This window comes from Advenella mandrilli (genome assembly GCF_016595155.1).
Taxonomy (GTDB): domain Bacteria; phylum Pseudomonadota; class Gammaproteobacteria; order Burkholderiales; family Burkholderiaceae_B; genus Advenella; species Advenella mandrilli.
The window spans coordinates 169,919-285,261 of sequence record NZ_JAENGP010000002.1 but is presented as its reverse complement, the minus strand read 5'-3'; the positions used below and the strand labels follow the sequence as shown (position 1 = coordinate 285,261).

106 protein-coding genes and 4 tRNA genes (2 of these 110 running past the window's edge) are annotated in these 115,343 nt (G+C 47.2%); 51 read left to right on the top strand and 59 right to left on the bottom strand.

Translation table 11 applies throughout. From position 1 onward, the window contains the following. From JHL22_RS02940 to JHL22_RS02925, 4 genes are all read right to left on the bottom strand, one after another. Nucleotides 1-839, bottom strand: partial view of an acetaldehyde dehydrogenase (acetylating) gene (locus JHL22_RS02940; RefSeq protein ID WP_200233611.1) — the 5' portion only. The gene continues 61 nt to the left of window position 1, outside the view; 839 of the gene's 900 nt are visible here — the first part of the coding sequence; the start codon lies at nt 837-839; its stop codon lies off the left edge, out of view. 25 nt (nt 840-864) lie between these two features. Beyond that, nucleotides 865-1,653: a 2-keto-4-pentenoate hydratase gene (locus JHL22_RS02935; RefSeq protein WP_200233610.1), complete on the bottom strand. Its 789-nt coding sequence runs from the start codon at nt 1,651-1,653 to the stop codon at nt 865-867. Nucleotides 1,654-1,668: 15 nt separating this feature from the next. After that, nucleotides 1,669-2,586 carry an alpha/beta fold hydrolase gene (locus JHL22_RS02930; RefSeq protein ID WP_200233606.1) on the bottom strand — a complete coding sequence of 306 codons (918 nt, stop codon included), beginning with the start codon at nt 2,584-2,586 and terminating at the stop codon, nt 1,669-1,671. Between the two features lie 121 nt (nt 2,587-2,707). Then, the gene (locus tag JHL22_RS02925; protein WP_200233604.1) at nt 2,708-3,607 is read right to left on the bottom strand and encodes a LysR substrate-binding domain-containing protein; all 900 of its coding nucleotides are present in this window, start codon (nt 3,605-3,607) and stop codon (nt 2,708-2,710) included. Nucleotides 3,608-3,744: 137 nt separating this feature from the next. On the opposite strand from JHL22_RS02925, the gene hcaE reads away from it, so the two are divergent. The 6 genes from hcaE to hcaD all read left to right on the top strand — a co-directional run bounded on the left by hcaE (nt 3,745) and on the right by hcaD (nt 9,039). After that, nucleotides 3,745-5,118 (top strand): 3-phenylpropionate/cinnamic acid dioxygenase subunit alpha, encoded by a 1,374-nt coding sequence (gene hcaE / locus JHL22_RS02920; RefSeq protein WP_200233602.1) that lies wholly within the window; start codon nt 3,745-3,747, stop codon nt 5,116-5,118. Next, on the top strand, nt 5,118-5,651 hold the full coding sequence (hcaF, locus tag JHL22_RS02915; RefSeq protein ID WP_200233601.1) for a 3-phenylpropionate/cinnamic acid dioxygenase subunit beta: 534 nt from the start codon (nt 5,118-5,120) through the stop codon (nt 5,649-5,651). The genes hcaE and hcaF overlap by 1 nt, the downstream gene beginning before the upstream one ends. A 2-nt stretch (nt 5,652-5,653) precedes the next feature. Beyond that, nucleotides 5,654-5,977, top strand: coding sequence for a 3-phenylpropionate/cinnamic acid dioxygenase ferredoxin subunit (gene hcaC / locus JHL22_RS02910; RefSeq protein WP_200233587.1), 324 nt, complete (start codon nt 5,654-5,656; stop codon nt 5,975-5,977). Beyond that, the gene (gene hcaB, locus JHL22_RS02905; protein ID WP_200233585.1) at nt 5,974-6,786 is read left to right on the top strand and encodes a 3-phenylpropionate-dihydrodiol/cinnamic acid-dihydrodiol dehydrogenase; all 813 of its coding nucleotides are present in this window, start codon (nt 5,974-5,976) and stop codon (nt 6,784-6,786) included. Before hcaC ends, hcaB begins: the two co-directional genes overlap by 4 nt. A gap of 67 nt (nt 6,787-6,853) precedes the next feature. Continuing rightward, entirely contained in the window at nt 6,854-7,792 is a 939-nt protein-coding gene (locus JHL22_RS02900) for a 3-carboxyethylcatechol 2,3-dioxygenase (RefSeq protein ID WP_200233583.1), read from the top strand. Nucleotides 7,793-7,812: 20 nt separating this feature from the next. Next, nucleotides 7,813-9,039 carry a 3-phenylpropionate/cinnamic acid dioxygenase ferredoxin--NAD(+) reductase subunit gene (gene hcaD / locus JHL22_RS02895; RefSeq protein WP_200233581.1) on the top strand — a complete coding sequence of 409 codons (1,227 nt, stop codon included), beginning with the start codon at nt 7,813-7,815 and terminating at the stop codon, nt 9,037-9,039. A gap of 22 nt (nt 9,040-9,061) precedes the next feature. Here the strand turns inward: hcaD and ocd are convergent, their stop codons facing one another. Beyond that, nucleotides 9,062-10,156, bottom strand: coding sequence for an ornithine cyclodeaminase (ocd, locus tag JHL22_RS02890; RefSeq protein ID WP_234041071.1), 1,095 nt, complete (start codon nt 10,154-10,156; stop codon nt 9,062-9,064). Nucleotides 10,157-10,299: 143 nt separating this feature from the next. Between ocd and JHL22_RS02885 the strand changes: the two genes are divergently transcribed. Then, a complete protein-coding gene (locus JHL22_RS02885) occupies nt 10,300-10,719 on the top strand; it encodes an Lrp/AsnC family transcriptional regulator (protein ID WP_200233700.1) in 420 nt (139 codons plus the stop codon). A 26-nt stretch (nt 10,720-10,745) separates the two neighbouring features. Here JHL22_RS02885 and JHL22_RS02880 read toward each other — a convergent pair whose 3' ends face one another. Next, nucleotides 10,746-11,912 carry an ion channel gene (locus tag JHL22_RS02880; protein ID WP_200233577.1) on the bottom strand — a complete coding sequence of 389 codons (1,167 nt, stop codon included), beginning with the start codon at nt 11,910-11,912 and terminating at the stop codon, nt 10,746-10,748. Nucleotides 11,913-12,122: 210 nt separating this feature from the next. Next, entirely contained in the window at nt 12,123-13,577 is a 1,455-nt protein-coding gene (gene gabD / locus JHL22_RS02875) for an NADP-dependent succinate-semialdehyde dehydrogenase (RefSeq protein WP_200233574.1), read from the bottom strand. 177 nt (nt 13,578-13,754) lie between these two features. On the opposite strand from gabD, the gene JHL22_RS02870 reads away from it, so the two are divergent. The 9 genes from JHL22_RS02870 (at nt 13,755) to JHL22_RS02830 (ending at nt 21,412) form a co-directional block, all read left to right on the top strand. Next, entirely contained in the window at nt 13,755-14,540 is a 786-nt protein-coding gene (locus JHL22_RS02870) for an enoyl-CoA hydratase (RefSeq protein WP_200233572.1), read from the top strand. 268 nt (nt 14,541-14,808) lie between these two features. Continuing rightward, the gene (locus JHL22_RS02865) at nt 14,809-16,035 is read left to right on the top strand and encodes an acyl-CoA dehydrogenase family protein (RefSeq protein WP_200233570.1); all 1,227 of its coding nucleotides are present in this window, start codon (nt 14,809-14,811) and stop codon (nt 16,033-16,035) included. A gap of 42 nt (nt 16,036-16,077) precedes the next feature. Further along, nucleotides 16,078-17,052 carry a Bug family tripartite tricarboxylate transporter substrate binding protein gene (locus JHL22_RS02860; RefSeq protein WP_200233568.1) on the top strand — a complete coding sequence of 325 codons (975 nt, stop codon included), beginning with the start codon at nt 16,078-16,080 and terminating at the stop codon, nt 17,050-17,052. 37 nt (nt 17,053-17,089) lie between these two features. Further along, on the top strand, nt 17,090-17,947 hold the full coding sequence (locus tag JHL22_RS02855; protein ID WP_200233566.1) for a cupin domain-containing protein: 858 nt from the start codon (nt 17,090-17,092) through the stop codon (nt 17,945-17,947). Nucleotides 17,948-17,985: 38 nt separating this feature from the next. Next, nucleotides 17,986-18,744 (top strand): HpcH/HpaI aldolase family protein, encoded by a 759-nt coding sequence (locus JHL22_RS02850; RefSeq protein ID WP_200233564.1) that lies wholly within the window; start codon nt 17,986-17,988, stop codon nt 18,742-18,744. A 3-nt stretch (nt 18,745-18,747) separates the two neighbouring features. Next, entirely contained in the window at nt 18,748-19,143 is a 396-nt protein-coding gene (locus JHL22_RS02845) for a hypothetical protein (RefSeq protein WP_200233563.1), read from the top strand. Next, on the top strand, nt 19,131-19,973 hold the full coding sequence (locus JHL22_RS02840; RefSeq protein WP_200233562.1) for a class III extradiol dioxygenase family protein: 843 nt from the start codon (nt 19,131-19,133) through the stop codon (nt 19,971-19,973). Before JHL22_RS02845 ends, JHL22_RS02840 begins: the two co-directional genes overlap by 13 nt. Nucleotides 19,974-20,007: 34 nt before the next feature. Next, a complete protein-coding gene (locus JHL22_RS02835; RefSeq protein ID WP_200233560.1) occupies nt 20,008-20,400 on the top strand; it encodes a RidA family protein in 393 nt (130 codons plus the stop codon). Between the two features lie 31 nt (nt 20,401-20,431). Beyond that, on the top strand, nt 20,432-21,412 hold the full coding sequence (locus JHL22_RS02830; RefSeq protein ID WP_200233559.1) for a flavin reductase family protein: 981 nt from the start codon (nt 20,432-20,434) through the stop codon (nt 21,410-21,412). A 71-nt stretch (nt 21,413-21,483) separates the two neighbouring features. On the opposite strand, the gene JHL22_RS02825 is transcribed toward JHL22_RS02830, so the two are convergent. Together JHL22_RS02825 and JHL22_RS02820 are read right to left on the bottom strand one after the other, a co-directional pair. After that, nucleotides 21,484-22,440 carry a LysR family transcriptional regulator gene (locus tag JHL22_RS02825; RefSeq protein ID WP_200233558.1) on the bottom strand — a complete coding sequence of 319 codons (957 nt, stop codon included), beginning with the start codon at nt 22,438-22,440 and terminating at the stop codon, nt 21,484-21,486. A 288-nt stretch (nt 22,441-22,728) separates the two neighbouring features. Next, nucleotides 22,729-23,301 carry a hypothetical protein gene (locus JHL22_RS02820; RefSeq protein ID WP_200233556.1) on the bottom strand — a complete coding sequence of 191 codons (573 nt, stop codon included), beginning with the start codon at nt 23,299-23,301 and terminating at the stop codon, nt 22,729-22,731. Nucleotides 23,302-23,408: 107 nt separating this feature from the next. On the opposite strand from JHL22_RS02820, the gene JHL22_RS02815 reads away from it, so the two are divergent. Further along, nucleotides 23,409-24,536, top strand: a complete 1,128-nt coding sequence (locus JHL22_RS02815; protein ID WP_200233555.1) for a PQQ-dependent sugar dehydrogenase — start codon at nt 23,409-23,411, stop codon at nt 24,534-24,536. A gap of 1 nt (nt 24,537) precedes the next feature. On the opposite strand, the gene JHL22_RS02810 is transcribed toward JHL22_RS02815, so the two are convergent. The 19 genes from JHL22_RS02810 to mnmG all read right to left on the bottom strand — a co-directional run bounded on the left by JHL22_RS02810 (nt 24,538) and on the right by mnmG (nt 45,088). Then, nucleotides 24,538-25,437 (bottom strand): ATP-binding cassette domain-containing protein, encoded by a 900-nt coding sequence (locus JHL22_RS02810; protein ID WP_200233553.1) that lies wholly within the window; start codon nt 25,435-25,437, stop codon nt 24,538-24,540. Between the two features lie 138 nt (nt 25,438-25,575). After that, entirely contained in the window at nt 25,576-26,805 is a 1,230-nt protein-coding gene (gene serA / locus JHL22_RS02805) for a phosphoglycerate dehydrogenase (protein ID WP_200233551.1), read from the bottom strand. A gap of 145 nt (nt 26,806-26,950) precedes the next feature. Further along, nucleotides 26,951-31,207 (bottom strand): DNA-directed RNA polymerase subunit beta', encoded by a 4,257-nt coding sequence (gene rpoC, locus JHL22_RS02800; protein ID WP_200233549.1) that lies wholly within the window; start codon nt 31,205-31,207, stop codon nt 26,951-26,953. Beyond that, nucleotides 31,204-35,319 carry a DNA-directed RNA polymerase subunit beta gene (gene rpoB / locus JHL22_RS02795; RefSeq protein ID WP_200233547.1) on the bottom strand — a complete coding sequence of 1,372 codons (4,116 nt, stop codon included), beginning with the start codon at nt 35,317-35,319 and terminating at the stop codon, nt 31,204-31,206. The genes rpoC and rpoB overlap by 4 nt, the downstream gene beginning before the upstream one ends. Nucleotides 35,320-35,501: 182 nt before the next feature. Then, a complete protein-coding gene (rplL, locus tag JHL22_RS02790) occupies nt 35,502-35,882 on the bottom strand; it encodes a 50S ribosomal protein L7/L12 (RefSeq protein ID WP_200233545.1) in 381 nt (126 codons plus the stop codon). An 80-nt stretch (nt 35,883-35,962) separates the two neighbouring features. Beyond that, nucleotides 35,963-36,487, bottom strand: coding sequence for a 50S ribosomal protein L10 (gene rplJ, locus JHL22_RS02785; RefSeq protein ID WP_200233543.1), 525 nt, complete (start codon nt 36,485-36,487; stop codon nt 35,963-35,965). Nucleotides 36,488-36,716: 229 nt separating this feature from the next. Then, nucleotides 36,717-37,412, bottom strand: a complete 696-nt coding sequence (gene rplA, locus JHL22_RS02780) for a 50S ribosomal protein L1 (RefSeq protein WP_200233541.1) — start codon at nt 37,410-37,412, stop codon at nt 36,717-36,719. Continuing rightward, entirely contained in the window at nt 37,412-37,846 is a 435-nt protein-coding gene (gene rplK, locus JHL22_RS02775; RefSeq protein ID WP_200233539.1) for a 50S ribosomal protein L11, read from the bottom strand. Before rplK ends, rplA begins: the two co-directional genes overlap by 1 nt. Nucleotides 37,847-37,903: 57 nt before the next feature. Next, nucleotides 37,904-38,437, bottom strand: coding sequence for a transcription termination/antitermination protein NusG (gene nusG, locus JHL22_RS02770; protein ID WP_200233536.1), 534 nt, complete (start codon nt 38,435-38,437; stop codon nt 37,904-37,906). A gap of 10 nt (nt 38,438-38,447) precedes the next feature. After that, nucleotides 38,448-38,828 (bottom strand): preprotein translocase subunit SecE, encoded by a 381-nt coding sequence (gene secE, locus JHL22_RS02765; RefSeq protein WP_200233535.1) that lies wholly within the window; start codon nt 38,826-38,828, stop codon nt 38,448-38,450. Nucleotides 38,829-38,868: 40 nt separating this feature from the next. Next, nucleotides 38,869-38,944, bottom strand: a tRNA-Trp gene (locus JHL22_RS02760). A 73-nt stretch (nt 38,945-39,017) separates the two neighbouring features. After that, nucleotides 39,018-40,208, bottom strand: coding sequence for an elongation factor Tu (gene tuf, locus JHL22_RS02755; RefSeq protein WP_200233534.1), 1,191 nt, complete (start codon nt 40,206-40,208; stop codon nt 39,018-39,020). A 45-nt stretch (nt 40,209-40,253) separates the two neighbouring features. Continuing rightward, a tRNA-Thr gene (locus tag JHL22_RS02750) sits at nt 40,254-40,328 on the bottom strand. A 37-nt stretch (nt 40,329-40,365) separates the two neighbouring features. Beyond that, nucleotides 40,366-40,439 (bottom strand) — tRNA-Gly (locus JHL22_RS02745). Nucleotides 40,440-40,526: 87 nt separating this feature from the next. Beyond that, nucleotides 40,527-40,612, bottom strand: a tRNA-Tyr gene (locus JHL22_RS02740). Nucleotides 40,613-40,717: 105 nt separating this feature from the next. After that, nucleotides 40,718-41,701 (bottom strand): ParB/RepB/Spo0J family partition protein, encoded by a 984-nt coding sequence (locus JHL22_RS02735; RefSeq protein ID WP_200233533.1) that lies wholly within the window; start codon nt 41,699-41,701, stop codon nt 40,718-40,720. After that, nucleotides 41,691-42,509 carry a ParA family protein gene (locus JHL22_RS02730; protein ID WP_200233532.1) on the bottom strand — a complete coding sequence of 273 codons (819 nt, stop codon included), beginning with the start codon at nt 42,507-42,509 and terminating at the stop codon, nt 41,691-41,693. The genes JHL22_RS02735 and JHL22_RS02730 overlap by 11 nt, the downstream gene beginning before the upstream one ends. Nucleotides 42,510-42,512: 3 nt before the next feature. After that, nucleotides 42,513-43,166, bottom strand: coding sequence for a 16S rRNA (guanine(527)-N(7))-methyltransferase RsmG (rsmG, locus tag JHL22_RS02725; protein ID WP_200233530.1), 654 nt, complete (start codon nt 43,164-43,166; stop codon nt 42,513-42,515). An 8-nt stretch (nt 43,167-43,174) separates the two neighbouring features. Next, nucleotides 43,175-45,088, bottom strand: a complete 1,914-nt coding sequence (gene mnmG / locus JHL22_RS02720; RefSeq protein WP_200233528.1) for a tRNA uridine-5-carboxymethylaminomethyl(34) synthesis enzyme MnmG — start codon at nt 45,086-45,088, stop codon at nt 43,175-43,177. A gap of 320 nt (nt 45,089-45,408) precedes the next feature. On the opposite strand from mnmG, the gene JHL22_RS02715 reads away from it, so the two are divergent. After that, complete coding sequence (locus JHL22_RS02715; protein WP_200233527.1) at nt 45,409-46,575, top strand: methionine aminotransferase; 1,167 nt, start codon at nt 45,409-45,411, stop codon at nt 46,573-46,575. A 569-nt stretch (nt 46,576-47,144) separates the two neighbouring features. Beyond that, the gene (locus JHL22_RS02710; protein ID WP_200233523.1) at nt 47,145-47,573 is read left to right on the top strand and encodes an HIT family protein; all 429 of its coding nucleotides are present in this window, start codon (nt 47,145-47,147) and stop codon (nt 47,571-47,573) included. 56 nt (nt 47,574-47,629) lie between these two features. Here the strand turns inward: JHL22_RS02710 and JHL22_RS02705 are convergent, their stop codons facing one another. The 6 genes from JHL22_RS02705 to JHL22_RS02680 form a co-directional block, all read right to left on the bottom strand. Beyond that, on the bottom strand, nt 47,630-48,685 hold the full coding sequence (locus JHL22_RS02705; protein ID WP_200233521.1) for an AbrB family transcriptional regulator: 1,056 nt from the start codon (nt 48,683-48,685) through the stop codon (nt 47,630-47,632). 6 nt (nt 48,686-48,691) lie between these two features. After that, the gene (locus tag JHL22_RS02700; protein WP_200233520.1) at nt 48,692-50,218 is read right to left on the bottom strand and encodes a tripartite tricarboxylate transporter permease; all 1,527 of its coding nucleotides are present in this window, start codon (nt 50,216-50,218) and stop codon (nt 48,692-48,694) included. Continuing rightward, nucleotides 50,215-50,658 (bottom strand): tripartite tricarboxylate transporter TctB family protein, encoded by a 444-nt coding sequence (locus JHL22_RS02695; protein WP_200233518.1) that lies wholly within the window; start codon nt 50,656-50,658, stop codon nt 50,215-50,217. The genes JHL22_RS02700 and JHL22_RS02695 overlap by 4 nt, the downstream gene beginning before the upstream one ends. A gap of 68 nt (nt 50,659-50,726) precedes the next feature. Next, the gene (locus JHL22_RS02690) at nt 50,727-51,722 is read right to left on the bottom strand and encodes a Bug family tripartite tricarboxylate transporter substrate binding protein (RefSeq protein ID WP_200233517.1); all 996 of its coding nucleotides are present in this window, start codon (nt 51,720-51,722) and stop codon (nt 50,727-50,729) included. An 80-nt stretch (nt 51,723-51,802) separates the two neighbouring features. Beyond that, nucleotides 51,803-53,158 carry a sensor histidine kinase gene (locus JHL22_RS02685; RefSeq protein ID WP_234041069.1) on the bottom strand — a complete coding sequence of 452 codons (1,356 nt, stop codon included), beginning with the start codon at nt 53,156-53,158 and terminating at the stop codon, nt 51,803-51,805. A gap of 52 nt (nt 53,159-53,210) precedes the next feature. Continuing rightward, nucleotides 53,211-53,900, bottom strand: a complete 690-nt coding sequence (locus tag JHL22_RS02680) for a response regulator (protein ID WP_200233515.1) — start codon at nt 53,898-53,900, stop codon at nt 53,211-53,213. A gap of 121 nt (nt 53,901-54,021) precedes the next feature. Here JHL22_RS02680 and mnmE point away from each other — a divergent pair, with 121 nt between their 5' ends. Continuing rightward, nucleotides 54,022-55,425, top strand: a complete 1,404-nt coding sequence (gene mnmE / locus JHL22_RS02675) for a tRNA uridine-5-carboxymethylaminomethyl(34) synthesis GTPase MnmE (RefSeq protein WP_200233699.1) — start codon at nt 54,022-54,024, stop codon at nt 55,423-55,425. A 384-nt stretch (nt 55,426-55,809) separates the two neighbouring features. On the opposite strand, the gene JHL22_RS02670 is transcribed toward mnmE, so the two are convergent. Beyond that, nucleotides 55,810-56,625, bottom strand: a complete 816-nt coding sequence (locus tag JHL22_RS02670) for an IclR family transcriptional regulator (RefSeq protein ID WP_200233514.1) — start codon at nt 56,623-56,625, stop codon at nt 55,810-55,812. A 165-nt stretch (nt 56,626-56,790) separates the two neighbouring features. Between JHL22_RS02670 and JHL22_RS02665 the strand changes: the two genes are divergently transcribed. Beyond that, nucleotides 56,791-57,774 (top strand): Bug family tripartite tricarboxylate transporter substrate binding protein, encoded by a 984-nt coding sequence (locus JHL22_RS02665; RefSeq protein ID WP_200233512.1) that lies wholly within the window; start codon nt 56,791-56,793, stop codon nt 57,772-57,774. Nucleotides 57,775-57,854: 80 nt separating this feature from the next. After that, entirely contained in the window at nt 57,855-60,209 is a 2,355-nt protein-coding gene (locus JHL22_RS02660; RefSeq protein WP_200233510.1) for a cytochrome P450/oxidoreductase, read from the top strand. 92 nt (nt 60,210-60,301) lie between these two features. Here JHL22_RS02660 and JHL22_RS02655 read toward each other — a convergent pair whose 3' ends face one another. Further along, nucleotides 60,302-61,225 carry a LysR family transcriptional regulator gene (locus JHL22_RS02655; protein ID WP_200233509.1) on the bottom strand — a complete coding sequence of 308 codons (924 nt, stop codon included), beginning with the start codon at nt 61,223-61,225 and terminating at the stop codon, nt 60,302-60,304. Nucleotides 61,226-61,406: 181 nt separating this feature from the next. On the opposite strand from JHL22_RS02655, the gene JHL22_RS02650 reads away from it, so the two are divergent. The 10 genes from JHL22_RS02650 to JHL22_RS02605 all read left to right on the top strand — a co-directional run bounded on the left by JHL22_RS02650 (nt 61,407) and on the right by JHL22_RS02605 (nt 71,727). Beyond that, on the top strand, nt 61,407-62,405 hold the full coding sequence (locus JHL22_RS02650; RefSeq protein ID WP_234041067.1) for a Bug family tripartite tricarboxylate transporter substrate binding protein: 999 nt from the start codon (nt 61,407-61,409) through the stop codon (nt 62,403-62,405). 42 nt (nt 62,406-62,447) lie between these two features. Then, complete coding sequence (locus JHL22_RS02645; protein ID WP_200233507.1) at nt 62,448-63,161, top strand: succinate dehydrogenase/fumarate reductase iron-sulfur subunit; 714 nt, start codon at nt 62,448-62,450, stop codon at nt 63,159-63,161. Nucleotides 63,162-63,163: 2 nt separating this feature from the next. Next, a complete protein-coding gene (locus tag JHL22_RS02640) occupies nt 63,164-63,496 on the top strand; it encodes a succinate dehydrogenase (RefSeq protein WP_407926754.1) in 333 nt (110 codons plus the stop codon). Beyond that, complete coding sequence (locus JHL22_RS02635) at nt 63,496-63,858, top strand: succinate dehydrogenase, cytochrome b556 subunit (RefSeq protein ID WP_234041066.1); 363 nt, start codon at nt 63,496-63,498, stop codon at nt 63,856-63,858. Before JHL22_RS02640 ends, JHL22_RS02635 begins: the two co-directional genes overlap by 1 nt. Then, a complete protein-coding gene (locus tag JHL22_RS02630; RefSeq protein ID WP_200233505.1) occupies nt 63,855-65,591 on the top strand; it encodes an L-aspartate oxidase in 1,737 nt (578 codons plus the stop codon). The genes JHL22_RS02635 and JHL22_RS02630 overlap by 4 nt, the downstream gene beginning before the upstream one ends. Nucleotides 65,592-65,621: 30 nt before the next feature. Then, nucleotides 65,622-66,563, top strand: coding sequence for a fumarate hydratase (locus JHL22_RS02625; protein ID WP_200233503.1), 942 nt, complete (start codon nt 65,622-65,624; stop codon nt 66,561-66,563). Next, on the top strand, nt 66,551-67,240 hold the full coding sequence (locus JHL22_RS02620; RefSeq protein WP_200233501.1) for a fumarate hydratase C-terminal domain-containing protein: 690 nt from the start codon (nt 66,551-66,553) through the stop codon (nt 67,238-67,240). The genes JHL22_RS02625 and JHL22_RS02620 overlap by 13 nt, the downstream gene beginning before the upstream one ends. Nucleotides 67,241-67,251: 11 nt before the next feature. Further along, entirely contained in the window at nt 67,252-68,115 is an 864-nt protein-coding gene (locus JHL22_RS02615) for an amidohydrolase family protein (RefSeq protein ID WP_200233499.1), read from the top strand. Between the two features lie 147 nt (nt 68,116-68,262). Further along, nucleotides 68,263-69,444: a cytochrome P450 gene (locus JHL22_RS02610; protein ID WP_200233497.1), complete on the top strand. Its 1,182-nt coding sequence runs from the start codon at nt 68,263-68,265 to the stop codon at nt 69,442-69,444. Between the two features lie 165 nt (nt 69,445-69,609). Then, a complete protein-coding gene (locus tag JHL22_RS02605; protein WP_329610619.1) occupies nt 69,610-71,727 on the top strand; it encodes an acetate--CoA ligase family protein in 2,118 nt (705 codons plus the stop codon). A 383-nt stretch (nt 71,728-72,110) separates the two neighbouring features. On the opposite strand, the gene JHL22_RS02600 is transcribed toward JHL22_RS02605, so the two are convergent. Then, nucleotides 72,111-72,599 carry a YybH family protein gene (locus tag JHL22_RS02600; RefSeq protein WP_200233493.1) on the bottom strand — a complete coding sequence of 163 codons (489 nt, stop codon included), beginning with the start codon at nt 72,597-72,599 and terminating at the stop codon, nt 72,111-72,113. Nucleotides 72,600-72,953: 354 nt separating this feature from the next. Between JHL22_RS02600 and JHL22_RS02595 the strand changes: the two genes are divergently transcribed. Genes JHL22_RS02595 through JHL22_RS02580 form a run of 4 tightly spaced genes read left to right on the top strand, consistent with a single transcriptional unit; the run spans nt 72,954 to nt 78,633 of the window. Next, on the top strand, nt 72,954-74,294 hold the full coding sequence (locus JHL22_RS02595) for an MmgE/PrpD family protein (protein ID WP_200233491.1): 1,341 nt from the start codon (nt 72,954-72,956) through the stop codon (nt 74,292-74,294). A 20-nt stretch (nt 74,295-74,314) separates the two neighbouring features. Further along, nucleotides 74,315-76,444 carry an acetate--CoA ligase family protein gene (locus tag JHL22_RS02590; protein ID WP_234041065.1) on the top strand — a complete coding sequence of 710 codons (2,130 nt, stop codon included), beginning with the start codon at nt 74,315-74,317 and terminating at the stop codon, nt 76,442-76,444. Nucleotides 76,445-76,480: 36 nt separating this feature from the next. Then, nucleotides 76,481-77,626: an acyl-CoA dehydrogenase family protein gene (locus tag JHL22_RS02585; protein ID WP_200233489.1), complete on the top strand. Its 1,146-nt coding sequence runs from the start codon at nt 76,481-76,483 to the stop codon at nt 77,624-77,626. A gap of 26 nt (nt 77,627-77,652) precedes the next feature. After that, a complete protein-coding gene (locus JHL22_RS02580) occupies nt 77,653-78,633 on the top strand; it encodes a Bug family tripartite tricarboxylate transporter substrate binding protein (protein ID WP_200233488.1) in 981 nt (326 codons plus the stop codon). 66 nt (nt 78,634-78,699) lie between these two features. Here the strand turns inward: JHL22_RS02580 and JHL22_RS15905 are convergent, their stop codons facing one another. The 7 genes from JHL22_RS15905 to rpmH form a co-directional block, all read right to left on the bottom strand. After that, complete coding sequence (locus tag JHL22_RS15905; protein WP_329610618.1) at nt 78,700-78,927, bottom strand: LysR substrate-binding domain-containing protein; 228 nt, start codon at nt 78,925-78,927, stop codon at nt 78,700-78,702. Next, nucleotides 78,924-79,142, bottom strand: a complete 219-nt coding sequence (locus tag JHL22_RS15900; RefSeq protein WP_234041064.1) for a LysR family transcriptional regulator — start codon at nt 79,140-79,142, stop codon at nt 78,924-78,926. Before JHL22_RS15900 ends, JHL22_RS15905 begins: the two co-directional genes overlap by 4 nt. Before the next feature lie 193 nt (nt 79,143-79,335). Next, the gene (locus tag JHL22_RS02570; RefSeq protein ID WP_200233486.1) at nt 79,336-80,871 is read right to left on the bottom strand and encodes a class I SAM-dependent methyltransferase; all 1,536 of its coding nucleotides are present in this window, start codon (nt 80,869-80,871) and stop codon (nt 79,336-79,338) included. Nucleotides 80,872-81,078: 207 nt separating this feature from the next. Further along, a complete protein-coding gene (gene yidC, locus JHL22_RS02565) occupies nt 81,079-82,746 on the bottom strand; it encodes a membrane protein insertase YidC (RefSeq protein ID WP_200233484.1) in 1,668 nt (555 codons plus the stop codon). A 71-nt stretch (nt 82,747-82,817) separates the two neighbouring features. After that, the gene (yidD, locus tag JHL22_RS02560; RefSeq protein WP_200233483.1) at nt 82,818-83,084 is read right to left on the bottom strand and encodes a membrane protein insertion efficiency factor YidD; all 267 of its coding nucleotides are present in this window, start codon (nt 83,082-83,084) and stop codon (nt 82,818-82,820) included. Further along, on the bottom strand, nt 83,081-83,452 hold the full coding sequence (rnpA, locus tag JHL22_RS02555) for a ribonuclease P protein component (RefSeq protein ID WP_200233481.1): 372 nt from the start codon (nt 83,450-83,452) through the stop codon (nt 83,081-83,083). Before rnpA ends, yidD begins: the two co-directional genes overlap by 4 nt. 96 nt (nt 83,453-83,548) lie before the next feature. Next, nucleotides 83,549-83,683 (bottom strand): 50S ribosomal protein L34, encoded by a 135-nt coding sequence (rpmH, locus tag JHL22_RS02550; RefSeq protein WP_006578231.1) that lies wholly within the window; start codon nt 83,681-83,683, stop codon nt 83,549-83,551. 296 nt (nt 83,684-83,979) lie between these two features. On the opposite strand from rpmH, the gene dnaA reads away from it, so the two are divergent. From dnaA to JHL22_RS02530, 4 genes are all read left to right on the top strand, one after another. Beyond that, the gene (dnaA, locus tag JHL22_RS02545) at nt 83,980-85,446 is read left to right on the top strand and encodes a chromosomal replication initiator protein DnaA (protein WP_200233479.1); all 1,467 of its coding nucleotides are present in this window, start codon (nt 83,980-83,982) and stop codon (nt 85,444-85,446) included. 2 nt (nt 85,447-85,448) lie between these two features. Further along, complete coding sequence (dnaN, locus tag JHL22_RS02540) at nt 85,449-86,558, top strand: DNA polymerase III subunit beta (RefSeq protein ID WP_200233478.1); 1,110 nt, start codon at nt 85,449-85,451, stop codon at nt 86,556-86,558. 91 nt (nt 86,559-86,649) lie between these two features. Continuing rightward, a complete protein-coding gene (gyrB, locus tag JHL22_RS02535; protein WP_200233477.1) occupies nt 86,650-89,100 on the top strand; it encodes a DNA topoisomerase (ATP-hydrolyzing) subunit B in 2,451 nt (816 codons plus the stop codon). A 205-nt stretch (nt 89,101-89,305) separates the two neighbouring features. Continuing rightward, on the top strand, nt 89,306-89,911 hold the full coding sequence (locus JHL22_RS02530; RefSeq protein ID WP_200233476.1) for a hypothetical protein: 606 nt from the start codon (nt 89,306-89,308) through the stop codon (nt 89,909-89,911). Nucleotides 89,912-90,209: 298 nt separating this feature from the next. On the opposite strand, the gene JHL22_RS02525 is transcribed toward JHL22_RS02530, so the two are convergent. The 5 genes from JHL22_RS02525 to JHL22_RS02505 form a co-directional block, all read right to left on the bottom strand. Further along, nucleotides 90,210-90,383, bottom strand: a complete 174-nt coding sequence (locus tag JHL22_RS02525) for a hypothetical protein (protein WP_200233475.1) — start codon at nt 90,381-90,383, stop codon at nt 90,210-90,212. A gap of 118 nt (nt 90,384-90,501) precedes the next feature. Continuing rightward, a complete protein-coding gene (locus JHL22_RS02520) occupies nt 90,502-91,431 on the bottom strand; it encodes a LysR family transcriptional regulator (protein ID WP_329610617.1) in 930 nt (309 codons plus the stop codon). A 125-nt stretch (nt 91,432-91,556) separates the two neighbouring features. Beyond that, the gene (locus JHL22_RS02515) at nt 91,557-92,342 is read right to left on the bottom strand and encodes an enoyl-CoA hydratase (RefSeq protein ID WP_200233474.1); all 786 of its coding nucleotides are present in this window, start codon (nt 92,340-92,342) and stop codon (nt 91,557-91,559) included. Nucleotides 92,343-92,356: 14 nt separating this feature from the next. After that, on the bottom strand, nt 92,357-93,340 hold the full coding sequence (locus tag JHL22_RS02510; protein ID WP_200233472.1) for a Bug family tripartite tricarboxylate transporter substrate binding protein: 984 nt from the start codon (nt 93,338-93,340) through the stop codon (nt 92,357-92,359). A 47-nt stretch (nt 93,341-93,387) separates the two neighbouring features. Beyond that, the gene (locus JHL22_RS02505) at nt 93,388-94,554 is read right to left on the bottom strand and encodes a CaiB/BaiF CoA transferase family protein (protein WP_200233470.1); all 1,167 of its coding nucleotides are present in this window, start codon (nt 94,552-94,554) and stop codon (nt 93,388-93,390) included. 197 nt (nt 94,555-94,751) lie between these two features. On the opposite strand from JHL22_RS02505, the gene JHL22_RS02500 reads away from it, so the two are divergent. Next, nucleotides 94,752-95,165, top strand: a complete 414-nt coding sequence (locus JHL22_RS02500; protein ID WP_200233468.1) for a PaaI family thioesterase — start codon at nt 94,752-94,754, stop codon at nt 95,163-95,165. 47 nt (nt 95,166-95,212) lie between these two features. Here JHL22_RS02500 and JHL22_RS02495 read toward each other — a convergent pair whose 3' ends face one another. Next, the gene (locus tag JHL22_RS02495; protein WP_200233467.1) at nt 95,213-95,635 is read right to left on the bottom strand and encodes a copper resistance protein NlpE; all 423 of its coding nucleotides are present in this window, start codon (nt 95,633-95,635) and stop codon (nt 95,213-95,215) included. Between the two features lie 597 nt (nt 95,636-96,232). On the opposite strand from JHL22_RS02495, the gene JHL22_RS02490 reads away from it, so the two are divergent. The 5 genes from JHL22_RS02490 (at nt 96,233) to JHL22_RS02470 (ending at nt 101,660) form a co-directional block, all read left to right on the top strand. Further along, the gene (locus tag JHL22_RS02490) at nt 96,233-97,753 is read left to right on the top strand and encodes a catalase (protein ID WP_200233465.1); all 1,521 of its coding nucleotides are present in this window, start codon (nt 96,233-96,235) and stop codon (nt 97,751-97,753) included. A 288-nt stretch (nt 97,754-98,041) separates the two neighbouring features. Next, the gene (locus JHL22_RS02485; protein WP_200233463.1) at nt 98,042-99,412 is read left to right on the top strand and encodes an acyclic terpene utilization AtuA family protein; all 1,371 of its coding nucleotides are present in this window, start codon (nt 98,042-98,044) and stop codon (nt 99,410-99,412) included. Next, nucleotides 99,413-99,733 carry an AtuA-related protein gene (locus tag JHL22_RS02480; RefSeq protein WP_200233461.1) on the top strand — a complete coding sequence of 107 codons (321 nt, stop codon included), beginning with the start codon at nt 99,413-99,415 and terminating at the stop codon, nt 99,731-99,733. A gap of 31 nt (nt 99,734-99,764) precedes the next feature. After that, the gene (locus tag JHL22_RS02475; RefSeq protein WP_200233459.1) at nt 99,765-100,736 is read left to right on the top strand and encodes a Bug family tripartite tricarboxylate transporter substrate binding protein; all 972 of its coding nucleotides are present in this window, start codon (nt 99,765-99,767) and stop codon (nt 100,734-100,736) included. A gap of 21 nt (nt 100,737-100,757) precedes the next feature. Next, entirely contained in the window at nt 100,758-101,660 is a 903-nt protein-coding gene (locus tag JHL22_RS02470; RefSeq protein WP_200233457.1) for a LysR family transcriptional regulator, read from the top strand. A gap of 43 nt (nt 101,661-101,703) precedes the next feature. On the opposite strand, the gene JHL22_RS02465 is transcribed toward JHL22_RS02470, so the two are convergent. From JHL22_RS02465 to JHL22_RS02450, 4 genes are read right to left on the bottom strand one after another with little or no spacing between them, the layout of a single operon-like run. Next, the gene (locus JHL22_RS02465; RefSeq protein WP_200233455.1) at nt 101,704-103,806 is read right to left on the bottom strand and encodes a TonB-dependent receptor family protein; all 2,103 of its coding nucleotides are present in this window, start codon (nt 103,804-103,806) and stop codon (nt 101,704-101,706) included. A gap of 8 nt (nt 103,807-103,814) precedes the next feature. Then, nucleotides 103,815-104,498, bottom strand: coding sequence for an ABC transporter ATP-binding protein (locus tag JHL22_RS02460; RefSeq protein ID WP_200233452.1), 684 nt, complete (start codon nt 104,496-104,498; stop codon nt 103,815-103,817). Then, complete coding sequence (locus JHL22_RS02455) at nt 104,491-105,261, bottom strand: ABC transporter permease (RefSeq protein ID WP_234041063.1); 771 nt, start codon at nt 105,259-105,261, stop codon at nt 104,491-104,493. The genes JHL22_RS02460 and JHL22_RS02455 overlap by 8 nt, the downstream gene beginning before the upstream one ends. A gap of 8 nt (nt 105,262-105,269) precedes the next feature. Continuing rightward, entirely contained in the window at nt 105,270-106,205 is a 936-nt protein-coding gene (locus tag JHL22_RS02450; RefSeq protein ID WP_234041062.1) for an ABC transporter substrate-binding protein, read from the bottom strand. A gap of 95 nt (nt 106,206-106,300) precedes the next feature. Here JHL22_RS02450 and JHL22_RS02445 point away from each other — a divergent pair, with 95 nt between their 5' ends. Further along, the gene (locus JHL22_RS02445; protein ID WP_234041061.1) at nt 106,301-107,047 is read left to right on the top strand and encodes a Crp/Fnr family transcriptional regulator; all 747 of its coding nucleotides are present in this window, start codon (nt 106,301-106,303) and stop codon (nt 107,045-107,047) included. A gap of 90 nt (nt 107,048-107,137) precedes the next feature. Then, nucleotides 107,138-107,821, top strand: coding sequence for a TehB-like domain-containing protein (locus JHL22_RS02440; RefSeq protein WP_200233449.1), 684 nt, complete (start codon nt 107,138-107,140; stop codon nt 107,819-107,821). A 58-nt stretch (nt 107,822-107,879) separates the two neighbouring features. On the opposite strand, the gene map is transcribed toward JHL22_RS02440, so the two are convergent. After that, nucleotides 107,880-108,677: a type I methionyl aminopeptidase gene (map, locus tag JHL22_RS02435; protein ID WP_200233447.1), complete on the bottom strand. Its 798-nt coding sequence runs from the start codon at nt 108,675-108,677 to the stop codon at nt 107,880-107,882. Between the two features lie 268 nt (nt 108,678-108,945). Between map and JHL22_RS02430 the strand changes: the two genes are divergently transcribed. Both JHL22_RS02430 and JHL22_RS02425 read left to right on the top strand, forming a co-directional pair. Next, nucleotides 108,946-110,820: a bifunctional metallophosphatase/5'-nucleotidase gene (locus JHL22_RS02430; RefSeq protein ID WP_200233445.1), complete on the top strand. Its 1,875-nt coding sequence runs from the start codon at nt 108,946-108,948 to the stop codon at nt 110,818-110,820. Nucleotides 110,821-110,956: 136 nt separating this feature from the next. Beyond that, a complete protein-coding gene (locus tag JHL22_RS02425) occupies nt 110,957-111,625 on the top strand; it encodes an OmpW/AlkL family protein (RefSeq protein ID WP_200233444.1) in 669 nt (222 codons plus the stop codon). A gap of 122 nt (nt 111,626-111,747) precedes the next feature. Here the strand turns inward: JHL22_RS02425 and JHL22_RS02420 are convergent, their stop codons facing one another. From JHL22_RS02420 to JHL22_RS02405, 4 genes are all read right to left on the bottom strand, one after another. After that, entirely contained in the window at nt 111,748-112,452 is a 705-nt protein-coding gene (locus JHL22_RS02420; protein ID WP_200233443.1) for a glutathione S-transferase N-terminal domain-containing protein, read from the bottom strand. A gap of 134 nt (nt 112,453-112,586) precedes the next feature. After that, nucleotides 112,587-113,159 carry a YceI family protein gene (locus tag JHL22_RS02415; protein WP_200233442.1) on the bottom strand — a complete coding sequence of 191 codons (573 nt, stop codon included), beginning with the start codon at nt 113,157-113,159 and terminating at the stop codon, nt 112,587-112,589. A gap of 71 nt (nt 113,160-113,230) precedes the next feature. Then, nucleotides 113,231-113,800, bottom strand: coding sequence for a YceI family protein (locus JHL22_RS02410; protein ID WP_200233440.1), 570 nt, complete (start codon nt 113,798-113,800; stop codon nt 113,231-113,233). A gap of 22 nt (nt 113,801-113,822) precedes the next feature. Beyond that, nucleotides 113,823-114,365: a cytochrome b gene (locus JHL22_RS02405; protein ID WP_200233438.1), complete on the bottom strand. Its 543-nt coding sequence runs from the start codon at nt 114,363-114,365 to the stop codon at nt 113,823-113,825. 122 nt (nt 114,366-114,487) lie between these two features. Here JHL22_RS02405 and JHL22_RS02400 point away from each other — a divergent pair, with 122 nt between their 5' ends. Then, on the top strand, nt 114,488-115,343 hold the 5' portion of the coding sequence (locus JHL22_RS02400) for a LysR family transcriptional regulator (RefSeq protein ID WP_234041060.1). It continues 53 nt past the right edge of the window; the window shows 856 of its 909 coding nt (coding positions 1-856); the start codon lies at nt 114,488-114,490; its stop codon lies off the right edge, out of view.

Here is a 115,343-nt window from a genome sequence, read left to right as displayed (position 1 = left end):
GCTGCAGCGGTCATGATGTCCAGGTTTCCGGCATACTTTGGCAAGAAATCACCCAGGCCTTCCACTTCCATAAACATGGATACCCGGTTTCCGTCAAAAACCGGTCCATTGACCAGCTTATAACCCGGTACATATTTTTGTACTTCCCGGATCATTTCCTGTACGGAAGCCGTAATGGCTTCACGGTCGGGTTCTCCAACCACCAGACAATGCACCGTATCACGCATCATTAATGGTGGTTCGGCCGGGTTGATAATGATAATGGCCTTGCCTTTTTTGGCCTTGCCCACTTTTTCAACCGCACTTGCCGTGGTCCTGGTGAATTCATCAATATTTTTACGCGTACCAGGCCCTACCGAACGGCTGGATACCGTTGCAATGATTTCCCCGTATTCAAGTTCTTGCACCCGGGAAACCGCCGCAATCATGGGAATCGTGGCCTGGCCACCGCAAGTAACCATATTCACATTCATGGCCCCCTGCTTCAGACAGTCATCCAGGTTAACCGGCGGCACACAAAAGGGCCCAATTGCCGCGGGTGTCAGGTCAATCATCAGGACACCCAGTTCGTTAAGCTTGCGACTGTTTTCCGCATGAACGTAAGCGGAAGTGGCATCAAAGGCAATCTGGATGTTGTCTTTTTTGACATGCGGCAACAGGCCATCTACCCCTTCGGAAGAAGTTTTCAGGCCAAGCTCACGGGCACGGGACAAACCGGCAGAATCAGGATCAATACCCACCATCCAGACCGGTTCCAGACAATTACTGCGTTGCAATTTATAAAGTAAATCGGTTCCAATATTACCCGGGCCGATAATTGCACATTTAATTTTTTTCATCGTATTTTTTAAGAAAAGCAATTTATTATTCAAACACGGTGTTAACCGTACCGAGCCCGTCAATGCTAACGCTGTAAGTGCCAGCCGATGACACGGCCACCATTGGCCCCAGTGCACCCGTCAGGATAATGCTGCCAGCCGTCAAGGGACGCCCACATTGCACCATGACATCCGCCAGCCAGACAGCCGCATTCAATGGATTGCCCAGACACGCAGCCCCTTTTCCGACCGATACCTGCACGTTATTGTGCATCATGGACATGTCGCATTCAGTCAGGGAAAAATCTTTAAGCAAAACGGGCTGACTGCCCAATACAAACAGGGCACTGGACGCATTATCTGCCACGGTATCCGTAATACTGATTTTCCAGTCGACAATACGGCTATCCACAATTTCAATGGCTGCCAGCGCATATTCGGTTGCACCGATAATATCCGCATACGTATGCCGTTCATGGTTCAGGTCTTTACCAATAACCAGTGCGATTTCGGCTTCAACCTTGGGCTGGATAAGACCGGACAACTGTACGGGGGTATTTTCTCCAACCGCCATATCTGCAAACAACATACCAAAATCGGGTTGATCCACCCCCAACTGTGCCTGCACAACGGGCGAAGTCAGTCCGATTTTCCGGCCTACCAAACGGCGGCCCTGACTCAATGCATATTGCGTATTTTGCTCTTGAATGGCATAAGCCGTTTGTATATCGGCCTGCCTGAGACGGTCTTTAATAGGCGCTACCGGTTTGCCCGATTGCTGTGCCTCACGCAAAAGCGCGGCGGCACTTTCTATACTTAACAATTGATCATTCATAATTAATGTGTTTCCTTAGTCTTTATGACCATTTAACAGGAAATCAATATGTAATGCATTAAACGTTTCAGGGTCTTCGTATTGTGGCCAGTGACCGCAGTTTTCCATCACGGCCAAACAGCTGTTTGAGACCAGCGAATGCAGCTTTTCACCCACGCTGACTGCAGCGGTAGGATCATGGCTGGTCCAAAGCACCAGTGTTTCGGCTTCGATTTTGGCCAGTTCTTCGGGAGTTAGCAGGTTACGCAAGCGGACATCCATATCCTGCAAGCACATAATGCTTTCAATGGCTTCAAGCATGCCCGGAGAACGATAAGTGGCATATCTGGCTTCAACCAGATCTTCGGTAACAATTGAAGGGTCCGCCATCAGGAACTCAAGGCGTTTGCGGGTAGCTTCCCGGTCTGGGTTTCTGACTGCATTCAAGCTAAGGGTACGTAAACGTTCCATCACTTTGGGGTCTGCAATCATCCCGCCACAGGTGTTAAGAACAAGCCGTTTGACCCGTTCGGGGTATTTTGCCGCAAAACGGGCACTGACCCAACCGCCCAGAGACTCGCCAGAAAAATGAATTTTTTCCAGCCCCAGCACATCCATCAAATCACGCAGATGTTCTACATAATCGATGACCTCATAATTGCATTTGGGCTTATCGGTAAAACCGTGTCCCAGCATATCAATGGCCAACACACGAAAATGTTTTGCATGCGGCAGGATATTACGCATATAGGCTTCCAGATGACCTGAAATACCATGTAGTAAAAATAATGTTTCGGGCCCTTCTCCGGCCTCAAGGACACGGGTTTTGACCCCTTTTACGTCGATATAATGCAAACGGACACTGCCATCGGCCACGGCAGACCATAAAGAACGCAGTTCTGGCTGGGCATTATTCTTATGATTATTTTCCAAAGTGCTGGATGAACGACTCACTGACTTTATCTCCAATAGATGATTAACAATATCTTAAGTATCAAGCATGTTAAAAAACATTCATTTAATCCAATATTTATTTTGTAGTTATTGATAGGATAAAAATCTAATTCAATTTTTTTTATTCATTGCCGCAACAGGAAACCCTGAAATTCTGTTCCATCAAAGACAGAAAATACTGAAATTCTTCCATCTCGCAGTGGTCATGCCATGACATGTATAAATTGATATTGGGTGGCGTAGGACTCACTATTTTCCTGAAACAAATTGAAGGATTAAGCAATGTAATGACATAATCCGGTAATATGGCAACCCCCATACCCATCGAAACCAGATTCAGGGTGAGCAACATATTGGATGCATTCTGGATTTTCTTGTATTTGATATTGTTTTCTTCAAGGTATTGATTGGTCAATATACCCAGCGCCCCAGAAAAATTAGGGTCAGTAACAATAATATTTTGATCCTGTAACAAGTTTACGGGGATTTCATTTTCCCGAGCCAGGGGATGCTCAACTGACATCACCAACACCAGCTCCTCCTGATATATCAGATTATTTTTAAATCCCTCTACTGTTTGTCTCAAAAAAGCAACATCAAGATCCCCCTTAAGCAAGGCCTCTTCCTGTTCAATTGTATTAATACTTTTCAACTCAACATTCAGGGACGGCATTTTCTGCCTGATAAAAGGCATAATTTTCGGGAAGATTTTTACTTCAGCCGAAGGTACAAATCCTATTTTTATTTTCCTGTTAGATTTCCTGACCGAATCCCGGGTTACCTGGATGGCAAGATTGGCCTGCTGCAATACCAGCCTGGCCTCCTTGAGAAAGACTTCTCCGGCTTTGGTCAGTTCTACTTTACGTTTCGTTCTGCTAAACAATTTAACGCCTATTTCATTCTCCAAATCACGGATCTGCTGACTCAGTGAAGGCTGGGCAGTAAACAGCTTTTCAGCCGCCCTGGTGAAATTCAATTCTTCGGCGACAGCAATGAAATACCGTATGTGTCTAAGTTCCAAATCACCCTCCAGTAATCTTTTTTAAATATTAATTCAAATAAAAAAAGTATTTCACAGTTGTTACAACTGCAACGATCATATCGGTTGTTACCACACAAAAGAATGATCCTAAAGACGACTACAGGAGGCTATCGTTAATGAATAAAACCATAGACATTCAAGCTTTAATAGATTCCAAAAATGGGCAAGTGACTCCTTCGATTTATACTGACCCTGAAATATATGAACTTGAACTGGAAAGAATCTTCGGGCGCTGCTGGCTGTTTCTTGCGCATGAAAGCCAAATTCCAAAAGCAGGAGATTTTTTTAATACTTACATGGGTGAAGACCCCATTGTTGTTGTTCGTCAAAAAGATGGTACCGTGAAAGCATTCTTAAATCAATGCCGTCACCGTTCCATGCGAGTCAGTTATGCCGACTCGGGCAATACCAAAGCCTTCACCTGTCCCTATCATGGCTGGTCTTATGCCACCAACGGTGACCTGATCGAGGTTCCGCTTGAGCCGCGCGCCTACCCGCAAGGTTTATGCAAATCAAAATGGGGCCTGCAAGAGGTCACCAAAGTTGCCTCTTATAAAGGCCTCATCTTCGGCACCTGGGACGAAAACGCAGTCAACCTTGAAGAATATATGGGCGATATGGCCTGGTATCTTGATGGTGTTCTTGACCGTCGTGAAGGTGGCACCGAAATTGTTGGCGGCATCCATAAATGGACGATCGACTGCAATTGGAAATTTGCCGCCGAACAATTCGCCAGCGACCAGTACCACGCCCTGTTCTCACATGCCTCAGCGGTACAAGTGCTAGGCGCCAAACCCGAAGACGAGCAAAAAGCACTGGGCTCGGGCCAAACAGCCCGCCCTGTATGGGAAACGGCAAAAGACGCCCTGCAATTTGGACAGGATGGTCACGGTAGCGGTTTTTTCTTTACCGAAAAACCTGATGCCAACGTTTGGGTCGATGGTGAAGTATCCGATTATTATCGCGAAACTTATCCCGAAGCCCTTGAGCGCCTTGGCGAAATCCGGGCACTTCGCCTGGCGGGTCACAACACCCTGTTCCCCACCCTGTCATGGTTAAACGGCACAGCCACGCTACGTGTATGGCATCCCCGTGGCCCCAACCAGGTTGAAGTCTGGGCATTCTGTATTACCGATAAAAATGCCCCTGAAGAAGTCAAGGCCGCCTTTGAACGAAGTGCTACCCGTGCATTCGGTCCTGCCGGTTTTCTTGAACAGGACGACTCTGAAAACTGGGTTGAAATCCAGAAAATTCTGCGTGGCCACCGTGCACGCAACAGTCAACTGTGCATGGAAATGGGTATGGGCAATGAAAAAATCCGTGATGATGGCGTCCCGGGAATTACCAACTATATTTTCTCGGAAACGGCCGCTCGTGGCTTCTATCAGCATTGGGCAAATTTGTTAAGCAGCCAAACCTGGCAAGAGGCCAAAGCCAAAACCGATGCTTATCAGAAGACCCTGGTTGAAAACAGCAAGGAGACTGCATAATGACACAAGTTATCACGCCCGTTTCCATGGAATTACACCATGAAATCAGCCAATTCCTGTTTTATGAAGCTCAAAAGCTGGATGACTGGCAATTCCGTGACTGGCTCACCCTGATCGCAGAAGATATCCACTACACCATGCGCACGGCAGTAAACGCCCAAACCAGGGATCGCCGCCGCTGTGTACAACCGCCTACCACCTGGATTTTCAACGATAGCAAATTCCAGCTTGAGAAACGGATTGCCCGACTTGAAACAGGTATGGCCTGGGCCGAAGAGCCCCCTTCCCGTACCCGTCACTTCGTCAACAATATCCAAATATCTCCTACCGAACAGGAAGATGAATACGATATTCGTGTGAACTACTTGCTTTATCGTTCACAAAAAGAGAAAGATGAAACCTTCTATGTCGGCATGCGCAACGATCGTATTCGTCGAACCGGAAACAATGACATGGGTTGGGAAATTGCCCATCGGGAAATTATCCTTGATCAGGTTGTTATTACCTCTCATAACCTAAGCATACTGTTCTAGTCATGGAAAAGATTTTTGTTTGCTCAAAAAATGACTTGCCCGAAGGTGAAGCTATCAAGGTGGACTGTCAGCCCGAAGCGATCGCCGTATTTAATATTGGCGGCTCATTTCATGCCATGAATGACAAATGCAGTCATGGCAACGCGTCCATGTCCGAAGGCTATATTGAAGAGGATGGCAAGGTGGAATGTCCATTACATTCCGCCCTGTTTTGCGTCAAAACCGGCAAGCCTTTATGCCTGCCGGCAACCGATCCTATCGCCACCCATCCGGTTGTGGTTGAAAATGATTCCATCTATGTCCTTCTTAAGGAGCAACAACAATGAGCTGGTTACAAGACCAAACGGTTCTGATTACCGGTGGCGGATCGGGCTTGGGCCTGGCCCTGGTGGAACGCTTCCTGAATGAAGGTGCCAATATCGGTGTCTTGCAACGCTCTGCGTCAAAAGTTGAGTTGCTGAAAGAGCGTTACGGCAATGACATCGTTGTGGTGCAAGGCGACGTGGCCAATTACGAAGACAACCAGCTTGCCGTTCAGGAAACCGTCAAGAAATTTGGAAAACTGGATTGTTTTATTGGTAATGCTGCCGTCTGGGATCATGGCGCCAGCCTAATGAGCCTGTCAGCCGAACAACTAGATACCGGCTTCAATGAACTGTTTTCAATCAATGTAAAAGGCTACTTGCTGGGTGCCAAGGCGGCCAGCCAGGAACTGATCAAATCAGAAGGTTCCATTATCTTCAGTCTCTCCAACTCCGCCTTCTACCCCGAAGGCGGGGGCCCTTTGTATACATCCAGCAAACATGCCGCCGTTGGGCTAATACGTCAGCTGGCTTTTGAACTGGCACCCAAAGTGCGGGTCAATGGCGTTGGCCCATGTGGCATGGCCAGTGATTTGCGCGGTCCTGCTTCCCTGGGACAAGACCAGTTGCGAATCATGGATTCACGCACACCTGAAGCCATTGCCAGCATTTTACCGCTGCAGTTTTTTCCTGACGCCAGTGAATTCACCGGGCCTTTTGTTTTATTGGCATCCCGTGAAAACAACCGTACATTAAGCGGTGTCATGATTAATGCCGATGCGGGTCTGGGCATCAGGGGCATCCGCAATACTGCCGGTGGCATGAACCTGTAAACAGTTCAAGTTTTAATAATAATTAAAGAATGGCTATTTTAATAATAGCCATTCAAGGACATACCTTATGACCGTAAAATTAATATGTGTGGCGCACACGCCAATGATGGACCATTGCTCACCTGGTGACAAGGTCGAAAAGGAAGCACGTGCCGCTTTTGCCAAACTTGCGGCCGAGGTCGATGCATACAATCCGGATCTGATCGTCGTTTTCGCTCCCGATCATTTCAACGGTTTTTTCTATGATTTAATGCCTGCTTTCAATATAGGCATTCGTGCATCGGCCGCCGGTGACTGGGATATTGGCAAAGGCCCGCTTAACGTTCCTGAAGACAAGGCGCTGGCCTTAACCCAGGACGTACTGGATCAGGGCATTGATGTCGCCTATTCCTATCGCATGCAGGCAGACCATGGCTTTACCCAACCCCTGATGCTTCTGTGCAATAGCCTGACCAAATACCCTGTTATCCCGATCTTTGTTAACGGCGCGGCAAAACCCCTGCCAAGCTGCAAACGTGCAGTTGATCTGGGCAAGGCAGTTGGAAAGCATCTGTCCAAATCCGATCAGCGTATTTTAATTATCGGATCCGGTGGCTTGTCACATGATCCTCCAACGCCTCAAATGGGCTCGGTTCCCCCAGAAGTTGAAGAATTCCTGATAGCAGGACGCAACCCCACCCCTGAAGCCAGGAACAAGCGCCAGGCCAATGTTGTTGCCACTGGCCAGGCACTGGCCAAAGGCGAAGGGCCATCCATTCCCCTTAATCCTGAATGGGACATGGCCTTGATGGAACAATTCAAAAATGCCGATTTCAAGCGCATTGCCGCCTACACCAATGAAGAAATCCAGCGGGATGGTGGCAAAGGCGGACAGGAAGTCCGGGCCTGGATGGCTGCATTCGCGGCCCTGTCTGAATTTGGTCCTTACGATGCCGAGATTGTCTATTATTACCCCATCAAAGAATGGATTGCTGGCATGGGCATGATGACAGCGCAACCCATTTAAATTAATCCTGGAAAAATTCAATGAATAAAGAAACTATTATCATCATTGGAGCAGGCCAGGCAGGCGCAACCGTGGCAGTACAGTTGCGCCAGGATGGTTTCACAGGACGCATTATCCTGGTAGGAGACGAACCTCATTTGCCCTATGAAAGGCCCCCTCTTTCAAAAGAAAGGCTGTTAACACCCGATACGGCCAACTGCCAAATTTTTAGTGCTGACTTTTATGCTGAAAAACACATCGAAGTCAGAAACAACGAAAAAGTCACCGGCATCAATACGCAAACCCGCCAAGTACTGTTGGCCAATGGCGAAAAACTGGATTATTTCAAGCTAGTGCTAACGACAGGCGCAAGTGTTAAACATATCCCCATGCTTGATGAGCTTGGTGACAGGGTTCATACACTCCGGACCATTGACGATGCCGATATGCTCAGGCTTTCCCTATCGCCAGGAAAACGCATTGCCATTATTGGCGGTGGTGTGATCGGCCTGGAGCTGGCATCCACGGCCATTGACCTGGGTTGCCAAGTCAATCTGGTGGATACCGGAAACCGTGTCATGCGCAGAAGCGTTCCCCCCATTCTCAGTCAGTTCCTGTTTGAACGGCATCAAAAAAACGGTGTTCAATTCCATATGAATACCGTTTTACGCACTGCCAGCATCAACCAGGACAACAGTTTTACCCTGACGCTGGAAAACGGCACTTGCCTGCAAGCAGATGCCATTGTTTACGGAATTGGCGTTGAGCCCAATATTAATCTGGCCATCCAGGCCGGCATCCAGGTTAACAATGGCATTGTAATTAACAGTCACGGGCAAACCTCCGACCCGAATATTTACGCAGCCGGAGACGTTACCGCATGCTGGCAAGGGCAAACACAAACATTTACCCGCACTGAAACATGGGAAAATGCCCAGAATCAGGCTATTACTGTTGCCAAATCCATTCTTGGGCTGGTAATCCCCGAGTTTTCAGCACCCTGGTTCTGGACCGACCAATGTGGATTAAATATCCAGCTTTGCGGTCAAATGAACGCAGACCAATGGATTTGTCGCGGTGACATGAACGCCCCCGAAGGATTTATTCTTTTCGGTTTCTTGCAAGATATCCTGGTTGGTGCCATTACGGTCAACCAAGGCAGGGAAATGCGTAATCTGAAAAAAATGATCGCCCTGCAACATCCTTTTTGCAAGGCAACCCTTGAAAACCTGGAAACTAGTTTACGCCAATTAAGCACGGCTGTTTAATTGCGTCTTTGCCATTCAACAATCAGCCTGTCATGCTGGCATCTTTGACCGTATCCGTCAAAACCGGAATGGCAGGCCCTACACCCAGATAAGAAAACAGGTCTTTCGGGTCGGCCAGATCGGGCACCAATGAAATGGACTGCATCAAACCCAATTCTTTTGCCACATCACGCATGAACCGCATGGCAGAATAATCTTCCAGTGCAAACCCGACCGAATCAAACAGCGTTACCTGATTATTATCACTGCGGCCCAGTTTTGTTTGGCCAAACACTTCCCATAAGTGCACCACCGGAAAATCCGTCGCCACATTCTGCAACTCCCCTTCAATCCGGGTCTGCTCTTCAAACTCAACAAAAACCGGACCCATTGACAGAATATCGGGATGCAATTCCGTCTTGCCGGGTGAGTCACCCCCCACGGCATTAATATGCATGCCCGGCTCTATCATATCTGGGGTAATAATATGCGCTTTGGCGTATTCAGCCGTTACCGTGGTAATAATATCCATACCTTTAACCGTACTGGCCACATCACTGCTCATCACAAACTTTATGTCGGTATGGGCCAGGTTGCCCGCCAGTTTTTCAGAAGCCTTGGGGTCTTTATCATACAAATGGATTTCTTCAATACCCAGCAGGTAATGAAATGCCAGTGCCTGGAATTCAGCCTGAGAGCCATTGCCAATTAAGGCCATGGTACGGCTATTTTTACGGGCCAGGTATTTGGCCGCCAAGGCAGATGTTGCCGCTGTCCGGAAAGCCGTTGTCAGGGTCAATTCTGAAATTGCCCTTGGCATGCCTGTGGCCACATCAACCAGGGCACCGAATGCAATCACGGTAGACAAGCCCTTGGCCGGATTATGCGGATGGCAATTCACATATTTAAATGCATAATGTTTTTTATCGGCAATTGGCATCAGCTCCATGACCCCATTTTCCACATATTTGGCGACCCGTTTGGATTTATCAAATTCCTCCCAGCGCAAATAATCCTTCAAAATATAATTGGCTACCCCGTCAAGACAGGTTTTCATGCCTTTTTTCTGAACAATGGCCGCAATATCCTGTGGACGGATCAATTCAGTCATTAACTGATTCTGTAATAAGGCATTCATGCGGGGTCTCCTGTATTTATACTTATCATTCAAACTATTAGCCATAGTTTGACGCATGACGCCATCAATTTACAGCCCACATTTTGCATACTTTTTGGCAGTTTTCTATCATAATGATAGAACACATTACCGGAATGACAATGATGGATACAATTGACCAGACACTTATTGCCCTTTTACGCCAGAATGCCCGTTATACCGTGGCTGATCTGGCCCAGAAACTGCAGGTATCGCGCGGCACGGTACGCAACCGCATGCTGAAACTGGAAGATGAAGGCGTGATTACCGGTTATTCGGTGCAGCTGCGCCCCACCAGCCAGAACCGGCCCATTACCGCCTGGATGAGTATTGCCATTGAAGGCAACGCCACCCGGCAGGCAGTGGCCAGCTTGCTGGGTGAACCCTGCGTGGTTGCCCTGCATGACACCAATGGCCGCTGGGACTTGCTGGCCGAACTGCAGGCGCAAACCCTGGATGAACTGGCGCAGTCCCTGGAACGGATCAGGCTAATTAAACATATTAGCAATTCAGAAACCAGCATTCATTTAAAAAGTTATAAATAATCGCAGTACTTTGGCTTTAGTTAATGTTAACTATGGTTTATGACCAAATCAGCAATCGTATTATTATCAATGGTCTCACCACTTAAATACTTCATTAAAACCTCACTACCCATTTCAGGCAATGAAAATATATAATCAACGTGCAAAAGTTGCAATTTCCGGCGATTACGTTCTTCATTAATCATGGTAATTGTTTTAACTTTATCACCCGCAATTTCTTTCACCGCCAATAAAATATAGGTATTTTCCACATCGCTCTTTTCCAATGCCATCACACAATACGCATCTTTCACAGAAGCCTTATCCAGGGTCGCGATCTCGGCAACCTCACCTGACACAACAATTGCATCTGAAGGAAATAAATCCCGGTTTTTTTCATCACATACAATGACAGTCTGCAGACCCCGTTTTTTCAAGCCGTTATAAACAAAAACCGCCAATTGGGAAGAACCTGCAATAACATAATGATTTTTCATCTTTAACAGCCTTTTATGTACAATTTTACGGGTATCACTGGCTGCAATGCCTGCCAAATACACAATTGAAGTGGTAAAAATAGTAATACCTAAAACAACAACACTAATCGCAAAAATACGTGCTTCTGTGCTTACTGGCACAATATCCCCATAACCCAATGTTGTCATGCTGATGATAGAAAAATAAAATGCCTGGAAAGCATCCGTAATTTTTGGATTGAAATGCGGGCCCAAATATAATGAACCCAATACTGAATATATAATAAGTAAAACAATGCTGAATAAAGCTAACCCTGCCGTATTACTTATATTTTGATTCGGAAAATGTTTCCAGTTACGTATTAATAAAACCAATAAAACAAAAGAATAAACGCCATGAAAAAAATAGGCACTACCCAATGTTATATCAAGGGAAACTAATAAAACCAGGGCAAGAATACTAAAAAAACAGGCCAGGCGTGCGCCTGCAAACATGAAAAAACCAAATAAAACCAGGCAAGTACCCAAGGCAAACCTGGGCAATTCAAGTAAATGGAAAAAACCCAATGTTTGCATCCAATGCACAAACTCTTCAGTATCTTTGACAAAGTTACCAAAATACTTATATAAAACCGGTAAAGTCAGCCATAGCCCGTTAATAATACCCAGCAATGACAGGAAAACCCGTAAATTCAATATTAGTTGAATCAACGAGCCAATATGTTTTATTGCATTCATAACAGTCCAAAAAGGTATTCAATAACCAGTAATTGCCATCCTTGATTTATTCATTATTACGCAAAAAAGCGCTCACTTTTTCAATCAAGGTGGATACCATGTGCGGTATTGTACCAACCATCCTCTACCAGACAGTATTTATTCTTTCGGTAGGCTCACGCATAATAAACGTCACCCCTTGTCACAATTTTTTGTATGGCCCTTATCCCTTTAAATACCACCCATGCATAAATATTTCACGACAAGATAGTCATCAAGCCCGTAATGAGAGCCCTCACGGCCAAGGCCCGACTGTTTTACGCCACCAAAAGGGGCTGCCTCATTGGAAATGATGCCTGTGTTAATGCCCACCATTCCATATTCCAACGCCTCGGAGACACGCCATACACGACCAATATCACGACTGTAAAAATAAGCCGCCAGACCAAATTCGGTATCGTTGGCCTGATCAATGACTTCTTCGTCTGAATGAAATCTGAAAACGGGTGCTAACGGCCCAAACGTTTCCTCATAAGCCACTTTCATTTCTGCCGTTGCATCCGCAATCACCGTTGGTTCGAAAAAAGACAATCCCAATGCATGCGGTTTGCCGCCAGCCAATATCCGTCCGCCTTTTGTAAGCGCATCAGCCACATGTTCCTCCACCTTGTTGACGGCCGCCTGATCAATTAAGGGCCCTTGAGTAACCCCATCGTCAAAGCCATTGCCTACTTTAAGCTTACCGACGGCATTCACCAATTTCTGGCAAAATTCATCGTATACCCTATCATGAACATAAAAACGATTGGTACAAACGCATGTTTGGCCCGTGTTCCTGTATTTGCTGGCCATGGCACCTTCTACCGCGGCATCCAGATCTGCATCTTCAAAAACAATAAAAGGTGCATTTCCGCCCAACTCCATCGACACTTTCTTGATGGTGCCGGCACTTTGCTGCATTAATAACCGGCCCACTTCAGTAGAACCGGTGAAAGAAACCTTTCGTACCAAATCATTGGATGTCATTTCACCACCAATGGCCGATGCAGAGCCGGTTATGACTGAAAACACCCCGGTAGGCACACCCGCCTCTTCAGACAACACCGCCAGCGCCAAGGCCGAGTAAGGTGTCTGGGAAGCGGGTTTAACCACAATCGGGCATCCGGCTGCCAATGCGGCCCCCACTTTACGGGTAATCATGGACGAAGGGAAATTCCAGGGCGTAATAGCAGCACAAACGCCTATCGGTTCTTTGGTTACCACAATACGTTTATCGCGAGAAGGCGCTGGAATAGTATCGCCATAAACCCGCTTTCCTTCTTCGGCATACCACTCCAGATAAGACGCGCCGTAAGCGATTTCACCTTTTGATTCGCTTAACGGTTTACCCTGCTCTGCCGTCATGATACGTGCCAGATCGTCTGAGTTTTCTATAATGAGTTCAAACCATCTTCTAAGAATATTTGATCTTTCCTTGGCTGATTTATTACGCCACGCTTTCCAGGCGGCATCCGCCCCCTCAATGGCCTGTCGTGCTTCAGCGCTGCCCATTTTGGGAACCAACCCCAACACTTCTTGCGTTGCGGGATTAATAACCTGAATGGTTTCACCCCCATCAGCGTCACTCCAGATACCGTTTATGTAACATTGCTGCCGAAACAAACTTGAATTTTTTAACATCAACATTATTTTCTCCATTTACTCTATTTTTCTGACAGTCAATGCCAATCTCAACTGGCCCTGAACCAGGATTTTTAATTTTTCTCCAACGCCTGACACAAACCATGATTAATAATACATGCAGACATTTTTCAGGATGCTACCATGATACTTAATAATTAATCAAAAACCACAGGAGACAATATGAACACCCCTGCCACCTCTATTCTTGAAACCGCCACAATGAATGGCGTCGTGACCCTGCGCCTTAACCGCCCCAGTCAGTTCAACGCACTTTCCGAAGACATGCTGCAAGCCCTGCTTGAGCAGCTTGATATTCTGCAACGGGATGACTCCCTGCGGTGCGTAGTGATAGAATCGGCCGGCAAAGCCTTTTGTGCCGGTCACGACTTAAAGGAAATGCGCAGCCAGCCAACCCTGAGTTATTACCGTTACCTGTTTGCCAAATGCGGCAAGGTCATGCAGGGGCTTCAGGCCCTGCCGGTTCCGGTCATTGCCAAAGTTCATGGTATTGCCACGGCAGCAGGATGTCAGCTGGTCGCCGCCTGTGATCTGGCTATCTGCACCAGTTCGGCCAAATTTGCGGTATCAGGTATTAACGTTGGCCTTTTCTGCTCAACACCTGCTGTAGCCTTAAGCCGGAATATATCTTCCAAACGGGCTTTTGAAATGCTGGTCACTGCCAGGTTCATTGATGCCCAAACCGCCACAGACTGGGGATTGGTTAACGATGTCGTCGCTGAAACAGAGCTGAATGCCAGGGTTAACCGTTTGGTAGATGATATTCTGGCCAAAAGCCCCACTGCCATCCGCTACGGCAAACAAATGTTCTACAAACAAAAGCAAATGACGCTGGCTGATGCATATGATTTTGCAGGTGACACCATGGCACGCAATATGATGGAAGAAGATGCCCGGGAAGGCATTGATGCTTTTCTGGAAAAAAGACCAGCTGTTTGGAAAAGCTGACGTACATCATTTATCCGACTGCACACAGGCTTGTAACAGTCGGATAATGCCGCAAACATATATACCACACCCTATTTTTCAACAATCGTTAATACAGATCATGAATAACAAAATCCTGTATTGACTTCATCATAGTTAAGGTATCTAGATATGTGATATCTCCAATCTCAAAATTGATCTATCTCAAGCTTACCTCTAAGTGTTTTAATTTAATCCAAGAAAACACTCATAAAAAATTAATACAAAACATACATAGGATCTTGAGATTATGCCAACCGATCAAATCAATGACTTCCTGAGAGGAGACTTCAGTAGTTCCGAATATGTGCAAAAAGCACGTACATTGGTACCGACACTCAAAGAACGTTCAACAGCACAATGGAATTGTCCAAAAATATTTGATGAAACCATTACCGATCTTCAAAACGCCGGTTTTTTTCAAATGCTTCAGCCAAAACGATGGGGCGGTGCCGAAACAACACCAATAGAATCATTTGAAGTAGCTTCCATCCTGGCCGAAGCTGATCCATCGGTCGCCTGGGTCTTAGGCGTCATTGGCATTCACCACTATCATCTGGCATTTTTTGATCCCAAAGCCCAAGAAGAAGTCTGGGGAAACAATACCAAAACTCTGATCAGCTCCCCCTACGCACCAGGCACTGCCAAACGCGTTGAAGGTGGTTACCTGCTCAGTGGAAAATGGAGTTTTTCCAGTGGCAGTGACCATTGCGACTGGACATTTCTGGGAGGCAATATTGAAGGTGAAGAAAACACAGGCAAGACCAAACAATCTGGAATGGCACAATATTGCTTCTTACTGCCACGTAGTGATTATGAAGTTATGCCCAATTGGGATGTACATGGACTACGTGCCACAGGCAGTAACGATATCCTCGTCAAAGATGCTTTCATCCCCGAACATCGAGCCCTACGCTGGGAATCTGTCTTAAACAATGACGCCCCTGGCTTAAAACTAAATGACGGTTTTCTTTATAAAATCCCTTTTTTCCAAATTTTTTCCAGAGCAACACAAGCCCCCAGTGCACTGGGTGCTTTAAAAGGGCTGGTTCAAACCTTTATTGATTTCAACTACAAAAAAGTCAGCCGCCATGGCGTTGGCATTAGCGCAAACCAAGCCGCTGTTTTAGCCGTTTCCCAAGCTCTTTCTCATGCGGAAGAAATGAAATCACAAGTATACAAAAACTATGCACGCGTAATTACTGAGGTACTGGGAGGCACCACCGTCAGCATGGACGAGCGACGTCAGTTTCGCTTCCAAAGTTCACAGATCCCCCCTCGTTGCACGCAACTGGCTTCTGAACTTTTCAGATTAAGTGGCGGTCATGCCATTTATAAGCAATATGATTTTGGTCGCTTATATAACGACATTATTGCCATTCAAAGTCATCAACTAAACAACTATCAACATCATGCCAATGCTTGGGCCGGTACCTTACTGGGTGATGAAAAAATGGCACAAAACTATTTTGCCTGAGTACATAAAATAATTACGACAAAATAAATATACGGAGATCTAATGAATAAATTCCTGTTAACCACTCTATCCCTATTAACCGTTTCTGCTGTTCAAGCAAGTGGAACAGATAACTTTCCCAATCAACCCCTAAAAATAGTGGTACCGTATGCGGCCGGTGGCGGTACCGATATCATGGCACGACAAGTAGGCCGTGCACTTAGTGAAGTCGTCAAGCAGCCCGTTATTATTGAAAACAGACCGGGTGCAGGTACTTCTATTGGCGCCACTGCCGTTACCAACTCAAACGCCAACGGTTACACCCTTTTGTGGGGTGATAACGCCACTTACGCCACTAATACAGCACTTTACAAAAACTTGTCTTATGACCCCGTCAAAAGTCTTAGGCCGGTTAGCACCGTCCTGACCGGATCACTCGTACTTTCAGTTAATAAAAACCTGCCTGCCAATAACATTAAAGAATTTATTGAATATGCAAAATTAAACCCTCAAACAATGAGTTATGGCACGGCAGGCAATGGAACCCCCCATCACCTAATGATGGAAGCCTTAAAGTTAGCCAGTGACAACATAAATATTGTCCATATCCCCTATCAGGGAGAGGGCCCAGCTATGCAAGACCTGGTTGGTGGCCAACTACAAACTATGTTTTCCGGCGCTCGTCTTGCATCAGCACAAAGCAAGGACGGGAAAATCAAAGTACTTGCGGCCTCCGGTAAAGAGCGTAATCAAATCTTGCCAGATATTCCCACCATTTCTGAATCTGGACTACCTGATTTTGCTTATGAATACTGGCACGGCATCTCTGTCCCCGCAGGCACGCCCGATGCAATTGTCAATAAGCTGAATGCAGCTTTAACAACCACACTGGCAAATAAAGAGCTGGTTGACTGGATCGCCACTACAAGCGGCGCATATCTCAGAAGCAGTACGCCTGAGGAAATGGCAGAAAAAATCAAGGAAGACATTGCCAAATCTAAAGATTTGGTCACAAAAATTGGTTTGTCATTAGATTAAAAATAATTTTTAACTTAAATTATTAACTGGAAATGAAATGAATACAACACGTCAGGCTTTCACTGGACATTTTTATCGTGATCCCCATACATGGATTGACTCAAACGGCACACAAAACTGGGTATGCCGTGCTGCCAATTTTGTAGTAGTGGCCAGCCAGGCAAAAAAAAATGCGGTTATAAGCAGAAGTGCCTCACAACAAAGCGATGAATATTTCATTGTGCTGCCAAAAAATTCAGCGGCTATTGTCAATGCCAATGACCAAGAAATAAGCAATGATGGAGATTCTCTATTTATCGCTCCTCCAGGAGACAGCCAAATCCGTATGCTCAATGATGGCTGGGTCTATCGTATTTTTAGTAAGCATGCCAAAGATTTACTTGAGCTTGCCCCCAATCACCAGGACTGGGCCAATGTTGCCGATGTAGCCGAACTAACAAACTGGCCCGCTCCAATTGATGGATACAAGCTACGACACTATCAACTGAACGACTATATCCGTACTGATACCACTATGCGACTTTTCCGTACGCGTAATTTAATGGTCAATATTTTCCTGCCAAGTACAGCCCCCCGAGATATACAAAAACTGTCACCACACTCCCATCCAGACTACGAACAAGGGTCGTTAGCTATACAGGGTGCCTATATTCATCATTTACGTTACCCATGGACACCAGATCTATCAACTTGGCATGAAGATGAACACATTGTTGCCTCAGCACCTTCCATGTGCGTCATCCCTCCCAATGTCATTCATACCTCACAAGCGGTTGGTGAAAAAGGCATGCAGCTGGTAGATATTTTTGCACCTCCCCGCCAGGACTTTTCATTAAAACTCGGCTTAGTCTGTAATCACAATGAATACCCCCTGCCTGCAGACATTCAACAATAAATTATTGAATTTTTAATACTTAAAAAACAGGATGCGAGATGACAAACCGTTTTATTGAAACCCTGAAGACAGCAGATGTCTGCCAATTTGGAACCTGGGTCAAACTGGACTCTCCGGAAACCCTTGAATGCCTAGCTTTGGCAGGCTTTGACTTTATTGCGATAGATATGGAGCATGCCCCATTAACTTTCCAAGCCGCCTATCGTAATACCGTCATCGCCCAAGGACTGGGTATGAAAGTACTGGTGCGCTTACCAGACAGTACCGGTGCTTATGCCCAAAGAATCCTGGATTGTGGCGTTGACGGTGTCTTGATACCCCGTGTCCGCTCAGTACAGGAAACAAACGATGTAATGGACGGTATGATTTTCAGCCCAACAGGGAGCCGCGGACTGGGTATTACCTCACGAGCCGGTCATTGGGGATTAAAGCCCACACCACAATACGTCGAAGAAGGCGATCATGCCATTTTACGTATCCCTCAACTAGAAGACCCGGAAGCACTTGCCCAAGCTGAAGATATCCTGAAAGTACAAGGCGTTAATGGTATTTTTGTTGGCCCGGGTGATCTGGCACTTTCAACTGGCAAACCAGCCTCACATCCTGATAACAGCATCTTAATAACAAACCTGATCAGCATTGCCAAACGTTTGAATATTCCTTGCGGTACTGCTGTTGGTGATGCAAATGCAGCACTTCAAGCCAAAGAGAAGGGATTCAACTTTGTCATGATCAGCAATGACCTGAGCCTCTTTGCCAAATCCTCGGCAAACTTGCTTAAACAACTCAAAGGCTAGGTTATGGATAATCCATATCAAACACGTCAAAAAAAACTCGGCCCCAAGGTTGATCTCAAGGGCTTATGCCCCTTAACCGTGGAAAGGGCTGAAAGGGGTTATCGGTTAAACAAATTTTTAACCAGCATGCGTTCTCCCGAACAACGATTGCTTTTTATCAATGATGAGAACCTCTGCATGGATCGTTTTGACTTGAATGATCAGGAAAAAGAAATGGTACGCAATCGTGCCTTTACACAAATGATGCAATATGGGGCTTCTACAGTCGCCCTCGGCAAAGCCAATGGTGCTTTCAAAATCTCTTTAATGGAAAGAGGTGCTAAAGCACTTGGCATGAGCGTGGAAGAATTTATAACAAAACGCAAAGCAGCAAACAAAGGATATTCATGGGACATTTAATTGGTGCGATCGGGTCTTCACACGCCCCTTCCATTTCATTTGCCTTTGATGCAAAACATCAGGACAGGGCTGAATGGAAACCTTTTTTCGACGCATACCAGCCTGTTCATGACTGGCTAAAAGCGCAGGCCGTCACGACCATGATCGTAATCTATAACGATCACTTGAACCAGTTCCAGTTTGATGCCTACCCTACTTTTGCCATGGGAATCTCCCAATACATGAATATCGCTGACGAAGGCATGGGCGCACGCGATTTTGCAAAGATACCGGGTGCAACAACATTGGGCTGGGATCTTGCCAAATCGCTGTTAGCCGATGAATTTGATATGACCATTTGCCAGGAAATGCAACTTGATCATGGCGTCATGTCAGTCCTTCCTTTGCTCATGCCCTCGACCTGGCCAATACGGATCATTCCCATACATGTCAATGTGTTGCGTGAACCCCTTCCCACCCCACACCGTTGCTGGGCACTAGGAAAAAGCATTGGTCGCTTTATCAAAAACACGTCTAGCAATGAACGGATTGTTGTAACTGCGACAGGAGGTCTGTCACACCAAATCCATGGCGACAACTTCGGTTTTGTCAATCCTGAATGGGACAACCGCTTTATGGATTTAATCACCCATGAACCCGAAGTTCTGGCACAGGCCAGTCATGAGGATTTTATTTATCGCGGTGGGATGGAGTCGGTCGAAATGATGCTCTGGCTCACCATGCGTGGTGCACTATCTGAAACTACCAGATCCCTTAAAGAAGTCCAACGATTTTATTGGGCACCAATGTTAACCGGTTACGGCCTGCTGGCTCTGGAAGCCGAAAACTAAATAACTTTTATTTCTTGAATTGGAGAACTAATCAATGCGACAAAGTATTTATATTGATGGATTTTCACATGGCAACAACCCTATACCGGCAGCTTGCCTGCACCGCAACCATTTAATTACTGGCGCCATCTTTGGCACCGATACCTCAATAGGAAAAATACCCGAATTGGCAGAGCAACAATGCCAATTCATGTTTGCCAACGCACGTAAAATTCTGGAAAAAGTAAACGCCACTTGGGATGATGTAGTAAAAATGACTTTTCTCATCAAACCTGATGTTGATCGTGCCCTGATTAACCAGTATTGGGTTGATATTTTCCCTGATGAGCTGACACGCCCCGCACGTCATGTCATTGTCTCTCACACCTTGCCTGCTACACAATACATGCAATGTGATTTTCTAGCAATTTTAGACAAGTCAAATTAAATACTTGTCCCCCTACTCCCGGTTATCAATTATGGATATTAAACTCAATACCCCACAGGCTATCGAAAGTGGTGATCCTGAAAATGACTTGCGTGCATTCAGACGGTGCTTATCCCAATTCGCCACAGGCGTCACTGTCATGACTGCATGCAATGGCCAGGAGTTAGCGGGAATGTCTGTTAATTCATTTGCAGCACTTTCTCTTGAGCCGCCCTTAGTTCTTTGGTCCATTCGCAAAGAATCATCCAGCCTGGACATCTTTCAAAAAGCTAAACATTATGCTGTCAACATCCTTGCGGACACTCAAGTTGAGCTTTCAAATCTGTTTTCCAAAGGTGGTGAAGAAAAATTCAATCATGTTGCCTGGCATAAAGGAAAACTAGGAGCTCCTTTACTTGATAACGTTATTTGTACTCTGGAATGCAGTCTTGAAAATATAGTCGATGGCGGTGATCATCTTATTCTCATTGGCCGAGTCAGACATTACGCCCGTTATGATGGTACCCCGCTGCTGTTTTATCAAGGAAGATACGGTGTCGCAAATGATTGGACTGCCTTAATGAATAAATCAACGGCCTCCAATAATCAACAAGACTCTGCTTCACAATCCACGCCAGTTTCTTTACTGCGTCGTCTGCATTATGTCAGCCACCTTATTTCTTCTCGTTTTAACACACAAAGACAGCAACTGGGCATCAGCGTTGCCGAATTCAGGATCTATGGCTGGCTGAAATTACAGGCAATGTCAGAGCAAAAACTTCAAGCGTGCATTTATCTGAGCCAGCAAGAAATTAAAGACGCTTTACAGGAAATGAAAGGACGCAATCATATAGAAGGTCAACTTGGCTCAAGTAAAATCAGCCTTACCAATGAAGGCCTGGAGCATGCACGGTTTATTCATCAAAAAGTGAAAAATTTTGAAACCAACCTAACCAACAATATAGACAAAAATGATTTGGAGACTGCATTACGTGTCATTGATAGCCTGATAAGCCATACAAAAAATGCTTAAAAAAATTATTCCGTGTCAGATTCAAATCCTAGCACGGAAGTACATTTTCTTGACTATAAAGTCTACTTCAATCAAGCATTCATACTCCATTTTGACGCGTGAGACCACGCCCCTTTCTCCAGCAAATAATCTATTTCTTTCTGAAGAATGGTATACACCTTATTAATTGCTAACAAGTTAGGCGATTTTCTGGACTTCACCAAGTACAAATTCCAGCATACTAAAGGCGATTTGAAAGGAATCGCTTCTACCTGACCGGTTTCAACAGAATAACTCCATGAAGTACTCAGACTAAAAATGGTACCGCCGACTCCTTGCTCTACCATCCCTCTGGTAACAAATGAACCATCAGTTTCAAACACAATATTCGGACGAATATTATTCAAAACGCATAATCTGTCTATCATCACTCTTAAAATATGCGGTTTTGAAGGCAGAATCAACGGTATTTTAGGTAAATCCTTAATCAACAATTCAGCAGGTATATCCCCATTAAACTTATCTTTCAGAATTTTCTTATCACAGAAAAGATGTAAACGTTCTGTCATTACTGGCATGATATCGTAATCAGGCCCTATTTCACTGTTATATACCAACGCAATATCCACTTCCCCGCGACTGAGCCAGCCATGAACCTGAGAAGGTGAACCTTCAAGAAACTCCAAGTGCACCAATGGCAAAGACTCTAGTTTTCTTTTATAAACTCTGGGCGCCAACAAACTGCTACTTCTTGGCGGAAAAGCAATGCGTACCTTCCCCGCGGGCTCTTTAACAAAAGAAGAAAGATTTTTCTCCATGTCTGATATTTCATCAACAATTACCTCGACCCTGGACAAAAACATTTTTCCGGCTTCCGTCAAGATAACACCACGTGCGCTTCGCTCAAGTAATAACGTTCCCATTCTTGACTCTAGACGTTTAACTCGTCTGCTTAATGCTGATTGTGCTATGCACAAGTCAATGGCAGCCTTACTAAAACTGCCTGCACGTACTACTGCAACAAACGCACTGATATCTTCAAAAAACATTCCTTCCTCTTTTAGTTTTTATTTAATAATAATTTTTATTGAATGATTCTATAGTAATAAGCAAAACATCCACAATTTCCACTGATTTTTACAAATAGAATATGTAAGCAAACTAATCGTCAAAAAACGATTACTGCAAATAACACGATACTTTTAAACACTGGACGCTCATACACAAAGAAATAGCGGATGATCAATATAACTCATCCGCTATTTTTAAAACTAAATATCACCTACTTTAAGCTTCCATTACAAGTTCAGCGTAAGTCTACTCAATCTCAAAAAACCTTACAACCCCTGCAATTTCTCCAGATCAATCGCCTTGGCGTATTCTTTCTTGTCGTCCATGCTGGCAGAACCGTCAATCGTCACCATGAAACGGTTGGCAACCACCATGGTCAACTGGCCGTCTTTGCCTTCCATAGCCATTTGCTTGCCAATACGGGTCATTTTGCCCATGGAGCCGGCAATCATGGGGTTTTGGAAAATACCCATCATTTGCGACAGCATGGGGGAATCACCCACAATTGATATTTTAACTTTCGTGTTATCTTTGGAGTAATCACGGGATACCGCCATACCGCCGCCAAACATCATGCCACCCTGGCCGTCATCAGAAACTTCCCCTGCTTTCCAGCCTGCTAAAGCTTCTGGTAGAAGTTGGCCCAGCGCTTTGGCATTAAGCTGATTGATTAATTGGGTAGCCATGCTTAATGACTGCTTGGCCATCACGTAATCCTGGGCCTGATAGGATTCCAGCGCCTCTTTGATGGCATCTTCCACTTCATCGGCATGTGCCATACTGCCAACGCTTGCCAGAACACCTGCCGCACAAATGGCGATCATTGATTTTTTCATCATTTCCCCTTTAAAAATGAAACAAAACATTTCAATTTAACTGTAGCATAATAATCAAATAATACCTACGGTTATCCCTTTCCATATTGATCTGCCCCCAGGAGAAAACAATGCTGCAGTTCTTTCACAAAACGGGTGCCCTCATTATATTTGCCCTCACGCTATGGGCCAATCCGGGTATTGCCCGATTTGCTTATGCCACCTCAGTACAGGTGCTTGAAAACGGGCTGGCCTACCCTTGGGCAATGGCTTTTCTACCTGCCAATCAGGGTATCCTCATTACCGAACGGCCCGGTCAATTGCGTGTATGGACGGAACAATCAGGGCTTTCAGCACCCATTACCGGTGTACCCAAGGTATTTAACCGGGGTCAGGGTGGCCTGCTGGATATCGCCCTGGCTCCCGACTTTGCCACCTCCCGCCATGTTTATCTTTCATTTGCCGAAGGGGGCAATACTGGCAAGGCGGGTACCAGTGTGGGATATGGCCGGCTTTCCGAAGACATGAAAAAACTGGACAACTTCCAGGTGATTTTCCGTCAGGAACCCAAGCTTTCCAGCGGAATCCATTTTGGTTCAAGACTGGTGTTTAACGACAATGGCTATCTGTTCATTGCGCTTGGAGAAAATAACCAGCGCCCTACCGCCCAGGATCTGGACAAACTACAGGGCAAAATCGTGCGCCTGTTTCCCGATGGCCGCATTCCCAAAGATAATCCATTCGTCAATGTGCCCGGCGTACGGCCTGAAATCTGGTCATACGGTCATCGCAACCAGCAAGGCGCCGCCCTTAATCCCTGGACTCGTCAATTATGGACGCATGAACACGGCCCACGTGGTGGTGATGAAGTGAACATTCCCGAAGCAGGCAAAAACTACGGCTGGCCAGTCATTACCCATGGTATCAATTATTCGGGCACCCCTATTCCTGAAGCCGCTGGCACCCATGCCAAGGGAATGGAACAACCCGTGTATTACTGGAAAGTATCCCCGGCCATCAGTGGCATGGCCTTTTATGACAACAATACATTTCCCAAATGGAAAAATTCGCTTTTTATTGGTGCACTAGCTGGGGAGCGGCTGATCCGTTTAAACGTAAGCGGCAATAAAATCACCGGTGAAGAAAACCTGCTGCAGGCGCGCAATGAACGCATTCGCGATGTACGTGTTGGCCCGGATGGTTATGTCTATGTATTAACCGACGCCAGCCAGGGAAAATTGCTAAAAATTTCCCCTTGACCTACAAGGAATAAAACTTTTCCCCCGTAACGGGCTGCCTGAATGATCTCCTATCCACCTCAGATACCCCCGTTAACTGCATATATTCCTTTTTCAGGATATGGCCGTTTTCCATATGCACCCGCTGATAAACCGGCAAGTCAATATCGCGATCATCGCTTAACAAGATCACGTTGCGGTGTTGGCTTAATTCATTCAGAGCGTCATAAACGGCAGGGTGAGCATCTGCCGGTAACTCGTACAAAATGACAATCGGTGAATTCTTTAAAAAAGCACGGGCAATGCCAATACAATACAATTCGTCTTTAGACAGGGAGGGTACGGCAAGGCACATAGATGTCTTGTAACCGTTTCTGAAACCCTTAATAAAGCGGTCACATTGTGCGGCAGCCGCTGCCTGCTGAACCTCGCTATCTGACGCTTCCGGGCGGGCCGAACGAATATTGTTCAGTATGCTGTCATTAAATAAAAACACATTGCCGTGCACCATGCAAAGCAATGCTTCCAGCGCACTGGCAGGCAAATCACAAATATCCATGCCGCCAATCCGGATGGTACCGGCAAAGTTTTTTGTATATCCCATTAAAAGACGCAGCAACGTCGCTTTACCGCAACCGACAGGCCCAACCAGGCTGGTAATGGTGTTTTGTGGCAGTGACAGGTTAATGTCGTATACAGCGGCATGTGTACTGCCTTCATAACGGAAGGCGACCTGTTCAAAGGTAATGTCATTGTTGGCAGGCAGCATGCCCACATGATCTGCCACAACCGGTTCTTCATTTTTCCTGACACAAAACCCGCATGCCTTGCAACACCCCGCCTTTAATGCTGCCGAGCAGACAACAGGCAAGATACGCAGGGTATTCAGGGAGGTACGTAACGAGTGCACAAGTTTTTCCATAATTCCGGCAAATGCATTTAAATAAGAATGGTTCTTATTATCATATAAAACCAGGATTAAAGAAAGCAAATCTTCTTGGCTTCAATTGAAAACTGCCTGTAAAACAGGCAGTTTCGCTTTCTTTATGAAGAAAAATTATTAATACAGAACCCTTGTCTTAATGGTTCCTTCAATTTCCTTGAGCTTGGCAATGGCCTTGTCGGCATCCACATTTTCCACATCCAGTACAACATAACCAATTTCAGGGTCGGTCTGCAGGTATTGGCCAACAATATTCACACCATCTTTCATGAACAGTTTGTTGATCGCTGTCAGTACCCCTGGGCGGTTGGCGTGAATATGCAGGAAGCGGCGGGCATTTTTGTTTTCTGGCAAAGACACTTCAGGGAAGTTAACCGCAGAAAGGGAAGAGCCGTTATCTGAATATTTAACCAGCTTGCTGGCCACTTCAATCCCGATGTTTTCCTGTGCTTCGCTGGTTGAACCGCCGATATGAGGCGTCAGAATCACATTATCGAATTTACGCAATGGTGAAACGAACTCTTCATTGTTAGACTTGGGCTCTACCGGAAAAACGTCAATAGCAGCGCCGGCCAGGCGTTCTTCTTCCAAGGCGGTAGCCAGGGCATCAATATCCACCACCGTGCCCCGTGATGCATTAATCAAATGAGCACCCTTTTTCATCTGGGCGATCCTTTCGGCACTCATCAGGTTTTTAGTTGAGGCATTTTCAGGCACGTGCAACGTTACAATATCACTGATATTAAGCAGCTCAGTCAGGGTCTTGACAGGTTTGGCATTACCCAACGGTAACTTGGCTTCAATATCGTAATAATAAATTTCCATACCCAGCGCTTCAGCCAGCACGCTTAGCTGCGAACCAATATGGCCGTAACCAATAATGCCCAGTTTCTTGCTCCGTACTTCATGGCTGCCAACGGCAGATTTTTTCCACTCACCACGATGAACTTCGGCATTGGCGGCCGGAATCCGACGCATCAGCAGTATCATTTCAGCCAGCACCAGTTCAGCCACAGAACGGGTATTGGAAAAAGGCGCATTAAACACGGGAATACCCCGTTTTTTGGCAGCAGACAAATCAACCTGGTTGGTGCCTATACAAAAGCATCCAACTGCAATCAGTTTCTTGGCCGCAGCAAATACCTCTTCGGTCAATTGTGTACGCGAACGGATACCCACAAAATGCGCATCGGCAATCGCTTCTTTCAGTTGATCGCTATCCAGTGCTTTTTTCTGGTAATCAATTTGCGTATAACCGGAAGCATGCAAAACATCAATCGCGTTCTGGTGAACACCTTCCAGTAAAAGGAATTTGATTTTGCTTTTGTCTAATGAGAACTTTTCCATACCACTTTCCATAAGAAAATAACAATTTATGTAACTATTGTATAGTAATTTACTCGGGTATATGCCAATTGCCAATCCCCGTATTCATAAAAAAATCGCCTGATTGTCACATCAGGCGATTGATCAGCTTCAACAGCAACAGTTATTATTCTGCTGCGGGTGGTTCATCTGAAGGTGTATTGTTAAACGGTGCAAAAATACTTTCCAGAGAAACCGGTGCTGAAGTCGGTTCTTCGAAAGGATTTTCTTTGGCACGTGCTGCCATACGTTCTACACGTTCATTTTCTTCCTTCACTTTACGGGCATGGTGATAAGCCAGGCCAGTACCAGCAGGAATCAAGCGACCCACAATCACGTTTTCTTTCAGGCCACGCAGTTCATCACGTTTACCCATGATGGCTGCTTCGGTAAGAACACGGGTTGTTTCCTGGAACGATGCCGCTGAAATGAAGGAATCGGTAGAAAGCGAGGCTTTCGTGATACCCAACAGAACGTTATCGTAGGTTGCCGGTATTTTATTATCGGCAGTCATGCGATCATTTTCATTCAGCAGCTCTGAACGCTCAACTTGTTCACCCGGAATGAATGATGTATCACCCGCGTCAACAATATTTACACGACGCAGCATCTGACGAACAATCACTTCAATGTGTTTGTCGTTAATTTTCACGCCTTGCAAACGGTAAACGTCCTGAACTTCGTTAACCACATAATTGGCCAGTTGCTCAATACCCTTCAAACGCAGAATATCGTGCGGGTCAGCCGGGCCGTCAACAATCAGCTCTCCCTGGTTAACCACCTGACCATCGTGAACCATAACCTGTTTCTCTTTAGGAATCAGGAATTCATGAGAAACACCCTCAATATCGGTCAGTACCAGACGCTGTTTACCTTTGGTATCCTTACCAAAAGAAACAGTACCGGTCACATCTGCCAGAATACCGGCATCTTTGGGTGAACGGGCTTCAAACAATTCAGCAACACGTGGCAGACCCCCGGTAATATCACGGGTTTTCTGTGATTCTTGCGGAATACGGGCCAGAACTTCACCAATAGCAACTTGATGTCCATCACGAACCGTAATCAAGGCACCAACCGGGAATGAAATATTCACGGAGTGATCGGTACCTGCAATCTTGACTTCGTCACCTGTTTCATTCAAGAGCTTGATCTGAGGACGCATCATGATCTTGCCACCACGGGTTTTCGGTGTAATCACCACCAGTGTGGACAAGCCGGTAATATCATCAAGCTGCCTGGCAACCGTTACACCTTCTTCGATGTTCTCGAAACGAACCGTTCCTGTGTACTCAGAAACAATCGGACGGGTTAACGGATCCCATGTGGCCAGACGTGCGCCGGCTTTAACCGCCTCGTTATCACCCACCAGAATAGTGGCACCATAAGGAATCTTATGGCGTTCACGTTCACGGCCGCTATCGTCAAAAATAACAATTTCACCTGAACGGGAAATGGCAATACGTTCGTTCTTGGCATTAGTCACATAACGCATGGAACTGGTAAAGCCAACCGTACCGGCTGACTTGGTTTCAACAGCAGATGCCATGGCGGCACGTGATGCTGCACCACCAATGTGGAAAGTCCGCATCGTAAGCTGCGTACCCGGCTCACCAATAGACTGAGCGGCAATAACACCCACAGCCTCACCGGTGTTAACCATGTAGCCACGACCCAAATCACGGCCATAACAGTGGGCACACAAACCATGACGTGTTTCACATGTCAGCGGTGTACGGATCTTGACTTCGTCCACACCCAGTTTGTCGATCAACTCAACGATATCTTCATCCAGCATGGTACCAGCAACAATCGCTGTTTCCTGCGTATCCGGATTAACAATATCCACCGCGGTTACACGACCCAGAATACGGTCATGTAACGGCTCAATTACTTCACCACCTTCCAGCAGGGCTTTCATGATATAGCCCTGACTTGTACCGCAATCGGTTTCTGTAATAACCAGATCCTGGGTTACGTCAACCAGACGACGTGTCAGGTAACCCGAGTTCGCCGTTTTCAAAGCGGTATCGGCCAGACCCTTACGAGCACCGTGAGTTGAAATAAAGTACTGAAGAACGTTCAGGCCTTCACGGAAGTTCGCGGTAATCGGGGTCTCAATAATTGAGCCATCAGGCTTGGCCATCAAACCGCGCATACCGGCCAACTGACGAATCTGTGCTGCAGAACCCCGGGCACCGGAGTCAGCCATCATATAGATGGAGTTGAATGATTCCTGACGAACGGTATCACCAAAACGATCCACTACAGGTTCGGTAGCCAGTTGTTCCATCATGGCCTTGCCGATCTTGTCACCGGCCTTGCCCCAAATATCAACCACGTTGTTATAACGTTCCTGGGAAGTCACCAGACCTGAAGAGTACTGCTTGTCAATTTCCTTGACCTCACCACTGGCCTGGGCAAGGATCTCTTCCTTGTTGGTTGGAATAACCATATCGCCCATGGCAATGGAAATACCGGCACGGGTTGCCAGACGGAAACCGTTTTGCATTAATTTATCAGCAAAAATTACGGTGTCACGCAGGCCACAACGACGGAAAGACTGGTTAATCAGACGTGAAAGCTCTTTTTTCTTCAGCGAGCGGTTCAAGACTGAAAACGGCAGACCTTTAGGCAGGATTTCAGACAACATGGCACGGCCAACCGTCGTTTCAAAACGACGCAACACCGGTTGCCATTCATCATTTTCATCTTTGACGTACTCGTTCAGACGAACGGTAATGCGTGATTGAAGCTCAACCACACCATTGTCATAGGCACGATACACCTCGGCCAGATCGGCAAAGAACAGACCTTCACCCTTGCCGTTAATACGCTCACGGGTTGTGTAATACAAGCCCAGCACGATATCCTGTGAAGGAACAATGGAAGGTTCGCCACTGGCAGGGAACAGCACGTTATTGGTCGCCAGCATCAAGGTACGGGCTTCCAGCTGTGCCTCAAGTGACAATGGCACGTGAACCGCCATCTGGTCACCGTCAAAGTCAGCGTTAAACGCAGCACAAACCAGCGGATGCAGCTGAATCGCCTTACCTTCGATCAGGACCGGCTCAAAGGCCTGGATACCCAAACGGTGCAACGTTGGTGCACGGTTAAGCATAACCGGATGCTGGCGAATGACTTCTTCGAGAATATCCCATACCACAGGTTCATGGGCTTCAACCAGTTTCTTGGCGGCCTTAATGGTGGTCGCCAGACCCATGGTTTCAAGACGGTTGAAAATGAACGGTTTGAACAGTTCAAGCGCCATTAATTTGGGTAATCCGCATTGATGCAAAAGCAGTTGCGGACCCACCACAATAACCGAACGGCCAGAGTAGTCAACCCGTTTACCCAACAGGTTCTGACGGAAACGACCGCTCTTGCCCTTGATCATGTCGGACAGGGATTTCAGCTGACGCTTGTTGGCACCGGTCATGGCTTTACCACGACGGCCGTTATCCAGCAGCGAGTCTACCGCTTCCTGCAGCATGCGTTTTTCGTTACGCAGGATGATATCGGGTGCTTTCAGTTCGATCAGGCGTTTCAAACGGTTATTACGGTTAATAACACGGCGATACAGATCATTCAGGTCTGACGTGGCAAAGCGACCACCATCCAGCGGGACCAACGGACGCAAGTCGGGTGGCAGCACAGGCAGCACTTCCAGGATCATCCAGTCAGGCTTGATGCCTGATTTCTGGAAACCTTCAATAACCTTCAGGCGCTTGGAGATTTTCTTGATCTTGGCATCAGAAGAGGTGGCCTTCAGTTCGGCACGCAATGCTTCTGCTTCACGGTCGATGTCAATCGTGCGCAACAGTTCGCGAATCGCTTCAGCGCCCATAAAGGCAGTGAAATCATCGCCATATTCTTCTGTTTTGGCCAGGAAGTCATCGTCAGACATGATCTGACCGCGTTTTAGCGGTGTCATGCCCGGTTCAATCACGCACCATGCCTCGAAGTACAGAACCCGCTCGATATCGCGCAGGGTCATGTCAAGCACCATACCCAGGCGGGATGGCAAGCTTTTCAGGAACCAGATGTGCGCAACTGGACTGGCCAGTTCAATATGGCCCATGCGATCGCGGCGAACTTTGGTAACCGTAACTTCTACGCCGCATTTTTCACAAATGACCCCACGGTGTTTCAGTCGTTTGTATTTCCCGCAAAGACATTCATAATCTTTGATAGGACCAAAAATCTTGGCACAAAACAAACCATCACGTTCGGGTTTGAACGTACGATAGTTGATGGTTTCGGGTTTGCGCACTTCACCATAAGACCACGAACGGATTTTTTCTGGAGAAGCAATACCGATCTTGATGACATCAAATTGATCATCTTGCGAGATTTGTTTGAATAAACCTAGTAATCCCTTCATTCTTTACGCTCCAAATCCATATCGAGTGACAGTGATCGAATTTCCTTGACCAACACGTTAAACGATTCTGGCATACCTGCATCAATTACATGATCGCCCTTAACGATGTTTTCATACACTTTGGTACGACCGTTAATGTCATCCGACTTAACGGTCAGCATTTCCTGCAATGTGTATGAAGCACCATATGCCTCAAGCGCCCAAACTTCCATCTCACCAAAACGCTGACCACCAAACTGGGCTTTACCACCCAACGGCTGCTGGGTAACCAGTGAGTAAGGACCCGTAGAACGGGCATGCATCTTATCGTCAACCAGGTGATGCAGTTTCAGATAGTGCATATAACCAATTGTGACAGGACGCTCGAAACGGTCACCAGTACGGCCATCGAACAGATACGCCTGTGTGCGGGTGTCTGTTAGTTGCAGCTGCTCTTTAATCTCATCGGGATAAGCAATCTGCAGCATGGTATCGATTTCTTCTTCGGTGGCACCGTCAAATACCGGCGTTGCCAAAGGAACACCATTTTTCAGATTGTGGGCCATATCGATAATCTGCTCATCGCTCAACTCTTCAAGGTGAGCCTTGCTACCGGCTGTGTTGTAAACGGTATTCAGGAACTCACGCAATTGCTCAACCTGGACTTCGCGCTCATCACGAAGCATGCTGGCAATACGATGGCCAATACCTTTTGCAGCCCAACCCAAATGAACTTCAAGCACCTGGCCCACGTTCATCCGTGAAGGAACACCCAAGGGGTTCAACACAATATCGGCAGGCGTACCGTCAGCCATGTGTGGCATGTCCTCAACCGGCGTAATACGGGATACAACACCCTTGTTACCGTGACGACCAGCCATTTTATCGCCAGGTTGCAGACGACGTTTAACAGCCAGATAGACCTTGATCATTTTCAGGACGCCGGGGGGCAATTCATCACCCTGAGTCAGTTTCTTGCGCTTTTCTTCAAAGGCCAGGTCAAACTCATGACGTTTCTGTTCAACAGATTCTTTAATCTGCTCCAGGGCAACCGCATGATCTTCGTCAGCAAGACGAATGTCAAACCACTGCCAGCGATCAACACCTTCAAGGTATTCAGCCGTAATTGCGGTGCCTTTTGGTAAGCGATTTGGGCCACCGTTAACGGTTTTTCCAATCAGCAATTTGTGGATACGGTCAAACGTATCGTTCTCAACAATACGCAACTGGTCATTCAGATCCATGCGATAGCGGCTAAGTTCATCATTGATGATAGATTCAGCACGTTTATCGCGTGGCACGCCTTCACGGGTAAATACCTGGACGTCAATAACCGTTCCCACCATGCCTGATGGCACGCGCAGGGAGGTATCTTTCACGTCTGACGCTTTTTCACCAAAAATAGCACGCAAAAGCTTTTCTTCGGGCGTCAGCTGAGTTTCACCTTTTGGTGTTACCTTGCCAACCAGTACGTCATCGGCACGTACTTCAGCGCCAATGTAAACAATACCGGCCTCGTCAAGACGGTTTAACTGTGCTTCAGGCAGGTTGCTGATATCCCGGGTGATTTCTTCATTACCCAGCTTGGTATCACGCGCAACAACGGTCAATTCTTCAATGTGAATTGACGTATAACGGTCATCGGCAACCACTTTTTCGGAGATGAGGATTGAATCCTCATAGTTATAACCGTTCCAGGGCATGAAAGCGATCAACATGTTCTGACCCAGCGCCAGTTCACCCAGATCGGTAGAAGCACCGTCAGCCAGCACGTCGCCACGGGCAACATGATCGCCACGTTTGACAATAGGACGCTGGTTGATATTGGTATTCTGGTTAGAACGGGTGTATTTAATCATGTTGTAGATATCTACACCCACTTCACCCGCCTGGTTTTCTTCGTCATTAACACGAATAACCACACGCTCGGCATCAACGTGGTCAACGATACCACCACGCGTAGCCTGTACGGTTGTACCGGAGTCAACCGCAACGGTACGTTCAATACCAGTACCCACCAATGGTTTTTCAGGGCGCAGGCAAGGAACGGCCTGACGTTGCATGTTGGCACCCATCAGGGCCCGGTTCGCGTCATCGTGCTCAAGGAAAGGAATCAGGGAAGCGGCCACCGACACAATCTGTGAAGGTGCAACGTCCATGTAGTGAATATTGCCAGGTGCTGTCAGCATGGTTTCACCCGCTTCACGACAAGCAATCAGGTCACCGGCAAAACTGCGATCTTCGTTCAGTTCTGCGTTAGCCTGGGCAATCACATAGCGGCTTTCCTCGATAGCGGACAGGTAATCAATCTGATCACTGACTTTGCCATCGATAATTTTGCGGTAAGGCGTTTCCAGGAAACCATACTCGTTCAGGCGCGCATACAACGCCATGGAGTTGATCAGACCAATGTTTGGGCCTTCAGGGGTTTCGATGGGACATACGCGACCATAGTGAGTCGGGTGTACGTCACGAACCTCAAAGCCGGCACGCTCACGGGTCAGACCACCAGGGCCAAGTGCAGAAACACGACGTTTGTGCGTGATTTCTGACAATGGGTTGGTTTGGTCCATAAACTGGGAAAGCTGGCTTGAGCCGAAGAATTCCTTGATAGCGGCAGAAATGGGCTTGGAGTTGATCAGGTCGTGCGGCATCAGATTATCGGCTTCAGCCTGGCCCAGACGCTCTTTCACGGCGCGTTCAACACGAACCAGACCGGCACGGAATTGGTTTTCGGCCAATTCACCGACACAACGGACACGGCGATTACCCAGGTGATCGATATCGTCAATCACACCTTGGCCGTTACGCAACGCAACCAGTATCTTGATGGTTTCAAGAATATCGTCATCGGTAAGCGTCATCGGACCGGTAATTTCATCACCACGACCCAGACGACGGTTTACTTTCATGCGGCCGACACGTGACAAATCATAGGTGTCTTCACTATAAAACAGACGCTGGAACAGGGCCTCGACAGCTTCTTCGGTTGGAGGCTCACCTGGACGCATCATGCGGTAAATAGCGATACGCGCGGCATTCTGGTCGACGGTGTCGTCAGTACGCAGGGTTAGTGAAATATAAGCGCCACGATCCAGCTCGTTGGTGTAAATGGTCTGGAATTCGCGAATATTGGCATCACGCATTTTTTCCAGCAAAGATTCGGTGATTTCATCATTGGCATTGGCAATGATTTCACCGGTTTCTTCACTAATGATGTTTTTTGCCAACACTTCACCGATCAGGAAATCTTCCGGTACGGAAATACGCTCGATCTTGGCAGCAGCCAGATCTCGTAAATGCCTGGTGTTGATCCGCTTGTCTTTTTCAACAATAATATTACCGTCTTTATCTTTCAGATCAAACCCGAGAACTTCTCCTTTCCAGCGCTCAGGAATGAACTCCATGATGGCACCGGTTGATTTCAATTCATAATGATCGAAATCAAAGAAATGCGCGAGAATGGTTTCGGGCTGCATGCCAATAGCTTTAAGCAAAATGGAAACCGGCATTTTACGACGGCGGTCGATACGGAAAAACAGGATATCTTTTGGATCAAATTCGAAGTCTAACCAGGAGCCGCGGTAAGGAATCACACGGGCTGAAAACAGCAATTTACCTGAACTGTGGGTTTTACCACGATCATGTTCAAAGAAAACACCTGGTGAACGGTGTAACTGGGAAACAATGACACGCTCGGTGCCATTGATCACGAAAGAACCGGTATCAGTCATGAGTGGCATTTCACCCATATAGACTTCCTGTTCTTTCACTTCTTTAATCGTTGGTTTGCTTACTTCCCGGTCCAGAAGTACCAAGCGTACTTTAGCGCGCAGGGGTGAAGCATAGGTCAAACCGCGCAGCTGACATTCTTTAACATCAAATACGGGTTCGCCCAACACATAACTAACAAACTCTAGACGAGCCATGCCGTTATGGCTGATAATAGGAAAAATTGAATTGAACGCAGCTTGTAGACCTTCGTCTTTGCGTACTGACGAACGGGCATCAGATTGTAAAAATGTACGGTAAGAATGTAATTGCGTTGCTAGTAAGTAGGGAACATCCTGAACATCTTCACGTTTTGCGAAGCTTTTACGGATACGCTTTCTTTCTGTGTACGAGTAAGGCATGAGCACTCCGACTCGAGAGGTTGCACGGACTATGGGACTCCATAACCGTTTGGGTTTTACGACTCCACGAAAAACGGCTTTTATTAATGTAGCATTAAATTTAATGCAATAAAGCGCGTCTTTCCTGAAAGCGCAAAAACCCGGAGGTAGCAAGAGCCACTCCGGGTAACATTAAGTAAAGATTACTTAAGTTCGACTTTAGCGCCAGCTTCTTCAAGCTTCTTCTGGGCTTCTTCAGCTTCAGCTTTAGACAAGCCTTCTTTAACAGCTTTAGGAGCACCGTCAACCAGTTCTTTAGCTTCTTTCAGGCCCAGACCTGTCAGTTCACGAACTGCTTTAATAACGTTAACTTTTGATGCGCCAACTTCAGCCAGGAAAACTGTAAATTCAGTTTGCTCAGCTGCTGCTGCACCAGCGTCGCCACCAGCAGCAGGTGCTGCTACGGCTACGGCTGCTGCTGCAGACACGCCAAATTTTTCTTCCATTTCTGTAATCAGTTCGGACAATTCCAGCACGGTCATGCTAGCGATTGCGTCCAGAATTTCTGCTTTGCTTAAAGCCATTTTAAGAACTCCAAATAAATAAATTTAATGCCAGGGTTTTGTATCGCTTAGTCTTTAAAAAAGATCCAATAAAGCTTGCCTTATGCAGCTTCTTTTTGATCGCGCACGGCAGCAAGGCCACGAACGAACTTAGTTGGAACTTCATTAAGCGTACGCACAAATTGTGCAACAGGTGCTTGCATGGTACCCAACAGTTTCGCCAGCAACTCTTCGCGAGAAGGCATTGTTGCCAATGCTTTAACGCCAGCTTCGTCTAAAAGATTGTTTGGTAATGAACCAGCTTTCAGAACGATTTTGTCGTTGGTTTTGGCGAATGTAGAGAGTACTTTTGCAGCCGCTACAGGATCACTACTGACCGCATAGATCAGGGGACCTGTCAATTGATCGGATAAACCTTCGAAAGGTGTACCGGCAATTGAGCGACGTACAAGCGTGTTTTTAAGGACACGCAGATACACACCAGATTCACGTGCAGCTTTGCGCAATACGGTGACAGAAGCAACGTCAATACCACGGTACTCAGCAACAATAACAGATTGAGCATTGGCAACTTGTGCCGATACTTCTTCAATTACTGCCGCTTTCTCATTACGATTGAGACTCACGGTTTGAACACTCCATCTAAAGACGCGGGAGGGAAGGGTTCCCAATTACGTCAACCATATGCGGCGTACCTCTGGTAGAGCTCTGAATAGAATTCTTCCATGGGACGCCGTCTACGTTGGATCCGGAAACTTCCCAGGATTAAGTCAGGTAAAAAAACTTACCCGACTCCAACGGTCTTTGACAGCAATGCCTGGTGCACGACCAGACATGGCCCAAAGTTCTTTAAAGTCAGACTGCCAAAGAGGCAATCTCAACCTTGGCTCCGCCACCCATTGTGGATGACACAGCCACTTTACGCAGGTAAACACCTTTTGAGGTAGCAGGACGTGCTTTGTTCAAAGCATCAATCAGTGCTGCCAGGTTTTCCTGCAATTGTTCTGTACCAAAAGATGCACGACCGATTGTTGCGTGGATAATACCAGCTTTGTCGGTACGATACTGAATTTGACCAGCTTTTGCATTTTTAACTGCAGTCGCCACGTCAGGAGTTACAGTACCTACTTTAGGGTTTGGCATCAGGCCGCGAGGACCTAAAATTTGACCTAGTGCACCAACGACACGCATGGTATCGGGTGAAGCGATAACGATATCAAAATCAAATTGACCGGCCTTGATCTGGTCAGCCAGATCTTCCATGCCAACGATATCAGCACCAGCTTCTTTAGCGGCTTCAGCTTTTTCACCTTGTGCAAATACGGCAACACGTACGGATTTACCGGTGCCGGCAGGCAATACCACTGAACCACGGACCAATTGATCGGATTTTTTAGGGTCGATACCCAGTTGTACCGCTACATCGATGGACTCATCGAATTTAGCAGTCGCAGTTTCCTTAACCAGCGTCAGGGCTTCTGAAACAGGATACAGTTTGATGCGATCGATTTTCTCTGCAATTGCTGCAGCGCGTTTTGATAACTTGGCCATTAGATTACACCCTCAACTGTGATACCCATGCTTCGTGCGCTACCAGCGATCGTACGAACAGCAGCGTCCAGATCGGCAGCGGTCAGGTCGGGTTCTTTGGTTTTGGCAATTTCTTCAGCCTGTGCACGTGTCAATGTACCAACTTTGTCAGTATGTGGACGTGGAGAACCTTTCTGGATACCCGCTGCTTTCTTGATCAGAATAGTAGCAGGTGGGGTTTTCATGATGAACGTGAATGATTTGTCTGCAAAAGCAGTAATCACTACGGGAATTGGCAAACCGGGTTCCATGCCTTGTGTTTTAGCATTGAACGCTTTGCAGAATTCCATGATATTCAGACCACGTTGACCCAACGCCGGACCAATTGGAGGTGATGGATTAGCTTTACCAGCTGGTACTTGCAGCTTGATGAAGCCGACGATTTTTTTCGCCATTTTTAGCTCCTTACGGGTGATAACGCAATAATGATATTGCTCCCCGGGTTAATAAAATCAGACCTTTTCGACCTGACTGAAATCCAGTTCGACGGGTGTTGCACGACCAAAAATCGTGACACTGACGCGTACCTTACTTTTCTCGTAGTTGACTTCTTCAACGTTACCGTTAAAGTCGGCAAACGGGCCTTCTTTAACACGAAGCATTTCACCAACTTCGAACAATATTTTCGGACGGGGTTTTTCACCACCCTCTTCAATCTGAGACAGAATTTTTTCAACTTCTTTCTCGGAAATGGGGGTTGGCCTATTGCCAGATCCACCCAGAAACCCGGTAACACGGTTTGTATTTTTTACAAGATGCCATGTTTCATCGGTAAGGTCCATTTCAACCAGGACATAACCTGGGAAAATACGACGTTCTGTGATGGATTTTTGACCGCCTTTAACTTCAATCACTTCTTCTGAAGGTACCAGAATGCGACCAAATGAAGTTTGCAAGCCAGCACGCTCGATTTTTTCGAGCAGGGCTTTGTGAACACTTTTTTCCATGCCAGAATAGACATGCACAACGTACCAACGCTTACTCATTTGCTTGTCCTTAGTTCCAGCCTAATGCGACGCCATAGATAAGCCAACCTAAAACCTTATCTACAATCCAAAGAAATAATGCCATTACGCTGACGAATGCAAATACAATGCCCGTCATTTGAATGGTTTCTTTTCTGGTTGGCCATATTACGCGTTTTAATTCATTGTATGAACCGGTAGCAAAACTGATAATGCGCTTACCAGGCTCGCTGAACCATACTAGCAAAGCCGCAACAATCAAGCTGCCAATAAAAATACCTACACGCGCATAAACATTTAAATCATTGAAAAATGAATACGCAAATATACCCGCAGCAATAATAACTATTGCCATAACAATTTTGGCTTTATCTGCAGGTTGGGTGATGGTTTCTACACTACTGTTTGACATTTGCTTGAGCAGCCTTCTTTTAGCGGCGCCATAATAATGGTGGCAGGGGCAGTAGGAATCGAACCTACAACCTTCGGTTTTGGAGACCGACGCTCTGCCAATTGAGCTATACCCCTAATTTTTTTAATTTCTGTACTGATTTACAGAAATTTGGGTAGTACACCGTACTACCCATACTACTATTTACTATTAAGCGTTGATTTTAGCAACAACGCCGGCGCCAACGGTACGGCCACCTTCACGAATCGCAAAACGCAGACCTTCTTCCATCGCGATAGGCGCAATCAGTTCCACGTCCATAGAGACGTTATCACCAGGCAGAACCATTTCTTTTTCTGCAGGCAATGTGATGGTACCGGTTACGTCAGTCGTACGGAAGTAAAACTGTGGACGGTAGCCCTGGAAGAATGGGGTATGACGACCGCCCTCTTCTTTGGACAGAATATACACTTCAGCAGCAAATTTGGTATGTGGCTTGATTGAACCGGGTTTGGCCAATACCTGACCGCGCTCAACGTCTTCACGTTTGGTACCGCGCAACAACAGACCTACGTTATCGCCTGCACGACCTTCGTCCAGCAGTTTGCGGAACATTTCAACGCCGGTACAAATGGTTTTGACGGTATCGCGGATACCCACGATTTCGATCTCTTCACCCACTTTAACAATACCGCGCTCGATACGACCGGTAACAACCGTACCACGACCAGAAATAGAGAACACGTCCTCAACAGGCATCAGGAAGGTACCGTCGATGGCACGCTCTGGTGTTGGGATGTAAGAATCCAGTGCTTTGGCCAGTTCCAGGATGGCTTGTTTGCCCAATGGACCTTCGTCGCCTTCCAGAGCCAGTTTGGCTGAACCCTTGATAACGGGGGTATCGTCGCCAGGGAAATCGTATTTGCTGAGCAATTCACGAACTTCCATTTCAACCAGTTCCAGCAACTCTTCGTCATCAACCATGTCGGCCTTGTTCAGGAACACGATGATGTAAGGAACACCAACCTGACGAGACAGCAGAATGTGCTCACGGGTTTGGGGCATTGGGCCGTCAGCGGCCGAACAAACCAGAATTGCACCGTCCATCTGGGCAGCACCGGTGATCATGTTTTTAACATAGTCAGCGTGTCCTGGGCAGTCTACGTGTGCGTAGTGACGGGCTTCTGTTTCATACTCTACGTGTGAAGTAGAAATGGTAATACCACGTGCTTTTTCTTCAGGAGCTGCGTCAATTTGTGAGTAGTCTTTCGCTTCACCGCCAAACTCTTTTGACAGAACGGTACAAATTGCTGCTGTCAATGTTGTTTTACCGTGATCCACGTGACCAATCGTACCTACGTTTACGTGCGGTTTGGTACGTTCAAACTTACCTTTTGCCATGACCGACTCCTGATGATGGTGCTGGAATTAATAACAAAGTTTATATGGTGCCCAAGGCGGGAATCGGACCCGCGACCTCTCCCTTACCAAGGGAGTGCTCTACCACTGAGCCACTTGGGCGAATTCTTTGCTTACCGGATGAGGTTACCGGCAAGTCTGGAGCGGGTGAAGGGAATCGAACCCTCGTCATCAGCTTGGAAGGCTGTTGCACTACCATTGTGCTACACCCGCGGATCTTTCGCTTGACCCATTATTTGTTATTGTTTAACGGATATCACATAACCATCACAAAGAACAAATAATTTAAATTAGGCTCTCTGGTGGTGGAGGTTGGATTCGAACCAACGTAGGCGTTAGCCAACAGATTTACAGTCTGCCTCCTTTAGCCACTCGGACACTCCACCCAGAGAATGTGTAATTATGCACATTCCTTTTAGGTTCGTCAAGCACCTTCAACAAAAATCCAAATAAAAGTGGTTTTTTTGTTGAATTTTCTGTTGACTGCTTAATTATTGCTCTATAACCGATGACAAGCCCTGCTTTTCAAGCAGTGAATTCAAGTGATCCCAGCCGTGAAAATCTATCATAAGCTGGCCCTTGTTTTTTGCCCCCACTTTAAGCACCACCTTGGTACCCAGATGATCGGACAGGGCTTCTTCAAGACGAACCAAATCGCGGTCAGGGGCTGGCTTGACAAGGCCCACCGTTTTTTTACTTTGCCCTTCAAGGGTTTGCTTGACCAGTTTTTCGGTTTCTCGCACCGACAAACTTCTTGCCACTACCTGGTTGGCCAACAGAATCTGGGTGGCTGCGTCTACCGCCAGCAAGGCCCGGGCATGCCCCATATCGATATCCCCGGCCAGCAGCATGGTTTGTACAGGCTCTGCCAGGTTCAGTAATCGCAATAAATTACTGGTTAATGAACGGGAACGGCCAATTGCCTGCGCCGCCTGTTCATGGGTAAAGCTAAACTCATCAATAAGACGCTTGACGCCCTGGGCTTCTTCCAGCGGATTCAGGTCTTCACGCTGTATGTTTTCAATCAGGGCCATGATGGCTGCATTTTCATCGGCCACTTCCCGAACCAGGACAGGTACCTCTTTAAGCCCGGCGAGCATCGCCGCCCGATAACGACGCTCACCCGCGATAATTTCAAATTTACCTTCCGGCTCATCTTTTATCGGACGAACCAGGATGGGCTGCATAATTCCCTGTGTTTTTATGGAATCGGCCAGTTCTGTCAGGGCGCCTTCATCCATCCGGGTACGTGGTTGATATTTGCCGGCCTGCAATTTGTCTATTTGAATAACCGAAGGCTGCTGGACAGACTTACCCTGCTCTTCGTTCTTGATTTCTTCAAGAACATTAATATCACTGCCCAGCAGTGCCGCCAAGCCACGCCCCAGACCCTTGGTTTTTTTTACCGCTGTCTTGCTGGCTGTTTTACCTGCTGCCTTAGTGACTGTTTTACTTGCCGTAGGTTTAGTTGCCATTTCTATTTCCGTTTTCCTTATCCATCATTTTTACCCGTTTAATCACTTCTGCGCCAAATTGCATATACGCCTTGGCACCCCGTGAAGACTTATCATAAACGACCCCTGGCAAACCATGGCTTGGTGCTTCTGCCAGCCTAACATTGCGCGGTACAACCGTTTTAAAGACACTGTCACCAAAGTGTGACTGCAACTGCTCTGAAACCTGTTGCTGTAATGTGACCCGCGCATCAAACATGACACGTAACAGCCCTATCATCTTCAGTTCTGGATTAATATTTTTATGTACCCGCTTTATGGTATTGACCAGATCAGATAATCCTTCAAGTGCGAAGTATTCACATTGCATTGGAATAATTACCCCATTTGCACATGATAGCCCGTTCAAGGTAAGCAAAGACAATGTTGGCGGGCAGTCGATCAGGACATAATCATAATCTGCAGCCACTTTTTCTATGGCCAACTTCAACTGGTGCTCGCGATTATCCATTTGTACCAGATCTATCTCGGCGCCCGATAATTCCCGATTTCCTGGCAGCACATCATAATTGCCACTTTCCGAACGAACCCTGGCTTCAGCTATGCCCGCTTCACCAATAAGCACCTGATATATATTTAAACTTAAACTATTTTTATCTATACCACTTCCCATGGTGGCATTACCCTGAGGGTCAAGGTCTATTAACAGGACCCTTTTTTTATGGGATGCCAGGCTGGCGGCAAGATTGATTGCCGTGGTTGTTTTACCTACCCCGCCTTTTTGATTGGCGACACAAAAAATCTTTATTGAATTTACATCTTTCCCCATTACCTACCCTTTACGCTGCAGCCAGATTAAACATCGGTTTGCATCCAGTTCTGGAACCGTCAATATTTCATGTGACGCTTCTTCCCATTCTGTCCTGGATACCAGTTCGTTAACTTCATCTTGAATATAGTGCCCTTTCATTGCAACCAAATATCCGGAAGCATGGACATGCTTGCCTGCCAAGGAAGCAAAATCCGCCAAGGAGGCGAATGCCCTTGAAATGACCAGATCCACCTGTGGTTCGGCTCTTTGCTCTATCCGAATATGTTGCGCAGACAAGTTTGGAAGTGTTAATACTCCAGACATCTGGCGAACAAAAGCGGTTTTTTTCTCTACTGCATCAATACAACATATGTTCCACGTGGAACACATTATAGCCAAAACAACGCCTGGCAAACCACCACCCGAACCTACATCAAGTACATTTACGGTGGGTCTGCCTGCCAATTTTTTTCTTAATGGCATAACGACTGAAAGACTGTCAAAGATATGCTGAACAAGCATCTCTTCCTTTATTTTCAAGGCAGTCAAATTATAAGTTTTATTCCAGCGTTGCATTTGCTCAATATATTGCAATAATGCAGAAGCCTGTTCTTCGCTCATTTCAAGCCCAAGTTGCCTGGCGGCTTCAAACAGGCTTGTTTTTGAATTACTCATTACAATTATTACGCCTTTTTTTGATTAGAGTATTGCATTCGTTTTATATGAATAAGCAATAAAGCAATAGCGGCTGGTGTAACACCGGAAATCCGCCCTGCCTGACCAATTGTTTCAGGCTGGCTTTCCTTTAGTTTCTGCCGAACCTCAAAAGACAAATTACCCACATCTTCATAATTCAAGTCAATGGGAATTTTCTGGTCTTCATGGGTACTTTGACGCCGCACTTCTTCTTGCTGCCTATTGATATAGCCAGCATACTTAACCTGAATTTCAACCTGTTCAATTTCCGATTCGGATAATTCTGTTTCAGAATATAACGTTTCACCGCTGGCAGTTGCTGTACTGACAAGATCCTTGTAATTAACATTAGGTCTTTTAAGCAAATCAACCAGGGTATAGTCACGCTCAAGTGGTTTGCCCAGCAGGGTATGGGCCTGTTCATTGGCAAACGTTTTAGGATATACCCGTGTTTTACCCAGACGTTTTATTTCCGCATTAACGTTATCTCTTTTCCGGCAGAAAGACTCCCACCGATCATCTGGAACTACGCCTAATTTTCTTCCTATTTCAGTTAACCTGAAATCTGCATTATCTTCTCGTAAACTTAAACGATACTCTGCCCTTGAGGTAAACATTCTATAAGGTTCGGTAACACCCTTGGTAATCAAGTCATCGACCAAAACCCCCAGGTACGCTTCATCACGACGAGGCGTCCAGGGCGCTTCACCCTTTACCTGCAATGCGGCATTCAAACCTGCCAGCAAACCTTGTGCACCGGCTTCTTCATATCCAGTGGTTCCGTTAATTTGTCCGGCAAAAAACAAACCATTAATACTTTTTGTTTCAAGACTGCTTTTTAATCCACGTGGATCAAAATAATCATATTCAATGGCATACCCTGGACGAATAATATGAGCGTTTTCCAACCCAGGTAAAGAATGCACCAATTCCAGCTGTACATCATAAGGCAGGCTGGTTGAAATTCCATTTGGATAAATTTCATGTGTTGTCAAGCCTTCAGGTTCTAAAAACACCTGGTGGGAATTCTTGTCAGCAAAACGATGCACCTTGTCTTCAATCGAAGGGCAATAGCGCGGACCAATTCCATCAATCACACCGGTATACATGGGGGACCTGTCTAAACCACCCCGTATAATTTCATGGGTTCTTTCATTGGTATAGGTAATCCAGCAAGGCAACTGCCGGGGATGCATTTGTGCATTCCCCATATATGAAAATACCGGGATAGGATCCAGATCTCCGGGTTGCTCAATCAAGTTGGAAAAATCAATTGTCCGGGCATCAATTCGTGGAGGGGTTCCGGTTTTCAACCTTCCCTGAGGAAGGTTTAATTCTTTTAATCGATAAGCAAGACTGATAGCCGGAGGATCTCCTGCTCGACCGGCAGAATAGCTTTTTAACCCGACATGCACCAAACCATTCAAAAAAGTACCCGCTGTTAAAACCACAGCACGCGATCTGAATTTAAGGCCAATTTGAGTAACGGCACCAACTACCCGGTTACCTTCTACAATCAGGTCATCTACCGCTTGTTGAAACAGCCACAGGTTTTCCTGATTTTCAAGCCGTGTACGAATGGCTTGTCTGTACAAGACCCGATCAGCCTGAACTCTGGTTGCGCGCACAGCCGGACCCTTTGAACTGTTTAGTATCCTGAACTGAATTCCCGCCTCATCGGTTGCCAGCGCCATAGCGCCACCTAAAGCATCAATTTCTTTTACCAAATGCCCTTTCCCAATCCCGCCAATTGAAGGATTGCAAGACATTTGACCTAAGGTTTCAATATTGTGTGTAAGTAGTAGTGTTTTAGCGCCTGTACGGGCAGAAGCTAAAGCAGCTTCTGTTCCCGCATGACCACCACCCACTACTATTACATCAAACTCGTTTGGGTAATCCATTTTGTTTCTAATAAAAAATAGCAATAGTTGATTATAAATCCAGAACAAATGTTCCACGTGGAACATTTGCATAAATTTCAGTTATTTTAATTTTATTTGTCTGAAAATAAAAAATTCTTTGAAAAAGACTGTTTCGTGATTGTTCCACGTGGAACAAAGCAAATGCCTGTGGATAACTTTGTTAATAATGTGGAGAAAAAGTATGTACTTCTATGTATAAAATGTTAATAACATTACCTAGAATAAGGCATAATAAGGATTATAGCCTTGTTGATAAAATTTATATAGCTTGAAATTGTTATACAAAAATTGTGAATAAAATGATTAAATCAAAACTACCTGACGTTGGAACAACCATTTTTACCATCATGAGCCAGCTGGCCAGTGAATATAAAGCCATAAATTTGGGCCAGGGGTTTCCAGACTTCAATCCAGATGAAAAATTGGTTTCATTGGTTAATAAATCAATGATGAACGGACATAACCAGTATCCATACATGCCTGGCGTACAAGATTTACGATTTGCCATTGCAGACAAAATAAATAAGCTTTATTCATACAATTATGATCCAGAAACAGAAATTACCGTTACCAATGGTGCTACCGAAGCCCTGTTGTCTTCGATACTAAGTATTGTTCACACCGGTGACGAAGTCATTGTTATAGAACCCTGCTACGACTCTTATCTTCCATGCATTAAATTGGCCGGTGGTACCCCAGTATTAGTTTCCTTAACACCACCGTCTAAAAACAATCCTGCCTATTCTATCGACTGGAATAAAGTGAAAAATGCCATCACTGATAAAACCCGGTTAATTATTCTGAATTTTCCACATAACCCAACTGGGCTCACGCTGAAATCGTCTGACCTGGATGCTATTGAAGATTTAATTAAAGAAAAGGAAATTTTTTTAATTGGGGATGAGGTTTATGAACATATTGTATTTGGCCATAAACCGTTCTTAAGTTTGTCTACCCGGGAATTTTTAGCCAGCAGATCTTTTGTGATTTCTTCTTTCGGTAAAACCTACCATACCACTGGCTGGAAAGTAGGGTATTGCAGTGCACCAAAGGCCTTGACGGCAGAATTCAGGAAAATTCATCAATTTGTGGTTTTTACGGTTAGTTCACCTATGCAATATGCATTTGCTGAATTTATGAAAGATCCTGCCCCTTATTTAAATTTATCCCGCTTTTATCAGGAAAAACACGATTTTCTTTATAACGGTTTATTAAAAACCCGTTTTAAACCTATCAAGAGTGAAGGCACATTTTTCTTGTTAGCTGACTATAGTGAAGTTTCGGTTGCGAACGAATTGGACTTTGCCAAAGAATTGACAAAAAAACATGGTGTAACCTTGATTCCGGTTTCTGCATTTTATAAAGACTCTTCTGCTTTAGCTTCAAATAATAATTTAGTCCGATTTTGTTTTGCAAAGAAAAATGAGACCTTAGAAAAAGCGTTGGCAGTCTTAAGTACTATTTAGTTATTATTTTTCTTTATATATAACTGATAAAGAATAAGATACTCTGTGGATAAGTACTAAAACCCTGTTTTTTTCATTAAAAACAGGGTTTTATGCTGTTTTTTCGTTGTTGAATTCAATGCTTTTTAGTATTGGACAATGTTGAACAAGTTTTAGGATAAATTTTTGCAAGCAGGTTCTTCACTTTTCATACAAAACTTATTCACATTCAGCCCTCATAGTAGTTATCCACAGGTGGATTTTTGTAAAAACACGATAAAACCCCGTTTTTACCTGGAGAAAATGCAAAAAAACAGGCGTGAATGGTGTTTTGGTTTTTTTAAAATTGCATATAAAGTGTTGAATTTTTGCCGGATCATTGAGTATGTGTCATACAGGCCTGAACGGAAATATGGATATAATTTGCCGGTTCAAGGTTTGGTTAACCCTATTTTCAGGCTAAAAATAAAGATGTTTTGTACGATAAAACCAGGCTCAGAATGTTGAAAATTTCCTGGATTTATTTATGTTAAAGTAACTGGCAGATTGCTTGGGTTTCAGTAAATTAACTACTTTTATGGATAATTGGAATGGCTTACGATACAAATAATATCTTCGCTAAAATTTTACGGGGTGAGGCACCTTCATTTAAAGTGTACGAAGATGACAAAACCTATGTGATGATGGACATCATGCCGCAAACGGTAGGGCATACATTGGTGTTAACCAAAGAGCCGGCCATTAATTTGTTTGATTTGTCAGACGATGCCGCTCAAGCCTGCGTGATAACAGCAAAAAAAATTGCCCCTGCAATTATGAAAGTAACCAATGCTGATGGCATTGTTCTTAGCCAGTTTAATGGCGCTGCGGCAGGGCAAACGGTAGATCATGTTCATTTTCATTTAGTGCCTCGTTATAAAGGAGAAAATGTTCATGAACATGCCCATGTGAAAGGAGATATGGAGGCTATCAAGGCCTTGGCTGGTAAAATTGTTGCGGCCATTGAGGCATTGAATTAATACCTTTACACGCTGTTTTATATTGCTCAAAGACTGAACCCGGTGTTATGCCGGGTTCAGTTAGTCTGGTCTTTGATGCTGGCTTTGGGTTTCAGGTGTTTTTCAAAAAAATGATAGAGCGGGCTGGTTATCAGCAATACAAACACCATACGTGCCACGTGAAACGCAGTCACAACCGGTGCGCCAAGCGCCAGCACTTTTGCCGTAATGGCCATTTCTGCAATACCACCAGGGCTGTTACCCAGTACAAGGGTTGGAAATGGAATATCGGAAACAAGGAATAACAGGTTACTGAACCCAAATGCCAGGATCAGGTTAAGGGCATTGCTAATGGCAACAATGGTTAAATAGCGGGGGGCTTTTTTGAAAAAATCAGGGCCAAATTTGTCACCTAAAGACCAGCCAATAAACAGTTGGCCTAGCTTTGTTATTTCATTGGGCAGATAAGTCAGAAGGGTGTCGTTCCCGGTTAATAAAATGGTCACCAGTAAAGGTCCAAGGACCCATGGATTGGGAAGGGCGAGTTTCTTGAAAACCAATCCGGCGATGCTGGTTAATATAATGAGCTTGAAAAAACCGCTGGTATCAAAAAAATACAGGATTTCCGTTTCAGCGTAATTGCCCGTTATATTCAGGAATTTAAAGGCAAAAGGAATGGAAACCACCACCATGATCATACGCAGGCTGTGTGCAGAAGCAACCAGATCTGTTCTGGCATGGTTTTTTTCAGCCAGGTTGGCCATCTCACTGGCACCGCCAATAGCACTGGCAAACCAGGCTGTTTTGAATTCAACATTACCCCATTTTTTTAAAATAAGAGAACCATTTATGCCCAGTAAAATGGCAAATATCATCCCGGCAAAAATGAAAGGGTAATAACCGCCAATAATATTAAGGACCTCTGGCGTGAAATATAAGCCCAGGGACGTGCCAATAACCCATTGGCCAATATTCCGGAAAACAGAATGTGAAGTGCTTTTGACACCGGTTGTTTTTGTAATTGCCGTTAATAACAGCGAACCAATAAGCCATGGCAGCGGTATGGATAGCCATGCCGCTGCCAAAGCACCAGACAATGCAAGAATGAATCCGGTTAAATATTTTACAAACATATCATATTAATTGGCTGGGACATGAATTTCATTTTTTCTTGAAAATTTCCTGAACAATGGCGGAACCACGCTAACCAGAATGGCGGCAATCCATAAGCCGATGGAAATGGGGCTTTCAAACAGGATAGAAACTTCACCGTTGGTAATGGACAGGGCACGACGCAGGTTTTGTTCCATCATATCGCCCAATACCACGCCTAAGACAAGCGGTGCCATAGGCACATTCATTTTCCGCAGAAAATAGCCAATCACGCCAATTCCAACCACCAGCATCAAGTCGAATGTAGTGGCATTAATCGCATATACCCCAATAAAGCTGATGGATAAAATGCCAGGTACCAGCAACCATGAAGGGATGGATAGCATGGATGCAAATACACGAACCATGGGAATGTTCATTAAAAGCAGCATGACGTTGGCAATGAACAGGGAAGCGATTAGCCCCCATACCAGCTGAGGTTGGGTCTCAAACAGGACTGGTCCTGGCGTGATGTTGTAAAGCGTAAGCGCACCCATCATAACGGCCGTTGTACCAGAACCGGGTACACCCAGTGCCAGCATGGGAATGAATGAACCCGTTGCGGCACTGTTGTTGGCTGATTCGGGAGCAGCAAGGCCACGCAGGTCACCTTTACCAAACTTGGCTTCAGGGTCTTTACTTTCAATTAGTTTTTTCTCATTGGCATAAGCAACGGCAGAGGCAACACTGGCACCGGCTCCCGGTAAAATTCCAATAAAGAAACCTAAGATACCTGAGCGAACCGTACTCCACCAAGTGGATGACATTTCTTTTAAGTTGAATAACTTGCGTTTGCTTTTGGGTACCTCAATTGAAACACCGCTTAGCAGGTTTTCAAGCATTTGCAGCATTTCGGAAACGGCAAAAAGACCAATCACCACCACCACAAAATCAACACCATCGGCCAGATTAGGTAAATCGAAGGTATATCGGTAAACGCCGGAGTTGGCATCGACACCAACGGTGGCAATAGCCAGACCAATCATGGCGGCCAGAATCCCTTTGACCGGTTGTTCGCCCAACAGGCTGGTAAGGGCACAAAAAGCAAATACCATCAAAACAAAATATTCGGCAGGACCAAAAGCAATCGCCCATTTGGCCAGTAGGGGGGCCAGAAGCAATATGCCGAAAATGGCAATGGTGGAACCAATAAATGAAGACCAGGCAGACAGTGATAATGCCACGCTGGCCAAGCCTTGGCGTGCCAGAGGATAACCGTCAAGGGTAGTCATGACGGCAGCCGCTTCACCCGGTACGTTAATAAGAATAGAGGTAATCCGGCCACCATATTCGGCACCTACGTAAACAGCAGCCAGCAGGATTAGGGCTGTTTCAGGGGGCAGCTGCATGGCAAAGGCAATAGGAATTAGCATGGCTACGCCATTAATGGGTCCGAGCCCGGGTAATACGCCAACAATGGTGCCAATAAATGAGCCAAGGGCTGCCACAAGCAGGTTGATGCCTGAAAAGGCAACACCAAACCCGATAGTTAAATGGTCTATTAATCCACTCATAGGAGATCTCCAAGAATACCGGTTGGCAATACGACGTCCAGGCCTTTATCAAAAAGCAAAAAGAAAAGAATGCCCATTACAACACCGCCAATAATGCATTTGATCCATGTGCCATTAAACAGCCTGCCTACAAAAATGCTCATAAGTGCTGTAGATACAATAAAACCGACCCATTGAAAGAGAAATGCATAAGCGGCAACATAGACGACCATGGTCATAATCCGGAAATTGGCACCTTCCGGATTAGGATCAACTGAATTTCCACCTTTGTAAATAAGGCGTACACCGCAAAGGGCAATAATGAGTGCAAGCATAAGCGGAAATGCTTTGGGTCCTACGGGTTCATAGGTAAACGGTGCTTCAAGATCGTAGCCAAACCAGGTAAGAAATGCGGCAAAGAAAAGGGCGGCAATACCTAATACCCTGTCATTGAGTGCCATAAGAGTACCTTTAAAATATACGTTGAAGTTCCCCCACATGGCAGGGGAACTTGCGGTTTTTTATTGAATTATTTTTTGATCAGGCCAAAAGAATCAGCCAGTTCGGTATAAAACTGAACACGCTCCTTGACATAGCTATCCAGCTCTGCCCCGGTTTTGTCAAACGGGAACAAACCTTGCTGTTCTTGCATGCTGGCAAATTCGGGCGTTTTCATGAGTTTATTAAAAGCGTCAACCCACCAGTTGTATTCAGGATCTGACACTTTTGGACCAACGTAGAAACCGCGAATAATTGGCCAATTGATATCAAATCCCTGCTCTGCGGCGGTAGGAATATCCGACATTTTTCCAGGCAAACGTTTATCATTGAAAACGGCCAGAATCTTGATGGGTGCACCACCATCAAGCATGGTACGGGCTTCTGCAGCATCCCCCATATAGGCTTGGATATGTCCGCCGCGCAAGGCGGTTACCGCTTCACCGCCGCCTTCAAAAGCAACAAAACGCATTTTTTTGTAATCAACACCGGCTGCTTTGGCAGTAAGGGCCGCTTTCATCCAGTCCTGGCTACCAACTGAACCACCTGCACCCAGCACAATCTTGGTGGGATCTGCCTTGAATGCTTCCATCAGGGACTTGAGGTCGGTATAGGGAGAGTCGTTACGTACAATGGCGACACCGTAATCACTGCCTACCGCTGCCAGCCATTTAACGTCATTAACATTGTATTTGCCAAATTTACCCTGAGCCAGGTTAAGCAGTGAGCCGCCCGAAAAGGCAACAATGGCATTGCCATCAGCGGGTCGTTGGGCCACGATATTGTTATAGGCCACGGCGCCAATGCCACCTGGCATGTAAATGGTTCGCATGGGGGCTTCAAGAATTTTGGTTTGGGCAAAACCGTTTAAGGCCAGACGACAGGTTAGGTCAAAACCGCCTCCTGGCTGTGCCGGTGCGATACATTCCGGCTTTTTAGGTTGTTCCTGTGCCTGGGCAGTACCCAAGGTAGAAAGGCCAAGCAGGCTAGCGGCCAAGAAAGATAATGTTTTTTTATAAAACTTCATTGCAGTCTCCTTTAAAGGTAAGGACTTAACGATACAAAAATGAAGCTTTCGATTACCTTTCAAAATGATGAAAAATGAACTTATTCAGGGTTATCCATAGGATTTTTATTGAAAATCAGTTGTACAACTAGTCCTTTTTCATTGGTTTTGGAAAAAATTTCTAATTTGGCCAGGTTAATTTCTACAATGGTTTGCACAATTGCCAATCCCAGGCCAGAGCCGTATTTTTCCTTTCCTGATGCTCCCCTGCGAAAGCGTTTGCCAGCCAAGGCAATGTCTTCTGGACTCATGCCAGGTCCATTATCTTCAACCTGTAAAATAATATGCGTTTTTTCTTCCAGGACAGATACCGTAATGCGGGAACCAGAAGGGCAATATTTAATGGCATTGCTGACTATATTGTTTAGGGCTTCTTTGACAAGCCATTCAATACCGTTAATCATGATTGGATGGTTGGGTAATTCCTGACCGTAATCCAGTCTTTTCTTGCGTGCCGTAGGTAATAAATTACTCACCACTTGGGCAGCCAGCTGGCAGATATCAATTGTTTCACGTGGAACATTGGCCGTCAGTTTATCTGCGGCATCACGTACCTTGGCTAATGCCAGTAACTGGTTGGTTAGTTGAATGGTATTGCCCAGTCTTTGTTGTATGGCGGTTAATACCTCTTCCATTTCATTGGTTTTAGCCAGTTTCCTTGCATAGTCCACCTGCATGGATAAAACTGAAAGGGGCGTGCGTAATTGGTGAGAGGCATCATCAAGAAACTGTTGCTGAGTAATGTTTTTGTTGAGGTAACGTTTCAGGTGAAGATTGATGGCCTGTACCAGCGGTTTGATTTCCTTTGGTAATTCTTTTTCATCAATAGGCAGCAAATTATCAAAGGAACGGTTTTTGATTTCTTTGCTAAGTTTTTTTAAGGGGCGAAGTGAAACAATAATCCCCCCTGAGAGCAAAATGATAAAAATGCAAAGCACAATAAAGTCTTTGCGTATCGATTGCCAGATGAGCTGGTTAATAAAATCTTCACGGCTGGCCATGCTTTCGGCAACTTGAATGATGATACGGCTGTCCGGATTATAAAGCAGGCCGTTTTCGGGGCGAATGGCAATGGCGGCAATCCGCATGGGCTGGCCAAGATAATCCTGGTTATAAAAAACGGCTTTGCCGGTTTCCAGTGGCATGTCAGGCGTGGGCAGGTCGGTGTAACCGATTTCTGTCAGCCGGTCTTCGGTTGCTACCCTGAAATAAGCGGTACTACGCGTGGTCAATTCGAAGAACTCAAGCATATAGAAGGGTTGTTCCATAGCCAGCCCGCCATCTTGCGTCTTGATATTCACTTCAATTGAACGGATGGCACCGGCCAGGGAACGGTCAAATGCCTTGTTGACCTGCCCCTTTAATTCCACGTTTGAAACCCAAAGTGAAATTAGCATGGTGATGACCAATGCGGGTATTAATAGCCATAATAATGTTGAAGTCAGGCTTTTAAATTTCATCGTTGGAAATAGGTTCCAGGCAATAGCCAATACCACGCAATGTAGTGATTTGTACTGTGGATTGCTGAAGCTTCTTGCGCAAACGGTGAATGATTACTTCAATGGACTCTATGCCGATCTCATCATCTGCACCATTAGCCAGCAAACGTTCAAGTATAAACTGCTTGTTGACCGGTTCTTCACTTTTCTGTATAAGGATGGCCAGTACTTCACTTTCCCGGGGAGTTACTTGCAGCATTTGCTGGTTGATCAGGAAGTGGTGTTTTCCCACATCGTAGCTCAGATCGCCACAGCTCAAGCGTGGTTTGTCCCTGCCACGGCTTCTGCGTATAAGGGCATTAAGCCTGGCAACCAGTTCTTCAATCCTGAAAGGCTTTGGCAGGAAGTCATCCGCACCGGATTCCAGGGTATCCACACGATCGGCCAGGGAATCCCGTGCAGTTAGAATAAGGATGGGCGTGCGGTCATCTTCGGCCCGCAGCCGGCTTAGGAGGGTATTGCCATCCATGCCGGGAATGCCCAAGTCAAGGATAATGGCATCGAACTCTTCTACATGCAGTCGCTTGTAGGCGACCAAACCGTCATTGGACCATTCAATGGTGAAGCCGGCCTGTTTGTGCAGGCTTCGCATTAACCATTGAGCCAGATCGGGTTCGTCTTCAATTAGTAAAATACGCATTGGGCAAATGGCAGGTTGATGGAAGAATGATTACTTCGGGTATATTATGCCCTAAAAGATTCTTTTGAACCGTACCACTTATAATTCCGGTGTATCTGATTATTCGGCATAAAAAATGACTATTTCAAACAAAGATCCTATTGTTGCCATTGCAACAGCTCCCGGACGGGGTGGTATTGGTGTGGTTCGGGTTTCGGCCCCGGATCTGGTGGCGTTTATCGGCCGCTTTTTTGGCCGGGACCTGACTGCCCGCCATGCGCATTACTTGCCATTTAGTGATGCAAACGGGCAGGCGATTGATGAAGGCATCGCCCTGTTCTTCAAAGGCCCGCATTCCTATACGGGTGAAGATGTGCTGGAATTACAGGGGCATGGTGGCCCGGCGGTTTTAAAGCGCATTATTGACCGTTGCCTTGAGGTGGCCCGGGAAATGCAAATGGGCCTGCGTCATGCCGAACCCGGCGAGTTTACCCAGCGTGCTTTCCTGAATAACCGGCTTGACCTGGCCCAGGCCGAAGCCGTTGCCGACCTGATTGACGCTTCTTCCGAAGCCGCCGCCCGCAGCGCGATGGAGTCGTTAAGCGGTGCATTTTCTGGCCTGGTCAATGCACTGGCAGACCGGGTGATCCACTTGCGCATGCTGGTGGAAGCCACCCTGGATTTCCCTGAAGAAGAAATTGAGTTCCTTGAAAAATACCAGGCCAGGGAAGAACTGCAAAGCATTCAGGATGATTTGCAGCATCTGATCAAGCAGGCTAAACAAGGCATGATTTTGCGTGAAGGCATGCATGTGGTGCTGGCCGGGCAGCCCAATGTAGGTAAATCCAGCCTGTTGAATGCGTTGGCGGGTGATGATGTGGCCATTGTGACCCCCATTGCCGGCACTACGCGCGACAAGGTGATCCAGCAGATTCATATCCAGGGGGTACCGATTCATATCGTGGACACCGCCGGCCTGCGGGAAACCGACGATACCGTGGAAAGCATTGGCATTGCCCGAACCTGGGCCGAGATAGAAAAAGCCAATGTGATTGTTCATTTACAGGATGCCCGTTCACCCAATGATGAGCTGGATGCGGACATCACCCGCCGATTGCCGGCCCGTACCCCGGTCTTGAAAGTATTCAACAAGCTGGACTTGTTAAGTGAAGAAGAAGCGGCGGTATTGAACCGGCAGCTTAGTGAAACCACTGAAGAAGCGGGGCATGAGGCAACGGGTATTCTGGTGTCGGCCAAAAAGGAAACCGGGCTGGATGCGCTGCGCCAGAAGCTGCTGGACATCGCAGGCTGGAACCCCAGTGCCGAATCTCCCTGGCTGGCCCGTGAACGCCACCTGCACGCCTTAAACAGCGCCAGTGAGCATTTGGCAATGGCGGAAGAACATGCCAGCTATGATGATCGCGTGCTGGATTTGTTTGCTGAGGAATTAAGGCTGGCGCATGATGAGTTGTGTAAGATCACCGGGCAGTTCAGCAGCGATGATTTGCTGGGGGAGATTTTTTCTTCGTTTTGTATTGGGAAGTAGGCCTGATGTCGAATAAGAAACAGCCAGCGTCCATCGTTCGCTCCTCAGCGGCAGAATATCTGACCTTTGTTGCGGCTACGGGTGATCAAAAGCAATCCGTTGAAATGCGTTATGAGGATGAAAATATCTGGCTGACCCAGAAGATGATGGCAGCGTTTTACGATGTCACTGTGCCTGCCATCAACCAGCATTTGAAGCGGGTTTTTGATGATGGCGAGTTGTTACCCGAAGCAGTTATTAAGGATTACTTAATAACTGCCCGTGACGGGAAGAACTACCGCACCAAGCATTACAACCTTCAGGCTATTATCACCGTTGGTTTTAAGATTCCTCGTTCCACGCTCCTGCGTGGGAATGCATACCACCAACATCCTGAAGAAACGCCTATACTGCACCCACATACCCCAACTCAGCACTCACCAGCCTCGCTTCCTCTTGCACCTGATGGCTTATTTCCCCATTCACACTGGCATCAAAGCCACCGGTTGCGCCCAAAGCCGTGATCACGGCGCATAACTGCCCGGCATAGTTATAAACAGGTGCCGCCACTGCGCTGATACCCCGTAAATTCGTGTCTTTCACAATGGCACAGTGACGTTTTTGCACTTCATCACGCAGTTGCGTAATAAAACCGTCAAGATCAGAGATTTTTTCGGTATTGGGTGAAATGGCCGCTTTTTCCATTTCCTCTTGCGCCAGCTGTTTAACCTGCCGGTCATTTTGCAGGCCCAGGAACACCCGGCCGGTTGCCGAGGTGAGCAGGGGCAGCACCGAACCCACCCGTACGTTAACGGTGACCGGCAGGCTGGGCTCTTCAAAACGGACGATGACCGGCCCCTTATTGCCCATCACCGCAATAAAACACGTTACTTCAAGATTTTCCCGCAGGCGGATCAGGGCAGGCTCGCCCAGCCGGATCGGGTCAGACTGGCGCATGGCAGACAGGCCAATAAACATGGCTTCCATACTCAGGCGATACTGCTGTGATTCCGGATCCTGGATCACCAGCTCTTCTTCTATCAGGCTGGCCAGATAACGGTGAACCTTGGCCGGATTTTCGTTTACGTGACTGGCCAGGGCGGTCAGGCTGGCGCTGCCCCCCATTCTTGCTAACCCTTTCAGGACGGCAAAGCCGGTTTCCGCAGCCTGGACACGCTGCCTGCGGTCGGGCGTGGTTTGTGGTTTTTCTGCTGTTTTCATGGTGAATAGTGCCTTGTTACTCGTTTACAAGAATATATATCAAATTACAGGCGAAGGTTTTTTTTACAAAAAAAGTGTTGGGATACAGGTTAACCCGAATGTAAAAATTACGCAATGCGTATATCATTTACGCGGGAAGGACATTGAACACTAAGGAGACTCTTCATGACGTTTTTTAAAAAGGCCTGTAGCGCCGGTTTGTTAGCAGTATCTGCACTGGGTATCTCAGTTGCTTATGCCAGTTCAGAAAATTATCCTGAAAAACAGGTGCGTTGGATTGTGCCGTATCCCGCTGGTGGTGGCTCGGATTTTCTGGCCCGCACCATTGCACAGCCTTTATCTGAAAAAATCGGTCAAACCGTATTGGTCGATAACAAACCAGGCGGCAATACCGCCATTGCAGCGGTTGATACCGCCCGTGCCACAGCCGATGGTTATACCGTTTTGTCGGCCGATAACGGCACCATGGTTTTTAACTCGGCGCTTTACAAAAAATTAAGCTATGACCCGATCCAGGATCTGGAACCGGTTACCTTGATGGGTAAATTCCCCATGATTCTGGTGGTTTCACCCCAATCCAATATCAATAGCGTTGATGAGTTCATCAAGAACGTTAAAGACAATGCAGGCAAGCTTAACTACGGTTCGGCCGGTGCCGGCAGCCCGCATCACCTGGCAATGGAACTGCTGAAAGTGGAAGCGGGTATTGATATTGTCCATGTCCCTTACCGTGGTGCAGCGCCTTCCCTGTCAGATGTGGCGGGCGGCCAGGTACAGGCAATGATGGTGGATCTGGCGGCGGGTGCCGGTTTCATTAAAGGTGGCAGGGTCAAGGCACTTGCCGTGGCCAATGGCGTACGTTTGGCCCAGTTGCCTGATGTGCCCACTTTTGCCGAAGCCGGGTATGAAGGGGTTGAGGCAGCGGCGCTGGTAGGAATGGTAACCACGGAAGGCACGCCAAAAGAAATTATTTCAACCTTAAATAAAAAAGTGGTTGATGTGATTAATGAACCGGCCGTCAAACAGAAGATGATTGATTTCGGTATTGAACCGGTTGGCAATACAGCAGAAGAATATAGTGAGCTGCTGGAAAAAGAACGTGAGCGCTGGCACAAACTGATCAGCGATCTGAACATTACGTTGGACTAATACACAAGGCAATATTGATTGGTATAAATTTAAACTTTATACCAATCACCATGACATAAATGATGACAGAGGTAAATGAAATGAATCAAACAGCTAAAACAGGCGTTTCCCGCTGCCCTATTGATCATAGCGCATTCAGTAACAACAAACCGTTATCGGCCAATGGGTGCCCGGTAAGTGCAGGTGCAGCAGCGTTTGATCCGTTTTCTAACGATTATCAGCAAAGCCCGCCCGATTATGTACGTTGGGCCCGTGAAGAAGAACCGGTTTTTTACAGTCCGAAACTGGGCTACTGGATTGTGACCCGCTATGACGATGTCAAGGCGGTTTTCCGGGACAATAAAACCTTCAGCCCTTCCATTGCACTGGAAAAAATCACGCCAAACAGTGATGAAGCCAATGCGGTACTGGCTTCTTATGATTATGGCATGAGCCGTACCCTGGTTAACGAAGACGAGCCAGCACATATGGCCCGTCGCCGCTTGCTGATAGAACCCTTTACACCTGAAGCATTAAAGCAGCATGAACCATTGGTCAGGAAACTGGCACGTCAGTATGTAGACAAGTTCATCAATGATGGCAAGGCTGATCTGGTTAACCAGATGCTGTGGGAGGCCCCTTTGGTTGTGGGTCTGCATTTCCTTGGCGTTCCTGAAGAAGACATGGATTTATTGCGTCAATATTCTATTGCGCATACGGTCAATACCTGGGGCAGGCCAGGGCCGGAAGAACAGATTAAAGTGGCGCATGCCGTTGGTAATTTCTGGCAATTGTCGGGCAAAATTCTTGAGAAAATGCGCCAGAATCCAGAGGGTGGAGGCTGGATGCAGTATGGTATCCGCCTGCAAAAAGATCACCCCGAGGTCATTACCGATTCTTACCTGCACTCCATGATGATGGCCGGTATTGTGGCCGGTCATGAAACCACTGCCCATGGCACGGCCAATGCCATTAAAATCCTGTTGCAGCACCCTGATGCCTGGCGCGAAATTTGTGAAGACCCGGCCCTGATTCCGAATGCGGTAGAAGAGTGCCTGCGCCATAATGGTTCAATTGCAGCCTGGCGCCGTCTTGCGACCTGTGATACCCGGATCGGCGAGGTTGATATCCCGGCCGGTGCAAAATTATTGATGGTCTCTTCTTCTGCCAACCACGATGACCGTAAATTTGAAGAAGCCGGCACCTTTGATATCCGCCGTGAAAATGCCAGCGAGCAGCTCACCTTCGGTTATGGTTCTCACCAGTGCATGGGCAAGAATCTGGCCCGTATGGAACTGCAAATTTTCCTGGAAGAGTTTACCCGTCGTCTGCCACATATGAAGCTGTCAGAGCAAACATTCTCTTATTTGCCCAACACCTCATTCCGTGGCCCTGAACACTTGCTGGTAGAGTGGGATCCGGCACAAAACCCTGAAAGAACCAATCCGGGTATTCTGGATTTGCACGCACCTTTGCGTCTGGGTGAGCCATCGGCCAGTGCCATCAGCCGTCCTGTTGTGGTGGAGCAGGCGATACTTGTCACTGACGATACGCTTAAATTAAGGCTGGTTTCGCCTGATGGCAAGCCTTTGCCACGCTGGACCCCTGGGGCACATATTGATATTGAATGTGGAGATACCGGCATATCACGCCAGTACTCTTTGTGCAGTGACCCGGCAGATACTGGCCATCTGGAAATTGCCATTCTGAAAGACCCGGAAAGCCGGGGAGGTTCTGCCTGGATTCATGACAACATCAAGCAGGGTGACCGTATACAGATTCGCGGGCCACGCAATCATTTCCGCATGGATCCGGACGTGAAGAAAATGATCCTGGTTGCCGGTGGTATTGGTATTACACCAATCAGTGCAATGGCACGCGAAGCCAAATTGCGCGGCATTGATTATGAAATCCATTATAGTGGCCGCTCAAGATCATCCATGGCCTTGCTTGAAGAGCTGTCTGCCTTGCATGGTGACCGTCTGAAGGTATATGCCCGTGATGAAGGCAATCGCAATGACTTTGCCACTTTATTGGCCAAGCCCGATCCGGACACCCAGATTTATGCCTGCGGCCCTACCCGCATGCTGGACGGTTTGCAGCAATGCTGTGAAACCTGGCCTGAAGATGCCCTGCGTATGGAGCACTTCCATTCCGTATTGGGGGCACTGGATCCAAGCAAAGAAAATGCCTTTGAGGTGGAACTGAAAGACTCCGGACTTACCTTGACGGTGGCTGCCGATCAAACTTTATTGCAGGCCTTGCAAGGTGCCAATATTGATGTGCAGAGCGATTGCTGTGAAGGTTTGTGCGGTTCTTGTGAAGTCAATGTTGTGCAGGGTGAGGTTGATCATCGTGACGTGGTGTTGACCCGGTCCGAGAAAGAACTGAACAATAAAATGATGTCTTGCTGTTCACGTTCGGTAGCGGGTAAAAAACTGGTTCTGGCGCTGTAGAAATACGATATCCAGCAAACCCGGTATTTTTTATTAGATACTAAATATGCCTGATTTATGAGATTCATAAGTCAGGCATATTGTTTTAAATTTTAATTGTTTTTAGTTGAACCATGTGGTTCGGATTCAATAAAATGATCCCTGATGGCTTTGGTAAAACCGCTGCGACGATGAAATTTCCGTTCCAGAATTCCAATCCTGCGGAAGATTTTTGTATGTGAAAGATCCACATACAAAAGTTTTTCGTCTTTCTTCCAGTCCAGGTTGGCCAGTTTGGGCACAATAGACACACCATACCCCTGACGCACCAGTTCAATAATCGCTTCAATTGAGTTGATTTCCATTTGGATATCCACATTGACGGCCAGTTTTTTCAAGGTGTTTCTAATGAGGATTCCGGTCCAGGTCATTTGGTCAAAATGAATAAATGGCGCGTGTTTAAGAATATCAATTGAGGGTTCACTGGATGCCGGCCCAAGCGCAAAAAACGGTTTACGCGGAATAATCAGAATCATTGATTCAGCATACAGCGGTGTCCAGATCAGCTCGTTATAGGCGTACTCAGGGGGTTCGGTTGCAATGGCCGCGTCCAGTTGGCCGCTGGTGATTTTATGGGCAAAGTCACCCGATTGCCCTGCAAAAACCTTGACATCAAGATCTGGGTTGTTTTGCCTGATTGCCCACAAGACATCGGAAAATGCGCCCATCAGGCTGGAAACAAGTGCACCAATATGTACCGTACCCGTCAGCTTGCCCTGTTTGCCATCACCGCTTCTTAGAATTTCCTCATATTTAGCCAGCAGCTCTTGCGTTTCTTTTAATAAATTCTCACCGAAATGGTTCAACACCAGCTGATGCCCGTTTTTGTGAAACAGGGGGGTTTTGAGGGATTCTTCCATTGTCTTGATTTGCTGCCCTACAGCAGCAGATGTCAAGCCTATTTTCCGGCCGGCGCCTGTATAGGAACCGCACTCGGCAACAGCGACAAATATCTTGAAGGTTCGTAACGTAATCATGAAAATTAAAATTAAACTTTAAATTACTAAAAAATTATTGAATTTACTTTAATTTATTTTTAAATAATAATCAACACAAACATCACTGCATGCACCGTACATGGCAGTAAATCCAACGAAGTAACTTTTATTTTTCTAGCCCTGATTTTTATGGAAATCAGACACCAAGGAAGAGACAAAAATGGAAATGATATTGCGTTTTTCTGCAGTAGGAGGCCGTAGTTTTAAAAGTCTTGTCAAGGTACTTGTTACCTGTACTGTTGCCACTCCGGTACTGGCAGCGGAGTGGCCCAAGCAGCCGGTTCGCCTGGTTGTGCCGTTTGCTGCCGGTGGCGCTACGGATGTTATTTCCCGCACGCTCGGACAAGAGCTTGGGAAACAATGGAAGCAAACCGTCGTAGTGGAAAATAAAGTGGGGGCTGGTGGTGCAGTAGGTGCATCGCAGGTTGCACGAGCCAAATCGGATGGTTATACCATGCTCATGATTTCGGGCAGCATGTTTACTGTTAACCCTTATTTGTACAAAAAACTGCCTTATAGCGTCAGTGATTTCAGGGCGGTCAGCGCAGTAACAACCGGGCCATTATTAATGGCGGTCAATAAAAACATTCCCGCCAATGACTTGCAGACATTTCTTAACTACACCAGCAAAAATGGTTCATTAACCAATTTTGGTTCGGCCGGGGTAGGCAGTCAGGGCCATATGGCGTCAGAAGCCATTATGAATGCGACAGGTGCCAGCATGACCCATATTCCCTACAGCGGTGAATCGGCCGCCTTGACCGATCTGGTGGCGGGGCAGATCCAGGTGGTGACCGCCAATCTTTCCGCTGTTTTACCGTTTATACGCTCGGGTGATGTCAAGCCGATTGCGGTCACCAGTGACAAGCGTTCAAAAAGTGTATCGCAAGTGGGAACAATGCATGAACAGCTCAATAAGGATTTTGATGTGGTTGGCTGGTTTGGCATTGCCGTGCCAAAAGATACGCCAGATGACGTTGTGAACCAGATTGAAGATGGTATCAAGGTTGCACTTAATTCCGACCGTATGAAGCGAACATTTGATGATCTGGGACTGGAACCTGCAACAACGGGTTCCGCGTACATGAATGGAAGAGTAAAAGAGGAATCTGCTTTCTGGCAGAAAGTTATTACAGAGCAGGAAATAGAACCGAAGTAACGGTTCCGGCTTGATGGGTATATGTATTTGAATGGGTGAGTTATGGAAAAGATGCTGACAGTAAAAATCTGGCGTGGAGAGGAACAGGGGGAATATGTCACTTACCAGGTTGCCTCCAGGGAGAATCAGACGGTGCTTGATGTGGTGACAGAAATTCAGCGACAGGTTGATCCTGAGTTGTCTTACCGCTTTTCTTGTCGGGTGGGAGTGTGTGGCACCTGTGCCATGACGGTTAATGGCAAGCCAAGATGGACCTGCAGAAGCCATGTGAAGAATGTTGAGGAAAACGGTGCAATTGTGCTTGAACCGTTACACAACATGCCGCGCATCAAAGATCTGGTGGTGGATATGACCGAGTTTTTTGATAAGTGGCAAAAAGCGGGCGGTGAATTTATTGGAACCCGGACCCGTCATGAAAAGCCTGCCCTGGTTGACCCGAACAGCAAGGCACGCAAGAAGGCGGATGCCGCCATTGAGTGTATCAACTGTGCGGTTTGTTATGCCTCTTGCGATGTGGTGGAGTGGAATAAGGATTATCTGGGTCCGGCCGCCCTGAACCGGGCCTGGAGTCTGGTCAATGATGAACGTCATGCCGATCAGAAGGGCGTGCTGAAGAAAGCCATGAGTGATGGTGGTTGCAATTCCTGTCATACGCAGGGCAGTTGCATGAAGCACTGCCCGATCGGGTTGAGTCCTACAGGCAGTATTGCGGGCTTGAAAAAGCGTTCCCTGCTTGAGTTCCTGAGCGGAGAATAGCCATGATGGAAATGAGACTGTTTTTGCTTCAGCGTCTGTCTGCCATGGTTATGGTGCCTTTCATTTTTGTGCATATAGGCATGATTATTTATGCGGTTCGTGGCGGCCTGAGTGCCGGGGAAATTCTTGCAAGAACCCAGGGGAACTGGCTATGGATTGCGTTTTATACCCTGTTTGTGATTAGCGCCGCCATCCATGCGCCAATTGGTATCCGCAAGGTACTTAAGGAATGGACGGCAATCAGCACCCGGGCAGTGAACTGGCTTGCCTTGGGGCTGGGTGCCTTGTTTTTGCTGCTTGGCTTGCGGGCAGTGATTGCGGTAGGAGGTTTGTAATGATCAGGATCAAGAATGTCCATAAACACAGGGCCTATTTTGCCTTTTTAGGACACCGGATTTCCGGTTTGCTGCTGGGCATATTCCTTCCTGTGCATTTTTATGTGTTGGGGCTGGCATTGAACAGGGTTGATCAATTCGACCGTTTTTTACAGTTTTCCGAAATGCCCGGCGTCAAGTTTGCCGAGTGGGGTTTGCTGATCTTGTTGGCGACTCATCTGGGGTTCGGTTTGCGATTATTGGTTATTGAATTTGTACCGTGGCCTACACCAAGATCCATTCGTTTGAACTGGATTAGCTGGAGTATGACATTCAGTGTCATTGTTGGTGCCGTTTTTCTTACAGGAGTGTTCGGGTCATGAAAATTGAGAATTCCAAAACAGATATCCTTATCCTTGGGAGTGGTGGCGCAGGCTTGTTTGCCGCCCTGCATGCCAAGCAGGCAAACCCGAATCTGGACGTAACCGTTGCCGTTAAAGGCCTGATAGGCAAAAGCGGCTGTACCCGGATGGTGCAGGGAGGGTATAACGTCGCGCTGGCCGATGGCGATTCGGTTGAACGCCACTTCATGGATACCATTGAAGGTGGCAAATGGTTGCCACGTCAGGACTTGGCCTGGCGCCTGGTAACCGGGGCGGTAGAACGTGTACAGGAACTGGAAAATGAAATTGGCTGTTTCTTTGACCGCAACGCGGATGGCACCCTTCACCAGAAAGCCTTTGCCGGGCAAACTTTTGACCGTACCGTGCATAAGTCAGACCTGACAGGCATTGAAATTATCAACCGATTGATGGAAAAGGTAAGAGGGCTGGATGTTAACCGTCTTGAAGAACATCGCGCCATTGAACTGATTCCCGCCCTGGATGGGTCGGGCATTGCCGGTGTACTGTTTATTGACATGCGTAGTGGCAATTATCATTTTGTGCAGGCCAAAGCCGTGTTGCTTAGCACGGGTGCAGGCCCAACCATGTATCAGTATCATACGCCATCCGGTGAAAAAACCTGTGATGGCCTGGCCATGGCCCTGCGTTATGGCTTGAAATTGCGTGATATGGAAATGGTGCAGTTTCACCCGACCGGCCTGCTGGGCGGGCCTGATACACGCATGACAGGTACGGTGCTTGAAGAAGGCCTGCGGGGTGCGGGCGGTTATTTAATCAATGGCAATGGCGAGCGTTTCATGAGCAATTATCATGAACGGGGGGAACGCGCCACACGAGATGTAGTCAGTCGGGGTATTTACGCTGAAATGCGTGCCGGGCGTACCAGCCCCATGGGCGGTGTTTACATACAAATGTCCCATCTGGGGGGTGATCATGTACGCAAAACATTCCCTGGCATGGTGCAGCGTTGTGCCGATTGTGGTTTCGATTTGGCGGGCGGACGGGTGGAGGTGGTGCCAACCGCCCACTACCTGATGGGTGGTGTTGAGTTTGAGGTGGATTGTTCAACGGCATCGCCTGGTTTGTTTGCCGCCGGAGAGGATTGTGGTGGCGTGCATGGTGCGAACCGCTTGGGTGGCAATGGTGTTGCCAACTCCACTGTATTTGGCGGTATTGCGGGTGACTCCATGGCTGAATATGTCAGCAAGGGCGGTACCTGGAAAGATGCCGACCAGTCAGTGATAGAGGCAGGAATTGCCCGTGCGGAATTCCCCTTCTCCAGAAAGGCGCAAAGCACACTGCCATTGCGTGAGGCACTGTCAAAAACCATGTGGAACGATGTAGGCATTTTGCGTCATAAAGAAGGCATTGAAAAAGGAATTGAAAGCCTTGCCGGGCATTTGAATACCCTGCATGACATTGGGGTGGCCGATGGCCAGCGCAGATTCAACCTGAGCTGGCATGACTGGCTCAACCTGGACAGCCTGACCACAATTTCACAAGTGATTGCCACTTCAGCATTGGCCCGCTGTGACAGTCGTGGCGCACATTTCAGGGAAGATTATCCCGAGACAGGCGATTTGCATACATCAGCCTATACACGTGTGAGTACATGTGATGGAAAAATTGATTTGGAAATGGTACCCGTGAAATTCGATATTGTCTCTCCGGGCAATTCATTGATTCGCGAAGAGGAAGAAAACTGTGCATGAGTTCACACAAAGTCATTCAGGAGGCAGGATATGGCAATTGATATAAGTAAAGTGGAAGAGGCAGGGCTGGAAATCATGAAGCGTGCCGCTATCGATATCCCCGAAGATTACAGCAATGGCATCAAGGCAATGCAGCAAACCGAAACTGGCAAGCTGCCCCGTTTTGTGCTGCATGCCATGGTTGATAACTGGGAGGCGGCTAGCAAGGACCGTCGCCCCATGTGTGCGGATACCGGTGTGCCGCGCTATTACGTAAAAATGGGTAATAACGCCAGTGTGCAATCGGGTTTCATCGGGATTGAACGGGCCTTGCGTAAAGCAACGGCTGATGCCACGGTTGAAATTCCATTGCGGCCCAATCGGGTACATCCCTTGTGGCGTACGGAACATAACAATAATGTGGGTATTAATTCGCCTGAAATTGAATGGTCATTTGAGCCTGATACCGACTGGGTGGAGATCACAACGGTACATAAAGGCGGCCTGTTTGGAACCGACTACCGGATGCTGTTCCCTGGAGACGGCATTGATGGCATCAAGCGTTTTGTGCTGGATGGCCTGATTGCCTTCGGCAAGCGGGGGCTGGCCTGTCAGCCAGCTATTGTGGGCATTGGTATTGGTGGCTCCAAAGACACCTGTATGCAACTGGGAAAACAGGCCGCATGTTTAAGAACCGTGGGTGATCGCAACCCGGATCCTAAAATTGCCGAACTTGAAATGGAACTGAAAAAACTGGGCAATTCCATCGGTATGGGTGCCATGGGCTTTGTGGGTTCGTCCATGGTGGTGGATTGCCATATTGAAGTGGGCTATACCCATACTGGCGGCATGCCGGTCAGCATTCATACTTTCTGCCTTTCCTCTCGACGGGCGACAGCAAGAATTTATGCGGATGGACGTATTGAATACCGTACCGATCCTGAATGGTTTACACCTTATATGAGAAGGGAGACAGTTGAATGGAACCGTTGAACAATCAAGATGAAGAGCTGAAGGTTTTCAGGATCAATCTGCCTGCCACACCGGAAGATATTGCCAGCCTGGAAATAGGTTCGATTGTATATATGAGTGGCGTGGTATATACCGCAAGGGAAGGGGTTTATCAGAAAGTACTGGGTAATGGTGAAGCATTGCCGGTGGATTTGAAGGGTCTGAGTAACGTCAATTTCCACTGCTCACCGGCTGCCGCTGTCACCCCCGAGGGTGAATACAATGTCGGCGCGGTGACCGCTACCGCCAGCTTCCGTTTTTCCAAATGGATGACCAGCTGGCTGGAACTGACGCAAACCAAAATCGTGATTGGCAAAGGCGGTATGCCGCATGATGATTACGCCAATATCATGGTGCCGCAAGGTGCCGTTTACCTGACCACGGTTGGCTATGGCACGGGGGCCTTGCTGGGACGCGGCATTAAACAGGTGCGCGATGTGCATTGGCTGGATGAATTGGGTATTGCACAGGCGATGTGGCTGTTTGAGGTTGAAGATTTCGGGCCTTTTATTGTGGAAAGTGATGTCAATGGCAATTCACTTTTCCATCAGCATGGTGAAGAGGTGAATACTCGCATTGATGCGCTTTACGCAGGTTTGAAACCACCCGCACTGCACCGTTTTGGTGAAACCAGTGACCGTAAGAATGAAGTCATGTAAAAGGAGTAATGATGTCTATTATTGATTTTCGCTTAAGACCACCGTCCGGAGAATTCCTTGATACCTTAATGTATGCTTCGGGCGAGCGACGGGATGGTTTCACCAGAACGGTCGGCTTTGAACCTTCACCCGCCGCACAACAGCAATCCATGGATATGACGATTGCGGAAATGGATGCGGCAGGGGTCGCGCACGGGGTGGTGGTTGGCAGGCTGGCAGGTATGCTGGGCAGTATTTCCAATGACGATGTGAAAGTGCTCATGGATACCTATGGTGAGCGCTTTATTGGTGCCGCCTCCATTGACCCGACTAACCGGATTAACGCATGCCGCAGTATTGATGCCTCCATGGCGGCCGGTTTCAAGCTGATTAATATTGAGCCGGGAGCCTATCCGGTTCCCATGTATGCCGATGACCGGCGCCTTTACCCTATTTATGCCCATTGTGAAGACAGGGGAATTCCCATTATCCTGATGGTGGGTGGCACGGCAGGCCCCGATCTCAGTTATTCCGATCCGATCCGTACCGACCGCATGCTGGCTGATTTTCCGAATCTGAAAGTCGTGCTGGCCCATGGTGGCTGGCCATGGGTGACACAAATCCTGCATATTGCCTTCAGGCGGACCAATGTTTACCTGTCACCGGATATGTATTTTTCACGAATGGCAGGCTGGGAAGAATATATAAAAGCGGCTGACGGTTTTCTGGCAGACCGGATGCTGTATGCCAGCTCTTTTCCATTTTGCCCCATCAAGGGCTATAAAGAATGGTTTGAAACCCTGCCAATACAGGAAGCCAATCGCAAGAAAATCATGAGTGAAAACGCCAGAAAATTGTTGGGTTTGCAGGTGCTTGAGGAAACGGTGCTGGCGTAGTTGATGACCTTATTTTTATCATTGGGTGTTTAATGATGAAAAAATCAACATAATACCCGACTAATTTACTAAACTATTGATGGAAATCAAGGGAAACAAATCCGGATTGTGCAAGAATCATTTAAATCTATGCAAGGATAATGATCTATGAATGAAGTTGCCCAAATCTCCGAAGATGTCCGTAACGCATCTGTTTCCACTGATCCCATCGCGGCCTATGATGAATTAAGGCAACAGTGCCCGGTTATGCACGACCGTCATTTGCACCGGGTCCTGTTCAGGCATGAAGACGTGCTTTCAGTGCTGAAAGATCATAAAACGTTCAGTAATGCGGTGTCCCGTCATGTTTCCGTGCCAAATGGCATGGACCAGCCTGAACATACCGTTTACAGGGCATTAATTGAACCTTATTTCAGTGCCGAACGCATGGCGGCCTTCGAGCCTGTTTGTCGACAGATTGCCGCCAATCTGGTCAAACAGGCCCCCAAAAACCGGGAGTTTGAGTTTATAGAAGATTTTGCCCGGGTGTATGCGGTGCAGGTGCAATGTGCCTTTCTTGGCTGGCCTGAATCCCTGCATGAACCGCTTAATCAATGGGTTCGTAAAAACCACCAGGCTACCCTGGCACAGGACAGGCAGGCCATGTCTGACATAGCGCTTGAGTTTGACGGTTATATCCGGTCCCTGCTAAAGGAAAGGCGTCAGGCCGGTAACCAGGCCCCCAACGATATAACCACCGCTTTAATGCGGGAAACGGTCAATGGCCAGCCAGTTCCCGATGAGGTGATTGTCAGTATCCTGCGTAACTGGACGGTCGGTGAGCTGGGCACTATTGCAGCCTGTGTGGGCATCCTGGTGAAATATCTGGCAGAACGCCTTAAACTGCAGCACCAGATGCGCTATAAACCCAAACTTCTGCCTGCCACTATTGATGAAATCCTTCGTATTCATCCACCGTTGATGGCCAGTCGTCGTGTGGCAAGCAAAGCCGTGACGATAGGCGGGCAAGCAATTGAAGCGGGTGAGCGGCTCACCCTGTTATGGGCCTCTGCCAACCGTGATGAAGCCGTTTTTGGAAACCCCGATGAATTGCGCACGGATCGTGAGCCATCGCAAAACCTGTTATATGGGGCAGGGATTCATATCTGTCCTGGCGCACCTTTGGCAAGACTGGAATTGCGTCTGGTGATGGAAGAACTGCTACGGGATACCAGCCGGTTCTCATTGGGTGAAAACACCTGGCCGGTACATGCTAAATATCCTGCCGGTGGGTTTGATGCCTTACCTGTAAAACTGTTTGTGGAAAACTGCTGCGGCGCCTGCAGTTAAGCAGCGGCTAAAGCGATGTTTAGCGAGATTAAATTTAGCTTAACGCTCCCTTCATTTTATAAAGATATTAAATACCTTTATGTTGCTTTAAAGTAGCTTCAAGGATTGGATTGCCTGTTAAAACGGGCAATTCCGTGAATAGCAAAATAATGAATGGAGATATACGTGGGTAAGTCTGATACCGTTACAAATTTACAGCCAGAAACAAGCACTAAAAAACTATGGGAAGCCGATTCCATCGCGATTATCGGTGCGTCCAATGACCCTTTGCGTATTGGGGGCCGACCCATTTCCTATATGCTTCAGCGTAACTATAAAGGCCGGATTTACCCAGTTAACCCCAAACAGGAAACCATTCAGGGGTTGAAAGCGTATCCCAATGTTGATGCATTGCCAGAAACACCGGATATCGCGATTATTGCCGTGGCCAGTGGCATGGTCAACCAGATGCTGGCCGATTTAGGCAAGCGTGGTACCCGCCTTGCGGTTATTTTGTCAGCCGGTTTTTCCGAAGTGGGCGAAGAAGGCAAGCAGATGCAGGAAGAACTGATTGCCACTGCAAAAAAATATGGTATTCGTGTGTTAGGTCCCAATACATTGGGCCTCTATGATGACCGTCAGGGCCTGTTCTCCACCTTTTCTTCCGCTTTTGAACTGTATTGGCCACAGCCTGGTTCCATTGCCATTGCCAGCCAGTCGGGTGCCTTTGCCCTGCATATTTTCTGCTCGGCACGTAATCGCGGTATTGGTATTCCACTTTGCGTCACAACCGGTAACGAGGCCGATATCAATGTGGCGGAAGCCATGATTGATATGGTGCGGGATCCTGAAATCCAGGTTATTGGCGTGTATCTGGAAGGTCTGTCTGACCCTGAAAAGTTCACTGAAGCACTGAAACTGGCCAAGCAGCACCGTAAACCGGTCGTGGTCATGAAAACAGGCCGCAGTGCGATTGGCCAGGTGGCGGCGCAATCTCATACAGCCTCCATTGCCGGTGATGATCTCGTATTTGATGCGGTTCTGAAGGAATATGCAGCCGTGCGGGCTTATAGCCCCGATGAGTTCCTGGACATTGCCTATATGGCAAGCAAAAAAGTGTATCCGGAACGTGATGCCCTGGGTGTGATTACCGTTAGTGGTGGTGCCGGTATTTTAATCAGTGACGTCGCTGAAGACATGAATCTGCCCATGCCCGAGCTGGAAGAGGGTGCACAGAAGCAGCTGAAAGAAGCACTTTCATTTGCCGCAGTTAAAAACCCGGTGGATTGTACGGCCCAGGTTATTAACCAGCCTGCACTGGCCGACCAGTTCCTGTCCACCATGCTTGAAACCGGGCAATATACCTCTATTTTGGGTTTCTTTGCCCATGCGGCCGGTACTGCGTCCATTGAGGCAAAGCTGCGCCCTGAACTGCGCAAAGCAGTTAGTAAATATCCTGATGCCTTGTTTACTTTATCGCTTATTGCAGAAAAAGATACGATTGCCCGTTATGAGGCAGACGGTTTTGCCGTGTTTGAAGATCCGGTTCGTGCCGTCAGGGCAATCAAGGCCATAGGTACATTGGGCGCTGCCTTCAAGAAACCCGATGCCTTGCTTCCATTTGAAAAGAAAACACTGGATACACTTAAGACAACACCCGATGAGGCGCAGGCAAAACGTTTGCTGGAAGAAGCCGGTTTGCAGGGTGTGCCGGAAGCGGTTGCCAATGATGCCGGCCAGGCTGGCCGGTTGGCAGAACAGTTTGGTTTCCCGGTTGTCATGAAAATCCTGTCACCCGATATCAAGCATAAATCTGAAATTGGCGGCGTTATCCTGAATGTAAACAGTGTGGCCGAGGTACATGAAAATTATGGCTTGCTCTTGCAACGTGCGGCCGATCATGCGCCGTCAGCCAACATTACCGGTGTACTGGTTGCCAAGCAAATCAATAATGCGGTTGAATGTATTATGGGCGTTAAAAATGACCCAAGTTTTGGTCCTGTTGCCATGTTTGGTTTGGGTGGCATTCACGTAGAAGTGTTGAAAGACGTGGTCTTGCATCGTTGCCCATTCAGCCCTGAAACAGCCAAAGAATTGATATTGAATATCAAGAGTGCAGCTATTTTGCAGGGTGTCAGGGGTAAACCGGCCGTTGATATTGATGCACTGGCAGAAAAATTCTCACGCCTGTCCATATTTGCGGCACAAACACAGGATCAGGTTAAATCGGTAGAAGTCAATCCGGTTCTGGCCGTTCCCGGTGAAAAAGGTTGTTATGTTGCCGATGCATTAATTGAAGTTTAAATTGTAAAGGCAAAAAAAAGCCTGCTATATAACAGAAGCAGGCTTTACAGGGAGGAGTTTCCCCTGGGGACGGGGAAAGGGAGACTTCAGAGAGGATAATTCCCCCCCGCAGCTGCAGGGGGGAGGGCGTGTGGTGACAGGCTTAAAACGTCTATACCTGCACCATACTTGGTTGCAGCTTGATGAAGTGCGCTACTGCGCGATTGAGTGCACTTCAGAACTGCAATAGAAGTATATTAATACCTGTCAGGTATTTTGTATAATTTATTTATTGTTATTTTTTAATAGTAAATTTCTATGTGCTCTGTACGCATTCCCAACACTAGCTTTTAGGGCATTTTTTATATTATTAAGAGCATGTAGCTTTGATCAATGGGTTTTTGTCAATCCGGTTCAATTGGAAAAGACATGAAACGGATGATAGACCATTGGCCGTCAGGCTGGCGCTTGAATACATCAAGGCCGGCTTCTTGGCTGACATTTTGCTGTTCGCCTTGTTGTTCGGTAAGTGTCCAGACCAGCCGCACGACCGCCATGCCACCGGAAACCAGGATTTCCTGGATATCCGGCCGGTAATGAAAACTCACATCGGTATTTTCCAGTAAAGCAGACAACCGTGCACACACGGCATCGCGACCGGCATCCGCTGCGCCTTGTACTGTTGAAATGAGATCGGGTGCAAAGAGCGTACAGGCTTCGGCTGCGTCCCGGGTATTGAAGGCAGCAGCCCAGTCATGCAGTCGTGCGGATATCGCTGCCTTGTCTGCTTGCTGGTTGGCTAGTGCGGGCGTGCTGGCAAATGTGGCTGTACCCAGGCTGGCACATAAAACAAGGTATCGAAGCAGGGCTTTTGAGTGCAATGGTTTTATCATAATCAATTGATTTATATATAAAAATAATTACTCTACCGTTTTCTGAAACACTGACTGGTGTGGGACACCCTCTTCAGGCCGGGAGATACCATCTTGTCTGTCACGGTTTATTGAAACGATTCAACGGCTTTAATTAGCACTACTTTCAGAAACTATACCCCGTTTTTTATGCCAGACCCATTTTCTGCAAATAATTGGCAGTGATTTTTACTGCTACTACAGCGATTTCAATGCCTTCCTGGGTCATGCATACGCATGTTTCTCTTTTCTGATACGAAGCATTGAAATTATTTCAAAGCTGCGGGTCTTGTCATCTTTAGAATGTTTATTAAGTAAACAAGAGGTGGCAAGAACATGATTTTAAGAACTATCGCAGAATACGGCGCCAGGGACACTCAGGCCACATTACCTGACAATGTGGTGCAACATGCAAAACGTGCTGTGCTGGATTGGCTGGCAGCCTTATATCCAGGTGCAGCTGTCTCTCCAGGCATAGAATTAATTAAAGCCTGTCAAGATGAACTGGGTGTTGGCCGTGCCAGCGTCATTGGTTATGACACAAGCGCATTTGCGGCAACGGCTGCCTGGATAAATGGCAGTGTGTCACATAGTGTTGAATTTGATGATATTTTTCGGGATGCCGTGTATCACCCTGGCTGCCCCGTTATTTCGGCTGCGTTGGCGGTAGCACAAAGTAAAAATACAACAGGCCTGCAATTGCTGAATGCCATTGTGGTTGGCTATGAAATTTCCACCCGGATTGGTGCGGCCGTTCAACCTTCTCACTATAAATATTTTCATACAACGGGTACGGTGGGCTGCATAGGGGCGGCAGCGGCGGTAGCGGCTTTGTGCGCTCCAGGTAATGCAAACGTTATGCAACATGCCATTGCCACGGCAACAACTTTTGCTTCCGGCCTGCAACAGGCCTTCCGCTCTGATGCCATGACCAAGGCTCTGCATGCGGGACATGCTGCTGCAGTGGGTGTCAGGGCAGGACAGGCGGCCGCTGCGGGTGTGACTGGGGTGGAAGATATCCTTGAGGGCGAAGTTGGCTTTGCCGCCGCACTGTCGGCAGGTGCAAACTGGAAAGTGGCACTGGCAGGCCTGGGGGAGGAATACAACATTACCCGTATAACCCGGAAGAACCATGCCTGTTGCGGCCATACTTTTTCATCCATAGATTCTGCTCTTGCCTTGCTGCACCAGCATGGTTTCAGGATTGCCGATATTGAGCGCATTCAAATAGAAACCTACCAGACAGCGATTGATGTAACCGGTAATTTTGAACCGGGCACCGCTTTTGAAGCCAAGTTCAGTTTGCCTTATGTGGTATCCCATGCCTTGCTATTTGGCTCGGTACGGCTGGATGCCTTTGACGGCCAGAAACTGGCCGATAAATCGCTCAGGAAATTAATGAAAAAAATCAGTCTGTCTCCGGACAGTGACATGACGGCGCAGTTTCCGCTGCACCGCTCTGCTAGGGTAACGATTGTGTTAACGGATGGAAATACATATACCCATTATGCAAAAGACCGGAAAGGTGACCCGGAATTACCGCTGACTGATGAAGAACTGAATAACAAATTTGATGAGTTGGTGATCCCTGTCCTGAATAAAGAAAAAGCGGAAAAATTAAAACAGCAGATCTGGCAGCTGGACAAATTGAATGTCAATGATTTGGTTCTTGCTTAATATTTTTAAGATTAAACAATATGAATATGTTAGATATGAATGAATTTTCTTCCGTTGATAAAAGTGTTTTTAATAAAGCGCTGCTGAACCCTTCTGCAATTGCATTGATTGGTGCTTCAAGCAACCTGAAAAAAAACACGGCCCGCCCACTGCTGTTCATGAAAAAGCATGGGTTTAACGGGGAAATATATCCGGTGAATCCCGGTGCTGACCGTATCCTGGGTGAAAAGGTCTACCCCTCTGTTGCTGATTTGCCGGAAGGGATTGAGCATGCTTTTGTCATGATAGACAGTGCGGGTGTTGAGAGTGTCATAGAACAATGTGCGGCCAGAAAAATCCCTGTAGTGACCATTTATTCGGATGGTTTTGGCGAGGCTGGCCCGCAGGGCATGCAAAAGCAGCAACAGCTGCTTGAAAAAGCAAAGCAGCTGGGCGTGCGCCTGTTAGGCCCTAACAGTATCGGCTCGGCCAATATCCAGACGGGTGCCATCATATCGGTGAATGCTGTTTTTGAAATGGACAATTTGCTGAAAGGCGATATCAGTCTTGTTTCCCAAAGCGGCTCAATGATGGGTTCATTAATGTCCCGGGCCGTCGCACGTGGATTCGGGTTTTCAAAAACCGTTTCAGTGGGTAATGAATGTGATATTTCTACCGGTGAAATTGTGGATGCATTGGTTGATGATGACTCAACCCGGGTGATCTTGTTGTTTCTGGAAACCCTGCGTGATACCGCAACACTGACAAAAGCCCTGAAGCGGGCCAGGCAGGCTGGCAAGCCCGTTATTACCTATAAACTGGGTCGCTCGGAACAGGGAGATGCCCTTTCCCAATCGCATACTGGTGCCATCGCCGGCAATAATGCGGCGATTGATGCCTACTTCCAGGCCAATGGTGTCATTCGCGTCAATTCGCTTGAAACCTTGTTTGAAATAGCCCCGCTGGTTAGTCGCTATGCGCATTTAAGACCCGCCGCTTATGCAGAAACACCCGTCAGGGTTGCGGTTATTACCACAACGGGTGGCGGTGCCGCTACCGTGGTTGATAACCTGGGTTTGGCCGGGATAGAAGCGGTAGCACCCACAACGGAGTTTATCGGGCAGATGGCTGCCCGGGGTCTGAATATCCGGCAAACACCCGTGATTGACCTGACTTTGGCCGCCACCAGTGATCAATACCGGGATTTGCTGAATGAGCTTGTCAAAACAGACTGGTGTGATGCCGTCTTGAGCGTGGTGGGATCTTCTGCACAGTTTCATCCGCAACTGGCTATCAAGCCGATTCTGGAAACCTTTGAGTCAGGCAATGCCAATAACAAACCATTGGTGGTCTTTTTGTCACCAGATGCCCCGGAATCCCTGAAATTACTGCAGGCAGCCAATATTGGCGCTTTCCGGACCCCTGAAGGTTGTGCGGATGCGTTAGCTGCTTTCTTCAGGCCGGTTATACAGGATACCGAACCGGCTGCAACAGAGGAATTTGTACTGGGTGAAGATTACCCTCAGACCGGGAATTTCAATGAAGCGGAAGCCAATCGCCTGTTTGCCCACTTGGGTATTCCCCAGGCGGCCAGCCAGCTGGTTTCAACTACAGATCTGGCACATCAGGTTCCCTATCCGCTTGTGCTGAAAGTGGTTTCAAGAGACATCCTGCATAAAACGGATGTAGGTGGTGTCAGTATCAATATCCAGAATGATCAACACTTGCAGGAAGCCGCGCAAAGCATGCTGGCTAAAGTTGAAAAGAATGCACCTGCTGCGCTTATTGAGGGATTGTATATCCAGCAGATGGAAGGCCGTCTGATAGAGCTGATGCTGGGCTACCGGCATGATCCGCTGGTGGGGCCAACAGTCATTCTGAGTACTGGTGGCATTACGGCAGAACTGAACCCGGATTTTTCCATCAGGACTGCCCCGGTATCGCTTACAGAAGCACGGCAAATGATTAATGAAGTGCAGTACACCAAACTGATTCGGGGTTACCGGAACTTGCCAGAGGGCGATTGCGAAGGCCTGGCCCAGGCGATTGTGAACTTTTCAAAACTGGCCCTGATACGAAAGCAGCCGGTTGCCGAGGCCGAAATTAACCCCTTGTTCATTCAGAAAGACAAAGTGATTGCGGTGGACGGGGTTATCCGCCTTAAAGATTAATAAAGATATCAATAATTTTGCATTGGAGTAATAGAGATGGATTTTCAATTAAGCGCAGAACAGAAAGATTTTGAATCAGCAGTTTATAAATTTGCCGACAAGGAATTACGCAATGGTGCCGTGGAACGTGCCCACTCCCTGGATTATCCATGGGATATTGCCAAACAGATGGCACAACAGGGTCTGCTGGGCATTACCATTCCTGAAAAAGACGGGGGGATTGGGGGTTCCCTGATGGATGCCGTGATTGCCATTCAAACGGTAGCTTCAGTATGTCCACGCAGTGCCGATGTTGTACAGGCGGGTAATTTCGGGGCGATTCGCGTATTGGGTGAATATGGTTCTGATTTTCAGAAAGAGAAATACCTGAAACCTTTGCTGGCGGGTGAAGCCCTGATATCTGTTGGTATGACAGAGCCCGATGCCGGCTCTGCCGTGACGGAACTGAAAACCTCTGCCACCAAAGATGGTAACGGCTGGCGTATCAATGGTTCCAAGATTTTCACAACCCATGGCCCCCATGCGGACTTTATTCTTGCCTATGTCCGTTTTGGCCCTGGTACTGGCGGTATCGGTTCGGTCATGATTGAAACCAAGGCTGAGGGCGTGCATCTGGGCAAACGTTCGGCGTTCATGTCTGATGAAGAATGGGTGGAAATCCTGTTTGACAATGTGTATGTCCCGGATGAGCAAGTAGTTCTGGGGGAAGGCGGCTTCAAGAAGCAGATTGCCGGCTTTAATGTGGAGCGAATTGGCAATACCTCACGTTCTGTGGCTTTGGGCCGTTATGCCTTTGAAGAAGCCAAGGGCTGGGCCTTGCAGCGCAAGCAATTTGGCAAATTATTGTGTGAATTCCAGGGTATCCAGTGGAAATTCGCTGATATGAAAATCAAGCTGGATGCCGCGCAGTTATTGCTTTACAAGGCTGCCATCAGTGCCGATACCGGTTTCCCTTCACCCACTGAAACGGCCATTGCCAAAGCTTATTGCAACCAGATCGGTTTTGAAGTGGCCAATGAGGCGCTGCAGGTAATGGGCGGTATGGGTTATAGCAAGGAGTCTTTGGTGGAATATTGCGTTCGCCGTTGCCGGGGCTGGATGATTGCAGGCGGCTCGATTGAAATCCTGAAAAACCGGATTGCGGAAGGGGTGTTTGAGCGTACTTTTTCTCAGCGCGCCTAACTTGAAATTAAAAGGAGACATACATAATGAAATTTAATAAATTATTTGCTATTTCGCTTTGTCTTACAGGCAGTGCATTATCTTATCAGGCTCATGCTCAGGCAAAGTCTGATAACTGGCCCGAACAAACGGTAAAAACCATTGTGGCTTTTTCTCCTGGTGGTACGACAGATATTATTGCCAGGGAGGTAGGCAATGAATTGGGCCAACTCTGGCAACAAAGTGTTGTAGTTGAAAATAAACCCGGTGCGGGCGGTAATATCGGTATTCAATCACTAATTAACGAGAAGGCAGACGGTTATAGCATTTTGATGAGTTCCAATGGTCCGATTACAATGAATCCCCATCTGTACCGGAAAAAGAACTTTGATACCCTGAAGGATATACGCCCCATTATTATGGTGGCCAATGTGCCGAATGTGCTGGTTGTTTCCTCTGATTTGGGTATTAATTCGGTTGAGCAATTGAGCAAGCTGATAGAAGAAAATCCAGGCAAATACAATTGTGCTTCAACCGGTGTCGGAACAGCTGCCCATCTATCATGTGAGTTAATGTCCAAAACCAAAAATCTGGATATTACCCATGTACCTTATAAAGGGGCCGATGCACTTAATGATGTGATTGCCGGTCGTGTGCATTTTATTTTTGCCACGCTTCCGTCTGTCATGGGCCAAATTAAAGTGGGTAAATTGCTGCCCCTGGCAGTCTCAACAGACAAGCGTTCCCCCGCTTTAGCGGATGTTCCTACTATGCAGGAAGCCGGGTTTAAAGACTTCTCATTAGGGGCCTGGTTTGGCTATTTTGCACCTGCAAATACCCCTGATGCGGTTGTTAATAAAATGAATCAGGATATCGAGAAGGTTATCCATACGGCACGGCTGGAGCAAAAACTGTTAAATGAGGGGGCTGAGCCCGCAGGTGGGTCGGCCAGTCAATTTGCCGAGTTTATTCAGGCTGAATATGATAAATGGGGGGAATTTATTAAAGAGTTGAATATTTCTTTGTAGGTTGTCATGTGCAACCGTGGCTGCCAGTGAGATATTACAGGCAGCCACGGTTATTTGGTGGGATGATCAACGCAGTAAAATATTCAGTAAATTCTGGATATGTATTTTTTGGTTAGAAAAATTATTAACACACAAATAAAACTGCCGCTCTGCCCAATCATCAAGTAAATGAATGCATTGCAAACCCATTTTCTGTAAATAATTGGCCGCGATTTTTTCCGGTACCACGCCTATCCCAATGCCTTCCTGGATCATGCGGCAACGGGCTTCGAAGTTGGATACCTGTAGTTTCACATTGGCATGTGGTACAGCAATGTTCCTGCCGGAGTAGGCTCAACCCCCCGGCCATGACGAAGAAACAAAGGTTTCTTCAGGTATTCTTCCAGTTCGGTAATGCGTTTACTGACCGAAGACGTCACCAGATTTTCTCTTTCGGCAGCTCGAGACAGGCTTCTTTCTTCTACGGCGGCAATAAAGATTTCCAGGGTGGATACATCCAGTTTTTTCATTGATTATTACCTATATTCAGTTCCTGTCTGAATCATATCATGTGACGTTTCATGTACACCTGGCTCCCACGCAGGAGCATGGGAGCCAGGTCTGGTGACGCACTGAAGGTTTACCTCATTCCCATGCTCTGAACTGATCCCAAAAAGTATCTCATTTCTTGATCTTGCGAAGAATAGATTTAACCAGCAACTATCAGGCGATCTTTAACGCTTTCAGGATATCAAGGCGCTTTGTCATAAATTCATTGGCCTGGGCATTCAGTTCGGCGATGTTGGCTTCGGCGGTTTCCAGTGTTTTCCCATCTTTAATCAGGCGCTGGCCTTGCATGGCTAACAGATCCCAGACAAACTTGGCCTGTTCCTGCGGTTGTTTATGATTTTGCTGCAGGGCCAGCAAGAACAGCTGTTGAAAGCGAGATACGCTAATGCCGCCGCCCGTTACCGGGCTGGCCAGGTAATTTAATTCGTTGCTGCCGCGCGCTTTGGTCATCAGGTAGTTATTCAGGCGCTTGGTACGTTCGTGAGCCATGTTTGTGGTTGCGTCATCCTGGACGGCCATCAGGGCGCCGTTACTGCTAAGGACCATCACCGCTTGTATGATTTGTGCGAAGTTAATGCCGCTTGACTTCAGGGCATCTTCCAGCTGGCCCAGTGATTTGTGTTGGTGGTCTGCCAGCTGATCCAGAATGGGGTTATATACGGCTTCTTGCAGTGTGGCCTCACCCAGGTTGCTGTTAATTTTGAGGCTGACATCACTTCTTGGCAGGACCAGGATAACGCGTTGCGAACGCAATACCTCTGTTTGCTCTAATGAGCTTAGGCGGCGGGCTCCCTTGACCCAGTAGTCTTTTCGGAACTGCTGGTTGACGCAAAAATCACGCGTGGTTTGGCGAAACATGGGGTCGGGAATACTGGCCATTAGTGCTTGTTGCTCGGCGGTCAGGTTTACTGCATCAATAGCATCCAGGTAGTTGGCTGAACAGGCCCATTGCAGTTTTGCCGGTTCCAGCCATTGCGCCATTTTGGCAAAGGCCATTGGCTCCCAGTCACGGTTGAAATATTCGTGAGCGACATAATTGCGGTCCTGTCCCTTAATTCTTTTTATGCGCTCGGCTATTTGCGGATTGGCGCGTGCATAGGATGGGTTGGCTGCCAGTAGTTGCTCGGCAAAAGCCAGGGCGCTATCAATACGGCTGATAATACCAGCACCGTCGGCGCCCAGTACCTCGGCGTGCTCGGTGAGCAGATCTCGCATGGGCACCATGGCGGCCCAGCCGGGTTGCGTGTTGTAGCTGATATAAAGTACACCACCTACTTTTAGCTTACGGCGTACAAAATCAACAATTATGTTACGGTTTTCATCGCTAATCCAGCTCCAGATCCCGTGAAGACCAATGTAATCAAACTCTGGCAAGTCGGATCGATTGCAAAACTGGTTAAAGGATTCATCAAAAAGCTGTGCATTTGACTTGGCGACGCAGGCCAATTCCTGGGCAAAACTGGCTTGTGCCGGGTTGAAGTCGGTACCTGCCCACTGCACGACGCTGGCCGATGCATGCAGATTTGTGCTCATGCCCTGACCAAAGCCAAGTTCGCAAGCAGTACCCACCTCTGGAGGAACCAGGCCCGCGTTTAAAAATGCCAAACGCACACGCAGTGGGTTGAGTTCGGTGTAATAGCCATAGGTATAGCCGATGTCGGCAACATAACCAGCAGTCCAGTCAGACATGAACAAGCGCCTCTCTAATGTAATTATTGGTAATAGGGATTTCATTTTTACATACTTTCCAACTGACTGAAAGCATTAAAATGACAACTATTTTTAAGATAGATATTCGTTTGGAAAAATCCATAAAAAAACCGCATCCGAAGATGCGGTTTTCTGTTTTCCGGTTTGCCTGGAAAATGCCAAACCGGAAATTAGCTGCACTGCTTATTACTTGTGCGTCAGAATGGCTTCATTGGCCGCTTTGTTCATATTGCGGGTAATGTACCATTGCTGGGCAATAGACAGGATGTTGTTCACAACCCAGTAAAGTACCAGACCGGCAGGGAACATGAACATCATGGCACCGAATACCAAAGGCATCAGCATCATGATTCGTGCTTGCATTGGATCAGGTGGCGTCGGGTTCAGCTTGATCTGCAAGAACATGGTAGCCATCATGATAGCGGGCAAAATGAAGTACGGGTCACGTACCGACAAGTCGGTAATCCAGCCAATCCAGCCTGCGCCACGCATTTCTACACTGGATAGCAAGACACGGTACAGGGTAAGGAATACCGGAATTTGCAGCAGGATAGGGAAACAGCCGCCCAATGGGTTGATTTTCTCGGTACGGTACATTTCCATCATGGCTGTGTTCAGCTTCTGGCGGTCATCACCGTATTTTTCCTTCAGGGCCTGCATACGCGGAGCCACATTTTTCATTTTGGCCATAGAGCGATAGCTGGAGGCCGACAATGGGTAAAGGACTAATTTGATAATGACGGTGAGCAGAACGATCGTCCAGCCCCAGTTGCCAACCAGGGAATACAGCCAGGTCATGAACGTGAACATGGGTTTGGCAAGAATGGTTAACCAACCATAGTCAACCACCAGGTCCAGGGTGGGCGCAATGGCCGCCAGCGCTTGTTGGTCTTGCGGACCTACCCACAAGGTAGATTGGGACACAACCGTGCTGTTTGGCGCGATGCTACCCAACGGTTCTACCGAACTGATGGCATACAGGGAATTGGAAACCTTGCGCATGTCGATAAAACGTTCTTTGCCTTCCTGGGGAACCCAGGCGGTGACAAAGAAGTGTTGAATGACACTGATCCAGCCATCGTCTGCAGATTTGATGTAATCGGCATTTTTCTTGTCAATCTCAGAAAAAGAAACTTTCTGGAAACGTTCTTCGTCAGAATAAACCGCCATGCCTGTAAAGGTAGGATAGAAGCTGGAGCTGCCGGCCGGATCCTGGCCATCACGGGCAATTTGCAGGTACAGGGAAGGCGACTGTGGCTCGGCACTGGTGTTGGTGACCTCGTCCTTGACATCGATCCGGTAAGAATCATGATGGAACGTATAAGTACGCGTAACTTTGATGCCGTCAGACTCAGACTCAAACACCACCGGCAAGGTATCACCGGTCATGGTGGTTTCGGTAGAAACCATTCTGAAGGCGGTATTCTGGTCGGGGTAACGCTTGTTGCTTCCTTGTGGCGCGACCAGGCCGCTTTGCACAATATATTCTGCTGCTGCAGTGTTATCCAGCAGTACGATTGGCTGCCCACTGTTTTCAGAGGAAGGATACTTTAACAATTCAGCATACACAATCTGGGCGCCAATGGAATCAAAATTCAATTTGAAGACATCGGTGTTGATGGTGATTTTTTCTGAAGCAACGGCGGGGGCTGTTGTTGACGGAGTGGTAGCAGTACCGGCAGGCGAGGCTGCATTCGGAACGCCAGGAGTGCCAGAGGCAGGATGAGTGTTAGTTTCGGATTGGGGTGCCTGGCCAAACAGGGATGGCTGACCATTATAGGTTTGCCAGTTGTTCCAGATGGCGAACACCGAAAATACAAAAATCATCCAAAGGATGGTGCGTCTAATATCCATTTAACCTGATCATTATTAAGCGGTTAGTAAAGCTCGTCAGTTTACCCCAGCTAGGGGTATAACACCTGAATTTAAAACAAATCTTTGGGAAAAAGACTCTTGTCAGGCGATGAGCGGCCAGAAATAGGGGGAACAGGATCATGACCACCTTTGCACCACGGATTACAGCGACAGATCCGGTGTGTACCCAAATACAGCCCTTTGGCGGCACCGTGGGTTTCAATGGCTTCTATCATGTATTCAGAGCAGGTGGGCGTGAAACGGCAGGAACGTCCGATCCAGGGACTTAGGAAATATCGGTAGAACCGAATGGGTGCTATGAGTATTTTCTTGATCATGCCGATTTTGCCTTGGCAAAATGATTGTCGATTTCTTTCCGGACAGTTATCTTGAGTTCGGTAAGGGAACAGGGTGTTACCTTACCATGCAGGCGAATAACATAATCGCAGGCAGGTAAATGGTGGCGGTGATGCCTGAAAGACTCCCGTGCAACCCGTTTGATGGCGTTGCGTGTGGTGGCTTTGTGAGCAAACCGTTTGGCGATAACAAGTCCCAATCGGGCGATTGGTTCGGGAAGAGGGGGAACAGTATTGGCTTTGCTAAGCGCAAACAAAGCCCCTCGAGATACACGTTTGCCTTTTAGGGCATTGGTGAACTCTAAGGGGCGGTGCAGTCGCGCCGCTTTAGGATAGGTGGCGCTTGGCATGCTTATGAACCGGGACGAGCAGATGATAAACTCATGTGTTTACCGGGTAAACACATGTTCTGTTCAACCTGATTTTTAAATTGTAATCAGCTGGGATTAAACAGCTAAACGCTTACGGCCTTTTGCACGACGTGCATTGATAACTGCGCGACCGCCGCGGGTTTTCATGCGAACGCGAAAGCCGTGCGTGCGTTTACGGCGTGTGACTGATGGTTGGTATGTACGTTTCATGGAAATTCCAAATATAAAGAGCTAAGAGCTTGTTCAGGACCCTTTTTAGTATTTGAAACTATCAAATATACCCAAAAATGACCCAAACTGTGTAAATAATTTTGTAAAGCCTTTTATTTCATCAAATAATTAGTGATTAGTCAATGGTTTAGGCTGAATTTCCGTAATTAGAACACAAAATCTGTTCTTTTTTGGAAAAGAAAGTACTTTGTGGAAAATTTCCCATTAATTATTCAAGTTGTGGATAACTTTTTGCTTGTCAGGGTAAAATAGAATGTTTTTATCGTAGATCGTATATGAAAGAGTTTTGGCAATCCTGTGTCCAGGCATTGGCGCAGGAACTTCCTCCCGAGCAAATGAAAGCGTGGGTGCTTCCGCTGGCTCCTCTTGGTTTTGATGAAGAACTGGGAGAGCTGCGCATTTCTGCGCCTACGCCAATCAAGCAGAACTGGGCCAAAACCAATTACACACAGCGTATTCAGGAACTGGCATCCCAGTGGTTCAACCGTCCCGATGTCAAGGTCATGTTTCAGCTGGTGCGCGCCAATCCGGTGTCGCCAGTCATGCCAGGAACAACCTCAGCACCGTCGCCTGCCATGCCTGTGCCTGCGGCATCTGTTACGGGTGTCCAGTCGTTTGGCGCCACCCCTGAAGTCATCATAGAGTCAGCTTCACCCAATATGCCGGCCGCTTCGGCGTTTGGCAATACCGAATCCGAAGATTTCATTTACAAGCGTTCGCATATCAACCCCAACCTGACTTTCGAAAGTCTGGTGGTAGGCCGCTCAAACCAGCTGGCCAATGCCGCTTCGGCACAAATTGTCGACAAACCCGGTGTATCAGCCTACAACCCGTTCTTTATTTACGGCAGCACGGGTCTGGGTAAAACCCACCTCATGCACGCCATTGGCAATGCCCTGATCAAGGCCGGCAAGGTCAATCGGGTGCGTTATATCCATGCCGACCAATATTACTCGGATCTGGTCAAGTCATTTCGCACCAGTACCTTTGATGAATTCAAGCGTTATTACCATTCGCTCGACCTGCTGCTGATTGACGATATCCAGTTTTTCCGCAAGAAAGACCGTACCCAAGAGGAATTCTTCTACCTGTACGAAACCATGGTGGCCCAAAACAAGCAAATCATTATCACGTCCGATACCTATCCGCGTGAGTTGCAGGATATCAGCAACCGGCTGACATCCCGTTTTGACTCTGGTTTGACCGTACATATAGAACCGCCCGAGCTGGAAATGCGGGTGGCCATTTTACTTCGCAAGGCCGAAGAAAAACCGGGCATTATCCTGAAAGAAGAAGCTGCGTTTTTTATTGCCAAGCATTTGCGCAGCAACGTTCGTGAACTTGAAGGGGCGCTTAGTAAGGTGTCTGCCTACGCAGGGTTTCATGGGCTTAAAACCTTTACGGTTGAAGTTTGTAAAGAAGCGCTTAAAGATCTTCTTTCCGTTTCCAATGGTCAGATCACGGTTGAAAATATCCAGAAAACCGTGGCGGATTTCTATAAAATCAAGGTTCAGGAAATGTATTCAAAACGGCGTCCCGCCAATATCGCGATGCCAAGGCAGATTGCCATGTATCTGGCCAAAGAGCTAACCCAAAAAAGCCTGCCCGAAATTGGCGATCTGTTTGGTGGACGGGACCATACAACCGTTCTGCATGCAGTACGAAAAATAACCGAAGCACGTGTGAAAAATGCAGAGTTGAATCATCAATTACACGTGTTAGAACAAACCTTAAAAGGATAATCATGCAATTGCTACAAGCTACCCGAGATGCTGTACTAAAGCCGCTGTCAACAGTGGCCGGTATTGTTGAACGCAGGCATACCATGCCTATTCTGGCAAATATCCTGTTGCGCAAAGAAGGTAACCGTGTTGCATTTATTGCAACCGACCTTGAAGTCCAGATTACCACTCATGCCGACTTTGGCGTTGGTGATGATGTGGAATCCACGACGGTTGCCGCACGTAAATTGCTGGATATCTTGCGGGCCCTGCCCAGCACCGGAGAGGTCAAGCTGGGTTTGAACGATGGAAAAATGTCGGTCAATGCCGGCAAAAGCCGCTTTGCCCTGCAAACACTGGACGGTGCCGAATACCCAACGGTTGCCCAGCCCGAAAGCTGGCATTTAAGCCTGACCATGCCACAAAGAACGTTGCGCAAGCTGTTTAATATGGTGCACTTTGCCATGGCCCAGCAAGACATACGATATTATTTAAATGGCATGTTAATGGTGTTTGAGGAAGGCATGGTTCGCACCGTTGCCACCGATGGCCACCGTTTGGCCCATACTGCCGAAACGGTTGAAGGCATTAATGAGCGTCATGAAGTGATTGTGCCACGAAAAACCGTGCTTGAAATGCAGCGCCTGCTGGATGAAAGTGATGAACCTGTCATCATAGATCTTGCTGCCGGTCAGATCCGTTTTACGTTTGGTGATGTTGAGCTTATTTCCAAACTGGTGGAAGGCAAATTCCCCGATTTTAAACGGGTCATTCCAACCGACTATACCCGCAGTTTCAATATCAATCGTGAAGCCTTGCAAAGCAGCTTGCAGCGCGCTGCCATCTTAACGACTGACAAGCTCAAGGGAGTCAAACTACGCCTTGAAAACAATTTGCTGCAAATTTCCTCGTCTAATGCCGAGCAGGAAGAGGCGCGGGAAGAAATTGAAGTTAATTATGAATTTGAACCCATTGATGTCGGTTTCAACGTGAGCTATTTGCTGGATGTCCTGGCGATGGCCAAAACCGAAGAAATCACCTGGTCTGTCAAGCCGGATGGCAATGCATCCGCACTTATCAGCCTGCCCGAGGAAACCGAGTTCAAATACGTTGTGATGCCAATGCGTATTTAATCAAGCTGTCACTGAAGTTCCGGCCTTGCCATGGCCGGATATATTCCTGTTCCCCGCAGTCGATCAAGATTTTTAAAAGCGTTATTTCATTATGTCTGAAAATACTCCGAACACCCCGAATCAAGGTTACGGTGCTGATTCCATTAGAATGCTCAAGGGCCTTGAGGCTGTCCGCAAACGTCCCGGCATGTATATTGGAGATACCTCCGATGGTACAGGTCTTCACCATATGGTGTTCGAAGTTGTCGATAATGCCATTGACGAAGCCCTGGCCGGTCATTGTGATGACATCGTGGTCACCATCCATACCGATAATTCCATATCCGTTACCGATAATGGCCGTGGCATTCCCACCGACATTCACAAGGATGACGAATTTCACCGTAGTGCCGCTGAAATCGTGATGACCGAATTGCATGCCGGTGGAAAATTTGACCAGAACTCCTATAAGGTTTCCGGTGGTTTGCATGGTGTGGGTGTTTCCTGCGTGAACGCCCTGTCAGAATGGCTGCGCCTGACTATTCGCCGCAATGGCCAGGTTCACCAGATTGAATTCAATCGTGGTGAACGCATTGAACCGCTTAAGGTAGTTGGGACGACCGATAAAACCGGTACTAAAGTGCATTATCTGGCTGACAGTACTATTTTTGACAACATTGAATATCACTACGAAATTCTGTCCAAGCGCCTGCGTGAATTATCGTTCCTGAATAACGGTGTCAAGATACGCTTGGTAGACGAACGGCAGGGCAAGGAAGAGGATTTTGCTTTTTCAGGTGGGGTAAAAGGCTTTGTTGAATACATTAACCGTAGCAAAACGGTATTGCATTCCAATGTTTTTAATGTCTCCACCGAATCGGATGCCGGTGGCGCGACTATTACGGTTGATGTTGCCATGCAATGGAATGACACCTATGGCGAAAGCGTGCTTTGCTTTACCAATAACATTCCACAGCGGGATGGCGGTACCCATTTAACCGGTTTGCGGGCAGCCATGACACGCAGCCTGAACAAATATATTGCCGATAACGAAATGGCCAAAAAGGCCAAGGTTGACACAACCGGCGATGACATGCGTGAAGGTTTAAGCTGCGTACTGTCGGTTAAGGTGCCCGAGCCCAAGTTCAGCAGCCAGACCAAAGACAAGCTGGTTTCCAGCGAAGTACGCCCGGCGGTTGAAGAAGCGGTGTCACGCACGCTTGAAACCTGGCTCTTGGAAAATCCCAATGACGCCAAAGCCATTTGCGCCAAAATCGTAGAAGCCGCCCGTGCCCGCGAAGCCGCCCGTAAAGCGCGCGAAATGACACGCCGTAAAAGTGTTCTGGAAGGTGCTGGCTTGCCCGGTAAACTGGCCGACTGCCAGGAAAAAGACCCGGCCAAATCTGAACTGTATATTGTCGAGGGTGACTCTGCGGGGGGTTCGGCCAAACAGGGCCGTGATCGTAAATTTCAGGCCATTCTTCCCTTGCGCGGTAAAGTGCTTAACGTGGAAAAGGCCCGTTTCGATAAACTAATCGCCAGTGAAGCCATTACCACCCTCATTACGGCACTGGGTACCAGCATTGGCCCCGATTTCAATATCGATAAACTGCGTTATCACCGTATCATCATCATGACTGACGCGGACGTTGACGGCGCACACATCCGGACCTTGCTGTTAACGCTGCTGTATCGTCAAATGCCCGAACTGGTTGAAGGTGGCTTTATTTATATTGCCCAGCCACCTTTGTACAAGGTTAAATTTGGCCGCGAAGAACGCTACCTGAAAGACGCGACCGAAGAAGCAGAATTCATGCAGCAGGTTGCCCTTAAAGATGCCGGCCTGATTCCACAGCAAGGCGCAGAGCCCATTACAGGCGAAGACCTTGAAACCCAGGTTCAGCTTTATGTTTCGGCCGACCAGGTGATTGACCGCCTGTCACGCATCATGGACGCCGCTGCCTTGTCAGCCATTGCCGAAGGGGTACAGATTAATCTGGATAATGCGGAAAACGCTGCGAAATCGGCCCGTGACCTGCAAGAGGCCCTGTTTGACCCGGCCATGCCACATGCTGTTACTGTAGAAGCGGAATATGATGCTGAGCTGGACAAACACCGTTTGGTTCTCAAGCGCATTCATCATGGAAACGTTCGTGTCTGTGTGTTTAACCAGGAATTCATGGGTAGCAAGGATTATGCCGTCTTGTCCCGTTCAGCCGAGACCCTGTCAGGGCTGGTTGGCGAAGGTGCGCTTGTGTATCGTGGAGAAGGTGAGCGCCGCAAAGAGCAGTATGTGAATGATTTCCGTGAAGCCGTTCAATGGCTGCGCAACGAGGCTGAGCGTGTGGTGACTAAACAGCGCTATAAAGGTCTGGGTGAAATGAACCCTGAGCAGTTATGGGAAACCACCATGGATCCTTCAGCACGCCGTTTGTTACGCGTCAAGATTGAAGACGCCCTTGCTGCCGATAGCATCTTCACGACGCTGATGGGCGATCAGGTGGAACCACGCAGGGAGTTCATTGAAAGTAATGCGCTGATGGCGGCTAACCTAGATATTTAATATTTGTTAGTTTCGGGAATAGTTGGCCAGGTTTTATAAATAAGTTGGATAACGAGGTTTTGGGACATTAAGCGGCTGCCTGAAAAGGTAGCCGTTTTTTATATGAATACGTGGGTCGACCGTTAATCAACGGTCTTGAATCGTCAATATTTGACATTGCTTTATTAAAAATAAGGACTACCCTGAGAATCTTAGCGGCGGTATTATGGTTTGTGGCATTAATTTTGGGTATTCGGCTGAAGAAGAGGCTTTGGATGCGCAAGGTAAAACAAAAGCGCCAGAGCCCTTATCTTTTTTTTCTGATGAAACGACCAATAACAGTCGCTTTCGCACTCGTGTATTGAATTGGTTGTCCGGTTGGGGAATTCAGCTAGAAACGCAGCCTGGTAAAGAAGGCCCTCGTGAGCGCGCTTTTTGGCAAACCAACTGGTCGGACACACAGACACGAAGTGTTGATAGCCACGAAAAAATCAATTTTGAAACCTTGGTTAACGATGCTGACGGTATTTTGGAGCTCATCGAACAGCGGCGCCCATCGGTGATTATTTTTGTAGGTAGTCAATTAATTGAAGCATTGAACGATATCCGGTTACGTAAGCGTGTTGAGACAATTCTTGGGCCAAGGCCTGGTAATGCCCAAATTGTACGTTCTAAACCAGGTAGTAATGGCAGCACTTTCAAGATGCTTCTCCAGACTTTTGGTGACACATCAATAGTGTCTTTGCCGCACCCGCAGACAATTGGGTTAACAAATGAACAGGTCGCTTCTTTTTCGCTTCCCGAAGAAGTTAGGGCAAAAATATTACGTTGATATCTTGCGATTGATTTTCGGAAAGTATATTTATGCTTTCCTGGCCTTCTTTCGCGAAACCTATTTTATAGCTGCTTGGGTAGCTATTTTCATCTTGAACGTCCGCAAAATACAGCGGACGTCAAGGCATAGAAGAGAAAATGCTTGCCTTTATTAATATTCGTAACGCTAAATATTAGTTATCCAAATTTCAATTAATAAGCTTGTTTGGCATATGGTTGGCTCCATTTACGTACCAACAAAACTGCCATTCATCCAGAGGCCCAGGGATAGGATGCGAGAGCGTCTTCCCATATGCTTACCAAACGGGTTCAGATGCGTTTTGCTTGGCTGTTGGGCTACTTGCTTCACGCAAGACCAGTTCAACCCCAAAAAGGCTTAATACCTGTAGCAGGCAATCCGCACTTATTTTATGAAAGGCTTGTAACAAAATGGGGAATTGTTCTGCAGTGCGCACAGTAAATTCTGACATACAAACCTCAAGCTGTATATTTATTTTACGCAATATAATCTGTATTTTTAAGATGTTAAATATTTGGCAAACTGCTTGGGATCGGTTAAATGCAAAAAATATAATAGGGTTGCCAGAGTTAAACCGGCAAATCCATATTGCTGGTACGAGCTGCTGTTACCAAAGGGTCATTCAGCAGAATATGGGCGAACTGGCGGACTAAATCGGGCTGGTTGGGTTGTTTTGCGTGAACCAGGTATAGCTCTCGTGCAGCCCAGACATCGGTGATTGGCAGTACAACAATGCTCTCCTGTTTTAGGGCCTGACGCGCAGTACTGGCCGGTACAATGGCGGCGCCTACATTTGCCTGCACAAGGTATAACAGGGAATGAAAATTCTGCACATGGACCCTGACACGCATGGGTTTGCCAATTAATCTGGCCTGATGGCTTAAATATATAAAATTGCTGCTGCTTTTTTCTACTGAAACCAGGTCATATTCTAAAATTTGCTGAAAAGAAACTGTTTTTTCCATGGCAAGCGGGTGCTCTGGCGCAACAGCACATACCAGTTTGTCAATGGCATAAAGTTCACGTTGCAGCCCGGCTCGTTCTTCAAGTCCTGCACCAACACCAATATCAGCAAGACCCTCTTCGATGGATTGCGCAATCGTAGGACTTTCCTGCTCTTTCAAGTCAACATTGACACTGGTATTGGTAGTAAGAAAACGGGCAAGGCTGGGGGTAATGAAACTGTTCAGGCTACTGCTGTTGGCCAACAACCGGATACTGCCACGCAGGTTGTCAGCGTAAGTTCCCAGTTCCGCATGCATGGTTTGTACATCGGCAAGCAGTTTCTTGGCATGTCTTGACAACACTTCCCCGGCAGGGGTCAGCATCATGCCTTTGGAAGTGCGTAAAAATAGGGGGCTGCCAACCGTATACTCAAGGTTTTTAAGCCGATAGCTGGCAGAAGAGGCCGTCATGTGCATGATGCCAGCCCCTTGCGATAAGTTGCCGGTTTCAACAATCGCCTGAAACAGGCGCAGGTCTTTCAGTTCATAATGCACGTTTCACTCCTTCCTGATACAGGAGAGATTAGTTTTAACTATTCCATCATACTGATTTTTGCCTGCTCATGCATGCAACACAACAGACTTTAGCATCATGTCACATTTATTTTAAATTTGAATTATCAGGATTTTTTCTGTTTTGATTGTACAAATTCATTCATGTAACGTTGCGGTTCACCGGTTTCAAATGCTTTGGCAAATTCATCAACGCCATTAAGAATTGATGTCTCAAGAGGCTCACTTTCCCATTCGCGTAGCAAGCGTTTTTGCTGCGCCAGTGCAACCGGGCCAAATCCTGCCAGCAATTGTGCCACACGATTCACTTCTTCATCCAGTTGGTCTGCTGCTACCACACGATTCAACAAGCCGGAAGAAAGTGATTCCTGGGCATCCAGAATTTCACCGGTAAGCAATAACCAGTTGCTGCGCGCCTGGCCAACCAGTCGTGGCAGCAGGGCAGCATGAATAATGGATGGAATACCCACTTTCACTTCTGGCATACCAAGTTTGGCCTGATCTGAACCAATACGCAAGTCGCAGGCTAATGCAAATTCCAGGCCCCCACCCAAACACCAGCCGGGTATGCGGGCAATTACCGGGAATGGCAGATTACGAACCCCGTCACAAAGTTGGCGTAATTCATCAATAAAGTTACGGGCGGACGCTGCATCAAAATTAGCCATTTCCTTAATATCCGCACCGGCAATAAAGGCTTTTTCACCATCTCCACGAATAACCACCACCCGGACACCTTCCTGTTGCCCAGCTTGTTGCAATGCGGCACGCAAAGCTTTTATAACAGGTGTGCCCAGAATATTCAGGCTACCCGCATTGATAATGCGCAATGTAGCGACACCGGTCTGATCTGTCGAAAGATCAGCATACTGTTCCCAATTTATATTATTCATTTTCTATATTCCTGTCAGAGTTTTTCAAAATTAATGTCGTTGACGACTTGTTGCCAGCGTTGGTTGGATTCCTCAATCATGGTAGAGAAATCAGCCCGGGTTGTGTAGTCGGGAACAGCACCCTGTTGTTCGATTCTCTTGATAACATCAGGATCAGCCAAGGTTTTCTTAACCGCCTGATTCAGGGTCTCCAGAATATCGTCTGGCACCCCTGCCGGGGCAGCCAATCCAAACCATGAAGGGGTATTTAGCTGTGGATAACCCACTTCTGCATAGGTTGGCACATCTGGAAATTGCTTAACGCGTTCCGGGGCAGCAACAGCAAGTGCCCGTAACTTGCCAGACTCAAGATGACCGGCAGAAGAGGGCAGGTTGTCAAATACAACATTGATTTGTCCTGCCAGCAAATCTGTCAGTGCAGGACCTAGCCCTTTATAAGGGACATGCAATACATCAGTCTGCGTCACGCTCTTGAACCGCTCACCAAAAAGATGGCTGTAACCACCATTTCCTGAAGAACCAAATGTATATTTATCGGGATCGGCCTTCAGCATATCCACCAATTGCTGGAAGGTTTGAATAGGGGAGTCGGCATTGATATCCAACACACCCAGTACATTTGCCAGGTTGCTGATAGGAGAAAAGTCTTTGACAGGATCATAAGAAGGTGTTTTCTGCACACTCGGATTAACAGCGTGCGAGCTTTCTACTGCCATAACCAGTGTATAACCATCTGGTTTCTCTCTTGATGCAGACAGACTGCCAATAGCACCACCTGCGCCAGGTTTATTAATAATGACAACAGACTGGCCTAAGGCCTCACCCAGTTTGGGGGCCACAATACGTGCAATCAAATCGGTTGTACCACCCGGTGCATAAGGCACAACCAAACGGATAGGTTGGTCTGGATAGGCGGCCAGTACTGAAGTAGTTATTACCGATAATGCACCTGCGGCAATAACAGTGGTCCATTTTTTTGATTTAGGTTTCTGCTTCATGTGAAAGTCTCCTTAAGGTTTTAAGTAGTAATCAGCCATTACGCTGTTTAATCGTTCAATATTTTTGTTTGTTCGCCCAGCAGCGGCGGCGGGTTTGTTAGTACTGCCTGCCTGCTGGCACCAGATAACATGGGGTTGCCAACCAGCTTCAGCTCACCCAGTACAGGATGTTGCTGGATGGTAAGCATGCCACGGTGCTTGACCTGCTCGTCATTAAAAACTTCTTCAAGGGTGTTGATGGCACCCCATGAAATACCCATTTCGTCCAGGGCCTGCGTCCAGTATGAACGGGGATGCTGAATAATGATGTCAGCCAGAACAGTGCGTAAAGAGGTCAGGTTATTAATGCGAGCGGAATTGGTGGAGAACCGCGGATCAACAGCCAGTTCAGGACGCTGGCAGAATGTGCAGAAGCGGGCAAATTGCGCATCATTACCGGCCGCTAGAATGAAATAACCGTCGGCTGCCCGAAACACTTCGTAAGGTGCCAGGTTTGGATGAGCGTTCCCACTGCGTTCCGGGTTCTGTCCTGAAACAAGGTAATTGGCCGCCTGGTTGGCGTTCATGGCAACGGCAACATCCATCAGCGCAAGGTCCAGCCATACGCCCTGTCCGGTTTGAACACGCTGGAATAATGCCGCCAGGATGGCGGAGGTGGCATACATACCTGTACTAATATCTACCACCGCCACACCCGTACGCAATGGCCCGGCACCGGGCATGTCGTCAGGATGTCCGGTATAGCTCATCAGGCCACCCATGCCTTGAAAGATATAATCATAGCCAGGGCGGGATGCCTTCGGCCCGGTTTGGCCATAACCGGTAATGGAAGCATAAACCAGCTGCGGATTGATCGCTTTCAGGCTGTCATAATCCAGCCCATAACGCTTGAGGGTTCCGGCCCGATAGTTCTCTACGAGTACATCGGCGTCACGTATGAGCGTCAGCAATTTTTCACGATCATCCGGGTTTTTAAAATCAAGGCAAACTGACTGCTTACCGCGGTTGCAGCACATGAAATAGGCCGACATGGATTGGCCATCAACGCCTTCCTGGTAGGGAGGACCCCATGAGCGGGTGTCATCTCCCAAGCCGGGTTTTTCAATCTTGATGACGTTGGCACCCAAATCTGCCAGATTCTGGGTACACCAGGGGCCTGCCAGAATACGGGACAGGTCTACGACACGGATGCCATTTAATGCGTTTGCAATCATATTTAATATGTTCTGATCTTGAAAAATTATTTCCAAGTCTACTTGCTCATATCAAGCATGATCCAGTTCAAATTTGCGAAAGCGGCGTTCGTGATTATCTAATCTGATCAAATTAATGGAAAAAATACTCAGCAGGCTTTGACTGCGATACTATTTTTATGTCTTAGTCTATTAATCAAACTTTTTATTTTTTGCATATGAATACACTCATTCCTAGTGGTTTTGAACCCTGGCAACCCAATAGCCCTTTCATGCAATATATTGCCAATTTAGGCACTTTACACATGAACAAGGAAGGTAATGTATTGGCACTTTTCATTCAGGACAAGCATACCAATATGCATGGTATTGTGCATGGCGGTATGCTGGCAACGCTGGCTGACTGTGCCTTGGGTCAATATATTGCAAAACAGGCACAAGCACCTGTCGTTACGGTACAGATGTCGGTTGATTACCTAAACCCGGTCAAATCAAACGATTGGCTTGAAGCCGAGGTAATCATAGATAAAAAGGGCCGTGGGCTGATTTATGCCACCTGCCTTATCAAAGTAAAAGATAAAGTCATGTTCAAGGCCAATGCGGTGTTTCTGGTACGTCACGCTAAACCGTAAATGCTCGGGCACTCATCTCGCTAAGTTCCCGAAAAACCGGTATGAATTTATTTTTTATTCAACTTGTAGTTCAGCTTGGTAGACATGGGCTGGCCGGTTTGCCTGTCTCTTGCTTCAATATAACCTTCGCCCACAAAATACACGCTGTTTTCCGCGTTATCATCCAGTCGGATCAACGATGGACTGGTTTTATCAAACTCAAATTTGCCACTGGTTTCAAAAACCTTGTCACCCGGGCGATTCGTTATATATTCCTGGATTAGCTTGTAAGTCTTGTTCGGCAGCAATTCCAGTTTCATTTTAATGCCTTCGCAACTGGCGCAAGGAAAGATACCTTCATAGGTACCGTTCCAATCAAGGGCAATTTCTGCCGTATGCATATCAGGCACCGTATTTTCCTGAACCGGGTTATTAGCGCACCCAACAACCATAAAAGAAGTCAGCAAAATAGCCAATCCTGTTTTTTTCATTTCGAATTTGCCTTATCAATATTAAAAATAAACGTCATATCCAGTTTAAGCTTGTCTGAATAGCAAGTGTGATCACAGTATCTGGCACCGTGAATTGTTTGACAAGGTCCAGAAAACGCCAACATGCTACCTACCCCATAGCGGCCACTGTACGATATGGCCTGGTTGTTCGTGTGTGTTCAGGAAAAGCCTACTCCTTTAGCCAGAAGTTGTCTATGACTGCATTTTTTTGCTATTGCAGAAAGTAACGTGATCAAGCTGTGTCTTTCTTATGTTAAATATCCATAACAAGTCTGGATACTTATTATTTCAACAAAAACCAACGTATTCATGACAAAATCATTTTAAAGGTCATGATAAGTACATAACCAATCATGATGAATAAATCGTTACACGAAGCACGCTTTAATTTTTATGAATAGCGTAAAGCATATGCCTTTGAAATAAGTATTTCATATCAAATAATATTCATCAATATATATTAACTATAATAGCAATAAATTATTGCAACTTTATATTTAATATATATGTGCTATATTTGAATCATCAAGCGTTTCCACAATGCAGGAAACCACTACCTACCAATGGAGAAATGTAATGAGCCAAGATATCAAGAAATGCCCCGTTACTCACCTGACCACCGATTTCGGTGCGCCCGTACCCGATAACCAGAACAGTTTAACAGCCGGCCCACGCGGTCCCCTGCTGGCCCAGGACGTATGGTTGCATGAAAAACTGGGCAACTTTGCCCGTGAAGTCATTCCAGAGCGTCGCATGCATGCCAAAGGCTCAGGCGCATTCGGTACCTTTACCGTTACTAATGATATTAGCAAATATACACGCGCAAAGATTTTCTCTGAAGTGGGTAAAAAAACCGAAATGTTTGCCCGTTTCACGACTGTTGCCGGCGAACGCGGTGCCGCTGATGCTGAACGTGATATCCGTGGTTTTGCCCTGAAGTTTTATACCGAAGAAGGTAACTGGGATATGGTGGGTAACAACACACCCGTGTTCTTCTTCCGTGACCCGCGTAGTTTCCCCGACCTGAACAAGGCCGTTAAGCGTGACCCACGCACCAACCTGCGCAATGCCACCTATAACTGGGATTTCTGGACACTGCTGCCAGAATCTTTCCATCAGGTTACCATCGTGATGTCTGATCGCGGTATTCCAAAATCATATCGTCATATGCACGGTTTTGGCAGCCATACCTACAGCTTCATCAATGCTGAAAATGAACGTTTCTGGGTGAAATTTCACTTCCGTACCCAGCAGGGTATTCAAAATCTGACCGATGCCGAAGCCGAAGCCGTGATTGGCAAAGACCGTGAAAGCAACCAGCGTGACTTGTTTAATTCAATCGAAAGCGGCGAGTTCCCGAAATGGACAATGTGTGTCCAGATCATGCCGGAAGCCGATGCTGAAAAAGTGCCTTATCACCCATTCGACCTGACCAAAGTCTGGCCACATGGCGATTATCCCTTGATTGAAGTGGGTGAGTTTGAACTGAACCGTAACCCAGAGAACTTCTTCATGGATGTAGAGCAATCCGCCTTTGCACCAAGCAACCTGGTTCCCGGTATTAGTGTGTCACCAGACAAAATGCTGCAGGCACGTTTATTCAACTATGCCGATGCCCAGCGTTACCGTTTGGGAACCAACTATCAGCAAATTCCGGTAAACCAGGCACGTTGCCCGGTATATTCCAACCACCGTGACGGGATTGGCCGTGTTGATGGTAACTACGGTGGTTTGCCACACTACGAACCAAACAGCTTCCATCAATGGCAGGCTCAGCCCGAGTACAAAGAACCACCATTGAAAATTACCGGTGATGCCGATTTTTGGGATTACCGCCAGGATGACGCAGATTACTTCAGCCAGCCCCGTGCGCTGTTCAATTTAATGAGTGACGAACAGAAACAGGCCCTGTTCAACAACACGGCGGGTGCCATGGGTGACGCACTTGATTTCATTAAGTACCGTCATATCCGTAACTGCTATGCCTGTGACCCGGCTTATGGTGAAGGCGTGGCCAAAGCACTGGGCATGACGGTTGCCGATGCCCAGGCTGCCCGTGAAACCGACCCGGCCAAAGGCCAGCGTGGTTTTCTGTAAGCACCTGCTGAACCAGGCTTAAGGCAAACCAAACCGTTTGCCAGCCTATAACCCCCTCAAGCGGAATTTCCCTTTCCGCTTGAGGGGTTTTTTTAATGAGTCACTACTTATCAGATTGTTGTAAAACTTATTGCTTCACAAGCTACTCATCATCAATTGATCCCTACCTATATATCTTGATTTATATAATTTATTTATTATTTGATATAAATAATTAATTTATATTCTTAATCAATTAACAATAGAATAGATCATATAAATTTAATAACAATGTATACAGGAGACAAAATGGCAGAAAGTATTTTGATAGGCTGTGGTGCCGGTTTTTCTGGTGATCGGGTAGATGCAGCACAGGCTATTGTTAAAACATTAATATCACGACAGAAAAAAAGCGTGCTTATTTTTGAAATGCTGGCTGAAAGAACGCTTGCATTGGGACAATTGGCAAAGAACCAGAATGCCCAACTGGGTTATGAACCCCTGCTGGAAGATATTCTCACTCCGATTTTAAAAGACTGTGTAGCGCATCATATTCCGATTGTCAGCAATTTTGGTGCTGCAAACCCATCAGGCGCTGCCCGCCTCATCCAGAAATTGGCAAAAGAACAAGATATTCATCACCTGAAAATTGCTGTCATTGAAGGTGATGATATTCTCAATAAAATAAATCTGTCCGAATTACAAATATGGGAAGGAGATCTTGAGCTTTCCATATCTGCCGATGATCCGATTGCCGCAAATGTTTATATCGGTGCTGAATCCATTGCCCAGGCCCTGACACAGGGCGCTCAAATAGTAGTGACCGGCAGGGTGGCTGATCCTGCTTTAACCGTTGGACCAGTAGTTGAGCATTTCGACTGGGGTTGGCAGGATTGGGACAAGATTGCCGCTGCTACCATGGCAGGGCATTTACTTGAATGTGGTTCGCAGGTAACCGGGGGTTATTTTGCCGACCCGGGTTATAAAGACGTACCCGATCTGGCCAATGTCGGTTTTCCAATTGCCGAAATTTTTGAAGACGGACGGGTTATTATCAGCAAGGCAGATAATACCGGTGGCCTGGTAAGCATACAGACCGTCAAGGAACAGCTGCTCTATGAAATTCACGATCCTGCCAATTACTATACACCTGATGTCATCCTGGATATTACTCAGGTAGCGTTAACAGAAACAGGCCACAATCAGGTTGAGCTCACCGGGGCCAAAGGAAAACCACGACCTGATACCCTGAAAGCTACCGTGTCCTTTATGGGTAGCTGGTTTGGTGAAGGCGAAATCTCTTATGCTGGCCAGAATGCGGGTAACAGGGCAAAACTGGCTGCAAACGTACTAAAAGAACGGGCCGATAAACTTGATGCTAGGTTTGACTATCGGCTTGATTTGATTGGAGCCGTAAGTGTGCTTGATTCCAATAAAGCGGATTTGCTTGCTTCCATGCCGTTAAACCAATTGACTGATGTACGGGTACGCATGGCGGTTAACGGCGCAGATAAAAAAAATGTGGAACGCTTGATGAATGAAGTTAATGCCCTGTATTGCTGCGGTCCTGCTGGGGGAGGTGGGGTACGCACCAGTGTGAAAAGCAGTGTCAGGACCGTATCTTATCTGGTGCCACGGTCATTGATCTCAACTCATTTTCATTTTATACAGGAGAATTGAATGGCGAACCTTATCGTTAAATTGCATGATATTGCCCATGCCCGGGCGGGCGACAAGGGCAACCGTTTGAACATTAGCCTGATTCCCTATGATGGCACGCATTGGCCAGCTCTGCTGGAGCAAATCACTGCAGAAAAAGTACATCAATGTTTTATGCATCGCGGGGCAACCCATGTTCAGCGATATGAGTTACATAATTTAAAAGCATTGAATTTTGTGATTGACAATGTATTGGAAGGAGGTGTGAATTCAAGTCTGAATCTGGATAAGCATGGCAAATCCAATTCTTTCAGATTACTTGATTTGGAAGTTACTATTTAAAAATCATTTAAAAAAAGACACAGGAGACAAAATGAATAAATTCAATAAACTGCTTACCGTATCAGTACTGGGTTTTACTGTTTTTTCCAGCCCGGTAATAGCTAACACCTATCCCGAAAAACCCATAACATTCGTAGTTCCGTTTACAGCGGGCAGTGCAACCGATAAACTGGCACGTGTATTGGCCGGCGAGATGGCAAAATCATGGGGACAAAGTGTTGTCGTGGAAAACAAGGCGGGGGCAAGTGGATTCATTGCCGCGCAAGACGTTGTCAGAGCGGCGCCCGATGGCTATAAGGTATTTATTACGTCAAACACGACTCATGCCAGTAACTCCGCCTTATTTAAAAGCCTGCCATATGATCCGGTCAAAGATTTTGAACCCGTTTCAAAACTGGGTACGATTCCCATGGCATTGGTTGTCAATCCTGCCAGTATTCCAGCCAAAACCGTCCCTGAATTTATTCAATACCTGAAAGATAATCCCAATAAATTCTTTTTTGGCAGTGGCAGTACGTCAGCCCGAATGAGTGGGGAATTGCTCAAGATTATGGGAAATGTACAAATAAGTAATGTTGAATATAAAAGTAATCCCCAGGCCGTTGTTGATACTGTTGGAGGACAGGTTCACATGATGATTGCCGATGTAGCCACTACATTACCCCTGGCACGTGAGGGCAAGCTAACTGCATTGGCTGTTTCAACTCGTGAAAGAACGGAGGTTGCTCCGGATTTACCTACACTTGACGAATCCGGCCTGAAGGGATATGAAATGGTTGGCTGGTTTGCTTCCTATGTACCGGCAGGTACACCCAAACCCGTTGTGGATAAACTTAATCAGGAATTCAACCGAATCCTGAATGATCCGGCAACCAAACAGAACTTCCTGACAATGGGTATTGTGGCTGAGTCCAGTACGCCTGAGGCACTGGCCGAATTCCAGCGGAATGAAACCGAAAAGTGGCAGGATATTGTTGCCAAGGCAGGGGTTACTGTTCAATAATATTTATTTAAACGCTTTTATATGGATATCTCAACCAAACACCTGAAAGCGTTCAGGGTATTGGCAGCTGAAAAGAACTTTACAAAGGCTGCCAATCTCTGTCATTTAACCCAGCCAGCCTTAAGTGTCCTTATTCAAAACCTGGAGCAGCTGGTTGGTACAAAGTTGTTTATCAGAAATACACGTAATGTTGTATTGACACCGGAAGGCCTGTTATTTGAAGCCATTGCAGATGAATTGTTGCAAAACTTTGAAAATGCCTTTACCGAGCTCAAACAGCATGTTTCCAGACAAACCGGCCAGGTTTCAGTGGCAGCCTTGCCATCCGTTTCCGTAGGCTGCCTGATTCCTGTTGTGGCCAAATTCCGGCAAGAGTATCCGGGCATCAGTGTTTCCCTGTTTGACGTCAGTGCAGATGAATGCCTGCGCCTGGTCAATGAAAAGAAAGTTGATTTTGCCCTGACTTCCGTCGTGTCACTGCACCCGCAATTGTCCTGTGAGAAATTATGTTCAGATTCATTTTTCCTGGTATGTTCAAAAAACCATTCCCTGGCGTCCAGAAAGAAACTGACACATAAAGAAGTGATGAAATATCCGATTATCCAGTTTGCCAAATCCACCAGTATACGGCAGCATCTGGATGCCTCTTTCTATCCGGAAAAACTAGTTTCTGATATGGAGGTTTTCAACCTGTCCACCGTTGCCGGCCTGGTCGAAAACAATATTGGCATATCAATTATTCCGGAAATGGCACTGTTTCCATTCATCAAACCATCCATCCGGGCGATTCCTCTTGAACTGGCTATCCCGAACCGGATTATCAGCCTGGTCAGGGTCAGGGAAAATGCGCAATCCGTTGCCGCACTAACCCTGATTGATTTATTGAAATCAACATTTTCCCTGAACCCGGAAACATCATCATAATTTTCCCGATGGTCTCCTGACTACTACAATAATTCTGAATTACTCAAAATTTGAAGCTGATACCCCCCGACACGCTCCTGCCATTGCCCGTCAGAAAGGTGGGCATCATGGCCGTGGCGGTATTGCGAATGACATAACTACTGGCATAGGTGTTGTCGGTCAGGTTATCGGCTGCAATATAGGCACTCCAGTGTTTGTTATGCTCATACGCGATCTTAAATCCCAGCAGGGCATAGGAATCTTGTTCTGTCCCGTCTATATTGGCATGGTTGGTAGGTGTTTTGGATGCCATCCAGCGCACATTGGGGCCAAAACGCCAGCCGCCCGTGCGGTACATCAGTTCAGCGCTCAGCATATGCTTGGGCACACCGGCAATCTGGTTACCGGCAAATTCACCGCCACGGAAGCGGAAATCACTTAAGGTATAGGCCAGCCGGTAATCAAACAACCCATTGCCAAACCCCGGCAGAACACCATTAATACCGGCTTCTATACCCTGGTGTCGGGTTTTTCCACGATAGTTGAAGGTTCCTGCTGCCGTTCCGTTTTCAGTGCTGACAGACATCAGTTCATCTTTCACCTTGCTATGGTAAAGGGACAGCGACCAGTTCATGGCATACTGCTCACTGCCAAAACGGCCATCTGCACCTATTTCATAAGTCAGGGCCCGTTGCAGGTCAAGCTTGCTCAATGAGGTGGTGGCTGATGCCGGGTTCATGGGGTTGGGAACATCACCGTTAATAATTTCCCAGTAAGTGGGTGCCTCATTACTGCGGCTGATGTTGGCATACAGTCTTAAGCTGTCCGAGGGTTTCCATATCAAGCCGATTCTGGGGCTGGTATAAGACCAATCCTGGTTCAGGTTGGCACTGCCATGACGGCCATCAACATTACGGATTGCCTGGCTGAATTTGATATCTGCCACCGCACTCCAGTCGGGGGCAAAATGCCAGTTCAGGCCCAATAGGGCATTACGGTTTTCAGCCTTCATTGAATAGCTGCCAAAGCGTTGCATGCGGCTGCCATTGGCCGGATTAACAGCGTACAGGTCACGGTCCATATCACTGCGTGACCAGTTCAGGGCCACACGGTAATCAACGGATCCGGCCTGGCCAGCAAGTTGCCACTGGGCTCCATAGGTATGCCCGTCGGTTGGCGTGGAAACCAGCGGACTGGTGAAAGTGTCATCAATCGTTTGCCAGTACAGCCCAAAAGTCTGGTTCAGTGCCTCGGTGCCCCAATAACTTTGATTGGCCACCCTGAATTGCGATGATTTGCGATTCGGGTCCCGCAAATAAATATTATTGACCCGGTCAAACTGTTCGTTATAGTCACCCAATACACTGCGCGGATCGTCATACATGCGGGCTTTGGGAATAACGTTGGGAATATCAAATTTGAGATCGGTATAGGACAGATAGGTTCTGTTCTCAAAATTATCCCGTCTGAAGCCCAGATTGGCATTGAAACTGCTTCGTCTGGAGCTTGAATGGTGGCGATATCCATTCGATTTGTCATGGCTGAAACTAATACGCCCGTCAAACGTGTCACCCTCCAGGCCAATCTCCCCATTCACGCCCCAATAACCAAAACTGCCCAAACCGATACCAATCTGGTTGCCTTCCGTACCAGTCAATGACTGAAAGTCAAGCTCGCCACCCAGGGTAGTGGCGGAGGGTGAAATGGCGTTGGCACCACGGCGTACACTAATCAGGCCACTGTTGCGGGGTTCCAGAAAACCAATCACAAATGAACCATCCGCTTCATTCAGTGGCAGGCCATCCTGCATGAGCAGTACGCCTCGATTGACCGGATTGCTTTGAATGCCTGAACCACGAATATTCAGGCGGGGCTGGTCAATACCCCCGAAGAAATCCTGCACAATAATACCCGGCTGATGGTCCAGTGCATCACGCAATACATTCAGGCGGATATGTTCCTGTGGTTTGACAAGATTGGTGCCACCCGGTACCTGGTTAAGCCTGGCCTGTTCACGATCCGTGTCCACACGCAACGAAGAAGGGTTTTCCAAGGTGGCTCTGATGGCGGGTAAAGTAACGGTTTCCTGGGCAATTGCACTATTGGCCCAGACAGCACTTAATACAACAATAAGTTTAAGTTTGTTGAATTGATGGGGAACTGACATGATAAGGACTATCCTAACAACGTTTGATAAAGTAAATCGGCCATTTTTTTTCTTGCTTCATCGTCCTGCAAGTGATCGGGTTCAAATGGTCTTAAACGACCCTGCTCAACCAGTACACAACGATCCGTTATTTCCACCAGTTCGTGCGGATTGTGACTGATGCATAGCATGGCAACACGGTTCTGCTCCAGATACTCACTGCATAGCTGGCCCAGGCTGGCCCGCAGGCCCGGGTCAAGCGCACTGAAAGGTTCATCCAGCAACAATAAATCCGGTTCCATGGCAAATGCCCGTGCCAGTGCCACACGCTGGGCCATACCGCCCGACAGCTGTCCCGGCCATTGCCCGGCAGCATCCCGTAAACCCACTTTTTCCAACCAGTATCCAGCACATTCCCGTGCCTGATTTTTGGCCATTCCCTTGGCACGCAAGGGAATGCAGATATTTTCTATGACCGGGCGCCAGGACAATAATCTGGGCTCCTGAAAAACCAGTATGGGATTCAGAAAGGTATTGCTTAAACGGCCAGAATCCGGCTGCAACAAACCGGCAGCCAGGCGCAACAGGGTACTTTTGCCGGCGCCGCTAACCCCCAGCAAACCAACCTGCTCACCCGATGCCAGGGAAAAACTGATATTGTCCAGAACGGTTTTGCAGCCAAACCTTACTGAGACATTGTCCAATTCAAACATGGTCATTCTCCTGCCATTGACGCATGCGGCGCTGCAAGGGTTGCAGCAGGACAAACTCAATCACGGCAACCAGTAACAAAACCAGAATGATCCAGGTAAATATCTCGGTATTGTCAAAAACACTCTGGGCATTGGCCAGGGCATAACCCACCCCGCTTTCCGCACCCAATACCTCTGCCATTACCACCATCCGGACACCACCGCAGGCAGCAATCAGCAACGCAGCGGTCAGAGGGGCAGTCAAGGCAGGCAAATATAAATGCAACAACTTGCGCCAGCGTCCGAAACGGTATACATGCGTCATTTCAACCAGATTGCGATCCACCTGCAACATGCCCTTAACCGTATTCACATACATGCCTGGCGCCATCATAAGTACGGTCATGAAAATCACCATGGGTGAACCCAGACCAAACCACAGCATGGATAGCATCACCACTACTACCGGCGGCATCGCCATTAATACCCAGCGCAATGGTTCAAGCAGGCCACGCAGGCAAGCATTATGTCCGGCCAGCACACCCAGGATAAAACCAATAAGACAACCGCACCCGACCCCAACACCGATGCGCCACAGGCTGACACTGGCATTGTCCAGAAAATGCGTACTTGTTAGCATGGGTACCAGATTTTTAAAGGTATCCAGGGGTGAGGCCATAAGCATGGGGCCCAGATACATGGCCGCTATTTGCCAGCCGGCCAGTATGAGCAATACGCCAATGCATGACCATAAACGGGAGGTTGGCCCGGTCTGTTTCTGCATGACTGTTTTCATGGTCCGTAAAATTCCACTGCAGGCATTTTGTTACCCACTGCCTTGGGAAAACGCTTACCCAGCAAACCATACAGATTTTCCAGTTGCGGACGGATCTGGTTGGCAGACAGGCTTTCCAGACGGGTAACACGAATGGCTTCTTCTACGGCAGGAACAGGCAGATGCGGGATATGCCGGTTCACCATTTCCGCACATGCCAGGGTATTGGATTTGCACCACCTGGCCGATTCGGCATACGCCTTGTCCACGGCCTTAAGCAATTCCGTATCCTGGGCCACATTCGAATTGGCCATCAGGCCGGCCTGGGGCAATTCAGCCTTGTTCGGGAAGGTTTCGCGCCAGGCTTCTTCCAGGCTCTGTACCCGGAACAGTTCCCGTTCACCCTGTTGCCGGTTGCGCCATAGCAGCATGGCCGCCATGGGTTCCACCAGCAAGGCATGTTGCCCCTTGCCCGACAACATCAAGGTAATGGCATCTTGTGCATCCCGCACGGGGCGCAGCTTGACGGTTTCCTGGCCTGTGTTTCTGGCTGCCAGCAAGGTATCCAGCAACACGGAAGGCAGATCACGCTGGAAGGGCACCAGCAACTCTTTGCCTTTAAGATCATCAAACCCTTTGACGTCCGGATCACTGCTGACCAGCCACAAAATTCCCCATACTGAAATATTCAGCAGTTTGACTTTTTCACCCAGATTAAACATGAGCGCTGGCAAATTGACGGGCGCCGCCGTCAAATCAATTTCCTTGCGGGTTAACAGGGCACGTAATTGGTCCGGTGATTGCCACAACCTGAAGGACAGTACTTCGGTGTAATCTTGCAGAGCATTGGTTTCAAGCATATGCAGCAAAGGGTAACTGACAACAGCTGCCGGACCACCCAGCGTTAATTTTTTATAAGCGGGGGCGGCATGGGCCGGCAATTGCCATAGCATTAAAAATAAAAATAAACACCGGGAAAAGACGATAAATTTTGATAATGAAAAAACATTCATATTGAATACAATGAGAATAAGAACTATTATTAATAATGAAATCATCCCATTCTTTTCTTAAATCCAAAATGATAAAAGTCAATCTTTCCCCAAAGCTGGAAAACGCGGCCGACCTGTTAGGCAAGCACCGACTTTTTAACGGTTTGCCGGTTTGCATCATGGAAACCGTACTGGAAAATGCACACCTGCAGCGATATTGCCCCGAGCAGCAACTGTTTAACGAAGGTGAGCGGGCCGCCTGCTATTTCCTGATCGAATCAGGCCAGGTCGAAGTCTTTCGCTACTCCCTGGATGGCGATGAGCGAGTATTCAGTATTTTTGATGCCAGTCAGGTTTTTGCCGAAACAGCCATGTTTATGCCACACGGCCGCTACCCAATGTCTGCCCGGGTTCGTACCGATAGTGTGGTGTACCACCTGAAAAGAGACGCTTTACACCGGGCCTGTCATCAATGGCCTGAATTGGCCATGAGCCTGCTTGCCAGCATGAGCCTGAATGTTTATCGTCAGATCAACCAGGTTGAATGGATAACCGCCAGTTCAGCACCCGAGAGACTGGCCAGCTATCTTCTTGAACAACAGCATAAACAAGGTAATAAGGTCGAGCTGCCGTTGAATCAGCGCCAGCTGGCCAGCCATTTGGGCATACGCGCTGAAACCCTTAGCCGTTTGCTTAACGAATGGCAACATAAAGGCTATGTCACAGGCAAGCGGAAAGAATGGCATATCAATAACAATGCTTTCCTGCAAATGCTGACCAATGCGGCCAAACGCAGTTTCTGAGTATCAGCCGCTATAATGACAAATGTCATTGGCGATTCTGCCAGCTTATAAGAATAATGTCAGATTTTTGGGAACAAAGGTTTTTAGGGCATGACTGATACATTGCACGCTGAACACATTTCAGAAGCCGATATCGCGGGAATGGTTTCCCTGTTTTATGAAAGGATCCGCCAGGACAAGGATCTGGGGCCCATATTTGAGGCCAATGTACATGACTGGGATGAACACCTGGTGGTACTGACAGACTTCTGGTCTGCGCTTATACTGGGAACACGCCGCTTCAAGGGCGCGCCTATTCCCAAGCATGCGGCCCTGCCCGATTTAAGCTGGCCCCTGTTTGAACGCTGGCTGGCTATTTTCCGTACCATAACACATGATATTGGCAATCCACATTTGCAACATAAAGCGAATATGATGGCAGAACGGATCGCCGCCAAATTATGGCAAGTTTACAAGGAGCAAACTGTTATGACATTACCCGATACCCTGCCGCCAGGGCTTGAGTACTATAGCCAGTCGCCCGTATTCACCCCTGAAACCCTGCCTGAAAAACTCAAGGCAACCCATACCACCAAAGCCGGCACCTACGGCCTGCTACGGGTTATTAGCGGTATTGTACGTTTCACGGTTGAACACTCGCAAACCGACTATATCGTGACCAGTGGCAAACAGATTGTGATTGAACCCGACGTACCCCATCACGTCCAGTTTGAACTGAGCGGCAGTTTCCAGATTGATTTTTACCGTTCCAAAGATCATGTAAAACGCGATTAATAAAACAGGGCAACCAAAAAGTTGCCCTGTTTTAATTAATACCTGCCGCAGCCATACCTTAAGGAATGGAGGGATACTCGGTAGATTCTTCCGGCCATGGTGTCAAAAGCTCAAAGCCGTCATCGGTCACCACCACCATATGTTCCCATTGGGCAGACAGTGAATGGTCTTTGGTGATCACAGTCCAGCCATCTGCCAATTGTTTGCAATGCCGTTTGCCGGCATTGATCATGGGCTCAATGGTAAACATCATGCCTTTTTCCAGCTTCAGGCCCTGGCCTGGGGTGCCATAATGAAGCACCTGGGGCTCATCATGGTAAATTTTTCCAATACCATGTCCGCAATATTCGCGCACCACACTAAACCCCTCACGGTGGGCAACCGTCTGAATGGCATGGCCAACATCACCCAGGGTAGCACCCGGACGCACCTGCATAATACCTTCACGCATGGCTTCGTAAGTGGTATGCACCAAACGGCGTGCCAACGTGCTTGGTGGGCCTACAAAATACATGCGGCTGGTGTCACCATACCAGCCATCCTTGATAACGGCGACGTCAATATTAATAATGTCACCGTTTTTAAGGACCTTGCCTGATGAGGGAATGCCATGGCAAATGACATGGTTTACAGAGGCACAAATGGTTTTGGTAAACCCACAATAACCCACATTGGCCGGGATTGCTTTTTGTACACCCACAATATAATCGTGACAGATCCGGTCCAGCTCTTCAGTGGTGATACCTGCCTGCACATAAGGGGTAATCATGTGCAAAACTTCTGCCGCCAGCTTGCCCGCTTCACTCGCTTTGGCAATTTCTTCTTCCGTTTTAATAGAAACTCTTCTTCTGCTCATTGTCAGATACTCTCAATAAATTTACTTTATGAACAAGATTATAACATTCCCTTTTTTTATCACCCACCCGGCTGCGAATACAAACAGGTTAACCATGCACAACCGGGCTGTCCCCCAGCAAACTGGCCACTTACCGCCAGAACCATGCCGGAACATTCATCAGTGCCTAATAATAGGTACCCGTGAAAGAAAAATACGATTTGCCCCAACTTTCTTTCACGGCTAAACTGCCAGCATCTCCAGAACCTCTTTTTTGCAAGGCAGTGTTATGTTCAGTAAACGCAGCTTTTACTCCTTCTTCTCAAGCCTGGCCATTGTTTGGTCGGGCTTTTCTTTTGCGGCAACGGAACCGGTAGCAGAACCTTATGAGTTAACGATTCTGCACATCAATGACCATCATTCCAATCTGGATGATTATCAAGCCAGCTTACTGCTTCAGACGGGTAAAGAACAGCGTGAAAGCGTTTCTGTCAGTATGGGCGGTTTTGCCAGGGTAACGGCAGCGATTGAAAAACTGGCACAAAAAAACAGGAACACCCTTACATTGCATGCCGGTGATGCCGTCACGGGTACGCTATACCATACTTTGTTTGCCGGTCAGGCAGATGCCGATTTAATGAACACCGTCTGTTTTGATGCCATGGTGCTGGGTAATCATGAGTTTGACTCGGGTGACCTGGCCCTGTTCAACTTTACGGAAATGCTGTGGCAGCATCCCACCTGCAAAACACCACTACTTTCAGCCAATTTTATTCCCGGCCTTCCATCACCGTTACAGGGTAAACGCATTAGACCTTCCGTTATTCTTGAACGGGACGGCCATAAAATTGGCATTATTGGTGTCACCACGGCATACAGTACACAAAATGCTTCCCGGCCTGACCCCGGCACCGTATTCGACAATGAGCTTGAGTCAGTACAAAGTGAAATTGACCGCCTTACGGGCTTGCAGGTTAATAAAATTATTCTTTTGTCCCATATCGGTTATATGGCCGACCTGCAGCTGGCCCAGCAGTTATCCGGTGTTGATGTAATTGTAGGCGGACATTCCCATACCTTGCTGGGCAGCCAGCACTTAAGTGACTATGGTTTAACGGCCAGCGGCCGCTATCCCGCCCAAACCAACGATGCCAGCAAGCAGCCCGTGTGTATTGTGCAGGCCTGGCAGTACAGTGCGGTTGTGGGTGAGCTGCAGGTCCGGTTTGATTCAAACGGCAATGTTACGCACTGCAACGGACAACCCCATATTTTGATTGGCCATGATTTCAATCGCAGGGGAACCCCCCTTAATGCAACAGAACTGGCAGCGGTTCAAGCAGATCTGGCCGGGCAAAAAGAAATTATGCAGCTTGAGCCTTCAGTAAAAGCCACCCATATGCTTGAGCCTTACCAGAAAAAACTGGCTGATTTTGCCAGCAAGCCAATCAGTACCGTTACCCAGGAATTATGCAGCCGTCGCTTTCCGGGCATACTGGGAGCCAGCAATTCAAAACTGGAGGGGTGCAGCCACCAGGCCCATCCCAATACACACGGTGGTGATATCCAGCAACTAGTGGCCCACGCTTTCCTGATGCAGGGCAAACATTTTGGCGGTGCCGATTTTGCCATACAAAACGGGGGCGGGGTACGTACAGACCTGGCAAACGGGCCAGTCACGGTGGGTGATATCTATACGGTATTACCGTTCCGGAATACGCTGGTCAGGCTCACCATAAAAGGCAGTGATATTAAAAAAGTGCTTGAAGAAGCCATTGATTCTGTTCTGGCCGGCAATACCGGCTCTTATCCTTATGCTGCCGCACTACGCTGGAATGTTGACCTGTCTGCGCAAAAATATGAGCGCCTGTCCGGGCTGCAGATGAAAAATACAGAAGGAAGCTGGGTTTCTTTTGACCCGGACGCAACTTACCAGGTAATTGCGATTGACTTTCTGGCAGATGGAAAAGACGGCTACCATACCTTTGCAGATATTAGCGGTGAACAGCGGGAAGATACCTTTCTGGCCTATGCCGATGCATTCCTGAAATTTGCCCAATCACAGGAAGAATTGAAAAGATTGCCTGAATCGGAATACAGCACACAAGCGTTGACCGGCTCACCCTCTGTTGGAAAAATGCTGAATTTTTTACAACAGAAACCATAAAAGTATCAAGCACGTTTGATTTCAAACAAAAGTCTGTTTCAACCCTATTACAGTCGTTGATATTAATCAATACAAGATGTTACCCTTTGCATCACTCTTCAGGTTAACCCCGTTTTATTATTCAGGAGAAAGAGTGATGCAGTTCACATCTAAAATAATTGGCAGCTGTTTATTAACAATGAGTGTGCTGGCCACCACACCCGCACTGGCCCACGAGGCCGGTGATTGGCTTGTCAAGGTAGGCGCTACCAGTGTCATGCCCAAGTCCAATAACGGTACCGTAGGCAAGGGGCTGGTCCCCGGGGGCATTAAGCTGGACGTTAACAATAACATGCAGCCCAGCTTCAGTCTTACCTATATGGCCACCAAAAATGTTGGCGTAGAATTACTGGCTGCAACACCATTCAGTCATAAAATTTATGGCGATGCCTCACACTTTGGCGGCGATATCGGAAAAATTGGCAAAACAAAACACTTGCCACCTACCCTTAGCGTCCAATGGCACTTCTTGCCAGATTCAGACATCCAGCCTTATGTGGGTGTGGGTTTGAACTATACCAAGTTTTTTGATACCAAACCCCAGGGCGCACTTAAAGACCTGGGTTTCAAAAAACTCAAACTTGAAGACTCATGGGGGCTTGCCGCACAGGTGGGTGTTGATATCCGCTTAAGCGAGCGTTGGTTCATGAATGCCGATTTACGCTATATCGATATCGATTCCAAAGTCAAACTTGACGGAAAACGTATCGGAACTGCCAAAATTGACCCATGGGTTGCAACGGTAGGGGTTGGTTACCGTTTTTAGTTAAACGCTTAATGCTGTAAATTTAAAAAACCTCATCCGCCAGGAAATATGCAGCGGATGAGGTTTATTTCATTTTTTATGCCATTTAATTAGCATTAAATGGCGCACTCACAAAGCAACCATCAGGGCTGTTTAGGAATTTCCAGGCCACGCTGAACCGCCGGTCTGGCAAGACCACGATCAAGCCATTTTGCGACATGGGTAAAACTGTCAAAATCCACCAGTTCCCTGGCTTCATAAAAACCAATCAGGTTACGAACCCAACCCAGAATGGCAATATCGGCAATCGTGTACTCATTGCCCATCATCCATTCACGACCTTCCAGGCGGGTATTTAACACACCCAGCAACCGTTTGGATTCGGCACGGTAACGCTCTAATGGACGTTTGTCTTCGTATGCTTTGCCGGCAAATTTGTAAAAGAAGCCCAGCTGCCCAAACATGGGGCCAATGCCACCCATTTGCCAATGGACCCACTGAATGGTTTCATAGCGCAAGGCAGGGTCAGCCGGTAAAAACTTGCCGGTTTTTTCGGCCAGGTATTGCAAAATGGCACCCGACTCAAACAGGGGCAGCGCTTTCCCACCCGGGCCATCCGGGTCTATGATGGCCGGAATTTTACCGTTAGGATTCAGAGAGAGAAACTCGGGCGTATGGCTTTCGTTTTTGCCAAAATCCACATAATGGGCTTCATAAGGCAAACCGGTTTCTTCCAGCATGATGGAAACTTTAACGCCATTGGGGGTTGCCAGAGAGTAAAGCTGAAGCAATTCAGGCTGTTGGGCAGGCCAACGCTGCGTAATTTGAAAAGCAGATAAGTCCGACATTAAAACTCCTTGATCATTAACGATAACTCCCCGCACGCTAAATATGCGGGGAGCTTCCGGTATCTCAAATATACCGTACTATTTGGCCCGAGCGGCAAATGCCATCAATCAGGCCAGGGCGGTAAGCCTTAAGACTATTGCTGGACAATCGCTTCCAGGGCAATATCCAGTGTCACTTCATCACCCACGCCAGGCGCAAATTTACCGGCGTTAAATTCGGTACGCTTGATCACGGTTGTGGCATTGGCACCAATAGCATCTTTATTTAACATGGGGTGAGGCATATTGACAAAAGAAGTGATCGTCAATGTAACCGGTTTGGTCACGTCTTTAATGGTCAGGTCACCTTCAACGCTAACGGGCTTGTCACCCTCAAAAACCACTTTGGTGGATTTAAAGGTTGCGGTTGGGTATTTCTCTGTATTCAGGAAATCTTCACCCTGAATGTGACCATTGAACGGCTCAAAACCGGTATTGACAGACGTCATATCAATAGTGACATCAACCGATGCGTTTTTTGCTTCCTTGTCCAGTACCACTGTACCTGATGTTTTTGTGAAACTCAGGATTTGTTTGGACATACCCATATGGTCATAAGAAAAACGCGGGAATGTGTGGCTGGCGTCAATCGCATAGGTGGCAGGTGCTGCCAGGGCAGGGGTTGCAATCAATGTGGCAAAAGCGGCGGCAATAAGTTTTTTCTTCATGAAAATTCCTTGAATAAGTTAATTTAAATTTAAAATTTAATAAATGGTTTGAAACCGGGGTTCAGATATTGCTATTGGTTTGCGGCAATACTGAATTTGATCTGGATATCATTGGCAACAATACCAAAATCGGCCCACATCCCTTCACCCACACTAAAATCGGCGCGTTGGAAAGTAAACATTCCTTCAAAAATACCCTTGCCGTCTTTCTCAGAAAAGGTAAATGGCACGGATACATCACGGGTATTGCCTTTGATGGTTAATTTTCCATCAACCTGAAACTTGTTATCACCCAGTGCCTGAACCTTGGCAGATTCAAATTTGGCCAGGGGGTGATCTGACGGGGCCAGCCAGTCAGCTTTTTTCAATTCTTCGTTGGCTTCACCGTAACCGGCATCAATACCGGACACCGGGATTTCAATAAGCACACTGGCCTGTTCCGGTGCCGCCGGATCAAAGCTGAATGTGGATGCCGTTAGTTCGGTAAATTTTCCATCCATATTCACGTTCATCTGGCTATAAACAAAAGACAGTGAACTGGCTGAAGGGTCAATGGTTTTATATTCTGCGGCATGGGCGCTACCCATCATTCCGGCTACCAGCGTAACGGCTGCAAAGGTATTGCGTATTATCTTTTTCATAAAAATTTCCAGTTTTTTACGGTTAGTTTTTTTTATCCAGAACAGGGACCATGCGTGTCAAAATATCATCCTTATCTAAAAAGTGATGTTTGAGGGCCGCACAGGCATGGATAATGACAAAGGCAAGCAGGAAATAGTTCAATGCCCAGTGAACCGTATTCAGTAACGCACCCAATTCCTGGCTTTTACCCACCAGGTCCGGCAAAGGCCATACGCCAAACCAGACGACCTGGAACCCCTGTGCAGAACTCATTAACCAGCCACTGAGCGGGATCGCCAGCATTAAGGCATAAAGCACCCAATGTGCCGCATTGGCCATAAAACGCATAAAGGCTGACATGGACTCTGGTAATTCAGGCGCTTTATGCGTTATGCGCCAGACTACCCGAACCAGCACCAGTAACAGCATGACAATACCTGCCCATTTATGCCATGCGTAATATTGCAATTTGGCCGGAGAAAGCGGCAGGTCCTGCATATAAAATCCCAATGCAAACGTACCGGTCAAACCCAATGCCATTAACCAGTGAAGCGTAATCGCTGTACGGGTATAGGGTTGATTCATAATTTATCTCTTCGCTTGATGAATTTATTTAATTAATTGATGTTTAACAGTGTATAGAAATACTGTTAAAAGCATAAGACCTCAAAACGGGTATAATTGTTCCATTAACAGAATAATAAAGTATGAATCACATGATTTTAAATGCCAATGACTTGATTTTATTCGCGCATATCATGGAGGCAGGCAGTTTTTCAGCCGCCTCTGACAGAACCGGCCTGCCAAAATCCACCTTATCACGGCGTATCAGTGAACTGGAAACCCAGTTGGGTGAAAAGCTCATTACCCGCAGTACCCGCAAACTGGCCATTACCGATTTTGGTGAAGGAGTACTGGAACATGCCAGGCGTTTGCTGGAAGAAACCGAAGCGGCCAGCGCATTTGCCCAAAACCGGCAAACCACCCCACAGGGCAAATTACGGGTTTCCTTACCCACCGAGTTCAAGGAATTTGCCCTGGTTTCATTTCTAAAAAAATTTACGCATGAATATCCACAAGTTTCCGTAGAACTGGACCTCTCAGCCAGACGGGTGGACTTAATTGTGGAACGCTTTGATATTGCCATTCGTATCGCGCCTTCTTTACCCGATGACAGCACATTAGTGGCACGTAAAATAGCCGTGTTGAACAATGGTCTTTATGCCAACCCGTTTTATCTGAAAAAACACGGTACGCCTAGCTCACCCGAAGATTTGCTTAAGCATCAAGGGATGGTATTAATTAACAGCCGGGGTGATTTTATCCCCTGGAAACTGAACAGCTATAAAGATGAGTGGGTGGGCTTGCCCCTGCACAGGATTTCATCCAATTCGGTAGGTTTGCACCAGGATCTGGCCGCTCAGGGTATGGGCATTGTGGGGCTTTCAGAAATGTTTGCCCGTGCCTATGAAAAAGAAGGCCGCCTGGTTCGCATCTTGCCAGAATGGTCCATGCCGACCGATACAGTTTGGTGCGTAACCCCCGGAAGACGATTGTTACCCA

Excerpts from the sequence above, each read along its gene's own strand:
- JHL22_RS02860 (WP_200233568.1), top strand. The coding sequence starts at position 16,078 with ATGAATAAATTCCTGTTAACCACTCTATCCCTATTAACCGTTTCTGCT.
- JHL22_RS02650 (WP_234041067.1), top strand. The coding sequence starts at position 61,407 with ATGGAAATGATATTGCGTTTTTCTGCAGTAGGAGGCCGTAGTTTTAAA.
- JHL22_RS02900 (WP_200233583.1), top strand. The coding sequence starts at position 6,854 with ATGACCGTAAAATTAATATGTGTGGCGCACACGCCAATGATGGACCAT.
- rpoC (WP_200233549.1), bottom strand. The coding sequence starts at position 31,207 with ATGAAGGGATTACTAGGTTTATTCAAACAAATCTCGCAAGATGATCAA.
- JHL22_RS02810 (WP_200233553.1), bottom strand. The coding sequence starts at position 25,437 with ATGGAAAAACTTGTGCACTCGTTACGTACCTCCCTGAATACCCTGCGT.
- JHL22_RS02880 (WP_200233577.1), bottom strand. The coding sequence starts at position 11,912 with ATGAATGCAATAAAACATATTGGCTCGTTGATTCAACTAATATTGAAT.
- JHL22_RS02735 (WP_200233533.1), bottom strand. The coding sequence starts at position 41,701 with ATGGCAACTAAACCTACGGCAAGTAAAACAGTCACTAAGGCAGCAGGT.
- JHL22_RS02715 (WP_200233527.1), top strand. The coding sequence starts at position 45,409 with ATGATTAAATCAAAACTACCTGACGTTGGAACAACCATTTTTACCATC.
- JHL22_RS02705 (WP_200233521.1), bottom strand. The coding sequence starts at position 48,685 with ATGTTTGTAAAATATTTAACCGGATTCATTCTTGCATTGTCTGGTGCT.
- JHL22_RS02820 (WP_200233556.1), bottom strand. The coding sequence starts at position 23,301 with ATGATGAAAAAATCAATGATCGCCATTTGTGCGGCAGGTGTTCTGGCA.
- nusG (WP_200233536.1), bottom strand. The coding sequence starts at position 38,437 with ATGAGTAAGCGTTGGTACGTTGTGCATGTCTATTCTGGCATGGAAAAA.
- dnaN (WP_200233478.1), top strand. The coding sequence starts at position 85,449 with ATGCAATTGCTACAAGCTACCCGAGATGCTGTACTAAAGCCGCTGTCA.
- JHL22_RS02570 (WP_200233486.1), bottom strand. The coding sequence starts at position 80,871 with ATGTCTGACTGGACTGCTGGTTATGTTGCCGACATCGGCTATACCTAT.
- rnpA (WP_200233481.1), bottom strand. The coding sequence starts at position 83,452 with ATGCCAAGCGCCACCTATCCTAAAGCGGCGCGACTGCACCGCCCCTTA.
- JHL22_RS02455 (WP_234041063.1), bottom strand. The coding sequence starts at position 105,261 with ATGCAGAAACAGACCGGGCCAACCTCCCGTTTATGGTCATGCATTGGC.
- JHL22_RS02475 (WP_200233459.1), top strand. The coding sequence starts at position 99,765 with ATGAATAAATTCAATAAACTGCTTACCGTATCAGTACTGGGTTTTACT.
- hcaD (WP_200233581.1), top strand. The coding sequence starts at position 7,813 with ATGAATAAAGAAACTATTATCATCATTGGAGCAGGCCAGGCAGGCGCA.
- tuf (WP_200233534.1), bottom strand. The coding sequence starts at position 40,208 with ATGGCAAAAGGTAAGTTTGAACGTACCAAACCGCACGTAAACGTAGGT.
- JHL22_RS02645 (WP_200233507.1), top strand. The coding sequence starts at position 62,448 with ATGGAAAAGATGCTGACAGTAAAAATCTGGCGTGGAGAGGAACAGGGG.
- serA (WP_200233551.1), bottom strand. The coding sequence starts at position 26,805 with ATGGAAAAGTTCTCATTAGACAAAAGCAAAATCAAATTCCTTTTACTG.
- JHL22_RS02835 (WP_200233560.1), top strand. The coding sequence starts at position 20,008 with ATGCGACAAAGTATTTATATTGATGGATTTTCACATGGCAACAACCCT.
- JHL22_RS02620 (WP_200233501.1), top strand. The coding sequence starts at position 66,551 with ATGGAACCGTTGAACAATCAAGATGAAGAGCTGAAGGTTTTCAGGATC.
- mnmG (WP_200233528.1), bottom strand. The coding sequence starts at position 45,088 with ATGGATTACCCAAACGAGTTTGATGTAATAGTAGTGGGTGGTGGTCAT.
- JHL22_RS02445 (WP_234041061.1), top strand. The coding sequence starts at position 106,301 with ATGAAATCATCCCATTCTTTTCTTAAATCCAAAATGATAAAAGTCAAT.
- JHL22_RS02855 (WP_200233566.1), top strand. The coding sequence starts at position 17,090 with ATGAATACAACACGTCAGGCTTTCACTGGACATTTTTATCGTGATCCC.
- JHL22_RS02830 (WP_200233559.1), top strand. The coding sequence starts at position 20,432 with ATGGATATTAAACTCAATACCCCACAGGCTATCGAAAGTGGTGATCCT.
- JHL22_RS02405 (WP_200233438.1), bottom strand. The coding sequence starts at position 114,365 with ATGAATCAACCCTATACCCGTACAGCGATTACGCTTCACTGGTTAATG.
- JHL22_RS02460 (WP_200233452.1), bottom strand. The coding sequence starts at position 104,498 with ATGTTTGAATTGGACAATGTCTCAGTAAGGTTTGGCTGCAAAACCGTT.
- rplA (WP_200233541.1), bottom strand. The coding sequence starts at position 37,412 with ATGGCCAAGTTATCAAAACGCGCTGCAGCAATTGCAGAGAAAATCGAT.
- JHL22_RS02580 (WP_200233488.1), top strand. The coding sequence starts at position 77,653 with ATGAAATTTAATAAATTATTTGCTATTTCGCTTTGTCTTACAGGCAGT.
- JHL22_RS02430 (WP_200233445.1), top strand. The coding sequence starts at position 108,946 with ATGTTCAGTAAACGCAGCTTTTACTCCTTCTTCTCAAGCCTGGCCATT.
- JHL22_RS02530 (WP_200233476.1), top strand. The coding sequence starts at position 89,306 with ATGGTTTGTGGCATTAATTTTGGGTATTCGGCTGAAGAAGAGGCTTTG.
- secE (WP_200233535.1), bottom strand. The coding sequence starts at position 38,828 with ATGTCAAACAGTAGTGTAGAAACCATCACCCAACCTGCAGATAAAGCC.
- JHL22_RS02640 (WP_407926754.1), top strand. The coding sequence starts at position 63,164 with ATGATGGAAATGAGACTGTTTTTGCTTCAGCGTCTGTCTGCCATGGTT.
- JHL22_RS02600 (WP_200233493.1), bottom strand. The coding sequence starts at position 72,599 with ATGATAAAACCATTGCACTCAAAAGCCCTGCTTCGATACCTTGTTTTA.
- JHL22_RS02685 (WP_234041069.1), bottom strand. The coding sequence starts at position 53,158 with ATGCTAATTTCACTTTGGGTTTCAAACGTGGAATTAAAGGGGCAGGTC.
- JHL22_RS02695 (WP_200233518.1), bottom strand. The coding sequence starts at position 50,658 with ATGGCACTCAATGACAGGGTATTAGGTATTGCCGCCCTTTTCTTTGCC.
- JHL22_RS02585 (WP_200233489.1), top strand. The coding sequence starts at position 76,481 with ATGGATTTTCAATTAAGCGCAGAACAGAAAGATTTTGAATCAGCAGTT.
- map (WP_200233447.1), bottom strand. The coding sequence starts at position 108,677 with ATGAGCAGAAGAAGAGTTTCTATTAAAACGGAAGAAGAAATTGCCAAA.
- JHL22_RS02515 (WP_200233474.1), bottom strand. The coding sequence starts at position 92,342 with ATGAATAATATAAATTGGGAACAGTATGCTGATCTTTCGACAGATCAG.
- ocd (WP_234041071.1), bottom strand. The coding sequence starts at position 10,156 with ATGAATGCCTTATTACAGAATCAGTTAATGACTGAATTGATCCGTCCA.
- JHL22_RS02450 (WP_234041062.1), bottom strand. The coding sequence starts at position 106,205 with ATGCTATGGCAATTGCCGGCCCATGCCGCCCCCGCTTATAAAAAATTA.
- JHL22_RS02440 (WP_200233449.1), top strand. The coding sequence starts at position 107,138 with ATGACTGATACATTGCACGCTGAACACATTTCAGAAGCCGATATCGCG.
- JHL22_RS02665 (WP_200233512.1), top strand. The coding sequence starts at position 56,791 with ATGACGTTTTTTAAAAAGGCCTGTAGCGCCGGTTTGTTAGCAGTATCT.
- JHL22_RS02415 (WP_200233442.1), bottom strand. The coding sequence starts at position 113,159 with ATGAAGAAAAAACTTATTGCCGCCGCTTTTGCCACATTGATTGCAACC.
- JHL22_RS02615 (WP_200233499.1), top strand. The coding sequence starts at position 67,252 with ATGTCTATTATTGATTTTCGCTTAAGACCACCGTCCGGAGAATTCCTT.
- yidD (WP_200233483.1), bottom strand. The coding sequence starts at position 83,084 with ATGATCAAGAAAATACTCATAGCACCCATTCGGTTCTACCGATATTTC.
- JHL22_RS02845 (WP_200233563.1), top strand. The coding sequence starts at position 18,748 with ATGGATAATCCATATCAAACACGTCAAAAAAAACTCGGCCCCAAGGTT.
- JHL22_RS02495 (WP_200233467.1), bottom strand. The coding sequence starts at position 95,635 with ATGAAAAAAACAGGATTGGCTATTTTGCTGACTTCTTTTATGGTTGTT.
- hcaF (WP_200233601.1), top strand. The coding sequence starts at position 5,118 with ATGACACAAGTTATCACGCCCGTTTCCATGGAATTACACCATGAAATC.
- JHL22_RS02935 (WP_200233610.1), bottom strand. The coding sequence starts at position 1,653 with ATGAATGATCAATTGTTAAGTATAGAAAGTGCCGCCGCGCTTTTGCGT.
- JHL22_RS02590 (WP_234041065.1), top strand. The coding sequence starts at position 74,315 with ATGAATATGTTAGATATGAATGAATTTTCTTCCGTTGATAAAAGTGTT.
- JHL22_RS02510 (WP_200233472.1), bottom strand. The coding sequence starts at position 93,340 with ATGAAGCAGAAACCTAAATCAAAAAAATGGACCACTGTTATTGCCGCA.
- JHL22_RS15900 (WP_234041064.1), bottom strand. The coding sequence starts at position 79,142 with ATGAAAAAACTGGATGTATCCACCCTGGAAATCTTTATTGCCGCCGTA.
- JHL22_RS02840 (WP_200233562.1), top strand. The coding sequence starts at position 19,131 with ATGGGACATTTAATTGGTGCGATCGGGTCTTCACACGCCCCTTCCATT.
- JHL22_RS02470 (WP_200233457.1), top strand. The coding sequence starts at position 100,758 with ATGGATATCTCAACCAAACACCTGAAAGCGTTCAGGGTATTGGCAGCT.
- JHL22_RS02480 (WP_200233461.1), top strand. The coding sequence starts at position 99,413 with ATGGCGAACCTTATCGTTAAATTGCATGATATTGCCCATGCCCGGGCG.
- yidC (WP_200233484.1), bottom strand. The coding sequence starts at position 82,746 with ATGGATATTAGACGCACCATCCTTTGGATGATTTTTGTATTTTCGGTG.
- JHL22_RS02710 (WP_200233523.1), top strand. The coding sequence starts at position 47,145 with ATGGCTTACGATACAAATAATATCTTCGCTAAAATTTTACGGGGTGAG.
- JHL22_RS02485 (WP_200233463.1), top strand. The coding sequence starts at position 98,042 with ATGGCAGAAAGTATTTTGATAGGCTGTGGTGCCGGTTTTTCTGGTGAT.
- JHL22_RS02825 (WP_200233558.1), bottom strand. The coding sequence starts at position 22,440 with ATGTTTTTTGAAGATATCAGTGCGTTTGTTGCAGTAGTACGTGCAGGC.
- hcaC (WP_200233587.1), top strand. The coding sequence starts at position 5,654 with ATGGAAAAGATTTTTGTTTGCTCAAAAAATGACTTGCCCGAAGGTGAA.
- rpmH (WP_006578231.1), bottom strand. The coding sequence starts at position 83,683 with ATGAAACGTACATACCAACCATCAGTCACACGCCGTAAACGCACGCAC.
- JHL22_RS02865 (WP_200233570.1), top strand. The coding sequence starts at position 14,809 with ATGCCAACCGATCAAATCAATGACTTCCTGAGAGGAGACTTCAGTAGT.
- JHL22_RS02420 (WP_200233443.1), bottom strand. The coding sequence starts at position 112,452 with ATGTCGGACTTATCTGCTTTTCAAATTACGCAGCGTTGGCCTGCCCAA.
- JHL22_RS02525 (WP_200233475.1), bottom strand. The coding sequence starts at position 90,383 with ATGTCAGAATTTACTGTGCGCACTGCAGAACAATTCCCCATTTTGTTA.
- JHL22_RS02410 (WP_200233440.1), bottom strand. The coding sequence starts at position 113,800 with ATGAAAAAGATAATACGCAATACCTTTGCAGCCGTTACGCTGGTAGCC.
- JHL22_RS02660 (WP_200233510.1), top strand. The coding sequence starts at position 57,855 with ATGAATCAAACAGCTAAAACAGGCGTTTCCCGCTGCCCTATTGATCAT.
- gyrB (WP_200233477.1), top strand. The coding sequence starts at position 86,650 with ATGTCTGAAAATACTCCGAACACCCCGAATCAAGGTTACGGTGCTGAT.
- rplK (WP_200233539.1), bottom strand. The coding sequence starts at position 37,846 with ATGGCGAAAAAAATCGTCGGCTTCATCAAGCTGCAAGTACCAGCTGGT.
- JHL22_RS02425 (WP_200233444.1), top strand. The coding sequence starts at position 110,957 with ATGCAGTTCACATCTAAAATAATTGGCAGCTGTTTATTAACAATGAGT.
- JHL22_RS02595 (WP_200233491.1), top strand. The coding sequence starts at position 72,954 with ATGATTTTAAGAACTATCGCAGAATACGGCGCCAGGGACACTCAGGCC.
- JHL22_RS02505 (WP_200233470.1), bottom strand. The coding sequence starts at position 94,554 with ATGATTGCAAACGCATTAAATGGCATCCGTGTCGTAGACCTGTCCCGT.
- rpoB (WP_200233547.1), bottom strand. The coding sequence starts at position 35,319 with ATGCCTTACTCGTACACAGAAAGAAAGCGTATCCGTAAAAGCTTCGCA.
- rplL (WP_200233545.1), bottom strand. The coding sequence starts at position 35,882 with ATGGCTTTAAGCAAAGCAGAAATTCTGGACGCAATCGCTAGCATGACC.
- JHL22_RS02635 (WP_234041066.1), top strand. The coding sequence starts at position 63,496 with ATGATCAGGATCAAGAATGTCCATAAACACAGGGCCTATTTTGCCTTT.
- JHL22_RS02870 (WP_200233572.1), top strand. The coding sequence starts at position 13,755 with ATGAACACCCCTGCCACCTCTATTCTTGAAACCGCCACAATGAATGGC.
- JHL22_RS02690 (WP_200233517.1), bottom strand. The coding sequence starts at position 51,722 with ATGAAGTTTTATAAAAAAACATTATCTTTCTTGGCCGCTAGCCTGCTT.
- JHL22_RS02850 (WP_200233564.1), top strand. The coding sequence starts at position 17,986 with ATGACAAACCGTTTTATTGAAACCCTGAAGACAGCAGATGTCTGCCAA.
- JHL22_RS02490 (WP_200233465.1), top strand. The coding sequence starts at position 96,233 with ATGAGCCAAGATATCAAGAAATGCCCCGTTACTCACCTGACCACCGAT.
- JHL22_RS02885 (WP_200233700.1), top strand. The coding sequence starts at position 10,300 with ATGGATACAATTGACCAGACACTTATTGCCCTTTTACGCCAGAATGCC.
- JHL22_RS02630 (WP_200233505.1), top strand. The coding sequence starts at position 63,855 with ATGAAAATTGAGAATTCCAAAACAGATATCCTTATCCTTGGGAGTGGT.
- JHL22_RS02610 (WP_200233497.1), top strand. The coding sequence starts at position 68,263 with ATGAATGAAGTTGCCCAAATCTCCGAAGATGTCCGTAACGCATCTGTT.
- dnaA (WP_200233479.1), top strand. The coding sequence starts at position 83,980 with ATGAAAGAGTTTTGGCAATCCTGTGTCCAGGCATTGGCGCAGGAACTT.
- hcaB (WP_200233585.1), top strand. The coding sequence starts at position 5,974 with ATGAGCTGGTTACAAGACCAAACGGTTCTGATTACCGGTGGCGGATCG.
- gabD (WP_200233574.1), bottom strand. The coding sequence starts at position 13,577 with ATGTTGATGTTAAAAAATTCAAGTTTGTTTCGGCAGCAATGTTACATA.
- JHL22_RS02670 (WP_200233514.1), bottom strand. The coding sequence starts at position 56,625 with ATGAAAACAGCAGAAAAACCACAAACCACGCCCGACCGCAGGCAGCGT.
- JHL22_RS02655 (WP_200233509.1), bottom strand. The coding sequence starts at position 61,225 with ATGATTACGTTACGAACCTTCAAGATATTTGTCGCTGTTGCCGAGTGC.
- hcaE (WP_200233602.1), top strand. The coding sequence starts at position 3,745 with ATGAATAAAACCATAGACATTCAAGCTTTAATAGATTCCAAAAATGGG.
- JHL22_RS02815 (WP_200233555.1), top strand. The coding sequence starts at position 23,409 with ATGCTGCAGTTCTTTCACAAAACGGGTGCCCTCATTATATTTGCCCTC.
- rsmG (WP_200233530.1), bottom strand. The coding sequence starts at position 43,166 with ATGAGTAATTCAAAAACAAGCCTGTTTGAAGCCGCCAGGCAACTTGGG.
- JHL22_RS02730 (WP_200233532.1), bottom strand. The coding sequence starts at position 42,509 with ATGGGGAAAGATGTAAATTCAATAAAGATTTTTTGTGTCGCCAATCAA.
- JHL22_RS02465 (WP_200233455.1), bottom strand. The coding sequence starts at position 103,806 with ATGTCAGTTCCCCATCAATTCAACAAACTTAAACTTATTGTTGTATTA.
- JHL22_RS02500 (WP_200233468.1), top strand. The coding sequence starts at position 94,752 with ATGAATACACTCATTCCTAGTGGTTTTGAACCCTGGCAACCCAATAGC.
- JHL22_RS02625 (WP_200233503.1), top strand. The coding sequence starts at position 65,622 with ATGGCAATTGATATAAGTAAAGTGGAAGAGGCAGGGCTGGAAATCATG.
- JHL22_RS02680 (WP_200233515.1), bottom strand. The coding sequence starts at position 53,900 with ATGCGTATTTTACTAATTGAAGACGAACCCGATCTGGCTCAATGGTTA.
- JHL22_RS02700 (WP_200233520.1), bottom strand. The coding sequence starts at position 50,218 with ATGAGTGGATTAATAGACCATTTAACTATCGGGTTTGGTGTTGCCTTT.